The organism is Streptomyces sp. NPDC096193 (assembly GCF_040302905.1).
Taxonomy (GTDB): domain Bacteria; phylum Actinomycetota; class Actinomycetes; order Streptomycetales; family Streptomycetaceae; genus Streptomyces.
On sequence record NZ_JBEOSJ010000001.1, the window covers coordinates 113,685 to 225,344 of the forward strand.

Sequence of the window (111,660 nt, forward strand, 5' to 3'; positions counted from 1 at the left end):
CTGCTCGCCACCCCGGCACCCGCCGGCCCCGGCCGCCAGGTCAAGGAGCTGATGCGCGGCTGGGCGGCCGGCTACAACGCCTGGCTGAAGCAGAATCGCGTCACCGACCCGGCCTGCCGCGGCGCCGACTGGGTGCGGCCCGTCAGCACGCTGGACGTGGCCAGACGCGGCTTCGCCGTCTCGGTGCTCGGCGGTCAGGGCCGTGGCGTCGAGGGCATCACCGCGGCCCGGCCGCCCGGCGCCGCGCCGGTCGCCGCCCCCGACGCCGCAGCGACGGCTGAGGCGGCGCGCGACCTTTTCTCCCCCGACAACGCCACCATGGGCTCCAACGCCGTCGCCTTCAGCGGCGCCACGACCGCGAACGGGCGGGGCCTGCTGCTCGGCAACCCGCACTACCCCTGGCAGGGCGGCCGCCGCTTCTGGCAGTCGCAGCAGACCATCCCGGGCGAACTGAACGTCTCCGGCGCGTCCCTGCTCGGCACGGCGGTCGTCAACATCGGCTTCAACGACAAGGTGGCCTGGAGCCACACCGTCGCGACCGGTGTCACGCTCAATCTGCACCAGCTCACCCTGGACCCGGCCGACCCCACCAGGTACCTGGTGGACGGCAGTCCGGAGCGCATGCGGAAGCGGACGGTGACCGTACAGGTCAAGGGCGGGGCGCCGGTGACCCGTACGCAGTGGTGGACCCGGTACGGGCCGGTCGTCACCTCGCTCGGTCCATCCCTGCCGCTGCCGTGGTCGGCGACGACCGCGTACGCGCTGAACGACCCCAACGCCGCGAACCTGCGGGGCTCCGACACCGCGCTCGCGTTCGGCAAGGCCCGCTCGACCGACGACATGGTCCGTGCCCTGCGGCGCACGCAGGGGCTGCCCTGGGTCAACACCATCGCCGCCGACGCCCAGGGACACTCGCTGTTCACCCAGTCGCAGGTGCTGCCCCGGATCACGGACGACCTCGCACAGCGCTGCTCCACCCCGCTGGGCAAGGTCACCTACCCGGCCTCGGGTGTCGCCGTGCTGGACGGTTCACGGGCAAACTGCGCGCTCGGCGCGGACAAGGACGCGGTGCAGCCCGGGATCTTCGGACCGTCGAAGATGCCGACGCTCAGGGACGCTCCGTACGCGGAGAACTCCAACGACAGCGCCTGGCTCGCCAACGCCGACCGTCCGCTGACCGGCTACGAACGGGTCTTCGGGAACCTCGCCACACCGCGCTCGCTGCGCACCCGTGGCGCGATCCAGGACGTGGCGGCGATGGCCGGCCGGCGCGGGCTGACCGTGGCCGACCTCCAGCGGCAGCAGTTCGCCAACCGGGTGCCCGCGGCCGATCTGGCGGCCGCCGACGCGGCGCGGGCCTGCCCTGCCGTACTGCCCGGTGACACCGAGGCGTGCGCGGCGCTCGCGGCATGGGACCGCCGGGCGGATACGGACAGCCGGGGCGCGCTGTTGTTCGACCGCTTCTGGCGTGCGTTCGCCAGGCTGCCGCTCGTCGAGCAGTGGAAGGTGCCGTTCTCCGCGGCCGATCCGGTGAACACGCCGAACACGCTCAACACCGCGTCACCCGGCTTCGCAGAGGCGCTGACGGGCGCCGTCGCCGAACTGCGGGCCGCGGGGATCCCGCTCGACGCCCCGCTCGGCGCGCACCACTTCGTGGTACGCAACGGCAAGCGCGTCCCGGTCCACGGCGGCACGGAGGCTCTGGGCGTGTGGAACAAGGTCGAGCCGCTGTGGAACCCGGCCGGCGGCGGCTACACGGAGGTCTCGACGGGGTCCAGCCACATCCAGGCGGTCGGCTGGAACGGCGGCCGCTGCCCGGTGGCCCGCACCCTGCTGACGTACTCCCAGTCGTCGAATCCGGCCTCGCCGCACTACAGCGACCAGACCCAGCTGTTCTCGGGCGAGCGGTGGGTGACGTCCCGGTTCTGCGAGAAGGACATCCTCCGCTCGCCGCAGCTGAAGATCGTCAAGGTACGGGAGCGCTGACAGGCAAGGGCTGAACGCGTCACGGGCTGAAGGAGAGGAAGACGAACGCGGCGAACAGTGCCAGATGCACGCCGCCCTGGAGCAGAGTGGCTCGTCCGGGCACCACGGTCAGCGCGCTCACCACCGCGGTGAGCACGAGGAGCACCATATGGGTGGCGTCCTCACCGAGGACCAGGGGCCCGGACAGCCAGATCGAAGCGAGCGCGATGGCCGGAATCGTCAGACCGATGCTGGCGATGGCCGATCCGTACGCGAGGTTGAGGCTGGTCTGCAGCCGGTTCCGCCGCGCCGCGCGGACCCCGGCGAGAGTCTCGGGCAGCAGCACCATGAGGGCGATGGCGACACCGACGACGGCCGTGGGGAGCCCGGCCGACTCCACGGCGTCCTCGATGGTCGGCGAGACGAGCTTGGCGTTGCCGACGACGGCGACGAGCGCCACCATCAGCAGGCCCAGACTCGCCGCCGTCTGCCTGTCGGTGGGCGGGGGCGCGTGCTCGTCGGCGGTGTGCTCCTGCCCGTCGCGTTCGACGGGCAGGAAGTAGTCCCGGTGCCGCACGGTCTGTACGGCGACGAAGATGCCGTACAGACAGATCGAGGCGACGGCGGCGAAGGTCAGCTGCGCCCCGGTGAACTCCGGGCCCGGCTGACTCGTGGTGAATGTGGGCAGCACCAGGGTCATGGTCGCGAGGGTGCAGACGGTGGCGAGAGCGCCGCCGGAGCCCTCGGCGTTGAAGACGACGACGCGGTTGCGCAGGGCTCCGACCAGTACACACAGTCCGACGATGCCGTTGCAGGTGATCATGACGGCGGCGAAGACGGTGTCCCTGGCGTACGTCGACACCTTGTCCCCGCCGCCCGCCATGAGGGTGACGATCAGTCCCACCTCGATGACGGTGACGGCCACGGCGAGCACCAGGGAACCGAAGGGTTCGCCGACGCGGTGCGCGACGACCTCGGCGTGGTGCACGGCGGCGAGGACGGCACCCACCAGACAGAGCCCGACGAGGGCTACGACGAACCCGGGCAGCTCACGACCCCAGGCCAGGACGAGCGCGACCACGGCGACGACCGGCACCCAGATGGTCCACTGAGCCGCGAGCGGTGCGGTGCCGGTCTTCATGACCGCCACGCTGCCAGGGCCACGGGCGGCACGCGCGAGGTGCTCCGCCAACGGGGTCCCGGCGCGCCTCCCGGGCGAGTTCCTTCTCATGCGACAGCGGGGCCGGTACCGGCTGTTCGACTGGCGCCGGTCGGCTGCCCTCGGGGGAACAGCCGTGGAACCCTCTCGCCGCCCGCAGGGCCACTCACGTCACATCGCGCGTTCGCGCCCCTCCCAGTACGGCTCGCGCAGCCGGCGCTTGTAGAGCTTGCCGTTCGGGTCCCGCGGCATGACCTCGATGAAGTCCACCGTCTTCGGGCGCTTGTACGCGGCCAGGTGCTGCTCGCAGTGGTCGAGGATGTCGGCGGCGAGTGCGTCGCCGGCCTCGTGGCCGTCGGCGGGTTCGATGACGGCCTTGACCTCTTCTCCCCAGTCGGCGTGCGGCACCCCGAAGGCAGCCGCGTCGGCGACCGCCGGATGGGTGAGCAGCGCGGATTCGATCTCGGCCGGGTAGATGTTGACCCCGCCCGAGATGATCATGTCGATCTTCCGGTCACGGAGGAAGAGAAAGCCGTCCTCGTCGAGAAGGCCGAGGTCGCCGACGGTGAAGAAGTCGCCGATGCGGTTCTTCCGTGTCTTGGCCTCGTCCTTGTGGTAGCTGAAGCCGCCGGTGGACATCTTCATGTAGACGGTGCCCAGTTCGCCCGGTGGCAGACGGTTGCCGTCGTCGTCGAAGACGGCGAGTTCGCTGATGGGCCATGCCTTGCCGACGGTGCCGGGCTTCTTCAGCCAGTCCTCGGCGGTGGCGAAGGCGCCGCCTCCCTCGCTCGCCGCGTAGTACTCCTCGACGCAGGTCCCCCACCAGTCGATCATCGCCCGCTTCACATGGTCGGGGCAGGGCGCCGCACCGTGGATCGCGTGCCGCATCGACGTCACGTCGTACCGCGCCTTGACGTCGTCGGGGAGCGCGAGCAGCCGGTGGAACTGCGTCGGCACCATGTGCGTGTGCGTACACCGGTGTTGGTCGATCAGCCGCAGCATCTCCTCGGGCGTCCACTTGTCCATCAGGACCAGCGGGTGCCCGATGTGCAGGGCCGCGCCCGCGAACTGGAGCACGGCCGTGTGGTAGAGCGGGGAGCAGACCAGGTGGACGTTGCCGTCGAAGGGCTTGATGCCGAAGATGCCGAGAAACCCGCCGAGATAGGTCTCCTCCGGGGGCTTGCCGGACAGCGGCCGGCGGATGCCTCGCGGCCGTCCGGTGGTGCCGGAGGTGTAGTTCATGACCCAGCCGAGGGTGCGGCCCTCGGGCGCGGACTCCCGCTGTCCGTCGAGGAGTTCGGCGTACGGACGGAAGCCGTCGACGGCGCCGACCGCGTACCGGTGGCTCGCGGGCAGCTTCGCCTCGTCGGCCGCCGCCGTCGCCGCGTCGCCGAACCGCTCGTGCGCGATGAGGACCTTGGCGCCGGAGTCGGCGACGATCCAGGCGATCTCGGGGCCGACGAGGTGGTGGTTGACGGGGACGAGATACAGCCCGGCCTGCGACGCCGCGAGGTAGGCGGTGAGGAGTTCGACGCCGTTGGGGAGCACGACGGCGAAGGCGTCACCGCGCGCGAGGCCCGCGGCGCGCAGCCCGTGGACGAGCTGGTTGACGACGGCGTGCAGCCGCCCTGCGGTCCAGGTCGTACCGTCGGGCGCGGTCAGGATCGTGCGGCCGGGGTCGGCGGCCGCCTGGGCCCAGAAACCGTTGGGCATCAATGACTCCTTCCGGCAATGCGGTTGATGCGGTCCACGGCCCGTTCGAAGCCGCGGGTCAGATCGTCGAAGACGCTCTGCACGGCACGCTCGGACGTCATCCGTCCGACGATCTGGCCGACCGGCGTGCCGAGCAGCGGCACCACCTCGTGCTTCTGGATACGGGAGACGGCCTCGGCGACGAGCAGGCCCTGGAGCGGCATCGGAAGGGTGCCGGGTCCGTCCGTGCCGTCCCAGGCGTCGGTCCATTCGGTCCGCAGCTGGCGTGCGGGTTTGCCGGTCAGGGCACGCGAGCGGACGGTGTCGCCGGATCCCGCGGCGAGGAGTTTGGCGGTCAGTGCGCGGGAGTGGAGGTCGGCCTCGGTGGTGGTGAGCCAGAGTGAGCCGAGCCAGGCTCCCTGCGCGCCGAGCGCGAGAGCCGCGGCGATCTGTTCACCGCTGCCGATGCCGCCGGCGGCGAGGACGGGCAGCGGGTCGACGGCGTCCACCACCTCGGGAGTGAGCACCATGGAGGCGATCTCGCCGGTGTGCCCGCCCGCCTCGTAGCCCTGGGCGACCACGATGTCGATGCCCGCCTCGGCGTGGCGCTCGGCGTGGCGTGCGCTGCCGGCGAGTGCGGCGACCAGGACGTCCTGGGCGTGGGCGCGCCGTACGACGTCGCCCGGCGGAGATCCGAGGGCGTTGGCCAGCAGCCTGATCGGGTACTGGAAGGCGACGTCGAGCTGGGTGCGGGCGACTTCTTCCATCCACCCGGTGATGCGCCACCCGGCCGCCTCGCCCTCGGCGAGTTCGGGCACCCCGTGCTTGGCCAGGGTGTCGCGGACGAACTGCCGGTGCCCTTCCGGGATCATCGCCTCGACATCGGCCTCGGTGACGCCCTCGACCTTCTTGGCGGGCATGACGACGTCGAGTCCGTACGGCTTGCCGTCGCTGTGCTCCTGCATCCAGTCGAGATCGCGTCTGAGGTCCTCGGGGGCGGTGTAACGGACTGCTCCGAGGACGCCGAACCCGCCTGCCCTGGTGATGGCGGCGGCCACCGCGGGGAACGGCGTGAAGCCGAAGATGGCGTGTTCGATCCCCAGTCTCTTGCTCAGCTCCGTCTCCATGGGCCGCAGGATGCCGCAGCCGGATGGACGAGGGAAGAGCTTTTCTGATGCTGCGTCAGATTCTTTGGGGTGGTTGACACCGTGCGGGCCCCGCAAGAAAGTTTCACTGCTGATCGTGATCCCCGAAAGATACTTTCAGGAGAGGGTGGGTTCCGGATGACACAGGGCGCGGAGGGCAGAGGGATCAGCCGACGGAGACTGGGCAGCGGAGTGCTGGCCCTGGGCGGAGCGCTCGCGCTGGGGCCGATCCCGTTCGCCGACGCGGCGGCCGCCGAGAGCGGTGGGACCTCCGGCGGAGGCGGGAGTCCGGCGGGCGGGCGCCCGACCCTGCGGCGCGGCAGCCCGGAGCAGGCCGGACTGATCCCCCGCCACCTGGAGCAACTCGTCACCGACGCGGAGACGTTCCTCGGCCCGTCGCCGAAGCACCCCTGGTACGCGGGGGCGGTGCTGCTCGCCGGGCGCGGCGGCACCGTGGCGCTGCACCGGCCGATCGGCAAGGCGGTGCGCTACGCCGCGTACGACGAGAAGACCGACACCGGCGTGGAGTTCCCGCCCGAGCGGCAGATCTCCATGGCCGAGGACACGGTCTTCGATCTGGCGTCCGTGTCCAAGCTGTTCACCTCACTGCTCGCCGTGCAGCAGATCGAGCGGGGCGCCCTGCGGCTGGAGACGGCGGTCGCCGCGTATCTGCCGGACTTCGGAGCCGGGGGGAAGCAGGACATCACCGTCCGCCAGCTGCTCACGCACACCTCGGGGCTGCGCGCCTGGATTCCGCTCTACAAGGAGCCGACCCGTGAGGGCAAGCTCCGGCTGCTGTGGAGCGAAGCCCCGGTCAAGCCGCCCGGCACCGCCTATCTCTACTCCGACCTCAATCTGATCTCCCTCCAGCTGATCCTGGAGAAGATCACCGGGCGCGCACTGGATGTACTGCTCCGGGACGAGATCACCGCTCCACTCGGGATGCACCGCACGCGCTTCAATCCACCGCCTTCCTGGCGGCCCAAGATCGCCGCCACCGAGGATGCCCGGCTGCCCTGGTCGGGCCTGGACCGCGGACTCGTGTGGGGAGAGGTGCACGACGAGAACGCCTTCGGGTTCGGCGGCGTCGCCGGTCACGCCGGCGTCTTCTCCTGCGCCTGGGACCTCGCGGTCCTGGCCCGGACGCTCCTCAACGGCGGTGTCTACGGGCGGTCCCGCATCCTGCGCCCGTCCTCCGTCGAGTTGATGTTCACCGACTTCAACACCGCCTTCCCGGGCGACGAGCACGGCCTCGGCTTCGAGCTCTACCAGCACTGGTACATGGGAGCCATGGCCACGCCGCGTACCGCCGGGCACACCGGATTCACGGGCACCAGTCTGGTCCTCGACCCCGGCTCCGACACTTTCCTGATCGTGCTCGGCAACTCCGTCCATCCGGTACGCAGTTGGCGCAGCGGGAGTGCGCCGCGGGCCGCCGCGGCCAACAACCTCGCCCGTGCCGTGCCCGTACGCCCGGACCACGGCCGCAGGGCCTGGTTCGCGGGCATGGCCGCGGCCTCGTCCGCGACGCTCACCCTGCCCGCGCTGACGCTCTCGTCCGCGCCCTTCTCAGGGGGTGAGTCCGGGTCGGGGTCTGCCCGGCTCGGGTGCTCCCTGTGGTGGGACACCGAGCCGCGCTCGGACGGCCTGTTCCTCGAAGCGTCGTCCGACGACGGCACGAGCTGGCAGCCGGTGCCGTTCACGACCGCACGGGACGGTGCGGCGCCCCAGTCCCATCCGGCGGGCACCGCGACCGGCTGGTCGGGCCGGCGCTGGCACCGGCTCACCGCGGACCTCGCCGCCTGGCGCGGCACCTCCGTCCGGCTGCGCTGGCGTTACGCCACCGACCAGCTCTACGTGGGCCGCGGCGTCTACGTGGACACCATCAAGGTCACGGACCGGGGCCGTACCGTCTTCGACGAACGCAGGCCCCGGGACGCCGCCCGGATCGAGGCCACCGGCTGGACACCGTCGGCAGACTGACGAAACGTCACCGGCCCAGCACCGCCATCGCGGCGTTGTGGCCGGGTACGCCGCTCACACCGCCGCCGCGCACCGCGCCCGCGCCACAGAGCAGGACGTTGGCGTGGGCCGTCTCGACGCCCCATCGCCCGGTCGACTCCGTGGCGTAGGGGAACGACAGGTCGCGGTGGAAGATGTTCCCGCCGGGGAGCAGCAGTTCGCGGTCCAGGTCGAGCGGCGTCTTCGCCTCGATGCACGGCTCGCCGTTCTCATCGAGCGCCAGGCAGCCGGTGAGCGGCTCGTCGAGGTAGGTGTCGAGTTCGGCGATCGTGGCGGCGAGCAGCTCGGTGCGCGCGGCGTCGTTGTCGGCGGTGAACAGCCTGGCCGGCGTGTGCAGTCCGAACAGGGTCAGCGTCTGGTACCCCTGCGCGGCGAGTTCGGGACCGAGGATGGAGGGGTCGGTCAGGGAGTGGCAGTAGATCTCCGACGGCGGAGCGCTGGGCAGCCTCCCCGAGGCCGCTTCCCGGTACGCGGTGGCCAGTTGGCCGTACCCCTCGGAGACATGGAACGTCCCCGAGAACGCGTCGCGCGGGTCGACGGAGCGGTCCTTCAGCCGCGGCAGCCGCCGCAGCAGCATGTTGACCTTGAGCTGCGCTCCCTCGGCCGGCTCAGGAGCCTCGTCGCCGAGGAGAGCGGCCAGCTCCCGCGGTGAGGCGTTCACCAGCACGTGTCCCGCGTCAACCGTTCCCTCGGCCTCGTGCGAACGGTAGGTGACGGCGGCGCTCTCGCCGTCCGTCTCGATGCGGGTCGCCTCGTGCAGAGTCACGATTTTCGCGCCGGCGTCCCGGGCGGCCGCGGCCAGGGCGTCGGTCAGCGCGCCCATCCCCCCGACGGGCACGTCCCAGTCGCCCGTCCCGCCGCCGATCACGTGGTACAGGAAGCAGCGGTTCTGGGCGAGGCCCGGATCATGGGCGTCGGCGAACGTCCCGATCAGGGCGTCGGTGAGGACGACTCCGCGGACGAGGTCGTCGCTGAACCGCTTCTCGATCGCCTCACCGATGGGCTCCTCGAAGAGGATCCGCCAGGCGGTCTCGTCGTCGATCCGGGCCCGCAGCGCGTCACGGGTGGGCAGAGGCTCGGTCAGGGTGGGGAAGACCCGCTCGGCGAGACGGGCGGTCATGCCGTAGAAGTCCTCCCAGGCGGCGTACTCGCCCTCCCCACCGGTGAGCGCGGCGAACGACTCCCGGGTCCGGCCGGCTCCGACGAGGAGTCCGCCGGTGCCCTTGGGGGTGTAGGAGGACACGGTGCGCTTGCGCACGGAGAAGCGCAGACCGAGCTCGCGCACGATCTTGTCCGGCAGCAGCGACACGAGATAGGAGTAGCGGGAGAGCCGCGCGTCGACCCCGGCGAAGGGCCGCGTGGAGACGGCCGCTCCCCCGGTGTTCCCCCGGCGCTCCAGTACGAGGACCGAGCGACCGGCGCGGGCGAGGTAGGCGGCGGCGACCAGGCCGTTGTGGCCTCCGCCGACGATCACGACGTCGTACGCAGTGTGTGCGGGCATGGGCGGACGATATCCCCTGACGGGGGCGGGGGGCCTGCCCTGTGGATACCCGGGCCGACTCGTCTGGATCTGGACTCCGGAGATCGCTGCCGCTACCGGCGCTGACATCGTTGTACGCCCGGGTCGCGGGCGGGAAGGGTGACCATGCACACCGTGCCCTGGCTGCACGTGGTCCCGGAGCAGGGCACCGTGCCTGTTGATCTCCTGCTTCCCGTGACCGGCAGGACGTACGTGGCGCGTCTCGACGGCCGCCGGATGGCCGACACGGATGCCGTCTTCCGGCAGTTCTACGACGGGATGCGGCTGCCCGACTACTTCGGGTGGAACTGGAATGCCCTCTCCGACCTGCCTGCACGATCTGAACTGGCTGTCCGCGGACCACTTCGTACTGCTTGTCGAGGCCGCGGACGAGGCATTGCCGGGCGACGCCACCGAACGACGGAGGCTCTTCGAGACCCTGCTGCGAGCAGGCCGGCGATGGTCGTATACGCAGCGGCCGGAGGCCGTCGAACGCGGCAGGCTCGTGATCGTCCTGTCGTGCGACGCCGCATCCGTGCCGTCGCTTCGGGAACAGCTGCGGTCATGCCCGGAAGAGACAGTCACGCCGTAGGAACAACCCCATGGCGCGGAGCGCCGCGACAGCCCGGATGCGCATCACCGTCGGAATGGTCATCAGCGCCGACCGCACACGCACCGCCGGCCCTGCGAACACCTACCGCCCCTGCGTGCCCCGGCGTTCCCTCAGCGCGGCCACCGTGCGGTAGAGCTCCACCGCCTCCTCCTGGCGGCCGAGTTGCTCCAGGCAGTGTGCCTCGTCGTTGCGGCTGGCCAGGGCGTCGGGGTGGTCCGGGCCGAAGATGCTTTCGCGGGCCGTCGCCACACGGCGGTGGGCGGTCAGCGCGTCCGCCCAGCGGCCCAGCCAGCCGAGGCCGACGGCCACTTCGCGCAGGCTGACGAGGGTGTCGGGATGATCGGCACCGAGGACACGTTCGCGCAGCGCGCTGACGTCCTGGGCCTCCGCGAGCGCCTCTTCCCAGCGCGCGAGCCTGCCCAGGTTCACCCCGACACCGTGCCGGGCGCGCAGGGTTTCCGGGTCGGTGGGGCCCTGGACGCGGGTGCGGTCGGCGACGAGGGAGCGGTAGAGCTCCAGCGCCTCGGCGCTGTGGCCGAGCCGGCCGAGGCTGATGCCGACCTCGTAGCGGGCGGCGAGAGTGTCGGGGTGGTCGGGACCGAGCGCCCGGGCGCGGGCGGCCGCCACCTCGCGGTACGTCTGGAGCGCCTCCGACCAGCGGCCCAGGCGGCCGAGCGCGTAGGCGACCTCGTACTGCGTGACCAGGGTGTCCGGGTGGTCGGCGCCGAGCACCCGGGCGCGGGCCTCCGCGACGTCGTGGGCCATCCGGAACGAGTCCTCCAGCCGTCCCAGCCTGCTGAGGTTGAAGGCGAGGTTGTGCCGGCAGCGCAGTGTGTCGGGGTGGTCGGGGCCCATGGTGCGCTCGCGGGCGGCGAGCACGGAGGCGTAGACGTCGTGCGCCTCGAAGTGGCGGCCCAGCTGCCCGAGGACGTACGCCGTCTCCTGGCGCGCGGCGAGCGCCTCGGGATGGTCGGCACCCATCGTGCGTTCGCGCCCCTCGGCCACCCGGCCGAACTCGCGCAACGCGTCCGCGGCCCGACCGGTCCTGCTGAGCGTGAACGCGACCTCGTAACGGCTGGCGAGGGTGTCCGAATGGTCGGGACCCAGCGCGTGTTCGCGCTCGGCGGCGACCGCGCGGTGCACCTCGCCCGCTTCCTCCCAGCGGCCGAGGCGGCCGAGGCTGAGGCCCGCGCTGTGCCGGCCGGCGAGGACGGCGACCAGTTCGGGCGGCGGAGTGGGCCGCTCGGCCGCGGCGGACACCGGCAGCACCGGACCGCCGCGCGGGTCGGTGAGCGTGGTCCACTCCCCCGTCAGCCCGGCAGTGTGGTCGGGCAGCGAGGTTCGCATCACCGAGGTCGCGGTGGCCTTGTGCCCGGTGGTCATGCCACGGGTCCAGGACGGCAGACGGGGTGCGGGCGCCGGCTCCTCGGCCGGGCTCTGTTGCGGCAGGGAGTGCGCCACGCCCGGGCGCGCCGCGGCGCCGATCCGCAGGGTGAGGTGCTTGGCGTCGGTGGGCCGGTCCTCGGGCGGTTTGGCCAACAGGTCCAGCACGATCTCCTGGAAGGAGTCGGGGATCTCGGACCGGTGCGTACGCAGCGGCTCCGGCATGGTGTCGCGGTGACCCACGAGCACGGCCCAGGCGTCGTCGTGGTCGAACGGCGGCACCCCGGTGGCGATCTCGTACAGGACGCACCCGAGCGAGTACAGGTCGCTGCGGTGGTCGACATGGCCGCCGCTGATCTGCTCGGGCGACATGTAGTGCGGTGTGCCCATGGCGATGCCCGTACCGGTGAGACGGGAGGTGAACCCGATGTCCTCGCCGAGCCGGGCGATACCGAAGTCGCAGATCTTCACCGCGCCGTCGGTGAGCCGCATGATGTTGGCGGGCTTCAGGTCGCGGTGGACGATGCCCTGCCCGTGCGTGTACGCGAGGGCGTCGGAGACCTGCTCGGCGATGTCGAGAACGTCCCGTACGGGCAGCGGGCGCCGGCGGTTCTCCTCCAGCAACTGGCTGAGGTTGTGGCCCTCCAGCAGCTCCATGACCAGGTAGAGCACGCCGTCGTGCTCGCCGAAGTCATGGACGACGGTGACCCCGCGATGCTGGAGGGCGGCCGCGACGCGGGCCTCGCGGCGGAACCGTTCACGCAGGACCGTGGCGAAACCGGCGTCGTGCTGCGGACCCATCGGCTTGAGGCATTTGACCGCGACATGACGCCCGAGCGCCTCGTCCACGGCTCGCCACACCTCGCCCATGCCACCGCGCCCGATGCGTTCGAGCAGCCGGTAGCGGCCTTGGATCAGCCTGGATTCCGCCATCGCGTGCTGTCGCCCCCGTCGCTCTGCTGCGCCCCACCCGGCCCGTTCAGTATGGCCTCCTGTCTGCGGAGTTTGTACGGGGCGGGGCGGGTCTCCGGTCCGAGCCGGGCCATGGCCCTGAGGATGTGGCCCGGCGGGAGCTGCCAGCGGACGCGGGAGGGGATGCGGCGCAACAGGCTCCCGGTGGCGGCCAGCTGACGGGACACGCGCTGGGGCGGGGGCGCCGGACGGCCGTACAGCTCGTGAGCGAACGGCGGCAGAGCGTTGTACGCGAGGTTCGCCACGCGTCTCCACAGCAGTTCCCGCGCGGGCACGAGCAGAGCGGGCGTCGGCGGACGCTGGAGGAAGTCGTCCACCTCCCGAGCGTCGGGCCCGGCCACGAGCAGCGGCCGTGTCGTACGGAAGTACTCGGCGAGCCCGGCGGACGTGGCGGGTACGGTCCCGGGGTCGAGTCCGACGAGGCGTGCGCTCTCGCGGTGTTCGTCGATGTAGCGGTCCGCCTGTGCGTCGCTGAGGGGAAAGCCGGAGCGGCGGGCGACCTGGAGGTAGGAGTCGATCTCGGCGCAGTGCACCCACAGCAGCAGGTCCGGTTCGTCGACGCCGTACCGCTCGCCGGTGGCGGGGTCGGTGGCCTGCAGCCGGGAGTGGATCCGCCGCACCCGGGCGCCCGCTTTCTCGGCCGCATCGGTGGTGCCGTAGCTGATGGTGCCGACGAAGTTGGCGGTACGCAGTAGCCTGCCCCAGGCGTCCTTGCGGAAGTCGGAGTTCTCCATGACGCCGCGAACGGCACGGGGGTGCAGCGCCTGGAGGTACAGGGCGCGAACACCCGCCACCCACATCATCGGGTCGCCGTGCAGGTGCCAGGTGACGGAGTCGGGCCCGAACAGCCCCGGGTCGGCATCGCTCATGTGTGACCAGGATTTCTCGTGGGGACCATGCGGCGTTCGCGATGTGCGCTTCTGCCGACGACGGTAGCGGCAGAGCGACCGGAACGAGGAGTACGTCTTCGGATCGAACGCCGATGCGATGACGCATGTGATCTCCATATGCTCGTCCGATGACCGGAGAAGAGATCACACGGGGGAACCACCAGGGCATGCTCGCCGGCCGGGTGGCGATGATCACGGGCGCGTCCAGCGGGATCGGCGCCGCCGCCGCACATCTGTTCGCGCAGGAGGGGGCCGCCGTCGTCCTGATGGCACGCCGTGCCGATAAACTGCGCACCATCGCCGAGGAGATCACCGCCAAGGGCGGACGCGCGCTCGCCGTTCCCGGCGACGTCACCGATTCCGGCGACGTCCGGCACGTGGTGGAGGCGGCCGTCGAACACTTCGGCCGGCTCGACTGCGCCTTCAACAACGCGGGTTACGCCACCGTCGGGACGCTGCTGCACGAGACCGAGGACGAGATCTTCGACCGCACGATGGACGTCAACGTCCGGGGATGTGGAACTGCATGAAGCACCAACTGCCGGTGATGCTGGCGTCGGGCAGGGGCGGCTCGGTCGTCAACACCAGCAGTACGGCGGGGCGCTACGCGACGGGCGCGTCCGTTCCGTACGTGGCGGCCAAGCACGCGATCCTCGGGATCACGCGCGCGGCGGCGGCCGAGTACGGCGCCCAGGGCATCCGCGTCAACGCCCTCGTGGTCGGCACGACGCGCAGCGAGATGATCGACGAGGCGGTACGCCGGTTCCCGTACCTGGAGCAGGCGTTCATCGCCCCGCAGATCCAGAAGCGCATGGCGGATCTCCGTGAGATAGCGGAGGCTGCGGTGTGGCTGTGCAGTGGGCGGGCGTCCTTCGTGACCGGGACGGCCATGCCGGTGGACGGGGGCATCTCGGCGCAGGCGAAGGCGGAATGACCTCTGGGTGAGGTGCGTGCCACCATGGCCTCTCGCGGGGGCTTCGCGAGGGGCCGTGGGCGGGTTGCACTTGCGCCGGGAGGTCGCCGCACGCGCGGGGAATCAAGGTGGCCTCTCGCTTCGTTCCTTCAACAGCGACGTTCACACCCCTGCTGCGTTCAGGAGACCTGCCCTGCCGGCTCCAGAGATCGATGCCATCGTCTTCGACCTGCTCGGCACGCTCGTCGACGAACCCGCCGGTATCCGCGCCGGCATCCGCGGGCTCGACCCGTCGCTCGACGAGCCCGGAGTCGAGCGACTCCACTCCCTGTGGCAGCAGCACATCGACCGCGAGCAACGCCGCATCCTCGACGGCGTTCGGCCCTACCTGACCAGCGACGCCCTCGACAGGGAAGCCGCCCGGCTTGTCGCCGACGCCGCCGGAGTCCACGACCCGTCCGCCGTGGCAGAGCTCGCCCTGTCCGGTCGCCGGCTCCCGCCGTGGCCCGACACCGTCACAGTGCTCGCCCGACTCGCCGAACGGTTTCCGCTGATCGCGCTCTCCAACGCGAGCCGGACGGCACTGCTGGGGCTCAACGCCCATGCCGGGCGGAAGCAGCGTCGAAGCCCGTCAGGGGGCACCGACGCCGGCGCGGTCCGACGCGACCGCGTCCACCCGGTCCGTGTGATGCGCGAGGGGCTCGTGCGGGTCCCCGTCCGACGGCGTGTGGTCCGTGTGGACGGTCGCGGCCGTCAGCCGGGGTACTGCGTGGATCAGTGCGTGTTCCGCGGCCACGGCCAGTCGGTGGGCCTGGACGACGGTCAGGTGCGGGTCGACGACGATGTCGGCCTCCGCCCGCAGGGTGTGGCCGATCCATCGCATCCGCACCGGTCCGACGCCTCGCAGGCCGTCCACCGCGTGCAGCGCGGTCTCCGCGGTCTCGATGAGGCGGGGATCGACGCTGTCCATCAGACGCCGGTACACCTCGCGAGCAGCATCCTTGAGGACGAACAGGATCGCGGCGGTGATCAGCAGACCGATGACGGGGTCCGCCAGGCGCAGGCCGATGGCGGCGCCGCCTGCGCCCAACAGGACGGCCAGTGAGGTGAATCCGTCGGTACGGGCGTGCAGACCGTCGGCGACCAGGGCGGCGGAGCCGATCTTCCGGCCGGTGCGGATGCGGTAGCGGGCCACCCACTCGTTGCCGATGAACCCGACGACCGCGGCCGCCGCCACGGCCCACAGGTGCGTGATGTCGCGAGGGTGCAGCAGCCGGTCCACGGCGGCGTAGGCGGCCAGTGCGGCGGAGGCGGCGATGGCCGCGACGATCAGGATGCCGGCGAGGTCCTCGGCCCGGCCGTAGCCATAGGGGTAACGACGGTTCGCCGCCCGCCGGCCGAGGAGGAAGGCGATGCCGAGCGGGACCGCGGTCAGCGCGTCGGTGGCGTTGTGGATCGTGTCACCGAGCAGGGCGACCGACCCGGACAGGGCGACGATCACGGCCTGGATGAGCGTGGTGGCGCCGAGGACGGCGAGGGAGAGCCACAGCGTGCGCATGCCCTCACGGGAGGTCTCCATCGCCGGGTCGACCTTGTCCACCGACTGGTGACTGTGGGGGCGGATCAGGTGAGCCAGCCGGTGCCGTACCCGGGCCGGGCGGGACGCAGGCGGCTCATGCCGGTGCCCGGCCTCGGCATGGTCGTGGTCGTAGTCGTGGTGCTGGTTCCCCTCCGTGGCATCCATGCAGCCACCGTGGCACAGGAACCACATTGCGGCTACTGCCGTCATACCGCCTCTGACCAGGTGCGATGGACTCGCAAATACGTCCGGCGCGTGGGTGCTCGTCGTCCTCGGCAACGACCCCGGTCAGCGGGGGCGGTCCGTGTTCGCGCTCCGGGGTTGATCTTCGGCGAAAGGAACGGCAGGCGATCAGGCCGAGGGCCGCCGCCCTCTCGCCGTCCCGCAGATACAGACGACAGTCACGACGGTCTCGACGACGGAGGCGAGCCCGAACACCTCGGCGGAGGCGCCGCGGGCGGCGGTCTCGTCCAGCGCACGGTCAGCGCCGCGTCCCCGGCAGGCAGCGACTCGGCACGCTCATTCGCCGACAACCTCGACGCTGAGGCATGGGCGAGCGGCCGGCCCGGCGGCCATGCCGGGGACGCGGCGGATCGCGGACGACGGGCGTCGATCCGACGGCCCGCCAGGACCGCGATGCCGTGCCTACGGGTGCAGCACCACCTTGGTGTAGCCCTCGACCCGCTGGTCGAACTTCTCGTACGCCGACGGCGCCTGGTCCAGGGGCAGTTCATGGGAAACGACGAAGCTGGGTTCCGCCCTGCCCTCGATGATCATGTCGCGCAGGTACCGGTTGTAGCGCTTCACGTTGCACTGTCCCGTACCCATCCGCAGGCCCTTCTCGAAGAGCCTGCCGATCGACACGAGGAGCATGCCCTTCTTGGCCTCCTCGTCCGGGCCTCCGGGGTCGGACGGGACGTAGAGACCCGGCACTCCCAGTGCTCCGGTGGCCCGGACCGTGCCGACGAGCGAGTTCAGGACGGTCGCCGGCTCCTCTCGGTCCGTACCCTGCGCCGTCGCCTGGTAGCCGACGGCGTCGACGCCCTTGTCCGTGCCGACGCCGTCGGTCTGGTCCTTGATCTGCTCGATCGGGTCGCCCTCGGCGAAGTTGATCGGTACCGCGCCTATCTCCTCGGCCTTCGCCAGTCGCTCGGCCACACGGTCCACGACGAACACCTTCTTGGCGCCGCGCAGCATGGCCGAATAGGCGGCCATGAGACCGACCGGACCGCCTCCGTACACCGCGACGCTTTCGCCGGGGCGGACCTGGGCGAGTTCGCAGCCGTGGTAGCCGGTGGGGAAGATGTCGGCGAGCAGAATGAAATCGCGCTCGTGCTCCTCACCCGGCGGCAATTTCAGGCAGTTGAAGTCGGCGTAGGGGACCCGGAGGTATTCCGCCTGGCCGCCCGTCCAGGGGCCCATGGCGACGTATCCGTAAGCGCCGCCCGCGAAACCGGGATTGACGGTCAGACAGTAGCCGGTGTATCCCTCGACGCAGTTGGTGCAGAACCCGCAGGCGACATTGAAGGGCATGACCACACGGTCACCCTCCTCGAGCGATGTGACGCCCGCACCGCAGTCCTCGATGATCCCCATGTTCTCGTGGCCGAAGACGATGCCGGGCTCGGCAGCGGTACGGCCCTCGTACATGTGGAGATCGGAGCCGCATATGGCGGTTGAGGTGATCCTTACGATCACATCGTTGGGATGCTGAATACTGGGCTTTTCAACATCTTCGACCGCTACGCTGAACGGTCCCTGGTAAACGACTGCCTTCATCGTTGCCACCTCGCTTCGACCGATTCTCGGTTTCCCCCCGCCCGATTTCCCCACGTGACCTATTTCTCATGATTCTCCGGACTGCTCGATCGGACAAGCCGGTAGCCTCGGCATACCCGATCGGATTCTGCCGAGATATTGAGATGGAGGCCCCAAGGTGTCAGCACAGCGACTCGGAACCCTGCTCGTCCCCGTACCGGGGCTCTCAGGCACCGTGTACCCGCCGGGAACGACCGTGACTGTCCGCGGTCGCGGCGCCACGGTCGACGCCTTTGTCGACGGCGACTGGCTCCCCATGTCGTGGTGGGAATTCTCCGACGGCCTCCGCGAGGACATCGCGGACCGCTGACCTCTCCCGCGGGGACCATCTCCCGCCCCGCCCGGCCCGGACCGAAGCGGATGGCGGCCGGCCCGGCATCGCGCAGCCGCTGAGGCAGAACCGGCGATGACGAACCCGTTCGAGTCCACGGCGTGTGCACCGCACTCGCGTCGACGACATCCTCCCGGTCGCCGCACAAGCCGTCGCCGACGCACCGCCCGGCAGCTGGGTCGACCTGGCCGGCTACGACCAGCGCACCGTCGACTGCCCCTGGGCGCCGCGGAACTGGACGCCGTGAGCCAGGGGCGCGTGCACCTCGGGCACATCTCCGGACATGCGTGCCTGGTCGCCACACCGCGTCGAACACGCCGACCTCGTCTTGCCCGGACCATCTGGCCCGGTTCGCCGCTGTGAGGGCAGCCGCCGTCGTCCAGGCCGGCTCTTTCGGTACTTCGGCGACGGCTACGCGGCGATCATGGAAAGTGAACGCGCGCCATGGCTCCACCGGGGCCGGGAATTCCTCGAAAACGGCGTCCGCCTGGTGGGGAGTTCGGACCGCCCGATCGCCGACGGCGCGCCACTGCGGCCCATCCAGTTCATGGTGGACCGGGCCTCCGAGTCGGGACGACTGGTCGGCCCGGACGAGAGGATCGGTGTCGACGAGGCGCTGCGGGCCTCCACCTCGAACGGCGCGTACGCCTGCCGCTGGGAGGACAGCGCGGGCAGCATCACGGCCGTCAAGCGCGCCGGCCTCGTCGCCCTGGAGGACGATCCGCGCCGAGTCCCCGTGTCGATGGTCGGCGACATCGCGATGGTCGGGACATGGCTCGAGGGGCACCGGTCGACCGACGGGCCCACAGCCCGACGCCACCGACGGAGCAGTGGGCGGTGGCCTCGGGCACACCGCACTCACCGAGCGCCGGCCGGACAGTGACATCGGGTAGCCGTTCGACGTGCGCCCGGTCCTGGGCACTGTTTCGCTGATGGGGGGACCGCATCTCCGTCACAAAGGAGTGACCATGAGCCCGGAACACCCGTCACACGGCTCCGCCGAGGACATGAAGCAGCAGGCGCAGAAGATGGAACAGGCCGCGGAGCAGTCCTCCGACCCGCATGTGCGCCGGCGCCTGCGGGAGAAGGCCAGCGAGCTGCGCCGGACCAGCCGGCAGCAGGGCGAAGTACCGCCCGAGGGCTTCAACCCCACGCGCTGACCGGCGCGCTCGGAACAAGGGCCGGACAAAAGAGGCCAGCCAGGACGAGAGCCGGTCGACAGGCCCGCTCAGGACGGGGGCCGCGGAAACCCGCGGCCCCCGTCCGCGGGTTCTGCCCGACCTCACCTGTCGCAGGCCCCCGCTCGCCGCGTTCCGCCACCGCCGGGCACCCCGATGCGGCCGTCGCCGCAGGAGACAGAGAACGGCTGCGTCGGCGGCAGCGTCCAGGTGCCGTACGGCTCCGATATGGGGACGGGTCTCGATCGGTGGCAGTACCTCACGCAGAACGACCCGTTCCCACGGTGCCCGCCACCCGTGCCGGTGGCTCGGCAGGCCGGGCAGACCTACCGTGGAAGTGAGGACATCAGCGGCCGGCACGACGACACCGCCGCGCAATCGGGCGCGTCGTGCTGGGGCCGACCTGGACGCCCGCCCGACAACAGGCACCGGTCCGGACACCGGCTGATATGCCGCTGACGCAGTGCGCGATGGGCCGTGACGAGCGCTCGCCGGCGGTCCTTCCCACGCCCGGCTTTCGGGGCGATCATGTCTGCCGCAGGAAGGTGTCGCAGGTGACATCGACGGCCGATACCGGCACGCAACCCGGCGAATCCCTCGTGCGGGATGCGGGGCTGGATGATGCCACCCTGGTGGTCCGCGCCCGCGACGGCGACGTGCGGGCCTTCGAGGTGCTCGTGCTTCGCTATCAGGGCCCGATGTACCGTCTGGCGCTTCGCATGCTCGCGAGTCGTGGCGACGCCGAGGACGTGGTGCAGGAGGTCTTCCTGACCGCCTGGCGCCGATTGGGACGGCTGCGGGAGAGTGCCGCGTTCGTGGGTTGGCTGTACCGGATGACGACCAACCGGTGCCTGAATGTCATCCGGGCACGCAGGCCCATGGCCGTGACGGATCTGGACGCCCGCGCATCGGCCGACGCCGCCGGATCGCCGGAACGGTCGGCTCAGGTCGGTGAACAACTGGCCGCCCTCTCCGACGGCCTCCAGCAACTGACCGCGGAACAGCGGGCCTGCTGGCTGCTGCGTGAGGTGCACGGGCGCTCCTACGACGAGATCGCGCGAGCGACGGGCACGACCGGGACCGCGGTACGCGGACGCATCGCACGCGCCCGCGCCCACCTGGCGGAGGTGATGGCTCCATGGAGATGAACGACGCGCAGGGCTCCGCGCTCCCGTGCGGCCGCGACATCGAGACGGCGTGGAAGCAGCCCTCGGCGCGGGCCGGTGGCGAGCCGGACGGCCACGACCCGGGTTGCGAGTACTGCGCTGCCGCCCGGGAGAGCCTGGCGGTACTGCGGGAGGTGACGGGCGAGCTCGTCGCGGAGGAGATCCAGCCGCCGGCCGGATTCGCCACACGGATCATGTCCGCGGTCCGGGCGGAGCGGAGTCGTCACCACATGCTGAAACTGCCCAGTACCGAGCCCGGCGAGGTGCGGGTCAGCGAGCAGGCGGTAGCCGCCGTGCTGCGGTCCGCCGCCGATTCCGTCGACGGTGTACGCGCCCGGCACTGCCGCATCACCGCCACCGAGACGGATGGCGCCGTACGGGTTCGACTGACCATCGCTGTCGGCTACCGCGGCTTCCACGCCGACGCCGTCGAGGACGTACGCGAGCGCGTACGGGCCGCCGCCTCCGCCCACGTCGGCGTGTCCCTCGTGCACGTCGATCTGACGGTGGAGGACCTCTACGACGCACCACACCACCGGGACGAGGCTCCCGGTCTCTGAGACCGGCCGACGCACAAGGGCAGGTGCTCGCGATGGGAACACCCCTCCACCACGACAGGACCGGAGCTCCCCGCACCCAGTGGGTGATGGCCGAGCCGGTGATCGCCGCGGTCGCCGCGCATGCCGCGGGCGGTGTCGCCGGTGTGGTGCGGCTCGAACCCGGCCTCACCGGCCTCGCCTCTCAGGTGGCCCGCTCGGCCCGGCAGAAGATCAACGGCCTCGCGCCCGCCCCGACCGAGGGGGTGCGCGTGAGGACGGACCGGTCGGCCGAGCCGCCGGTGGTGTTCATCGCCGTCGACCTCGTCACCTCGGCGCAGGATCAGGCAGCGGCCATGGCGTACGCGGTTCAGCGCGAGGTCACGCGCGCGGTCGCCGATGCCACTGGCCTCACCCCGCGCTCCGTAGGGGTGTCGATCACGGACATCGAGCTGTACGGGTCCGGTACGACGTGACACCTCGTACGGACCTGACACGTTCCCTCCTGGCCGTCGTTGCCGGGCTTCCGGGCCTGCGTCCGGCGACCTCCTCCACCACCCCCATCGGCTCACGCGTGCCGTGGAATCTTGACGCGTCGGCGGTTACCGTCGGCGACGATGTCGTCGAGATCCGTCTCGTCGCGCTCGTCCTCCCGCTTCCTGCGGTCCTGAGCCGTGCCGAGACGGCTCTGCGCGCAGTGCTGGCGGGGACCAGGTGGAGCGACGCCCGGCTGCGCCTGGTCGTCACCGACATCGACGCCGCCGCTCTCACCCGTCCCCGTAAGGAACTCTGAGGACAGAGCCGGATACCCCGGCACACCGTGACATTCTGTCCCGCCCCGGGTCCTACCAGTACGACGAGCGCGACACCGCCTCGTACGACCGGAGCCCGAGGAGGGCGTCATGAAGGTTGCCGATCACTCCACGTTCGCCGCCGGTGACACCGACACGAGCACCGGCCCGACAACGGATTCCGGGGGCCAGAACTCCGAGCGGAGTCCGGGATCCACCACCATCGCCGATGTCGTCGTCCAGAAGATCGCCGGCCTCGCGACCCGCGAGGTACCTGGTGTGTACGCGCTGGGCGGCGGCGCGTCACGGGCCTACGGCGCGATGAAGGGTCGCATCCCGGGAGCATCGGCAAGCGCCGGACAGGGTGTGTCCGTCGAGGTCGGTCAGAAGCAGGCGGCCGTGGACCTGCAGATCCTCATCGAATACGGCGCGTCCGTACCCGACCTGTCCCGCGAGGTCCGCAACAACGTCGTGGACACGGTCGAGCAGATGACCGGACTGGAGGTCGTCGAGGTCAACATCAAGGTCAACGACGTCCACCTCCCCGGCGACGACGAGGACGACGGCGACCGGGACCGCACCGATCGCGTCGAGTAGAGCGACTTCGGCTCGACGCGACAGAGTGGGGCCCGCTCGACCGGTGCGCGCGGCCGGGCGCACGGAGCAACTCCGAGCAGGCGTCGGCGAGTCGGCCTTCTACCGGCCGCCGGCGTCTTCCTCCTCGTCCTCCCATTCCTCCGCTTCGTCGTCGTACGACGCGTCACCTTCCGGCTCGCCCTCTTCGTCGTATTCCTCGTCCTCGTCGTATTCCTCGTCCTCGTCACCTTCTGCGTCCTCGTCGCCTTCTGCCTCCTCGTCCTCGTCCTCGTCCTCGTCGTACTCGTCCTCTGCGTCGTCGTCTTCCGGTTCGTCTTCCGCGTTGTCGGCTTCGGCCTCTTCTTCCTCGGCCACGGCGTCCTCATGGGACACGACCACTTCGCCGTCCCGGATCTCACCGCGCCACCCCTCGGGCTCCTCGTCGGTGAGGGTCACGTAGCGCTGGAAGTGCTTGAAGTCCAGGCGCATACGTCGCCCTTGGGCCCGCCACAGATTGCCCGTCTTCTCGAAGAAGCCCGACGGGTAGTACTCCACGACCAGGACGATCCGCGTCAGCGCGGGCGCCAGCTCATGGAAACTGACCACGCCCTTGGTGCTCCCCTTGGCGCCCTCGGACGTCCACGCGATACGGTCGTCGGGTATCTGCTCCTGAACCTTCGCCTTGAAGCTGCGGTTGGACAGAGCGATCTTGACCTTCCAGTCGCTCTCCGCCTCATCAGCCTTCGACACGCTCTGGACGCCCTTGGTGAAGCTGCTGAACTGGTCGTACTGGGTCCAGAAGTCATAGGCCGTGCGCAGGGGCACTCCCACATCGAGAACCTCGATGATGTTCATGGACTTGCCGCTCGACTTGCCCTTGCCCTTGCCGCCGCCGAACGCTCCCTTGACCTTCTCCATGGCGTCCTTCGCCTTTCCGGACACGACTGCCTTGAGAGGTGACTCGCCTCCGAGGATCTTCGAGCCGATGGAGGGCAACGACCCGCCGTTCTCGGCCACGTCGGTCAGCTGACCCGTGACATCCCTGAGCTTGTCGCCCGCCTTGCCCGCGAGACGCCCCACCTGGGCGCTGGCGTACCCCGACAGCTCCTCGCGCAGCCGGTCCCCACCCGAGGGCTGCGCCCCGGACCGTGCGTCTTCCTTCCCAGTCATGGCTGCCTACCTCCGGCGCTCGGACCGCGAGGACGACTTCTTGGCCGGAGCCGACTTCTTCGCCGCGGCTTTCTTGGCGGGAGCGGCCTTCTTGGACGCCGACTTCGTGGCCGAGGCCGACTTCTTGGCCGCTGCTTTCTTGGCCGGGGCCGCCTTCTTCGCCGGCGCCTTCTTGGCCGCCGTCTTCTTGGCTGCCGCCTTCTTGGCCGGGGCCGCCTTCTTCGCACGACGCGGCGGCTCCCGATCCGGCTCTTCGTCCTCGTCCGGCTCTTCGTCCTCGTCCGGCTCCTCCTCGTCGTCCGGCTCCTCCTCGTCGCGCTCGTCCTCCGGCTCTTCGTCCTCGTCGAACTCGTCCTCGGGCTCCTGGTCCTCGTCCCGCTCCCCCTCGTCGTCCTCGTCCTCGTCCGCGCCCGGCGGCCGCACCTTGTCACTGAGAGCGCTCGTACGGCTCTGAAGAGTGTCGGCGAGCGAACTCATACCGCGGTCGGCGACAGCCGCGACCGCCTTCCGCCCCGCTTCCAGGACTTCGCCCTTGAACTGCTCCTGAAGCTCGGCCACCTGCGGGAGCTGTCCCAGACGACTCAGGGCCTCCGCCGCGAGTTGACGAGGCTCCAACCCGAAGCGTCTGCCCGCCAGATACGTCGCCACGGTCACTGCGAGCTTTCCCTTGTTCGTCCGGCCCAGCACGTAACCGCCCGCAACAGCCGCCGCCAGAGCCACCTTCGTCTGGTTGTCCATGAGTCCATCACCCTCTGTCGGCACTGTCGCGCGGTGCGGATCGCGTCGGAATGCGGGCGGTTCGCCGCCCGGGGACGTCAACTGCCATCACCTGACGGGGGCAGCACGGGGACAACACGGTCCTCGCATCCTGCGACCCGGGCGACCGTCACGTGCAGCAGGCGTATCGCGCCAGGGCCGGCTTCTTGTCAGCCCCACTTCGACCAGTCTGTACCCAATTGAGCCAACCGCATCCCGAGAAGCAGTCGCGCCCCCGGCGACGGTGACACACCATGACGCCGCATCACTCAGTGCAACCGACCGATCCCCGGCCACGGCTGACAGGCCGAGCCTCAGTCCGACGGGCGAAGGTTCTGTCGGAGGTCGCCGCGCCCGTGATGAGCGTCGTGTAGAGCCCGGAGCAGGTCGCGAGCGCCTCGGTGGTGGCCGCGTTCACGGTGGTCTCCGGCACGGCGGCGCACATTTTGCCGACATAGGCGTCGTAGTTGGCGTCGACGGCGGATGCGCCGTCGAGCGTCGCCCGGTACCGCTCCTTGTCCGCGCGGGCCGTCACGTCCTCGCGCAGCTGCTCCGTGATGGCGTGCACCGCCGCCACATGTGTCTCGCAGGCACTGCCGACGCCTGCCCGGCAGCCGTCGGGTTCGACGTTCACGGCGTCACTGATCCTGCCGTGCCACTTCGTCTCCAACTCCACGGACTCGCCGCGCCGGTCGTCGCCGGTGCCGCATCCGGCGGCCGTCGCCATGACGCCGCAGACCAGCAGTGGTACCAGCGGTCGCAGTCCTCTGCCGGCCCTCATCGTGCCCTCCGTCGTCGCGTCTCCCCCGCCCGCGCCGGAGGCGCCGAGAGCGTAGCGCAACCGCGACCGGCTTCATCCGGCAGATCCGCCATGTCCCGGCGAAGGGGCGGAAGTTGTCCGATCGCGCCGTAAGACCCGGCCCTCCGGTCGCTCCGATTCGGACACGGGTGCGTACAACCCATCAGCGGTCCCCGGTGTCGTACGCACCAACACGACGGAACCGCTCGATGGGGGATCGGGATGAAGAGCTCCGGACACAGAACCCGTACCGCTTTTGTCATGGCCTGTGCCCTCGTGGTGGGCGCCTCCCTGGTGTCGGCCGGCCCGGCGGTCGCCGGGCCGGGCACCACGGGGACGTCCGCCTCGGGGACGGCCGAGGACGTCGTCATCACGCTGGGCGTCCGGGACGGCCGCGTCATCCCTCCCGAGGCGCTGGCACTCGCCGGTGGGCGGCTGCATGTCACCGGGCGGGTGGACACCGCGACCAAGCGCAGTCTGTACGAGTACGACCTCGCCGTCACCGGTTCACCCACCGCCGGGCCCCGGCGTCTCGCCGTCGACAACTTCTGGACCGACTATCCGTGTCCGGACAACCCCAGCCACTTCTGTTCGGAGCTCGACGCGAGGCTGTGGGGACTCGGGGACGGCCGGATCGGCTATCAGGAACCCTGGGGCAACCACCGCTCGGTCGGCGGAACACGGCCACCGAGGCAGGTCGCACTCCAACCCGAGTGGCGGCAGGACCGGTTGACCTCGGCCGCCGGCCGGTACGTCGCTGTCTCCGACGGCTTCGACACCCGAGTGGCGGACTTCGACAGCGAGTCCGGCGCGCTGCACATCGCCGACGGTCTTCCGGCGTCCGTATGGGGCACCGAGGTGTGGACCCGGGGCGAACAGCCCGGCGCCGTCCAGTCGTACGATCTCAGGACCGGCGCGAAGTCCGGGGACGTCAACCTGGGGGCGGGCTGCACCGCGGACGAGCTCCAGGTGGTGGGGCGATGGCTCTACTGGCGTTGTCCGGGAGTCGACAAGGCCGGGGTGTGGGACTTTGCGACCCGGAAGAACATCGCGGTGCCTTCGCAGGACGGCGTCCGGCTGGGTGACGGCTATCTGGTCTGGCACGAGGCGTCGCAGGACCGGCTGGAGCTGGTTGACTTCCACAAGGGCGGCGGATTCCCCTACGTGGAGCGGACGTTGGCGTCCGACGTACAGTCCGGGGTCTGGGACGTCGACCGGTTCGGCGGCCATGTGGCGTTCACCGACGCCGAGGAACGGATCCGCATCAGGCCCGTGACCGTACCCCGCCAGCGGGTCACGGTGACCGATCTTGTCGCCGAAGCCGGGTTCGGCCCCTGGCGTGGCGACTGGCGGCTCAGCCGTCCGGCAGCGTCCTGGACCGTCACCATCAAGGATCCGTACGGCAACGTGGTGAGGGAGATCCGTGGGCGGGACCGGGAGGGCGCTTCGGTACAGGCCGGGTGGGACGGAAAGGACTCCGACAATTGGCCGGTGCCCAGCGGCGCATACACCTGGACGCTCGGTGTCGACTCGGGCGACGGCACGGGGACACAGGAGCTGACGAGTGGCGGGCTGGCACACACCCGGGGGGCCGGCGGGCGCAGTGCGTTCCGGGACACCGACGCCGACGGATACGGCGAGATGTTCTCCATGACGACCGCAGGCAAGCTGGCCATCCACCATCTGTCCCGGGACAGCGGCTCCTGGACCTCCACCGGCTGGGACACGACCACCCGGTTCGTGTCCGCAGGCGATCTGACCAATGACGGCTGCGGCGACGTGGTGGCCCGTACCCCGGACGGCAATCTCTGGCGGTACGCCCCGGGCTGCGGGGCCCGGGTCGCCCCCGACACTCCGCGGACCCTGGTCGGCGCGGGCTGGGGCGGATTCGACGCGATCGTCCCGGCTGCCGACAACGACTCCTTCCACACACCTGACCTGATTGCCCGTCAGGCGTCGACCGGGCGTCTCTATCTGTATCCGGGGAACGCGGGAGTGACCGGCTACGGCAGGCCGATCCTGATCGGCCCCGGCTGGAACGGCTACACCATCATGGGCGCGGCCGATCTGACCGGTGACGGTATCGGCGACCTGGTGGCCCGGGACAGCGGCGGCGAGGTATGGCGCTACGACGGCCTCGGGGAAGGGAAGTTCCTCCCCCGCAAGCTGCTGCTCCAGGACTGGGGCGCGGGACGCCGGGAGATGATGGTGGTCGGTGACGTGAACCGGGACGGCTACCCCGACCTGGTGTCCCGCCACGGAGACGGCAGTCTGCTGCGGAACAAGGGCAACGCGGCGGGCGGTTTCGGATCGACGGTGACGATCGGTACGGGCTGGGGCGCGTACGCACGGCTGTACTGAGAGGGCACTACGGTCCCCAAGCCGCTCACGACGTCACGGCGCCCGCCCCGGCTTCGGCCGGGGCGGGCGCTTCGTCACGGCAGAGCGCGGGCCAGCAGCAGGGTGACGTCGTCCGACGTGGTCGCGGTCGGCACTGTGCCGATCACCGCCGAGCAGAGGCCGTCCACGGACAGGCCGGTCCGGGCGAGCGCGTTGCGGAGGCGTTCCATGCCGGCGTCGATGTCCTGATGGCGGTCCTCGACGAGCCCGTCGGTGTAGAGGGCGATGAGGCCTCCCGCGGGCAGGTCCAACTCGGCCGCCTCGTACGGCAGCATCCCGAGACCGAGGGGTGTTCCGGTCGGCAAGTCGGCGAAGGTGACACCGCTCTCGGGGTCGACCACCGCGGGCGGCGGGTGCCCGGCCAGCGCCACGGTGCAGCGCCGTGTCGCGGGGTCGTAGACCGCGTAAACACAGGTGGCGCCCATGGACGGCAGGGGCATGTCGTCCGGTTCGCTCTCGACGAGTCCGATGAACGTCCGGTCCAACCTGGTCAGCAGTTGCCCCGGGGGCAGATCCAGATCGGCGAGGGTGCGGATGGTCGTGCGCAGCCGGCCCATGGTGGCAGCGGCTTCGATGCCGTGGCCGACCACGTCGCCGACCACCAGCGCCACCCGGCCGCCGGGCAGCCCGATGACGTCGAACCAGTCGCCGCCGACTCCCCGGACGCCGTCCGCCGCGTCCGCCGGCAGATAGCGGGCGGCCACCTCCATGGCGGTTCCGCCGCTCACCGAGCTCGGCAGCAGACTGCGCTGGAGGGCGAGGGCGGTGGCCCGCTCGCGGGTGTAGCGGCGGGCGTTGTCCAGACTCAGCGCGGCCCGGGACACCAGCTCCTCGGCGAGCTGGTGATCGCTTTCGTCGAACGGCATCGGGTTGTCCGTCCCGCACGAACACCGCCACACCCAGCAGAACGCCGCGCGCACGGACCGGGAGGACCATGAGGGAGTGCATGCCGAACGCGCGGATCTTCTCCGCCCGCGCCGGATCGTTGGACAGCTAGGAGTCCGCCGAGGTGTCGAGGGTCGGCTCCAGCACCGGACCTCCCGTCGACAGCACCTGCATGAAGGGCGAAGCCCTCGGGGACGTAGACCACTTCGCCGCGGGTCCACAGGGACTCCGGGGCGCCGGTGTGGATGGACGCCCTGCCGGCACGCCGGAAAGTGGGGATGCGCCCCTGGGACGGCTCCAGCCGCTCCAGCGGTTCCTCGCCCAGCCGCACGGCCTCGGTCAGGTCGACGGTGACGTAGTCGGCGAGGAGGGGAACGGTGAAGTCGGCCAGCTCCTGTGCCGTACGCATGACGTCCAGCGTGGTGCCGATGCGGGCGCCCGCCTCGCTCACGACGGCCAGGCGGTCTCCGGCCCACCGTCTGTCGCGGACGGCCAGGACCACCAGGCACACGCCCAAGGGGTGGCCGTCGGCGTCGTCCAGACGGACGAAGGAGGCGGAGTAGGCGCTGTCGCGCACGGTGCCCGCCACGGCGGGCACCCGGTACTCGCGTCCGGTGAGACCGGCGCCTGTGGCGAGCACCTGCCGCATCGCCGTCTCGAGCTCTTCGCCGTCGCCGGGGAGCGACTCCCGGGGCCCCCGCCCCAGCCGGGACTCCCGGGCGATTCCGTCGTACTGCCCCAGGGTGTCGTTCACCCAGACGCACCGCAGGTCGGTGTCCCAGACGCCGAACCCGGCCGCGGAGCGCGTCAAAAGGGCCGCCAGTGCCGCTCCTGCAACGTCCTCCGTCTGCTCGAGCAGCGCGGTCAGGGTGGTCGTTCCGAGCGTGGGGTCCGGTTTTTCCATGGTCGTTCAGATCCCTCGGACGTGCTCTCGGACACTCCGTCAACGACGGCGAGGGCGTCGTCACCGATGCGGCAGGTGCGGACCGGGTGCGTGGAGAAGGCGACGGTCCGGTCCGCTCCCCAGGGCCGGCGTCGTCCACCACGCCCGGTCCGGGCTGCGCCTCGTGGCCGCGCCAGTCGGCGAGGCTTCAGAGCATGTCCTCGATGGTGATCGGCAGCTTGCGGATCCGCCGCCCCGTGGCGTGGTGAACCGCGTTGGCGATCGCAGCCGCCGCGCCGACCTGGCCGATCTCGCCGACTCCCTTCACTCCCAGCGGGTTGACTATGCCGTCCTCGACCTCGATGAGCTCGACGTCGACGTCCGGCGCGTCCGCGTTGACGGGCACCAGGTACTCACCGAGGTTCGAGTTGACCCAGCGGCCGGTGTCCGGCGACATGTAGTTGGCTTCCAGGAGCGCCTGTCCGAGGCCCCACAGCATGCCGCCCATCAACTGGCTGCGGGCCGTCTTGGCATTGAGCACCCGGCCTGGCGCGAAGGCGCCGGTCATGCGCCGTACCCGGATCAGGCCGAGTTCCGCGTCCACCCCCACCTCGGCGAACTGGGCGCCGAAGGTCATCATCCCGTAGGGGACATCGGGCGGCGGCGGGCTCCATTGGCCCGAAGCCTCGGCGTCCGACATGCGGTTGCGCTGCATCAGATCGGTGTACGGGTCAAAGGACGTGCCGGCCGTCATGACACCGTCCTGCACCACCACGTCGACCGGATCCGTGCCGTACAGAGGCGAACCGGAGTCGCCGACGGCCCGGTTGATGAGTTGCTGGCGCAGGGCCGTGGCCGCGCTGTGCACGGCCGCGCTGATCATGCCGGCGCCCGCGGAACCCACTGCCGCGTTGATATTGGGCAGATCGGTGTCACCGTCCTCGAAACGGCAACGGTCCACACTCATGCCGAGACCGTCCGCGGCGACCTGCGCCATCACCGTGGCGACGCCGGTGCCGAAGTCGGGGGTTGCCGCCTGGAGAACCGCGGTCCCGTCGGCGTACAGACGCGCGCGGGCGCGCTGGGCGTTGGGGACCGGGGGCACCGGGTACGTGGCGGTGGCCATGCCCGTACCGATCAGCCAGTTGCCCTCACGGCGTGTGCCGGGCCGGGGGTCGCGCCCCTGCCAGCCGAAACGCTGTGCTCCGCGCTCGTAGCACTCCCGCAGGCCGCTGCTGGACCAGGGAAGTCCCGACATCGCGTCGACGTCGGAGTGGTTGCGCAGCCGCAGTTCGATGGGGTCCATACCGAGTTCGTGGGCGAGCTCGTCCATCGAGCATTCCAGTGCGAACATGCCGCTCGCCTCACCCGGCGCCCGCATGAACGTGGGGGTCATGGTGTTGGCACGGAACAGGTGGTAGACGCCCTCGTAGTTCGGGCAGGCATAGAGCTGCGAGGAGACGCCGATCGAGGGTTCCGCCCAGTCGTCGAAGTGGGACGTCGGGGACAGTTTGTGGTGCCGGATCGCGGTCAGCCGGCCCTCGCTCGTCGCACCGATCGCCAGATGCTGCTCCTGCTCCTCACGGTGTCCCACGGAGGTGAACATCTGCTCGCGGGTGAGGGCGAGCTTGACGGGCCTGCCGACCTCGCGGGCCGCCATGGCGGCGAGCGCCGAGTGGGCATGGATCATCGCCTTGCTGCCGAAACTGCCGCCGACGTAGTGGCCGATGACGCGGATCTTCGACATCGGGATGCCGAGCAGCCGGGAGACGGTCATCTGTGTGGCGTTGACCCCCTGGGTGGCGTCGTACAGAAGCAGCTCGTCGCCTTCCCACTCGGCCGTGGTGCAGGAGGGTTCGATGGGGTTGTGATGGTTCGCGGCGTACGTGTACGTGCCGTCCACGCGCAGGTCGGCGTCCGCCAGCCCGGCTTCCGCGTCCCCGCGCCCGAGGCGGCCCGGTACCCAGCCGCCGAAGATCCGCTCGGGCTCGTACGCCTGGTCCCGGCCCTGGTCCAGGGTCGTGACCGGGGTGGTCTCCTCGTAGGAGACGCTCAGCAGCCGCGCGGCGTACTGGGCGCGTTCCCATGTGTCGGCGACGACGATCGCGATCTGCTGGCCCGCGTAGTGGACGGTGTCGTCCTGCATCGGGAAGAAGGTCTGCGCGGGCGCCGCCGTGCCGCCGAGCGAGGGCACGAGCGGCGGCTGTTCGGCGATCTTCGGCAGGTTCTGGTGGGTGAGGACGGCGAGTACGCCCTCCTCGGCCTGTGCGGCAGCGGCGTCGATGCGGGTGACCCGTCCGGCGGCGACACGGGAGCCGACCACGTACGCGTAGGCCATGTCCGGCAAGGGGATCTCGGCCGAGTAGCGGGCGCCTCCGGTGACCTTGGGGCGACCGTCCACGCGGTCGAGCGGCCGGCCGATGGCAGAGGGGGTGGTCGTGGTCATGACGGGCTCCCGCTCTCGCTTCCGGACGCGGACCCGGTTCCGGATTCGGTTCCGGATTCGGTTCCGGATTCGGTTCCGGATTCGGTTCCGGATTCGGTTCCGGATTCGGTTCCGGATTCGGTTCCCGCTCCGGATCCGGTTCCGTTGCCGAGCATGTCGAGGGCGCGGACGATCGCCCGCTGCGCGAGTTCGACCTTGAAGGCATTCATGCGGGTCGGCCGGGCGGCAGCCATCTCCACACGGGCGGCCATGGCGAAGTTGTCCCGCATGATGGTCGCCCCGATCAGGAAGTCCTCGGCGCGCTCGGCCCGCCAGGGCTTGGTGGCCACACCGCCCAGCGCCATCCGCACGTCCACGACCCTGCCGTCGGCGACGGACATCGCGGCCGCGACCGAGACGAGCGCGAACTCGTACGACTCGCGGTCCCGGACCTTCAGATACAGGGAGCGCCGGGCGAGAGGGGTCGGGGGCACCTCGATCTGCGTGATCAGCTCACCGTGCTCCAGGGGGTGCTCGCGGTGCGGGGAATCCCCGGGGAGGAGGAAGAAGTCGTTGATGTCATAGGCCCGTTCGCCGCTCGGACCCATCGTGTGCACACGCGTGTCCAGCGCCATGAGGGCCACGGCCACGTCCGAGGGGTGGGTGGCGATGCAGTGCTCGCTGGTGCCGAGCACCGCGTGACCGCGGCTGAAGCCGTCGATGGCCGAGCAGCCGGAACCGGGGTCGCGCTTGTTGCAGGCGGAGTGCGCGTCGCGGAAGTACGAACACCGCACACGCTGGAGGAGATTGCCTCCCATGGACGCCATGTTGCGAAGCTGCGCGGACGCACCGAGCTCCAGTGCCTGGGCGATCAGCGGGAAGCGCTCACGGACGACGGGAGCGGCGGCGACCTCGCTCATCCGGGCCAGCGAGCCGATCCGCAGCCCGCCTTCCGGCGTCCCCTCGATGCCGGTCAGCGGAAGCTCGTTGATGTCGACGAGCCGACGGGGGTTCAGCACGTTCTGGCGGAGCAGATCGACCTCGGTGGTGCCGCCGGCGAGGAAGTCGCTGGTGGGATCGCTGCTCACGGCGGCGACAGCGGTCGCCGTGTCGGTCGCGCGGAGGTAGGTGATCGGCCGCACGTCGGGCCTCCCTACGGTTGGTCGCGGACGGAGCGGATCGCGGCCCGGATATGGGGATAGGCGGCGCAGCGGCAGATGTTGCCACTCATCCATTCCTTGATCTCGGCGTCGTCCCCGGCGTGCCCCTCCTGCATCAACGCCACGGCGGACATGATCTGGCCGGGAGTGCAGAAGCCGCACTGGAACGCGTCCTCGGCGATGAAGGCCCGCTGCATGTCGTGCAATTCGCCCTCGTCGGCCAGGCCTTCGACGGTGGTCACCTCGCGGCCCTCGCAGGTCATGGCGAGGGTGAGGCAGGCGAGCACCCGTTTTCCGTCGACCCACAGCGTGCACGCGCCACAAGTGCCCTGGTCGCACCCCTTCTTGGCGCCCGTCAGATCCAGACGTTCACGCAGGGCGTCCAACAGACTGACGCGTGGCTCGATGTCGAGAGTGTGCTCGGCGCCGTTGATCGACAAGGTGACCCGGACCGGACCGGGACCTCGTTCCTCGAGTGCAGCCCCTCGTTCCGTGAGGGCCGGGCCGCGTCCGGACATAGCACACCTCCAGAGAAAGCACCCCTCCATGCTCATACACATACAAACCCGACGCAACCGTAAGATTTGCGGTATGAGCCGGAGTGTGCGAGAAGCAGCCCGAGAAGCGGTGACGGCCGTCTACACCTGGGAGGTGGCCCCCGGCAGGGAAGAGCAATTCGAGGAGTGGGCCCACGAGATCGAGACGGAGGCGGCCTCGTTCACCGGCCACCGCGGAGTGACCTGGCTCCGGCCCGAGGGCGACAACCACCGCTACCACGCGGTCGTCCGGTTCGCGGACACCGAGAGCCTGGACCGGTGGATGACCTCACCCCAGCGCGCCGCCTGGCAGGATCGCGTCAAACCCTTCGGCCGCTCGGCCCATCCGAAGCTGACCACCACGGGCCTGGAGACATGGTTCAACGTCCCCAACGGCCCGGCCCGCCCACCGGCGCGCTGGAAGATGTCACTCGTCACGATCGTCGCGGTCTACCCCTTCGCGTTGCTCTACGACGGAGTTTTCGCCGAGTACTTCCACGGCTGGCCGCTTCTGGCCCGCACCCTCGTCTTCCCGGTGATCCTGGCCCCGCTCCTGACATACGCGGTCATGCCGTTCATGAGCCGAGCGCTGCGGCGGTGGCTGTACCCGGACTCCCCGCGGGCGTGACGGGCCGGCGCCGGCCCGCGCTGCCGAAGGCGTAACCGCCTGGTATGCCGCCGCGGAGCCCTAGGCCTGCTGATTGCCGAGTGCGGTCGCCGGTAGCGTGACGCCATGGGTACCCGACCGCGATGCACACTCGCCGCAACTGTGCTCGACGCCCCCGACGCACGGGAGTTGGCAGCGTTCTACCGGAGCCTGCTCGACTGGCCGGTACGGGAGGACGAGCCGGACTGGGTGATGCTCGCCCCACCCGAGGGCGGCGCAGGCCTGTCGTTCCAGACCGAGCCGCACTTCGTCCGGCCGCAGTGGCCGTCCACACCGGACGGGCAACAGATGATGATCCACCTGGACATCGAAGTGGACGACCTGCCCGAGGCCGTCGCACGCGCCCGCGCCCTGGGCGCAACCCTCGCGGACATCCAGCCCCAGGAAGACGTACGGGTGTTGCTCGATCCGGTGGGCCACCCGTTCTGTCTCTTCGTGTGCGCGGACGGCTCCGACGACTGATCCCCTGCTTCACCTCACCGAGACTCCGGCTTCCGAGCCAGGAGGTATGCCTGCCGCCCCTGGCGGGGCTTCTCCTCCGCGGTGGGCTCGCGAATCATCCGGGCGTCCACGTCGAGCCGGGCGGGGCCGAGCAGCTCCGGAGGGCTGCGAACGATCGAGTAGGGGGTTGCGGCGGTCATCTCCGTCTCATACCGATCCATGTTGCTCAGCGCTCCCCCGAACGGTCCGACGGTCTCCGACCGACGCATCACCGTGGCCCGAGAGGTGAGCCGCACGCGCGAACGAGCGCCCTGAGGTAGAACTGTGCGAAGAGCATGGGTCGTTCGCGACCACAAAAGCCTGGAGCGGGGGGATGCGTGTGACTGGCGGACTGCCGCCTGATCTGAAGGTTATAGCGGAGGGCATGATCCGGGCCTCGATGGGACTGGCCATCAACGCGATGACCGGCGCCCGTGACACAACGATCGGCCTGTCTCACGAGCTGGAACGGCAGAAGGGGATGGCCGGAGATGACGACGCAGGGCGCGACTTTTCCAAGGTCTACACGTCCGCTGCGTCCACCACGCTCGACCAGATGGGATTCAGTTCCTACCTGCTGGGGGAATCCGGCAGAGGGTTGATGCGCACCGCACGTGAATTCATGGCCAGAGAGAGCAGCATCGCATCGGCCATCCTTGGAAAGCAGGTCGACCTGACGTCAGGCATGGGCGATCCGGGGGCCGACTGTCCTGAGAACTATCTCGGACTGGGCCGAGAATTGCCCGAAGTGGTGGGTGAAACGTCCGGCCTCGAGCAGTACGGGGCCAATGACCGCTTTCGCGGATCACCAGAGAAGATCCGGGACGTCGCCAGCTCGTGGCGCCACGCCGGAAAGTTGATGCTGCGCTTCCTGCAGGACGCCCAGGCCTTCGCTTCGACCGCCGACACGGCGCACGCAGGTGAGGCTGCTGACGCCTTCCGCAACTACTTCAGCGTGTCTGTTGGCAGAACATGCCCTCCCGAGCGAGCCCAGTCGGACGAACCCCTCGTGACGAATCTGGTAGCGGCGTGCAACCAGTTGGCCAAGGCTTGCGACCGATACGCCGACCACGTAGAGGCGGCAAAGAAGAAGATCCAGCAGAACAAGCTGGACCTGTTTCACGCCGAGATGCCATGGGATGCACCGAGGTTCGGCGGAAACGGCGATGACGGCGGGCTCCACGCCGCGGTGCTCACGGACCCCTGGATTCACCAGCTCGGCGATGTGGCTCACGCTGTCGATGCTGCCCAGAAGCGCATCAAGCTGCCGGAAGGCTCGAGTGCGCCCTCAGGTCCCGACTTCCCCTTCCTTCCGCCGCTGATTCGCATACCGGTACCCGTGCCTCTCACTCTCGCTGCCTACGGCTCACGGCCACCCGGCCTGGTCCCTATGGGCAGTGGTTACGACCCGACGCTCAACCGCGACCCATTGCCGCCGGAACCCGGCACCACCCGGCTCCTCACCCCAGGCGAGCAGACCACGTTCCGTACCTGGGTGAACTCGCTGCCCCCGGGCGGATTCGCCGGCGGCGGGGGGCCCAGCCACCCGGACAACGCCTACCAGATGCGTGTGGCCGGCTACCCGGAGCGTGAAGTGCCGCTACCTGCTGCGGCAACCGGAAAGAGTGGCAGGGGCCTGATGGTTGACGGTATGCGCCCCATCGACGGCTATGCGATCGAGGCCAAGCATGTGCGCGAACCCGATTGCAAGAAGACATTCCGAGACCTGGACCAGGTAGACAAGACCCTTGGCACCCCGCCCAAGATCGACGAGAACGGAAAGGTGAAGTTCGACCCGCACCGTGACGGTATGTACGTGAAGGATGGCAATGAACTGGCGCGCTACCGTGCTGCGCTTTCCGACCCACGTAACGATGAGATACGCGGCTTTGAGATCATCACGAACGACAAGCGATCCGCTCCCTACTGGCAAAGCATGATGGCTATGAGCGGCGTAACAGGCACTGCACGATACGTACCGTAGAAGTACGGAGACATGATGACGGACCACGATGCACTGAGGACCACGTTCAGTTTCGCACCGCCTGTCGACGACGCTGCGGCCTGGCATCTGCGGCTCGACGACCTCTCGGCAAGGATCACTGAAGCCTTCCCCGGGGCGTCCACATCCTGGGGTGAAGATGTGGGGCCACGGTCGGCCGAAACCCTGACTTTCGAAGTGCCACTCGGCGGAGGGGTGTGGCTGGATGGTTTGGCTACCACCCCGTATCCCGAGATCGGCTCGGTCATGGTGATGCAGGCATCGGCAGTCGAGGCTGCGCAGTTCGCCGCCTGGTTGCGCGACTCCTATGTCCCGGCGCCTGATCTCGTCCAGTTCACGAGCGAATTGGCACTCAACAACGGCGATGACGCCTACTGGATTGTTCCCCCGTACGCAAGCGTCGATGAGATTGCTCAGACCCTCCAGCAGCACATCGAATCAACCGACCGTTCGTAGGGTGTCATCGGTCTGACCAACTGTCCGGTCGTTGCTGATCACATCAGGACATTGGAGGATGCGAGCACCATTGGGAGGTCGGCGACTACGTACGACACGCCTGACCCGGGTTCAGGAACGCGACCGCTTGCTGAAGAACGTGACCGGGCGTTCCTGCCGTTCCCCGTCGACGATGATGTCCACCGACTCGTTGTAGAACGCCACCCGGTCCTTGATGAGCTCCACGGGACGCAGAGGGTCCGGGTAGCTCCAGGCGATGTCCGGCAGTACGGCGCCGTCGCCCTCCCAGGACCAGTACTCCGTCGCGACACCCTTGTACGGGCATCGGGTCTGCGCATCCGTCGGGGTGAGCAGGTCGAGGCGGACGTCATCCCGCGGGAAGTAGTAGCGGACCGGCAGGTGGGTCTCGAACAGCAGAACCGGCGTGTGCGTGTCCGCGACCGTCGTGCCCTCGATCTCGACCTGGACGTGACGCGTGCTCGCCAGCGCGTCCACCCGGCTGTGCGGGTCGCGCGGGTGCACGAAGATCTCCTCGTCCTCCTCGTACCAGTGGTCCAGAACATCGTGGCCGAACCATTCGAAGCTGATGTATCCGGCCAGTTCCTCGCCTGGATACGTCCAGGCCGCCGCCTTGATGGACCGGTCGGCGTGGACGAGGTCGTAGAAGACCGTCGCTCCCCCGTGCCGGCGCGGGTTGGCCGGCCGCTCCGTCCTGCGCAGCAGATCCGTCCGGACGTCCTCGGCCGGGAACGCGTACAGGGGTACAGGGCGGCCGGGCTCCCACACGAGAACCGGTCGCCGGCTGTCCACGATCGTGTCCTCGCCCTTGGTCGCGCGCACCCAGCGCTCGCTCGGCTCCCACACCACGCCGTCGATCGCCTCGGACCGACGGTGCACGGCCGGCGCGGCATCCGCGCTGTCGCCTGTCGTGGCCATCGATCTGCCTCCTCGGTCCGACGCCTGTCCCCGGAACCCAGTGTCGCGCCCCGACCGGTCCTGGGGCCGCGCGACGGGGCGGCGAGTTCGAGTCACCGAGCGCCGGCAGTTACTCGGCCCAGGGCTGGAAGCCCGTGTCGAGGACCTCGTCGAGCAGGGCGCGCAGCTGAGAGGCCTTGTCGGCGCCGAACGTGTCCTCGAACTGCACCTGCACGGCGCGCCACAGCGGTAGCGCTGCCTCCAGACGGTCGAGGCCGTCCGGGGTGAGTGTGACGACGCGCGCCCGGCGGTCGGTTGCCGAGTGCTCGACGGTCACCAGCCCTTCCCGGGCGAGCGGCTTGAGGTTGGTGGCCAGTGTCGTGCGATCCATCGCGATCATGTCGGCGAGGTGGGTGATCGTCGTCTCCCCCTGCTTGCTGAGCTTCTGGAGGATGCCGAACTGCGTGGCGCGAAGACCGACCGGGGCGAGGGCCTTGTCGTACGTCGCACCGAGGTACCGGGCCGCCTTGCGCAGTGACAGGTTGTTGCACGTGGCGGGGTCGGTCGATGCGGGCGTTGTGGCCATGATCTCCTCCGAGGCTTCACCGGGAACATTAAGAGTATCTGCACCTAAACCCAGGAGAGCGGGCCCCCAAATCGAGGGTCCAGGCATCCACGGCCGGCGCTCCCCCGGACGCGCCTTTGCCGTTTCCCGGATAGGAGCATATGCTCGTATCCGCCTGAGCGATTCCTTGCCCTCCGCGCGCACCTCGCCCCACACGAGAGAGACCTTGATGACCGTTCCCGCCGGACCTGCGACCGAGCGTCATCAGATGCCCCCCGCGGTGGCCGATACATCGTCCGCGCTCCGTACGGGCGCCCGTCGACCGCCGGTCAAGGCATGGCTCCAGCCGACGGTGATCGCGCTGATCGTCGTGGCGGCGTTCATCGCGTGCTACGTCGGTCTCCAGCGCGATCCCCAGCCCCACCAGGTCCCCATCGCCGTCACCGGGGCCGACCTGCCGGGCGAGATACGGCAGGCTCTCGGCGACGCCGTCGAGGTCCACCCCGCGACGGACGCCGACGCAGCCCGGAGCGCGCTGGTGCACAACGATGTCGTCGCCGTGCTCAGCGCCGACGGCCCGAACGAGCTGCGCCTGGAGGTCGCCGGAGCGGCCGGCGCGTCCACGACCGCGGCTGTGAGCGGCCTTGTCGACGCCTACGCCCATGGCTCGGGCGCGCATGTCACCACTGAGAACGTCGTGCCGCTGGCGCACTTCGACGCGCGGGGACTGGCCGGGTTCTACGTGGCCTTCGGCGTGACGCTCGCCGGCTTCGTGCTGGGCTCGAACGCTCTCGGCCTCGCCGGTGTCCTCCGTCTGCGTCACCGGTTCTGGCTGCTGACGGGCGCCTCCGCGGCCATCGGCACCGTCGCGGCGATCATCTCCGGACCCGTCCTCGGAGCCGTTCCGGCCCCGCTCCTTCCTCTGATCCTCACCCTCACCCTCCTGGCAGCTGCCGCGGCCTTCACCACCAAGTTCCTGGGCACCGCCCTCGGGCCTGTGGGGCTCCCGGTGACCACGCTCCTGCTGCTCACCGTCGGCAATGCGACCAGTGGTGCCGTCATCGGCGCCGACCTGCTCCCCGCCCCCGCCCGGATCGTCTCCGCGCTTCTGCCGCCCGGGGCCGCCGTCCGTGCCGTCAACGACCTGAGCTACTTCAACGGCGCCCACATATCAGGGCCTCTGATCACACTCACCCTGTGGGCCGCCGTCGCCGCGATCCTGCTCGCCCTGCACCCTCGGCTGCTCCAGCGCCGCAAGGCCGCCGCCTGACCCGTGACGGACCCGTCGGCGGACCGGTGGCGGCCGGTCCGGCTCAGCCGGCGGCGCGCGCGGACAGTCGTCCCGATCCCGGCCCACGGCACCCTTGCCCCCGGCGGCGGTCAGGCGCCTGTCCGCGGGCGTCGGCCGGGAGACCGCCACCGCCTCGGGGAACGGTCGGCAACTCACCCTCACCTGAAGGTCCGTCGAGTGGCTGACACAGGTTCGGCGGGCCCGGGCGAGGGCTTCGCGGAGGTGGAAGACATCCGTCGCTGACACGGCGCGTACATCGGTCGGCAGCCCGGGGACGAGCCGGCTGCCGGACCGCAGCCCGGTAGCCGGCTATCTGTCACAGCCTCAGACGGGTTCCGGCGTCAGTCCGGCCGCCGACCGCGTGTCGGCCTGCCGGGCTCCGGATCCGGGGCACGGGCCCTCTCGACGGGCGCTGATGACTTGAGGCGTTACGCAAGCGTCTACCCCGCCGGCTCCCGGCGCGTCGCACCGCCGGGCAGGAGGGCGAGGGCCCCGATACACCAGGTCGCCCGGGGAACCGGAGAGCGCCTGTCGGCGAGTCGCTGCGCCCAACGGGTGCTTTCTCGCGCCCATAAGAGTGCCCACCCGGGCCGACGCCCCGCAATGGTGCGACGCATTAAGCATGAAAACGCATTATCAGAGGTTCAGGCGGCGTTGGGTGTTGCTCGCCGGCACAGTCCTTCTGGGGACCGCCTGCACGGCCGGCCCCTCGCCCGCAGACCCACCCGCCGCCCCCGTCCCGGGGGCCCCGAAACCCGCGTCCGTGTTGCCCGTCCCGAAAGCGCGGATGTCCGTCGGCGTGGCAGCGCTGGACGCCGACGACTGGGGCGTCGAGGTGTACGGCGACGGCTCCACGTACGACACCGCGAGCATCGTCAAGGTCAACATTCTCGCGGCGCTGCTGCTGAAGGTTCAGGACGAGGACCGGAAACTGACCATACGGGAGCACACGTACGCGACCGCGATGATCGAGCGCAGTGACAACGACTCGGCAGATGCTCTGTGGCGCAAGATCGGCCGCGCCGAGGGCCTGGACGCCGCGAACAAGCGCCTGGGCCTGACGTCGACCAAGGGTGGCAAGGGAATGCACTGGGGTCTCACCCAGACCACGGCGGAGGACCAGCTCATCCTGTTGCGGGCGGCGTTCTCGGTGGACTCGGCGACGCCTTCCTCCGGTACGCCCCCGGAGCTGAGCCAGCCCTCTCGTGCGTACATCCAGAGGCTGATGAACCGGACAGAGGCGGAACAGGACTGGGGCGTGTCGGCCGCGGCAGGCTCCGGCTGGGCTCTGAAGAACGGCTGGCTCCAGCGCACCAAGACCGGCTTGTGGGACATCAACAGCGTGGGACGCGTGACCATCGACGGACGCAGATATCTGATCGCCGTGCTCTCCGACGGCCATGCGTCGATGGAGTCCGGGATCGCGCTGGTCGAGAAGACGGCGAAGGAGGCGATCGCGACGGTACGGGGACGGTAGGTCCCAGGTGGTTCCATGACGCCGCGACGGCCGCACCTCGGCCCCAACAGGGGCCCAACCGGGCGCTGGTGGCCCGCCGTCACTTCGGACGGGCTGGATCCGGTCGGCCGGGGGCGTTGGCCAGTCTGCACCGGTCACCACCGACCTGACCCTGCTGCCACGTGTCGCCTATCGCGGGCAGGAGGTCACAGCGCCCCGGCTGCGCGGCCTGCTCGCACTGCTCGCCGGCGACCTCCGTACGGGCTGCAACACCGAGCGGCTCGTGGCGGGGCTGTGGCCGGCCGAGTTGCCGGAGCGGCCGGGAAAGGCGGTGCAGGTCCTCGTGTCCAGGGCGCGGGCGCAGCTGGGCGCCGCGTCCTGGCGAGCACACCGACCGGATATCGGCTCGCCCTGGCCGAGGATCAGGTCGACAGTTCCGCCCTGCTCTTGCATGCCGCCGCCGGTGCGGACCGGGCGAGGGCCGGGAGCGACGGCCTGGTGGTGACCCGCTCGGTGGAGCTACGTGCTCCCGGACCGGTCGAGCGGGCCGTCGGCAAGGTCGTTGAACGTGCCCTGCTCCTGGTGCCCCGCCGCCGCGATCCTGCCCAGCGTGCTGTTCAGCCCCTCCGTCCGGGCCGTTGCACCCGCGCACCGACTGGAAGCCGGCGGACTGCGTGAACTCTTTCGTCGACCCGTTCACCTGCTCCCTCAGCTACCCGAGCGTCTTGGTACTCCGGTGCCCTCGGCCTGAGCGCCCCCGGCGGCTCCATCGGTACGCCCGCACGCCGTGGATCGCCGTCCGGATGACGAGCGGTGGTGTCGGTGTGGCCCGCGGGGCTCTAGGCTGACGAGTGCAGCTGGTTCGCCGTGCCTGCCAGGTATGTGCGTCGCAAGAGGGAACCCGGTGGGAATCCGGGACTGCCCCGCAGCGGTGAGCGGGAACGACCGCCGTCATACGCACTGGGTCCGGTACGGGCCTGGGAAGCGACGGCCAGTAGGTGTCCGCCGGGAGATGTCCGGCAGGCGTGCCCGTGAGTCCGAAGACCTGCCCGCTGTCCGCGCACGACCGATCGTGCGCGGATATCCGGTGACCTCGAGGGCGGGTCGGCGTGCATACCGGCGGGCACGTGCGTCAGCGACGCACCACCTCCTCCGTCCGGTCTGTGCTCCCTTCGCCTTCACCCTCGCCGGGTGACAGGAAACTCGCGAAGGAGAGTTCAGTGACAGCGAAGCCCGCAGCCGCGGCAGCACGGTCCACCGTTCACGGATACCCCCGTCAGGGGCCGAACCGTGAACTGAAGAAAGCCATCGAGGGCTACTGGAAGGGCCGGGTCTCCGCAGCGGCCCTGGAAGAGACCGCCCGGGACCTGCGTCGTTCGAACTGGCAGCACCTGGCCGAGGCCGGGATCCACGAGGTCCCGACCGGTGATTTCTCGTACTACGACCACGTGCTCGACACCAGCGTGATGGTCGGCGCCCTGCCCTCGCGCCACCGCGCAGCCGTCGAGGCGGACGCCCTGGCCGGGTACTTCGCCATGGCGCGCGGCACCCAGGACATCGCCCCGCTCGAGATGACCAAGTGGTTCGACACCAACTACCACTATCTCGTCCCCGAACTGGGGCCCGGCACCGTCTTCACCGCCGACTCCACCAAGCAGGTCACCGAACTGAAGGAGGCACTGGCCCTCGGTCACACGGCCCGGCCGGTGCTGGTCGGCCCGATCACCTATCTTCTGCTGGCCAAGCCCGCCCCCGGCGTGGCGCCCGGTTTTGATCCCCTGACCCTGCTCGACCGGCTGCTGCCGGTGTACGCGGAGGTACTCGCCGACCTGCGCGCGGCCGGGGCCGACTGGGTGCAGCTGGACGAGCCCGCGCTGGTCCAGGACCGTACGCCCGCCGAACTGAACGCCGCTGAACGCGCCTACCGCGACCTCGGCACCCTCACCAACCGGCCCAAGCTGCTGGTGGCCTCGTACTTCGACCGGCTCGGCGAGGCACTGCCGGTGCTCGCCAAGGCTCCCGTGGACGGCCTGGCACTCGACTTCACCGATGCCGCAGGGGCGGACCTCGGCGCCCTGGCCGCAGTCGGCGGGCTGCCCGGCAAGCGCCTGGTCGCGGGCGTCGTCAACGGTCGCAACATCTGGATCAACGACTTCGAGAAGTCGCTGTCCATCCTCGGCACGCTGCTCGGCCTCGCCGACCGGGTCGACGTGGCCTCCTCCTGCTCGCTGCTGCACGTCCCGCTGGACAGTGCCGCGGAGCGCGACATCGACCCGCAGATCCACCGGTGGCTCGCCTTCGCCCGGCAGAAGACCTCCGAGATCGTCACCCTCGCGAGGGGCCTGGGTCAGGGGGCCGACACCATCGCGGCCGAACTCGCCGCCAACCGCGCCGACCTGACCTCCCGCGCCGGCTCCGCCCTCACCCGCGACCCGGCGGTGCGTGCCCGGGTGGCCGGGGTGACGGACGCCGACGGTCGCCGCTCGCAGCCGTACGCCGAACGTGCCGCGACCCAGCGTGCCCACCTCGGCCTGCCCCTGCTGCCCACTACCACGATCGGCTCGTTCCCGCAGACCACCGAACTGCGCACCGCGCGCGCCGACCTGCGGCGCGGACGGATCGACACGGCTGCCTACGAGGAGCGGATCAAGGCCGAGATCCAGGAGGTGATCGCCTTCCAGGAGAAGACCGGCATCGACGTCCTGGTCCACGGCGAGCCCGAACGCAACGACATGGTGCAGTACTTCGCCGAGCAGCTCACCGGCTACCTGGCCACCCGGCACGGCTGGGTCCAGTCCTACGGCACGCGATACGTCCGGCCGCCGATCCTCGCGGGTGACATCTCGCGCCCCGAGCCGATGACGGTTCAGTGGACCTCGTACGCCCAGTCCCTGACCAGCCGGCCGGTCAAGGGCATGCTCACGGGACCCGTCACCATGCTCGCCTGGTCCTTCGTCCGCGACGACCAGCCGCTCGGGGACACCGCGCGCCAGGTCGCTCTCGCCCTGCGCGACGAGGTGAACGACTTGGAGGCCGCCGGGAGTTCGGTGATCCAGGTCGACGAGCCGGCCCTGCGGGAGACCCTTCCGCTGCGCTCGGCCGGCCACGCGGACTACCTGGCCTGGGCCACGGAGTCCTTCCGTCTGGCCACCAGCGGCGTGCGGCCGGACACCCAGATCCACACGCATATGTGCTACGCCGAGTTCGGTGACATCGTGCAGGCCATCGACGACCTCGACGCCGATGTGATCAGCCTGGAAGCCGCCCGCTCGCACATGCAGGTGGCGCGTGAACTGGCCGGGCACGGCTACCCGCGGGAAGCCGGCCCTGGTGTGTACGACATCCACTCACCGCGCATCCCTGGTGTCGTCGAGGCGGCGGAACTGCTCCGCGAGGGCCTGGAAGCCATCCCGGCCGATCGCCTGTGGGTCAACCCCGACTGCGGCCTGAAGACGCGAGACTGGCCGGAGACCCGTGCGTCCCTCGAGAACCTCGTCGCCGCGGCACGTGTGGTGAGGTCGGAACTGCCCGCGTCCTGAGGCGGGGCAGGGTGGGGAGGGGCACATGCGCTCCTCGCCACCCTGCCGGTCCCGGCCCTCACTCCGCGATGAGCGCGACGAACTGCCAGGCCCATATGAGGTGGACCAGAACGCAGGTTCCCCAGGCGGTGTTTCCCCGGATCCCGTTCTTCCGCAACGCGACCCATCCGGCGGCCAGGAGCAGCGCGGAGGCCACGCACAGGGCCCAGGACAGGGCGAGCCACGCCGTGGACGGCTCGGTCAGCAGCCTGAGCAGCGCCAGTGGTGCCAGCGCCAGCAGAGGCAGCGCCCAGGTGCTTTCGGTGGCTCGGCGCGTGGTCTTGATGTCGGTCACAGGTCCCCCCGGACTCGTTTCCCCCGGTTGTTGTGCCGGGCCCCTCGTGGTCACGGAGGGTATCGGCCCGGCACCTGTCTGGTCAGGGCGCCGAGCACGCACGGGACTTTACCTTCGCACTGATCACTTGGCTACGGGCGCACGGCCCTGGGACAGGCGAGGTTGGCGTATCGCGGGCCGGGTTCTGCTGTTATACCGCCCATTGGGCGCTTTGCATGGTAGCCCTCCTGAGGGTTTCCTTCGCCATCGCGATGCCGGAGACCGTACGCGGCGGGCTCAGAAGCCGGACGTTGCGCACAGCGGAGACGGGCGGAGGGGGACGGCGTGGTGACCGATCACCGGCGTCCGTCATGGCCAACCTGGTCGTGAGCAACGTCCCGGTGCCGCAGACCGGTGTCGCGAGCGGCATGAACGCCAACTTCCGCACCATCGGCGCGGCCATCGGCGCGGCCGGATGGGCGACCGTCGTGACCAGCACGCTCCAGCCGAACGGACTTCCCCGGGAATCCGGCTGCACCGCGGGGTTCCTGGTGCTCATGGTTACGTCCGTCCCCGCATTCGCAGTGGCACTGACCGTGCCCGCGGTCCGGCGCGCCACGCACTCCGGCCGTTCGGTCACCGCGGCGGGCCTCCCTCAACGCCTGACGGTGGCGGCGGTTGCGTGGACATCGACACCGCGCAGGGGACGCGTACGCGCGAACGGTTGCCGAAGTCGCTCGCCGAGAGTGACACGCTGGGGTTCTGGGCAGCCACTTCCGCCGCCGGCAGCCGGCCCGGTCGTCTCCGACGGGGACAACGACGGCCTCCTGCCGGCGCCGGCTCGGAGGGTAGGTGCATGAGCCGGCCGCGGGCCGGTCGTCCGGATGAGCGCGAAGGGAGCCCGAACACCGGTCGTGTCATCGGTTGCGCCTCGTTCCCCCCACCACTACCCCATGGAGTACACGCGTGACGACGGACAACCCACCGGTCACTCTGGACGACGTACGGGACGCCGCAGCTCGTATCGAGGGGATCGCACACCGCACCCCGGTGGTGCACTCGCGCACGCTGGACGCGCTCGTCGGCGCCGAGGTCTTCCTCAAGTGTGAGAACTTCCAGCGCCAGCGCCGGGCTCGTCGAACCGGAGTGGGAGAACACCGGTGCCCTCGTCGTCGGGCGGTACCTCTACGACATGACGAATGCCCGTACCGGTCGTGCTGGGCGGCGGGAAGACGCTGTTCGGCGAACTCGGCACCACACCGGTGGAGTTCGAGGGGCCCGTCACGGTGGTCGAAGGCACGGGCGTCACCCACACGCGGTACCGGGTGAAGAAGTAGAGCGACGGTGATCGCGCAGTCACCGCCGGTACGGCGCTGTGCCGGGCACAGCGCCGTACGCGCGCCCGCTCGACGCGCCGAAGCACCGACACTCGGATAGCGTGGTTCGCACGACGTGCCCATCCCGGTCGCCCTTCGCTGCCGACCTCCGCCCCGTCGCTCTCTTGCACGTCAGCTGCTGGTTCGCGGCGGTGACATCCAGCGTTCCGTCCGGGGGGCCGAACTGCGCGGAATCGCCGGGTTCAGGACCAGTGCGAAAGGAACGGACATGCCCTTCGTCACCGCCAAGGACGGCACAGAGATCTACTACAAGGACTGGGGGTCGGGACAGCCTGTCGTCTTCTCCCACGGCTGGCCGCTCATCGCCGATACGTGGGACCCGCAGCTGAAGTTGATGGCGGAGAACGGCTTCCGTGCCATCGCTCACGACCGGCGTGGAGGCGGGCGCTCGGGCCAGCCCTGGGACGGGAACAACCTCGACACGTACGCCGACGACCTGGCAGCGGTCATCGAGGGATTGGACCTGCAGAACGCCATCCTCGTCGGCCATTCGACCGGTGGCGGCGAGGTCACGCGCTACGTCGGCCGGCACGGCACGGCCCGCGTCGCCAAGGTGGTGCTGCTCGGTGCGATCCCCCCGCTGATGCTCAAGACGGAGGCGAACCCCGAAGGTCTCCCGATCGACGTCTTCGACGAGATCCGGGCGGGTGTGGCGACGGACCGCTCCCAGTTCTACAAGGATCTCAGCGCCCCCTTCTTCGGCGCCAACCGCGACGGCTCGACCGTGACGCAGGGAACCCGTGACGCGTTCTGGCTCTGGTCGATGACCGTGGGCATCAAGGGTGCCTACGACTGCGTGAAGGCGTTCTCCGAGACCGACACCACCGAGGATCTCAAGAAGTTCGATGTCCCCACCCTGATCGTCCACGGCGACGACGACCAGATCGTTCCCATCGTGGCGGCGGGCGAGAAGTCATCCAAGATCGTCAAGGACGCGGTCTACAAGGTCTACGAGGGCGCGCCCCACGGCCTGGCGATGGTCCCCGAGTACGCCGAGCGATTCAACACCGACCTCCTCGAGTTCGCACGCAGCTGAGTCGCACGCAGCTGAGGCAGGCACGCACGAGCGGGACCGGGTGGCGGAAGTGTCCCGAGCGTGCCGGGCGGGCCCTCCCCGACGGTGGGCCGGAGTGTGTCCCACGCCGTCCGTCTTCCTCATCATCGAGTTTCCAGAGGGCTCGGGCGCGAGATCGTCAACGCAGCAGCGCGGGCCGGCCATCAGGTGGTGGCCGGCCCGGGCAATCCGAAGCCTCTGGACGGCTGGTCGCCGCATGCGGAGCAGCGCCGCGATCTCCTGCCGCGCGACCGGATCACCCGGCTGCTGCCACGGCCGGCGCCCTGGGGGCGTGCCCACGAGGGTGGACTCACCCCTGACGGTCGCACCATGGCCTACAACGCCTTGTCCTTGCTGACGCAACTCGCCCAGGCATAGCCAGGTTTCGGCCCGCAGCGGCCACAAGCGGCCCGCCGTGCGCACGGCGTATCCACCGCCCGGAAGATTTTCCCGGGAACTCCCCCGGCCCTCCGTCCGACTACTGCCGCGTGGGAGGGCGCAGCATCCGGCCTCTCCCGCTCGGAACCGGAGCGAAGAGGGGCATGTGATGGGTGGGCTGGATGTGCGCATGCGGGGGGTCGCGTGCCGTCACGGCCGCGTGGATGCCGTCGCCGCCGTGGATCTGGAGATCGCGGCCGGTGAGCGGGTGGCGCTGACCGGCACCAACGGCTCGGGCAAGACCACTCTGCTCCGCGCCGTCCTGGGTCTGCACCGGCAGGTGACCGGGACCATCCTGGTCGGGGGCCGGGGTACGCGCACATCGGCCGAGTGGGCCTGGCGGCGGCGGGCCTGTGCCTGGATTCCGCAGAAGCCGGCAGCGGGCCGGTTTCCGCTCCTCGGGGAGGAGCTGCTGGCCAGCAGCGCGGCGCCCACCGAAGCCGGGGAGGCGGCGGAGCGGCTCGGCGTGGGGGCGCTGACCGGGCGACCGTTGCACACCCTGTCCGGGGGCCAGTTGCAGCGCATGTACCTTGCGCGGGCGATCGGCTGTGTCGCGGCGGGTGCCCAGGTGCTGCTCGCCGACGAGCCGACCGCGGCGCTCGACTTCACCGGTCAGGAGGAGGCGGCCGACGTCCTCGCCGCGCTGCCCGTCACCCTGCTCGTGGTGACGCATGACCGCACGCTCGCCGAGCGGTGCGACCGGGTGCTGGACATGGCTGCCGGACGACTGCGGGAGGTCCGGTGAATCTCGCCGCCGCCGATGTGGGCGCGCTCCTCCAGCTCGTACCGGTCCAGCGGGCCGGCTTCGCCCTCCTGCTGGCGGCGATCGGCCTGCCGGTGATCGGTGTGGTGATCGTCGGTCTGGACATCATGCCGGTGCGGTTCGCGATGATGCACGTGGCACTGTTCGGGATCGCGGTCGGCCTGCTGACCGGGCTCGATCCGATGCTGTGCGCGCTCGTCGCGTGCGCTCTCTCGGGCGCGGGCGTGGCTCCGCTCGCCCGTACCCCCGACGGCCTGTCAGGTGCCATGGGGCTGTTGATGAGTCTGGCCATCGCGGCCGCGCTGCTCGTCCTCGCGGTCTCGGGTGTCAACGCCTCCGGCGCGTTCGCTCTGTTGTGGGGATCCATCCTGTCCGTGGGCACCGCGGACCTCGTCGTCCTCGCCGTGCTGGCCCTCGTCGTGCCCGGCCTGTTCTGGTGGCGCCGTCGTGACGTGGGCCTGCTCCTGTACGACCGTGAGCTGGCCGAGTGCTCGGGCGTACCCGTACGCGGGCTGACCGTCGTCCTCCTGGTCCTGGTGGCCGTCGCCGTCGCCGGGGCGATCAAGCTGACCGGCGCGCTGCTCGTCGACGCTCTCACGCTCCTGCCCGCACTCGCGGCACGCCGCCTCGGCGGCTCGCTGAAGTCGATCACGCTGTGGGCGGTCGGTATCGGCGTCGTCGTGAACCTGACGGGGTTCCTTGTGGCCCTGTGGCTGGACTGGCCGCCCGGCCCGGTCCTCGTCCTGACAGCGGGGGCCGTGGTCCTCGCCGTCCATCTCGTACCCGAACGGAGAAACACCTCATGGCGCGCAACCGCCTCCGTATCCCTTCCCTCGTCGCACTGAGCGCGGCACTGGCTCTGGTCACCGGCTGCGGGGGCGACAGTGACACGTCGGCGGGCAGCGCCGACGGCAAGGACAAGGGGAAGGGCAAGCCGAAGGTGGTCGTGACCACCACGTGGGAGGGCGCCTTCGCCAAGGCCGCCGGCGCCGAGAACATCAAGGTCATCGTCCCCAAGTCCGTTCACCACGCGCCCGACTACGACCCGAAGCCATCTGATCTGGCAGCCGTGGGCGAGGCCGACTTCGTGCTGTACGCGCCTTTCGAGCCGTACGCCGAGAAGATCAAGGAGGCCGCCGGCTCGAAGGCCGAGCTGGTCGAGGTGAATCTGGACAACGACGCCGACAAGGTGAAGGCGGAGGTCGACAAGCTGGCGAAGCTGTTCGGCACGGACAGGGCCGCGGCGGCGTGGAAGGCCGGCTTCGACACGCAGTACGCCAAGCTGGCGAAGGACCTCAAGGCCGCCTGGCCCGGCGGGAAGAGCCCGAATGTCGTCAGCCAGGTCTTCACGGGCTGGTCGGCCGAACTGGCGGGTGCCACCACCGTCGGGACCTACGGGCCGGAGGCCGTGACCCCGGCGCAGCTCGCGGAGCTCTCGAAGAAGAAGCCGGCGCTCGTCCTGGACAACGCCCACATGTCGACGGGGACGGTCCTGCCGGACTCCGGCGCGAAGCAGGTGAAGATCGTCAACTATCCGGGCGACGACCTCGATCTGCTGCCCGTGTACAGCAATGCCGCGGCCGAGCTCAAGAAGGCCATGGGCGCGTCCTGAGCGACGCGTCGCCGGCCGGCCGTGCAGGCGTCGGCAGCACAGAGGCGGGAGGGCAGAGCGTGTCGCCCTCCCGCCTCTTTCGGCCGCGTGCGACTACCGCGCACGGGGTGTGGGTGGGGTCCAGACCGTGCCGCGGGCCTCGTACTCGAGCATGGTTTCCACGCCGGTCGCCACATCCGTGCCCAGTTCACGGCGTACGAGCCACAGGCCGAGGTCCAGGCCCGACGTGATGCCGCCGGCGGTGACGAGGTCGCCGTCGTCCACCACGCGGGCGTTCTTCAGCAGTCCTCCCTGCTTGTCGAGGTCGGGCCGCGCTTGGTGATGGGTGGTGCACGGGCGGTTTTTCGTCAGACCCGCTGCGGACAGCAGCATGGTGCCCGTGCACACGGCGGCGACGACGAGGCCGGGGCGCACGGCCGAAGCCAGGGCGCGCGGGATGGTCCCGCGGGCGATCTCCGCCCGGACGCCGGGACCTTCACGGCGTGCGTACCCGCCTCCGGGGACGACCAGGACGTCCGCGGTGCGCGGAGCCCAGCCGTGCTCGACGCGGATCGTCGTTCCGTAGGCGGCCTGCACGGCGCCGGGGCCGGAGGCGGTGACGTAGCGGACGTCGATCTCGCGGTCCGTGAAGAAACGGGCGGCGGAGAAGACTTCGTAGGGAGCGGCGAAGTCGAGTTCCTCCACACCGTCGTACATGACGAGGTGCACCCGTAGGGCTCTGCCGGGCTCCTGGGCAGGCTGCGCAGTCGCCGCTGTTGCCGGTGCGGCGGCGACTGCCACCATCGCACCCGCGGCACCGATCGCGGTCGAGGCCCGGAGCAGTTTCCTGCGGTTCATTCGGTTCTCCTGTCCGGATGGTCGTCATACGGAAGGGCGAGCGGCGCCGCGGGGTGCGCTCGGGCTCCGGCTCAGCCGGCCTGGGCGAGTGACGGCGTGGCGGGCGCCTCGTGAACGGGCGGCGGGGCCTCGGTCAGGTGCACACGCAGGGCGGTGCGGTCGGGCTTGCCCGCCGGGGTCAACGGCAACTCGGCCACCACCAGCAGCCGTTCGGGGTGCTTGCGCTGCTCCAGGCCCCGCTGTGTCAGATGCCGACCGAGTGAGTCGAGCGTGGGCGCCTCGTCGGAGCGCGGTACGACACACGCGGCGAGGCGCTCACCCATCAGGTCGTCCGGCACGCCGACGCACACGACGTCCCGTATCCGCGGATGGGAGCGCAGCTCCCGCTCCACTTCGGCCGGGCTGATGTTGGCGCCGCCCCGGATGACGACGTCCTTGAGCCGTCCCACGACGTGCAGGGTGCCGTCCTCGTCGAGAAAGCCGAGGTCTCCGGTGCGTACCCAGCCGTCTGGCGTGCGGTAGCGGGCGTCGAGGTCGGGGGCGCCGACATAGCAGAGGGGGGTCATCGGGCCGCGGGCGATGATTTCGCCGATGCCGCCGTCCGGTACCTCGGCGTGGGTGTCGGTGTCGGCGATACGGATCTCGGCGACCCGGGGGTCGGGGCGGCCCGCGACCACGCCGGAATCGCCGGTGGGCGGAGTCGTACTGTCCAGTCCGGTATGACAGTTGACGCCGTCGGCGGAGCCGTAGAGGTTGACGACGTGGCAGCCGAACGCCTGCGCCGCGGCAGCCGCGGTGAGTTCGTCGAGCGGCGCCCCACCGAGGATCAGGGCGGTGAGCGCGGGCAGCGTCTCGCCCTGCTTCTCGCCCGAGGCCGGCTGTCCACCGGTAACCGGCTTCCCGCCCGAGACCGGCTTTCGGCCTGTGACCGGCTTCTCGCCGGTGGCGTCGAGCCGTTCGAGCATCATGCGCACCATGGTCGGCACGCCGAGGATGTGCGTCGGTCCGTGTTCCGCGACGGCCGCGAGAGCGGCTTCGGGAGTGAAATGGTCGAGGAGGATGAGCGTTCCGCCGTGCCGGGCCAGCGTGACCGCGGTGCCGTTGGAGCCGAAGGCGGAGGCGAGCGGTACCAGGAAAAGACAGCGGGGCGGGGTCCTGTCGGGGATGAGCGAGGCGAGGAAGTTGCCGCGGCCGCCCGCGAGGGCGTTGTGCGAGTACGCGACCATCTTCGGCTCGGCCTCCGATCCGGAGGACACGAGGATGCGGGCTGCGCTGTCGGGGTCGGGCCGGGCGGGGACGAAGCCGCTCGGGTCGGAGCGCAGCAGCGCCGAGAGCGGAACCGTTCCTTCAGGGGCAGTTCCCGGTCCTGCGGCGATCACGTGCCGCAGGGCGGGCAGCGCCGTGGACAGGGTGTGCAGTTCGGCCGCGTGGTGGGCACCCCGGTGCTCGGTGGCCGCGACGACGGCGACGGCCTCTGCCCGGCGCAGCAGGCACTCGGCCTCCAGGCTGCCGCGGCCGACGGGGAACGGCAGGGCAACCGCGCCGAGGGCGGCGAGCGCCAGATCGGCGATGACGGCGTTGCGGTTGTTGGGGAGCTGGACTCCGACCACGTCACCCGGGCGTATGCCGAGGTCTCTGAGGCCGGTGGCCAGACATCGCACCTTGCGATCCAGCGCGGTGTAACAGAGCTTCCCCTTGGCGTCGAGGACCGCTGTGTGGTGCAGGTCCATGATCTGACGGGCCCGGAAGAGGCTGTAGAGGTCCAGGTCGGGGCAGGTGCCGTCGACGACCCAGGACCGGCGCAGCTCGGCGGGCACCAGGTCGTGCAGTTCGACGGTCATATGAAACTCCAGGGGTCGGGAACGGCGGGGGCACCGTGCGTGTCGCGGCTGATCGAGCCGGCGAAACGCGGGTCGTCGTGCAGTTCGGCCAGGTCCGTGGTGACGCGGGTGGCGGTGAGACCGTGCGCACGCAGCTGCCGCAGCGCGTCGTCCGTCGGCAGTTCACGCAGGTCGTACGCGGCGGCCGCGGCGGCGCACCTGTCGCTCGGGACGATCCAGCCGTCGGCCGTGGGCAGCGGACGCCGGAATCCGGCGGGCCGCCTCGGGTTCTCACCGCGGGCCGCCCGCCTCAGGAAGGGAGCGGTCAGTGTGTCCGCCGCACCGAGCAGCGAGGAGTCGACGCGGACGCCGTGCCCGGTGCGTTCCCGCAGGAGCAGCCCTGCGAGCACCGCTTCCGTGCCGAGCAGTCCGCCGAGTACGTCGAGCAGCGTCATCAGCGAGGGCGCGGGTGTCTCCCCGTCCGGGCGGACCGCCTCGCCGACACCGGTACGGGCCTGGACCATGAAGTCGGTGCCCATGGGGGCATCGGGCAGCCGGCCGGCCCAACCGCTGGTGTACGCGTAGACCAGGGCTGGGTTCACGGAGGCGAAGTCGGTCGCGTCCAGGCCGAGTTCAGCTGCCTTGCCCGGGGCCCAGTTGTGCAGGAACACATCGGCTTCGGCCGCCGTCTCCCGCAGCCGGCGGCGTCCGGTGGGCGACTTGATGTCGACCTCCATCGCCTGCTTGCCACGATTGAGTGCGAGCCAGCGGGCGGAGACACCGGAGCACGCCGGCGGCATGCCCCGCAGCGGATCACCGCCCGGAGGCTCGATGCGGATCACGTCTGCGCCGAGCAGCCCCAGCAGGTGCGCGGCGAGGGGAGCCTGGATCCGGCGTCCTGCCTCCAGCACGGTCACACCGGCGAGGGGTAGTTCGGGCGAGGGTGCGGACACCGGGTGCATGCGGCCTTGGCCGAGGAGGTCCATGGACCAGGGCGGAGCGCCGTCGTACTCGGCCGCCCGTTCGGCGAGCGTGCGCAGGACACAGACCTCGGCCCCCGACATCGATGCGGCCCGGAGTATCCGCTGCCAGGGATGCGCCCGCGTCGTGGTCTCCAGCGCCTGCGGGAAGGGGGCACAGGCCGTGGCGTAGCGGAACTGGAAGGGCCGCCAGCCGGCGCGTATCGCCTCCGGTGGCGCGCCCAGACCACCCCAGAACGCGGCCCAGGCTCCCGGGTCCAGGGTCTCCAGCTCGAAGAGGAGGCCGTCGGAGGAGGTGAACGGGGGTCCGCCGGGGGCGAGTTCGGCCGCCTCGCCCTCATCGGCCCCGGAGGCGGCGAGGTACTGGGAGACGGCGAGCAGCCCTGCCCGCTGCGCGCTGGTGGTGATCTCGGCAGGCGCGGCACCACCGCGTGCCTGGGCCAGCAGCCCGGCGAGGAGGCTCTGCACGGTGAGGACTCCGGTGGCGACGGACGCGTAGTCGACGGCCAGGCCACGCGGGTCGCCGTCGCGACGGCCGTGTACCGCCATGATGCCGGTCGCGGCCTGGACGGTGGCTTCGTCGTTGACACCGGTCCCGGGGCAGGCCCACGTCGTACGGACCTGAACGGGCGCGAAGTCCCCGCCGCTCAGCACCGTGCGGCCTGCCGACTCGCTCCCCGGCGCGGTGTCGGCCGTCTGCGCGCCGAGAAGGCGCAGATGGTCCGAGACCACGGTCATGATCTGCGGCGGTCCCGAGGTGTCGAAACGCAGCGTGTCGAGTGGCCGGACCGCCTGCGTGGTGACGGGTGATGCCATGCCTCTCCTCTCCTGGCGCGGCGGTGGCCGGCGCCCGGTCGTCCGGATCCTGGGGAACTCGGGAGCGCCCGCACCCGACCAGTTCTCTGTGGAGACAGTCGGACAGCCGTTCCCACAAGTTCCCGGCAACTCGAGGAGAGACGTGACAGACCGAGGCAGCGAGGACGCGACTCACGTCCAACCGGGCGGCGAGAAGGCCGAGTTGCGTGCGCGCGTCGGCGAGTTCGTCCGCGATCGCGTGATCCCGTACGAACCGGTCCTGGACGCGGGCGGCTCCGATGCCGCTGCCGCCCTGGGCGAGTTGCAGGCCCGGGCGAAACAGGAGGGGCTGTGGGCGCTGCCGTTGCCCACGCACCTGGGCGGCGGGGGCCTCACGTTCGGCGAGTACGCCGACCTGGCCGAGGCGGAGGGGGCGAGCGACCACGGACCCGCGGCACTGGGCTCCGCTCCCCTGCTGGATGTGTCGATGCTGGCGCGGCACGCGGAGAGCTCTGTCCGTGACCGGTATCTGCGGCGGCTCGTGGCGGGTGAGACACGGACCTGCTACGCGATGACCGAGCCCGAGGTTCCGGGCACGGACCCGTTCATGACCGCAACCCGCGCCGTGCGGCGACCGGACGGCGGGTGGACCGTCACCGGGCGCAAGTGGTTCACCTCGGGGGCCGTCGGCGCGGACCTCGTCACCGTGCTGGCCCGCACCGACGGGCAGGCGGGCGATCGGGACGGCCTCTCCCTGCTGCTGGTGCCCACCGACTCCCCCGGCTTCCGTGTCGTCCGCGAACTCCCGGTTCTCGGCGCGACCGGTCAGTGGGAGATCGAACTCGACCACGTGGGCGTACCCGCGGACCATCTCGTCGGAGCACCCGGTCAGGCGCTCGCCATTGCCGGTGAGCGACTCCAGCGGGGCCGCATCCTGCGGTGTCTGCGCTGGCTCGGCCAGGCCGGGCGGGCGTTCGATCTGATGTGTGAGCGGGCGGTCACCCGCGCCGGATCGCGTGGCCCGCTCGCCGGCCATCAGCTCGTCCAGCAGCAGGTGTTCGACGCCCTGCTCGCCCTGCGCACCACCGGCCCTCTCGTTCATGAGGCAGTCGCTCTCATCGACTCGGGGAAGGACGCGCACATCGAGGTGGGCCTGGCCAAGGTCGCGGCGGCCCGCATGCTCCAGCAGGTCACGGATGCCGCGATCCAGGTCCACGGCGCCGCCGGCCTCGGCCCGGACACGGCGCTGCCCGCGCTCTTCCGCACGGGCCGGGCCGCTCGCATTCTCGACGGGCCGGACGAGCTGCACATCACCGCTGTGGCGCGGCGGGTACTGCGCGGGTACGGCGGGCCGAGTACTACACCTTCGTGATGTCGACCGATCCGGTCAGCGCCGCCAGCCCCAAGGCGAGAAAGAAGTCGCCCCAGACCAGTTCGTGCCGTACGGCTGTGCCCCGGCCGGCGTCGTAGCAGCCGTCGAGCAACATACCGGCGGGCCGGTGCGCGTGAGGTCCGGAGAGATGGGTCCCGACCAGGTGGCGCAGGATCGCGGCGGCCCGGTGCGCGCACTCCGTCGTCCTCGGACCCGGCAGACGGGCGAGTTTCAGCAGGGCGACGGCGGTGATCGCGGCGGCCGATGTGTCGAGGGGCCCGTCGGGACGGGAGACATCGGCATGCGGGACGAACGGGCCGTCCAGTACGGCCCCGTGCGCCAACAGATGCTCGGCCGCCGCCGCGAGAGGCTCGGGCCACGGTCCGGACGGTGTCGGGACATGAAGTGCGTCGGCGACCGCCAGGAGCAGCCACGCCCTTCCCCGGCTCCAGCCCTGAGGCGGGTCCTCGCAGGGCTGCCAACCCGGCCCCGCGTCGAAGCGCCAGGCGGGCTGCGTCCAGGACCGGTGCTCGCTGCCGTCACCGAGGCAGAGTTCGAGGTGGCGGTGCAGATGTGCGCCTGCCGCCGTGGCACCCTCGGGCCCGGCGCCGGCCAGCAGGGGCACCATCCCCGGCACGCCGTCCGCGCGGGCGAGGAGGCGAGGGCCTCCCAGCGCCGATCCCCAGGGGACGAGGCCGAGTTCGGGGTCCATGGCTTCCAGGCAGGACCGCGCGGCCCGCTCCCGTAGCGCGGTGGCCTCCGCGTCGTGGGAGGCCAGGGCGGTCCCGTACCAGAGGATCAGGCCCCGGGTGGCGGTGTCGGCGTCCACCCACGGCGCCAGGCGGGCGGTGCACCGGGCGGCGGCCGACCGGTCCGCCTCGATGCCGCTGTACCGCGCCCGCAACCACAGCAGCCCGGCCCAGAATCCGCCCGTCCACGAGCCGCGCCCCGTCGTGGTCCACCGCCCGCTGTCCGGCTCGGCGAACAGGGGGAAGCGTGCGCCGACCTCCGACTCGGTGACCGTGACGCGGTCGATCACCGCCGTCAGGGCGTCGCGGGCCCAGTCCGGCGAGGTCATGACGACCGGCCCGCCCGTCCTCGCCGGTCCCGTACGGCCCAGGTGAAGGCGACGGCACCGGCGGCGGCGAACTCCATCGCCACCAGGGACCAGCCGGAGCCGTAGCGCCCCGCCTGCGCGAACAGACCGAAGAGCGGCGGTCCCACGGCGAATCCGGCGAAGAATCCCGCGGCGACCAGAGCCGAGTCCTGTCCCGCCCGGCCCGGTGCGGCGCGTTGCATGACCAGCACCATGGAGACCGCGTTGCCCGAGACCGCGAAGACCCCGACGGCGACGGCGGCGGCCCAGGCCAGGGGCGTGGCCAGCAGCGCCGCTGCGAGGAGAGCGGCCGCGCCCACGGCACCGGCCGCGAGCCATCCGGGCAGCCACTCGGCGCGTCCCGGCCGGGCGGCCCGCGACCAACCCACCCGGCCGACGATTCCCGCCACGCCGAGGACAGCCACCAGAGCGGCGGCCGTGCCGGGGCCCATCTCCAACTCCCGTACGCCGAACAGCGCGAGGTAGGTGTTGACCGAAGCGATGCCGCTGCCCAGGAACAGCGAGAAGACGGCCAGCCAGGCGACGAAACCACGCGGCACCAGGGACCGCCGCGTGGTGGCGGCCGGTGGCGGCGGGTCGGGCGGAAGAGTGCGCAGGGCCCACAGCCCGGTCAGCAGAGCGGTGCCCGCGGCTGTCCACACCGCACCGCGCCAGCCGATCACGCCGGCCGTGGCCGCGAGCGGCAACCCGGCGGCGAACGCCCCCAGTTGGACGCCGGACTGCTTCGCCCCCGTCACCGAGCCGCGCCGGGCGGGTGGGACCGACGCGAGAACGGCCTTGTTGGTGGCGGGGTTGGCGAGCGCCTGGGGAACGCCGCCCAGCGCGACCGCCGCCAGCAGCGGACCGGCGCCGGGCGCGGCACCGATGAGGGCGAGTGCGACCGCGGACACCACCAACAGGACGACCAGTGCGCGCCGCGGGCCGATCCGATCCACGATGCGCCCGCCCACGGGGGAGAGCACGGCAGCCGTCCCGAAGCCGATGGTGGTGGTGAGGCCCAACACGGCGGGTGATATCCCCAGTTCGTCCACGAGACGAGGTCCGAGCGCACCCAGCAGGAACAACTGGAGCATCGAGAAGGCCATGGCACAGGTCAGCAGCGGAGTGAGCCCGCGGGCCGGCCGCTTGTCGGGCAGCGGTGCCGACGCCGTTGCCGCTGTGCCCTCTGCCACCACCGTGTCCCCGTTCCCGCCGCTGACCGTCCCGATCCGCCGCACCAGGAGTCGGTCGGCCCAACCGGTCGGTTCCTACCAATAGTTGTGGCCTGCGCCACACATCCGGTCCGGAGTGAGAGGGCGCGTGGTGGATTCCGTACCGACGGGTGCCCGGCCGCGAGGGGGAATGCAAGGATGAGCCCGCCATGATGTCAGACCGGGGGTGTCGAGCGTCACGGGCCGCGGTGTTCGCCGCCGTCTGTGTGCTGCTCGCTGCCTTCGGTCACATTCTCATGTCCGGGACATCCGTTCCCTGGTGGGCGATGTCCACCGCGTTCGGCGCGACAACGGCCGGGGCCTGGGCCCTCGGCGGGCGCGAACGCGGATTGCTCGTCGTCACCTCGGCGACCGTCGTGGCGCAGGCGGGGATGCACGCGTGCTTCTCCCTGGCGCAGGCGGTGGTGTACCCGTCGCCGCCGACCGAGCACTCGTTGGCCCGGCAATGGGCCCGGTCGTTGGTCCTCGGGACGGGGGAATCAGCCGCACCGTCCTCCGGTGCGGACCTCCATGGTGTGAGCGGTGGCGGCCCGTCTCACCAGCCCGGCATGACCATGCCTCATGAGGGCATGGACGTCCACGATCACGCCCTCGCGGGGTTGACGGACGGCGCCACCGGCACGACCGTGTCGAGCGGGCACGACATGGGCGGCATGTCACCGACCGGGATGCTGTCGACGCACCTGCTGGCGTCGCTGCTGTGCGGTCTGTGGCTCGCGTACGGGGAGCGGGCGGCCTTTCGCGTTCTGCGCTCGCTGGCCGGCCGGCTGGTGGCTCCCCTGCGGCTGATGCTCCGTCAGTTTGTGCCGGTGCACGGGACTCGCGGCCCCGTACGCCGGAGCAGGCGGTCCCACGCTCCGCGACGCCTCCTTCTCGCCCACGCCATCACCTCACGGGGCCCACCACCGGGGATCGCTGTCCTGTGACAGCTGGTTCCCCGGTGCCGCGGAGTCTCGCACGACGCGCATCGGGCATCGGCCGTGCCGTCCGGCAGGCCGTACCCCTCACCGGCTTCGCCCGTCTGCGCGACGCCGGTACCCGATTTCCCGTGAGGACTTCTGGCGATGACTCCTGCCTCGTACCCCTTGCACTGTCCCGTGGCAACCAGGCCGCTGCGCCACACCCCCGAAAGCGACGCGGCCGTGACCCGCCTGGCGCTCTCCGCTCGCGACGGTGATCCGGCGCGGGTCGACCGATTCGTCCGCGCGCTGCACCGCGACGTGTGGCGCTATGTCGCCTACCTCAGCGCCGATCCCCAGGCGGCCGACGACCTCACGCAGGACGTGTTCCTCCGGGCGCTCGGCAGTCTCCACCGTTTCGAGGGCCGCTCGTCCGCCCGCACCTGGCTGCTGTCCATCGCACGCCGCACCGTGGTGGACAGCCTGCGTCATGCGGCTGCCCGGCCGAAGCTCTCCGACAGGACCGACTGGCAGACCGCTGCGGAACTGGCCCAGCCACGGCACAGCCCCGGCTTCGAGGACGGCATCGCCCTCGCGGAACTCCTGGCCACGATCCCGGCCGAACGCCGCGAGGCCTTCATCCTCACGCAACTCCTCGGGCTGCCCTACGCGGAGGCCGCCGTGGCCCTCAACTGCCCGGTGGGGACGGTCCGTTCCCGAGTGGCCCGTGCCCGCGCCTCACTCATCGAGCTGCTCGGCGAACCGGACCTCCCCCTCCCCGCCCCCGAGGGGCGGGCACCGCGGCGAAGCCATGCCGGAGGCCGGTTCACGAACGGTCCCGAGCTCATGGCCGTGACCGGCTGACCTCCGCGTCGCCCGGGGACCTGCGCGCCACGTGCCTCAGGAACCCGGGCGGGCGCCCCGGCACCTCGTCATCGCCGCACCCGCGGCATCCCCAGTCCGATCCACGAGATGATCTCGCGTTGGATCTCGTTGTTCCCCCCGCCGAAGGTGAAGATCACGGCGGACCGGTACCCGCGCTCCAGCTCACCGTGGAGCACCGTGCCGGCCGACCCCTCCTTGAGCGGGCCGGCCGCACCCACCACTTCCATCAGCCAGGCGTAGGCGTCGCGGCGGGCCTCGGAGCCGAAGACCTTGACCGCGGAGGCGTCCTGCGGGGTGAGCGTGCCCTGCTGGACGGCGTTCACCATCTGCCAGTTGAGGAGTTTCATCGCGTCCAGCCGGGTGTGGGTGCGGGCCAGCCGGCCGCGCACCCAGCCGAGGTCGATGACCCGGCGGCCGTCGGCGAGTTTCGTGTCGGCCGCCCAGCGCTGGACGTTGTGGAGCGCCCGGATCGCCATGGTGCCGTGGGCGGCCAGGGTGACGCGTTCATGGTTGAGCTGGTTGGTGATCAGCCGCCAGCCCTTGTTCTCCTGGCCGACGCGGCGGGAGGCGGGGACGCGGATGTTCTCGTAGTGGCTGGCCGTCGTGTCGTGGGAGGCCAGGGTGTTGATCAGGGTGCAGGAGTAGCCGGGGTCGGACGTCGGCACGAGGAGCATGGTGATGCCCTTGTGGGGTGGCGCGCCCGGGTCGGTGCGCACGGCGAGCCACACCCAGTCGGCCGTGTCGCCGTTGGTGGTCCAGATCTTCTGCCCGTTGACGGTGTAGTGGCCGGTGTCCTCGTCGCCCTCGCGCACCGCGCGGGTCTTGAGGGCGGCGAGGTCGGTGCCGGCGTCGGGTTCGCTGTAGCCGATCGCGAAGTCGATCTCGCCGGAGAGGATCTTCGGCAGGAAGTACCCCTTCTGCTCCTCGGTGCCGAACTGCATGATCGTCGGACCGACCGTGTTGAGGGCCATCAGCGGCAGCGGTACGCCCGCCTGGGCCGCCTCGTCGAAGAAGATGAACTGCTCCATGGGGCTCAGCCCGCGCCCGCCGTACTCGGTGGGCCAGCCGACGCCGAGCCAGCCGTCCGTGCCGAGGCGGCGAACGGTCTCGCGGTAGAAGCGCTTCTGCTCGCCGGGGTCGGCGTAGCGGGCGTACACGTTGTCCGGCACGAGCCGGGCGAAGTAGGAGCGCAGTTCGGCGCGCAACTGCTGCTGTTCAGGCGTGTATTCGAGGTGCACGGCCCCTCCAGAGTCTCGCGACCGTCACGGCGCGGCGCACACGGTAGAACGTGTTGCAAGAATCCGGAAGGGCCACGGCCGGGCGGAGGGCGGGAGTCCCCCCGCCACCGCCGTCGGGCCCGCCCTACAGCGATGCGTACGCGGCGCTCACCAGAGCCATCTTCCGGGGGTCGTCCGCGATGTGCGGGCCCATACGGTTCATCACATAGCCGAGGCTGAGAGCCGCCTCCGGATCGGCCAGACCGCACGAGCCGCCGAAACCGTCGTGGCCCACAGCACGGGGATTGGGGCCGTACGAACCGTTCTCGCCGCTGAGCCAGAGGCCGAGCGCCACCTCGGTGTCGTGCCGGAAGCCCCGGCCGAGCACCAGGTCGCGGCAGCTGCCCTGGCCCTCGCGGACCCGTTCGGCGGCCTCGGGAGACAGGATTCGCCGGCCGCCGTGCTCACCCCGCCCGGCGAAGACCCCGTAGAGCGCGGCGACTCCACGTGCGGTGCCGTGGCCGTTGGCCGCCGGGATCTGGGCCGCGCGCCACTCGGGAGTGTTGGCGTCCGCCGCACCGACGATCGGGTTGACCAGGGCGGCCAGGGCGACCGGAGCCATCTGAGCGAAGACCGCGGCCTGTTCGCTCGACGGCGCGGCCGGCGGATGCACCAGGTCGGCGGCGCGTCCCGCCTCCTTTTCCGGCAGACCGATGGTGAAGTCGATGCCGAGCGGCCCGGTGACCTCCTTGTGGAGCAGTTCCCCCGGGAGCAGCCCGCAGACACGTCTGACGACCTCGCCGACCAGGAAGCCGTACGTCATGGCGTGATACCCGGACTGCGTGCCGGGCTCCCACCACGGCTCCTCGGCGGCGAGGGCGGCGCAGGTCAGCTCCCAGTCGTAGAGGTCCTCGACGGTGTGCAGTTCGCGCAGTCCCGCGAGTCCGGCGCGGTGGGAGAGGAGATGGCGGACGAGGATGCGGTCCTTGCCCGCCGCGGCGAACTCCGGCCAGTACGTGGCGACGGGCGCGTCCAGGTCCAACTCGCCGCGGTCGGCGAGCAGATGGGCGCACAGGGCGGTGGCGCCCTTGGTGGTCGACCAGACGTTGACCAGCGTCTCGCGCCCCCAGGTCCGGGTCCGGGCCTCGTCCGCCCAGCCGCCCCACAGGTCGACGACGGTCTCGCCGTCGTGGATCACGGTGACGGCGGCCCCCAGCTCGCCCCGGTCACGGAAGTTCTCCTCGAAGGCCTCGCGCACCGACCGGAACCGGTCGTCGCAGTGTCCGTCGATCATGGGTGCGCTCCGAGACATGGGCCCTCCGTCCCCTCGGCCGGTGGTCCGGCCTGCCGTGTCCGTCCGAACCGAACATACCGACTGGTCGGACTGCCGGGAAGTGTTCCGCTTCGTGTGCACGAGGTCGCGTGCGCGAGGATGGGACCGACGATCCGCACCCGGGAAGGACCCTATCGATGGCCCGCGACGACTCCGTACTCCTGCACACCGAGGGCCACGCCGCGTACATCACGCTCAACCGCCCCCGGACGATCAACGCCCTCACCCATCCCATGGTTCACGCCGTCGACGAGGCGCTCACCACATGGGAGCACGACGACGCCGTGCGGGTCGTCGTGATCACCGGCGCGGGCGAGCGGGGGCTGTGCGCGGGCGGCGACATCCGGGCCATCCGCACGGCAGCGCTCGCCGGGGACCGGACCGCCACGGACTTCTGGCGGGACGAGTACCGGCTCAACGCCCGTATCGCGCGCTACCCCAAGCCGTACGTCGCCGTGATGGACGGCATCGTCATGGGCGGCGGGGTCGGCATCTCCGCGCACGGCGACGTGCGGATCGTCACGGAGCGCTCCAGGGTCGCCATGCCCGAGACGGGCATCGGCTTCGTACCCGACGTCGGCGGTACGCATCTGCTGGCCCGGGCGCCGGGCGAACTGGGCACCCATCTCGCCCTCACCGGGCTTCCGGTGGGCGCCGCCGACGCGCTGCTGTGCGGGCTCGCCGATCACTTCGTGCCGTCCGGGCGTCTGCCGGAGCTCACCGCGTCGCTGGCCCGGCTGGAGGTGGCGGACGTGCTGGGGGCGCACGCCGGACCGGCCCCCGAGGGTGAACTGGCCACGCACCGCGGGTGGATCGACGCCTGCTACGCGAGCGACTCGGTGGAGGAGATCCTCGACCGGCTGGTCGCGTACGGCGAGCCGGCGGCGAAGGAGGCCGCCGAGACGATTCTGACGCGGTCGCCCACGTCGGTGAAGGTGACCCTGACGGCGCTGCGGCGGGCCCGGTCGCTCGGCGCGCTCGAACCGGTCCTGGACCAGGAGTTCCGGGTGTCGTCGGCCGCCTTCTCCCGGCCCGATCTGGCCGAGGGCGTGCGGGCCCAGGTCGTCGACAAGGACCGCAGGCCGCAGTGGTCGCCGGCGCTGCTGTCGCAGGTGACGGACGAGGACGTGGAGCGGTTCTTCGAGCCGCTGGGCGACGACGAACTCGGGCTGGCGAAGGGCTGACCGGGGTGGCGGTCGGGCCGCCGGCCGAGAGGCGCGGCCCGCGTCCGGGAAGGAACCGCCCGCGGTCGCAGCCCGCCGAAGCACGGGCCGGGATCGCGGCGGCCCCGGCCGAAACCGGGGTCAGCCCCGGTGGGTCGGCGAGCGGCGTCGGATGCGGTGGACCGGCGCTCGACCTCGGATGCGGTGCATCGCAAGGCGCAGAGGCGTCCTCATGCCAGACGTATGCGGGACGTATACGGGCGATCCGACAACGCAGCCAGATGCCGTAGCTGTCGTCGTGCGCCCGCCGGGGAGGACGGGACAGCCCTCACGGCAAGGCGGCCCGCTGCGGCAAACTCCCGCACGGCGAGCGGGGTCCGCGGAGCTCGCGCGTCCCCGCCCGCCGTGCGGTCGTGCGTGCCGTGCTCCGGCTACGACGCCCGTTCTGCCGTCGCCTGCCGGGCGATACGCAGCTCCACAGAGCGCCTGTGTCCGCCCACGGTCACCGCGAGGGTCACCGTGCCCGGTCTGAGCGCCGTGATCCGTCCCGTCGTCGGGTCGTACGCCGCCGCGTGCCGCCGGCGGGCGTCGTCAGGATCACCGATGTGCAGATTCAGCGATCCCGTCCAGTCCGCGCTGACGGGGAAGGCCACCGGGACCGTGCGCGTGCCCTGCACGACCGTCGCCCGGACGTCCGCGCTGTTCCCGGGAGGCAGTGGTGCGGGCGCCTCCAGAGAGAGGGCATCGACATGGGCCCGCGTCTGGACGGACACCCAGTCCGGCCGCCCCTCCCACGGACGGTGCCGGGCGATCAGCTGCTCCCCCAGGCTCACCTCGTCGACCCCGACGAGCGACCATCCGGTGAAGCCGCCCTCGTCGGCCGGGCCCGCCGGCTCCTTCCCCGAGTTGCCGTTGATCAGATACGGGACGCCGTCGACGTGCTCGGCATGGAAGACGCCCACATGGCTGCCGATCAGCCCCGCACCCTTTCCCGTCGTACGGCGGAACTCCGCGAGCCACCGCTCGATCAGCGCGGCCTCCTTGCGGTCGCTGAGCTGACTGCCCTTCTGCACGGTGGGATCGCGTGGCGGCACATGTTCGACGGCCATCACCGAATCCACGGACGGGTCCTCGGCCGCCGCGTCCAGCTGGGCGCGTACCGCCTTGATCTGTTCGAAGCCGCCGCCGCGCAGCGTCAGGCTCGACGTGTCGAGCGTCAGGAAGCGGGTGCCACGATGGTCGAAGGTGCGGTGGGCGGGGCCGAACTCGGCGATGAAGTTGTCGATTCTGCCGCCCATCACCTCGTGGTTCCCGGGCACGTAGTACCAGGGCAGATCGCCGCCCAATTCCTCGGTGAGCACCTGTCGGGCGAACGCCAGGTCCGCGGGTGATCCCTCGTCCACGAGGTCGCCGTTGACGACGACGAAGTCCGCCCCGGAGGCCTTGATCTCCCGCAGGGTGCGCCGGGCCTGCCGGACGATCGCGCTGTCGGGGGCGCGGGCGACGAACTGGGCGTCGGACATGACGGCGAACCGCCAGTCCCGGTCCCCGGTCTCGGCAGCGGAGTCGATCAGCGGATCGGCGATGCGCGGCTGTTCGGGCAGTGCGATGTCCGGCGGGACCTGCGCGGACAGTCCGTCGATGACGACGCGTCCGGTGTACTGCCGGGCCGCGGCGGTCTCCGCGAGGTAGAAGCGGTGCACCGACAGCGGTATGGCGACGCCCGCGGGCACGCTGAAGGTGACCTGACGCCAGCCGGTCCAGTCGACGTACGGCCCCCGCAGCAACTGGTCCGAGCCCGCCGCGTCCTTCAGATGCAAGGTCGGCCAGGCGCCGTTGCCGTCCCCGTCGATCCACAGGGTGAAGGACTGCGGGCGCCCGGGTACGGGAATGGGCCGCGGCGGGTTGGCGTACGCGGCGCGTGTGGCGGTGGAGCGGGTGAAGTCGTACGTCAGCTCCAGTCCGGTGCCGCTCCGGCCGTCGGGTGTGGCCGCGACCGCACCGGCCGCGCGGGCGTGGCTGAAGGTCCAGGCGCCGGCGTCGTCGAAGGAGGAGACCGGCTGTTCGGCGAGGCCCACACTGACCGCCAGGGACGTGGTGACGCCCGCGGCCGTGGCGGTGATCCGCCCGGCGCCGCCACCTGTGCGGGAGGTCACCGTGAAAGCACCGGCGCCGTCGTCCTCGACCTCGAACCGCGTGTGGTCGTAGGTGAGTTCCACATCGGCGGGTTCCACCGGAGCGCTGTTGCCCTGCGCGTCGTGACCGACGATCCCGAAGCTTCCGGTGGCGTCGCCGTCGGCGAGCCCGATGCGCCGGGTGGTCGGCTCGATACGGGCGAGATCGTCCAGCACGGTGAGTTCGGTACTGCCCTGGGCACCGGCCCGTTCGGCGCGTATCACGGCCGTACCGCTGTCGCGGGCGTGGAAGATTCCTCGCTCGTCGATCCGGCCGACGGAGGGCCGCAGCGACCGCCACCGGGGTGCGCCGGCCGCCGGCCCGTAGCTCTCGTCGTATCCGGCGGCGGTGAGACGCCGGGTCAGTCCCGGGAACACCCGCTCCGGGTGGCCGCCCCTGACCGGATCGGCGGTGGGCGCCGAGCCGGGCGGAGTGCGGGTCTCCACCCAGAAGCCGCGGAGCCGGCCGCTGCCGTCGGGTGCGGTGAACGCGAGTCCGTTGGGGACGGTTCGCTCGCTGCCGTCGGAGGGACTGTTCTCCACCTGGAGCGCGTCGCTGCCGGGTTCACGGGCGAGCAGCGTGGACGAGCCGCCGCCGTCGAGGTTGAGCGCGCTGTGGGCGCCGGCCCGCTTCATCATCAGACCGAGTTCGGTGAGGGTCACTCCGCCGCTGTCGGCCTGCCGTCCGTCGACGGTGATGACCTGCATCGCGCTGCCGTCGCGGGAGAAGCCGACGGCCGTGCGGGGCGCGGTGATGTTGTTGCCCTCGCCCTCGTGGTTCTGCGGTGTGCCGTCGACCACGAGGAGTTCGCGGCCGCCGACCGCGGTGCGCGGGACGGGGCCGCTGTCGGTGCGCGGCCGGTACTCCGTCGAGACCGGGTCGCCGGGTCGCAGCGCGGCGAGCGCGGTCGCGCCGGCCTCCCGCCCGACGAGCACGGTGCTGCCCTCGGCAACGGGCCCGCTGCCCGGCCGGTCGGTGACGGAGACGACCTTGCCGTCCTGTACGAGCGCTTCGGTGGCGGCGGTTGCCCCGTCCACGGTCAGCGCGCGGTCGGCGCTCCCCCATGCCGCGTTGTAGGCCCCGATGCCGCCGGGCGGGACGTTCGCGGCGTTGAGGGCCGCGAGCGGGTGCTGCCCGCCGGGCAGGGTCAGTGTGCCCTCGAAGTAGAGCTGGAGGACGCGTCCCGCGCCTTCCGGCCCGATGCCGACGGCACGGTTGGCTCCGTCGGCGGGCGAGTGGGTGACCTTGCCGTCCTTGATGCCGGGGCCCTGCGGAGCACCCGTCTGGTTGATGTCGAAGAAGTCCGCGTTGATCGCGGCGACCGTGCGGCGGCCGGGGCCCGCGTCGTGCGCGGCCGCGAGCCCGGACACCGTGGAGCGTTCGGAGACCTTGCCCGAGGACAGGTAGTCGGCCCGCACACGGCCGCCGTCGAGGTCGACGGAGAGCGCGTCGACCCGCAGCCATTTGTCGGACTCGAGCCGGTCGTACGAGGTGAGCCGGACGCCCGGCGCGATCGGCCGGGAGCTGCGCGCCGTCTCGATGCCGTCGCCGTCGGCGACGGATCTCGCGCTGCCGGGGGGTCCGCTCGCGGGTGGCGGCGCAACGGGGCGCAACACTTCCGCGGCGTCGCGCGGGCGGGGGTCGGGGGTGGAGTCGGCGGCGGCCGGGGAGACCCCCGCCGCCAGGGCGGACGCCGTCGCGATCAGCACGACGGCCCGTCTTGCTCTGCCTGGGATCACAACTACTCCTGGATCACGGCTGGTTGAGCACGCAGTAAGCGCTGTCGGCGGACAGCATCGCGGCGCTCGGGCCGTTGCACCAGAGGGCTTGAGGGACCGTCGGGAGAACAGGCGCTGTCATGATCGTGGACGTCTCGCGATCCTGACGTCCCCGACGGGGCCACATTCGCGAAAGAATGCCGAAACAATTCACCATGCGAGACGACTCCCACAGCGCAGTGACGCGACCTGAAATCGCTGCCACTCTCGCCGATGTGGGTCAAGCTGACATTCTCGTATCGCGCCTGCACGTCGACCTTCGACGGCACGCCGGCGCACTCTGTGCCGCCGGCCGCTGAAACACGCCCAGCTGACCACTCTTCCCGCGCACGCCCCTCCTCCAGTGGACTTCTGACGGCCTGAAACCTCTCGCTTCCGTCACGCGGTGATGACACCCGGCGGGGCCTTTCCCGGCATTTTCCTGCCGTCTTGCGCCGACTCTTTCCTGAATGCATTGCGTCCTTCTCGCGCGCGATTTCAGGCACTTTCGCGTACCCGAATCGGAATGACATGACTTTCTCCAGGCGAAGCTTCCTCGTGCTGTCCGGCATCTCCGCACTCGCGGCCGCCGGGTGCGGCACCGCGAGTGGCAGCGGCATCCGTCATACCAAGACACTCCGCCATCAGGGCTCGGCCGGCGCCGTCACCCCGCCCGAACTCGCCGCGTCGCTCGGCTATCTGGGCGATCCGGAACTCGACTGGGTGGGCGACACCATCATCGGGCCCCAGGACATCCAGCCCGCCGCCTCGGGCCGGACCGACTTCGGCGGCACGTTCAACGGGCCTGTTCATCGGAGGGTTCGCGCAGTCCCTGGTGGGTCTGTCGCCGTCCGAGTCCCGCGACATCCTGCGGATCCTCCAGGCGTACGTGACCCGCCCGGAGAACGTGGTGCGCTGGACATGGGCTCCGGGCGACCTGGTCCTGTTCGACAACCGCATCACCCAGCACTTCGTCCCGGACGACTACGGCGACCTGCCGCGCCTGCTGCACCGGGTGACGCTCGCGGGAGACGTTCCGGTCGGCATCCACGGCACGGCGAGCCGGATCGTCGAGGGCGACGAGGCCGCGCACTACACCCCGTCCGCGGCCTGACACTCCACAGCGCACGGCGGGCCGGACGTTCTGTGACGTCCGGCCCGCTTCTCGCGTCACTCGCACCGGCCCGTCACGGGCCGGCGTGCGGTATCAGGCGGTGTTGCGGCGCTTGCGCGCGGCCCACATGATGCCGGCGCCCGCGACGATGACCACGGCGGCGGCGCCGGCGATCAGCGGGGTGGAGTCGGAGGAGCCGGTCTCGGCCAGGTCGTCGCTGCCCGCGTTGGGGGTCGGCGCGCTGGAGGGGACGGGGGCGTCGGACGTGGGCGGCGTGGTGCTCGGCGCCTCGGAAGGGGTCGGCGCGGACGAACTCGGGGTGTCCGACGGCGTCGCCGACGGCGGTGGGTTGTCGTCGTTCTCGCACACGGGCGCCGTCTTGGTCTCGTCGACCGAGAACCGCTCGCCGTCGGCGGCCTTCACGACGAGCCGGAGGGTGAGCTCCTTGTCGTGCTTCGGAAGCTCGATCTTCTGGTGGAACTCGTTCTGGAACGTCTCGGTGGGCAGCAGGTCCTTGCCGTCCGCGGTGATCGTCACGGTGTTCTCGGACCTGGCGCCGTAGGCGGTCAGATCGACGCTCACCTCGGTGCAGGTCGCCGACCACTTCGGTGTGTGGGCGAACGCCGGGCCGGCGGCCAGGCCGACGCCGAGGACCCCGGCGGCCGCGACCGCTATGAGGGCCCCGGAACGCCGCCGCGATGTGTTGCTGGTTGTCACTGATTCCTCCACTGTTGCCGCGCCACCCTTCTGGCGGTGCGCGCACAGTACCGCCACAACCTCACTGGTGGGCACCCGCCCCATCCACCTCTTCCGGTTTCTAAACCTCCTTATTACCCGGGCGTGGCACAGCAGTTGGCGTGAAGCGATCGATCGCGCGGGAGTTCGCGCGGATTGTCCCGGGGTACCTGGTCACGGCACTCGCCCGTGCCGCCAGGGCACGGCCGGTGCTCAACCGACCCCGCACATACGGTGAGGACAGTGGATCGCCAACAAACCGACGCCAGGACCCGGATCACCGTGCTGGTCGCGCTCGCGGCCAACCTGGTGATCGCCGCCGCCAAAGCGGTCGGTGGGCTCGTCACGGCGTCGCCCGCACTGCTCTCCGAGGCGGCACACTCCGTCGCGGACAGCGTCAACGAAGTCTTCCTGCTGGTCGCACTGCGCCGCAGCCGCCGCGCGCCCGACGCCCGCCATCCGTTCGGCTACGGCAAGGAGCGCTACTTCTGGTCGCTGCTGGCCGCCGTCGGCATCTTCGTCATGGGCGGCTGCTTCTCCTTCTACCAGGGCATCCACGCGCTCGGCGAGGACAAGCGGGAGTCGCACGCCGGCTATCTCGCGGGGCTGGCGGTACTCGCCGTCGCCCTGATCGCCGAGGGCAGTTCACTGGTGCGCGCGCTCTACCAGTTGCGCAGGCAGAAGGAGGGCGCTGCCGATCCCGCCCTGCGCACGGTCATCGCCGAGGACAGCACAGCCGTGCTCGGCGTGCTGCTCGCGATGGCCGGAATGGGACTCCACATGATCACCGGTCAGGTCGTCTGGGAGGCCTCGGCCTCGCTCGCGATCGGACTGCTGCTCGTGTACGTCGCCTACCGGCTCGGGCGCGAGGCCCGTGACCGGCTGATCGGCGAGGCGGTCACTCCCGAACTGCGGGAGCGTCTCAGTGACTTCCTCCACGGTCAGCCCGAGATCGACAATGTCGCGGAGCTGCTGACCATGCGGCTCGGGATGGACTCGACGCTGGTCGCCGCGCGTGTCGATCTGACACCGGGGTTCGACAGCGAGGAGGTCGAACTCGTCTGTGTGCGGATCAAGAGGAGGATCGCCGCCACCTGGCCGCAGGCCGACCATGTCTTCCTGGACATCACGGAGGCGCCCGCGGCCTGAGGGGACCGGGGCGTCCGCGGCGGGGACGTGCTCGGTGTCAGCCCTCTCGACGCCTGGTCGGGCCGGAGCTGGTGAAAGCGTCGCCGGGCCGGCGCTCCGGCTTGTCCGGCTGGGACCGCGCCTCGTCGGCGTGCCGGATACGGGCCCAGACCGGCAGAAGGAACCAGCAGATGACGAACCAGAGAACCATGGCGGCCACGAGCCAGAGGGCCAGGGAGTTGTGCAGGGCCACCCGCAGGATCAGCAGCAGAGCGGACGCCATGGTGCAGAGCAGGAGGACGAGCCCGAGGACGGTGAGGCGGGAGGCCCACTCCACCGTCTGCGGCTTCAGCCGTTTGCCGGTCAGCAGCCGATGGAAGGAGACGGGCCCTATCAGCGCCCCGGTGGTGGCCGCACCCAGCAGGACGGTCGCCACATAGATGTTCTGATCGGTCTCCGACAGACCGGTGAACCGGGGCTGGAAGACCACGGTCAGCAGGAATCCGAACAGGATCTGGACACCGGTCTGGGCGACGCGCAGTTCCTGGAGGAGATCGGCCCACTTCCTGTCGGCCCTTTCCTCCTCCGTCTCCTCACGGCCGCGATCCCGGTCGGCCTCTGTCTGCGCCATCGGGAGCCTCCCGTCCCGTCACGGATCCGCACCCCCGGCTTATGCGGCGTCCTGCATGATTTCCCTGCGCAGTCGGTCGCAGGAATGGCTGATGAGCCTCGACACGTGCATCTGGGAGATTCCGAGGTCCTCGGCGATGCTGCTCTGCGTCATGTCCCGGAAGAACCGCATGTAGAGAATGCGCCGCTCCCTCTCGGGAAGACAGCGCAGTTTCGGTTTGACGGCCTCGCGGTCGATGATCACGTCGAGTGCCGGGTCGGAGGTGCCCATGGCGTCGGCCATCGTGTGGCCGCGCTCGGTGCCCGGGATCTCCGCGTCGAGAGAGAGGGTGCTGAAGGATCCGATGGCCTCCAGTCCGGCTCTCGTCTCCTCCAGCGAGAGGCCTGCCCTGGCCGCGATCTCCTCCTCGGTCGGCGCGCGGCCCGAGACGCTCTGGGCGAGCTCGTGCTGGGCGGTCCGGACGCGGTTGCGCTGGTCCTGGACCCGCCGCGGTACGTGCAGTGACCACATGTGGTCGCGGAAATGACGCTTCACCTCTCCGGTGATCGTCGGCACGGCGTAGCTGACGAAGGCGCAGCCGCGAGCGGGGTCGTACCGGTCGACTGCCTTGACCAGACCGAGGGCCGCCACCTGGCGCAGGTCCTCCATGGTCTCGCCGCGGTTCTTGAACCGGCCGGCGAGGCGTTCCGCCATGGGAAGCCAGGCGTTCACCAGGTCCTGGCGCAGTATGTCGCGCTCATGGCCCGGGGGAAGTTTGGAAAGCCGGTCGAATGCGTCCTGGGTGTCAGGGGCATCGGTGTGCATGTGCTTCGTGCTCGCGTGTGTGCGCATGGTGCGCGCCACTCCCTCACGGTGCGAACGGGAATGATGGCGTCCATGGGCCGGTGGACTCGCTCACGCCGGGGCGTGATTCCACTCCATGGACGTGCCTCCGGTCCGAAGCACAAACTGCGCCTGCCCCTGTCGCATCGCGTCAAACGCGGCGTCCCCCGGCCGATTTCCTTAATCCTTCAAACATAAACGCGGATGGGTCGGCGGAGTGCGCATCGCCGCCTCCTCGGGAAATTCCGGACCCGAATTCAACCGAGGGAATCAAGCCGCCTGCGCGCGGCCGCCAGCGACCGGCCCCGGGACAGAACCCCTTCCCACGGTTTGGTCCGCGCCTGTTCCAGAGCGTCCGTCACCGTCCAGCGCCGCGCGGTCAGTTCGGGGTCCTTCAACTGCTCCCAGGTGATCGGAGTGGCGACGGGCGCCCCCGGCTTCGCTCGTATCGAGTAGGGCGCGACGGCCGTCTGGGCATAGGCGTTGCGCTGGACGTCCAGATACAACCTGCCTTCCCGGGCCTTCTTCCGTACGGCCGTGGTCAGCCGCTCCGGATCGCGCTCGGCGAGCTTCTCCGCCACGTCGTGGGCGAAGGCGCGCGTCTCGTCGAAGTCCGCGTCACCGGCCAGCGGCACGATCACATGCAGTCCCCTGGACCCCGTCGTCATCAGCGCCGACGGCAGCCGGAGCTCGTCGAGCAGCTCACCCAGCTGCCGGGCCGCCCGGCGTACGGCCTCGAAGTCGTCCTCGGCGGGGTCCAGGTCGAAGACCATCCGGTCGGGCCGCTCCAGCTGCTTCACCTTCGACTGCCAGCGGTGGAAGGTGAGCGTGGCCTGGTCCGCGAGGAAGAGCAGGGTGGCCGTGCTGTCGCAGACCGGGTGGACCACGGTCCCGTCTGCCTTGTCCACCTCCACGCGGTGGATCCACTCCGGGTAGCTGTCGGGTGTCTGCTTCTGCATGAAGCGCAGGCCGCCGATGCCGTCGGGATGCCGTTCCAGCATCAGCGGCCTGTCCTTCAGATGGGGGACCATGAAGGGCGCGATGCTGCGGTAGTAGCCGACGACGTCCTCCTTGGTGAGGCCGTCGTCGGGGAAGAGCTTCTTGTCGGGCCGGTGGATCTCCACGGTGTGCTGTCCGGCCCGCACGCTCTTCGTGCTCATCGTGCCTCCCTCGTCTCCTGTACGGCAGCGGCAGGCGCGGTCAGCGCACCACGGCCTCCTCCACCAGCAGTTGCACGGCGGCCGCGATCGACTCGGCGTCGATGCCGGAGAGATGCAGCTGCTCCGCGGAGGTGGCGGAGCCCGGCATGTTCTGCACACCGAGCCGGATCAGCCGGGGCAGCGGGCGGCCGTCCGACAGGGCCGATGCCACGGCGTCCCCGATACCGCCCTGCGGCCGGTGGTCCTCCACCGTCATGAGACAGCCGGTGGCCTCGGCCGCCTCCTGGAGCGTCGCGGCGTCGACCGGCTTGACCGAGTAGAGATCGATGACGCGGATGCCGATCCCCTGAGCCTCCAGCAGATCGGCGGCCCGCAGTGCCTCGTGGACCGTGACACCGGCGGCGACCACGGTGACCCGGTCATGATCGCCGGAGCGCAGCACCCGCGAGCCGCCGACGGGGAAGTCCTCGTCGGGTCCGTACAGCACGGGTGTCTCGCCCCTGCTGGTGCGCAGATAACCGATGCCGGGCAGGTTCGCCATCGCCTCGACCAGCCGCGCGGTCTGGTTGGCGTCGCACGGGTACAGCACCGTACTGCCGTACACGGCACGGAACATGGCCAGGTCTTCGAGCCCCATCTGGGAGGGACCGTCCTCCCCGATCGCGACACCGGCGTGCGAGCCGACCAGATTGATCGCTGCGTGGGAGACCGCCGCCATCCGCACGAAGTCGTAGGCACGGGTCAGGAAGGCGGCGAAGGTGGACGCGAACGGGATGTAGCCACGGGTGCGCATCCCCACCGCCGCCGCGACCAGCTGCTGTTCGGCGATGTAGCACTCGAAGAAGCGGTCGGGGTGCTCCTTGGCGAAGGCGGCTGTGCGGGTCGAGTCCGCCACCTCACCGTCCAGGGCCACGACCTCCGGACGTACCGAGCCGAGCGCGGCGAGCGCCTCCCCGAAGGCATCACGGGTGGCGACCGAGGTGCCGACGTCGTACGCCGGCGTGTCCACCCGGCCGCCGCGTGATCCGTACAGGACGCGCGCCGCGGGCGGCGCCGCCACGTCCACCGTGATGAAGCGCGGGCCGCCCAGTTCCTCGATGGCCTTTTCGGCGTCGGGCAAGGGCTTGCCGTGCTTGCCCTCACGGTCCTCGACGTCATGGACTCCGCGTCCCTTGCGGGTCCGGGCGATGATCGCGGTCGGCTTCTGGATGGTCGACTCCGCCTCGGCGAAGGCCGAGTCGATGGCGCCGACGTCGTGGCCGTCGATCTCGATGGTGTGCCAGCCGAAGGCGTGCAGCCGGCGGGCGTAGGCGTCGAGGTCCCACTCGTGGCGGGTGGGCCCGCGCTGCCCCAGCCGGTTGACGTCGATGATCAGCGTCACGTTGTCGAGATGCTCATAGGCGGCGTGCTCCACGGCCTCCCACACAGAACCCTCGGCCATCTCGCTGTCACCCGACAGGACCCAGACGCGGTAGGGGATCTGGTCGAGCCGCTTGCCCGCGAGGGCCATGCCGACACCGACAGGCAGCCCCTGACCCAGCGAGCCGGTGGCCACGTCGACCCAGGGCAGACGGGGTGTCGGATGTCCTTCCAGGCGGCTGCCGAGCCGGCGGAAGGTGAGCAGTTCCTCGTCGTCGATGACGCCCGCGGCGCGGTACATGGCGTACAGCAGCGGTGAGGCGTGCCCCTTGGAGAGGATCAGCCGGTCGTTGCCGGGATGGTCGGGCTGCGCGAAGTCGTAGCGCAGATGGTTGGCGAGCAGTACGGCGCCGAGGTCGGCGGCCGACATGGAGGAGGTCGGGTGACCCGACGATGCGGCATCGGCGGCGCGGACGGCGTCCACCCGCAACTGCTGCCCGAGTTCCGCGAGTTGGTCGTTTCGCATCTCAATGCTCCTTGGAGGAACCGCCCGAGACCTTTGCCAGCTCCGGTGAAGCGCTGTCCAGCGGGACCGACCAGGAGCGCACGAGGCCCAGCTGGACGGACTGGCGCGGCAGGGCGGCATCGAGCAGCCAGTCGGCCGCGACGCGTGCGCGATTACCCGGCATGGCGGCGAGGTGGTAGCCGCGGGTGACCGCTCCGGCGAGCGGTCCGGACAGCGGTATGCCCAGCGGGTTGGCGGCCGCCTTCACGCCGCCGAGGTCGACGAGGAATCCCAGATCGTGGTGTTCGTACGGGCGCTTTTCACCGTGGCCGAGCGAGGCGGCGACGTTGTGACCCGCCAGCTTGCCCTGGCGTGAGGCGTGCTGAGCCGTCATCGGTGTGTACTGGCCGGGCCTGGTCGCGTCGGGCACGGCCGCGGCGTCGCCGCAGGCGAAGACCTCGGGGCGGCCCGGAACCCCCAGATCGCGCTCCACGAGCAGACGTCCGCGCTCCACGGGCAGTCCGACGTCGGACACCAGCGGATCGGGGCGCACGCCCACGCACCAGATGAGCGTCCGGGTGGGGACGAACTCCCCGTTGTCCAAGTGCACGCCGTCGCGCGTCGCTTCGCGGACCGAGGTGTTGGTGCACACCCGGACGCCCCGCTCGCGCAGCACCCGGTCCGCTGTGCGGGAGAGCCTGCGGTCGAGTTCGGGCAGGACGCGGTCGGCGATGTCGAGGAGCATCCAGCGCGGCCGGCCGCCGACGCCCTGCCCGGACTGCTTCCGGGCGAGGGCGTCGGTGAACAGCTGTCCCTGCGCGGCGACTTCGGTGCCCGTGTATCCGGCGCCGACGACCACGAAGGTGCGACGTGCGACGTCCTCCTCGGTGAAAGGCCCGGGGCCCGCCAGCTCGATCTGGCGCGTGACATGGTCACGCAGGTACAGCGCCTCGGGGAGACCCCGGAAACCGTGCGCGTGCTCGGCGACGCCGGGCACGGGCAGCAGCTTGTTCACGCTTCCCACAGCCAGGACGAGGCGGTCGTAGCGCAGCTCGCCGCGGCCGTCCTCCGGATCCGCGTAGTGGACCGTACGCCCATCCAGATCGACGCGGTCCGCCTCGCCCAGGACCAGCCGCACTCCCGGCAGCGTGTCAAGCAGCGAGACCGTCACCCGACGGGGTTCCAGTATCCCCGCGGCGACCTGTGGCAGCAGCGGCAGATAGAGGAAGTAGTCCGTGGGGTTCAGCACCACGATCTCGGCCTCGCCCCGAAGGGTCCGGGAGAGAGAGCGGGCAGCTTGGTAACCGGCGAATCCGGCTCCTACGACGACGACACGGGAACGATTCACGATCGACTCCGGCGCTGGAGTATGGACTGGTGAACGGCCTCTCGAGTGCCCGTGAGACCCCCCGCCAAACCCGGCGGCCGCGTGTTCCGTCACTCGTACGGGCGGCGCTCCTCGGTCACCACGGGCGTGGTCGGCGGTACGACGACGCGCCGGCGCTTGGCGATGCTGCTGAACGTGACGACCCCGATGATCCCGACGGCCATCAGAATCAGGCCGATCACATCGAGGTTGGCGCCTTTCATCTCCCAGTCGGTGGCGAATGTGAGAATCGCACCGACGGCGATGAGGATGATGCACCCACCCAGGCCCATCTGACTCACCTTCCTGTACGGACGGTTGGTCTTCCGCGAGTACCCCCGGAAGGGCCCGTCATACTTGCGGAAGGCTTGCGGAACGGCGTGGGCCGGCGGCCGGGAATCGGCCGCGGGACGACTTCGGGTGCGGACCGCCGTCCGCACCCGAAGCACCCCTCATCCCTTTTCCCATGGCCGCTCGGCCCGTCCAGCGGGTCTCCGCGCCGATCGTCCTCAAACCCCTCGATCCGCGCTCGCGTCGATCCCCGATCCCGCGCCCCCTCCCCGCATACAACGGCCTACGGCGGGTACTGCGGGGCGCGACGGACGCTGTCCGGTCCCCTGCCGGCCCACGGCAGGACCCGCGGAGAAAGCGAGGAGCCATGGCACAACTCGTGCGGGAAGTCATGACGGCCGGTGTGGCCGCTGTCCGCCCGGACGCCTCCCTCGTCGAAGCGGCGCGTCTGATGCGCACCCTGAACGTGGGCGATGCCCTGGTGGCCGACGGCGACCGGATCGTCGGCGTCGTCACCGACCGCGACATCACCGTGCGCGCCGTCGCGGACGGGATCGACCCGGTGACCGTCAGCGCGGAGTCCGTGTGCACGGCGGATCCGGTGTGTATCGACCCCGACGCGGAGGTCTCGACCGCCGTACGGCTCATGCGGACGCACGCGGTGCGTCGGCTGCCCGTGGTCGAGGACGGCCGTCCGCTGGGGATGGTGAGCGTCGGGGACCTCGCCGTGGCACAGGACCCGGAGTCAGCACTCGCGGACATCAGCATGGCCGAGGGGAAGCCCTGACCGGCTCCCCGGCCGTCCCATCGAAGGAGCGACACTCATGAAGATCGCATTTCTCGTGGCGCCCGAAGGCATCGAGCAGGTCGAACTCACGGAGCCGTGGCAGGCCGTCAAGGCCGCGGGCGACACTCCGAGCCTTGTCTCCACCCAGTCCGGCCGTGTCCAGGCCTTCAACCATCTCGACAAGGCGGACACGTTCCCCGTGGACCAGGTCGTGGGCGAGGCATCCGTCGACGAGTTCGGCGCTCTCGTGCTGCCGGGCGGAGTCGCGAATCCGGATGCCCTGCGTATGGACGAGCGGGCGGTCGCCTTCGTCCGCGCGTTCTTCGACGCGGGCAAGCCCGTCGCGGCCATCTGCCACGCCCCCTGGACCCTGATCGAGGCGGACGTGGTCGGCGGCCGGACGGTGACCTCCTGGCCCAGCCTGCGGACGGACCTGCGCAACGCCGGCGCCACCTGGGTGGACGAGCAGGTGCAGGTCTGCACGTCCGGCCCGAACACCCTGATCACGAGCCGTAAGCCGGACGACCTGAAGGCGTTCAACGCCGCGTTCACCGAGGAGTTCGCCAAGGTCTCGGCCGGCTGACGAACCGCCCGTACGGCGGCCGCCGGGCAGGACATTAACGGCCGGCCGCCGGGCAGGGCGCTACCGGCCGGCCGTGCTCCCGTTCAGCGGGAAGCGCGGCCGGCCCGTCCCTGCCGTGGCCGCGGCCGACCGCCCACCGCTCACCCCGCGTCCGGCCCGGCCTCCGACCGTTCCCGCGCACCCGCCCGCGTCCTACCCGGTGACACCGAGCGCTCGGGGTGGCGGCGCAGATACTCCTCCTCCAGCTGCGCCATCCGGGTGGTGTGTGCGGTGAGTGCGGCGGGCGAGCCGTGCAGCAGTGTGTCGTGCCGGCTGCGGTGGATGGTCTCCAGCTCCCGGATGAGCTCCTGCTCGCCGAGGCTGCCGGCGTCGATGCCCCTGGGCTCGTTCTCGGCCTGCGTCATGACAGCCGTGCTCCTTCCGTTCGGCGGTTGCCGTGTCGGTCCTGTGCAGACAGGTACCCACCCCGACCCACTATCCGGCCCACGTGTGGACGGCCCGTGCAACTCGGATCTCTCACGCTCCCTGAGCGCCCCGGACCTGCGCCGGTGTCCGTCAGGGCATGGACCGGGCCGACGAGGCGGACACCGGCCGCCCTGTGCGCTCAGCCCGCGGCCTGCCGCGGGCTGAGCGCACAGGGCACGGACGAACACCGGCAGGGCCGCCTACGAGGCGCTCATGGCCCCGGAGACCGTGCGAACGCGGAGGTCTCCCGCGGGCCGCCGGGCGACTGCCCCACGTGCCCGCTCGGCGGGCTCGGCGCCCTGCCGCGCGGGCCGTACCAGGACGAGGAACGCGCCTGAGCGCTCCGCTGCCCGGCGCCCGGCCCGGGTCCCGGTGCCCCGGTGCGCGACTCGCGGGGAGGCGGACCTGAGGGGACTATGAGGAGGAGCCGGATCCCGGCTGCACCCGCCCCCTGGCCCGCGGCCGCACGTTTCGGGGCACGTCGAGGACGCCGCGTAACCTCAGGACACGAGTGTTGTGATGGACAAGAAGAGATTTGCCCACGCCGCCGGCACAGCGTCGAGCGCGGACATGGTCGGCACACCCTGCTGGGTCAGCCTCATGGCCCGCGACCTGCGCGCCTCCCAGGAGTTCTACGGCGCCGTCCTCGGCTGGAAATTCCGCCGGGCGGCCCTCGGCGACGAGTTCAGCGTCGCCTTCTCCGACGGAACGCCGGTCGCCGGCATCGGGGCGCTGGCGCCCCGCCTCCAGGTCGCCGTCGCCTGGACGCCGTACTTCGCCGTCGCCGACGCGGACGTGGCGGCCTCACGCATCCGCGAGCGCAGCGGCACGGTCGCCGTCGGCCCGCTCGCCTTCTCCCTCGGTCGCGGAGCCCTCGCCGCCGACCGTGAGGGTGCCGTCTTCGGCATCTGGGAGGGAGCGCTCCTGCCCGACTGGCAGTCCGGCCACAAGGACGCTCCCGCCTGGCTCCTGCTGCGCACCCGCAACGCCTTCGACGCCGCGATCTTCTACGGCGAGGTCCTGGACTGGGCCGGGGACAGCCCGGGCGGCTGCGAGGTCAGCTACGAGAACGACGAGGTGGTTCTCCTCAACAACGGTCATGTGCTGGCGCGGCTGAACTCCGGCGCGGTGGAGGCGGCACCCGACCCGCTCGTCAGGCCCCGCTGGGACGTGCACTTCCCCGTCGCCGACCTCGACGCCACGACACGCGCGGTCCGCGACCACGGCGGCACGGTGATGGCGGAGCGGCTGACCCGCGAGGGCAGGGACGCCGCGATCCGGGATCCCGACGGCGCCCTGTTCACCCTCACCAGCCGCACCGAGACGGGAAGCGGCGCCGGGAGCTGATGGGCCCAACCTGCCCGGCGCCTGCGCTTCCTCGCGCGAAGGGAACGTGCTGAGGGGGTACCGCGGTCCGGCGGACCGAAACACGTCGGGGTGGACGGACCCGGAGGTGGGCGTGTCCTCCCCGGCCGTGGGAATGAGCGGAATGAGGATGCCGTCCACCGTGCGGGACGGCTCGACCTGGCCGGAAGGGATGCGGGCATGTCGGGGATGAGTGACGAGCAGGCGGGCACCGAGAACACCGCCGGCGCGTCATGGGCTGCCTCGGACGAGGAGCAGTACCGGGCCGTGAGCGCGGAGGCCGAGTCCGCGGAGCTGCGCAAAGAGGTCGACGGACTGCGGCAGGCGCTCGCCTCGCACCCGGTCATCGACATGGCGCGAGGAATCGTCATGGCCACCGCGGCCTGCACACCGGAGCAGGCCTGGCAGCTGCTGGTGGACGTCTCCCAGCACAGCAACGTCAAGCTGCGCGAGGTGGCCCGGCACATCGTGGACAGCGTCAACGGACCGCCGCCTCCCCCGGCCGTACGCACCGCACTGCGCGCCGCGATCGCGGCCCTGCCCGGGCGCACCGGGTAGGGCGCAGCGGCCGGGCTCGTGAGGGCCCTCGCAGGCAGTGCCGCTCCGGGCCCGTCCCCGTAGAATCCGCAGCGGGTGCGCTCACACGGTGTCGCGCCTCTCTGCCGGGATGGGAGAGTCCGTGAGCACGTCCGCACAGGGTCCTTCCGGCGCAGGCCGGGAGCGGGAAGATCTGTCCGCGGCCGTGGCCGAGCTGTCCGCGCGGAACGCGGATCTGCGGGCCGAACTCGTGCGACGGCATCTGCTGGACCTGGCGACCGGAGTACTGGTGACCCGGCTGGCCACCTCCCCCTCCGAGGCCGCCGAGCAGCTGGCCCGGCTGGCCGCCGAAACCGGCCTGAGCACGGAGGACTTCGCCGCCGACGTGGTGAACGGCGTCGCGGGTACGGTCGCGGTCACTGCCCCGCCGGCCACGGCGGTCCCGTCGCCCGACGCGTACGCCGACAGGGGACCGCACGGCGACGAGGCGCGCCGGATGCGTCGTGCGATGACGGACGCGGAGGCCCAGCACACCGTCGAGGAGGCCGCCGCCTCCCTCCTGGACGGCGCGCTCAGGCCTCTGGGGGTGCAGAGCCTGTGGCTGTGGCGGCGGACCGGCTCGGGATGCCTCCAGCTCGCCGGGCACGCCGGCGTCGGGGCCACCGAGGCGTCGCAGTGGCGGTGGATCCCGCCGTCGCTTCCCGCGTCGTTCCGGCCGGCTCTGCTGGAGGGCTCGCCGGTCTGGCTCTCGGCGGGTCCGCCGCCCGACGAGGTGCTGCCGGGCCCGGCGCCGCAGGCGGCGCGTGCGGTGCTGCCCCTGCGGCTGAGGGGTACGACCGTCGGGGTGGCCCTTGCGGTCTGGCCCGACCGCGCCGAACTCGACGGGCCGGTGCGCCGCGCGCTGACCGATCTGATGGACGTGGCCGCGCGGGTCCTGACGGCTCCGGTGTGGGAGCCCGCCCAGCTGCCGGCGCTGGACGAAATGCTCGACGCGATGGCCCACCCCGCGCTCACGCTCGTACGCGATCCGGAGACGGGGGCTCTCGCGGTCGAGCACCTCAACCAGGCGGCTGTGGAAGCCCTCGGCGTCGCGGGACACACCACCGGTCAGCTGCTGAGCAGGACGCTTCCCCTGCTCCACGCGCCGATCGCGGAGCTGGCCGAGCTGGCGCACTCCACCTCGTCGCTCCAGCGGGCCTCCAGGCTGCCCGCGGTCGATCACGCCGACGGGGCGGTTCCGCTGCTCGATGTGCGGGTGCTGCCCGCCGGGGCGGAACGGACCGTCGTCCTGTGGCACAGCAGCACCGACCGGGGCACGGCTGCCACCCGTGCCGTCGCCAGACTCCAGGGCGTCGCACCGTTCGAGGACAACCTGCTGACCGGCACGTCCACATGGGGCGAGCAGGCGTACGGCATCTTCGGGGTCCCCAGGGACGCGCCCCCGGTCCCGCTCACGGAGCTGTACCAGTGGGTCCATCCGGAGGACGACGAGGACCTGACCGAGCTGCTGCGAACCCTCAGCCGGCGGCGCAGGGGCGCCGCCACGGTGATCCGTGTGGTGCGGGACGACGGCCGGCAGCGGCATGTGCGCATCACCGCCGAACCGCTGCTGGACCAGAGGGCTCTCATCGGGATCTCCGGCATCTACCAGGACGTCTCCGCCGAGTTCCACACCGAGGTGGCCCTGTCGGCGACCTTCGACCAACTGACCGCCGTCCAGGCGCAGGCGGCCCTGCGTCATCGCCTCGCGCTCCAGCTCCAGCAGGCGATCGTTCCGGAGATGCCCGCCCTGGAGGTACTGCCCGGACTCCAGGCCACCGCCCGCTACCGGCCCGCGATTCAGGAGTACCGCGTCGGGGGCGACTGGTACGACGTGCTGCCTCTGCCGGACGGGAAAGTCCTCGTCGCCGTCGGGGACATCGCCGGGCACGGCATCGACTCCGCCACCGGCATGGTCGCCCTGCGCAACGCGCTCCGCGGTCTGGCCTTCACCGGCCACACGCCCGGACGTCTGATGTCCTGGCTGAACGAGGTCACGATCCACACCCAGGGACGCCCGACCGCGACCGCCGTGTGCGCGCTCTACGACCCGGCGGATCGCACCCTGCGCTGGGCGAGCGCCGGCCATCTGCCGTTGCTGCTGCTCCGCGAGGGGCACGCGCAGTTGCTGGTCCCGCCGAAGAACATCCTTCTGGGGGCCACTCCGGACGCCCGGTACGAGGAGATCACGACCCAACTGAAGCCGGGCGACACACTGCTGCTGTTCACCGACGGTCTCATCGAGCGCCGCCGCGACGCCCTCGACGAAGGCCTCCAGTCGCTGCTGCTGACGGCGGAGGAACTGGCCGGGCGGGAGATCGACGACCAGGTGGACCGGCTGCTGGGCGCCGCGACGGGCGACACCGACGACGACACGAGTCTGATCGCGGTACGGGTGCTCTGATCGCGGTACGGGTGCGCTGAACGTCCGAGGGCCGCTTACAGGCGCCGGGCTACAGGCGCCCCGTCCGCAGGCGCTGGGCTTCCGGCGGTCCCGTCCGCAGGAGCCGGGCTGCCTGCGGTCCCGTCCGCGGGTGCTCACTCCCGGGAGCCGCGGCCGTCCCGGGCCAGCAAGCTGCGGATCTTCGTCATCAGATAGTCCGTGTCCACCGGCTTGGCCACGTAGTCGTTGGCTCCCGCGGCCAGCACCTCGGCCCGGTCACCGGGCATGACCTTGGCGGTGACCGCGATGATCGGCACCTCGGCGAACCGGGGGATTCGCCGGATGGCGCCCATCGTGGCGATGCCGTCCATGCCGGCCATCATCACGTCCATCACGATGAGATCGACGTGCTCGTGGGCTTTCAGTATCTCGATCCCCTCCTGGCCGCCGGCCGCCTGGAGCACCAGCATCCCTTCGTGCTCCAGGACTTCGGCGAGGGCGAAGACATTGCGGGTGTCGTCGTCGACCACCAGCACGGTGGCGCCCGGAACCCGGCCATCCGTCCGCGGGAGGGTCCGGGTCTGCGCTTCCGCCCGTTCCGCCGTGGCGGGCACCCGGGGTGCGGCCAGGGCGTGGACCGGCAGATAGAGCGTGAAGCGGCTGCCCTCGCCCAGGGTGCTCTCGGCGGTGATGGTGCCGCCGAGGAGCTGGGCGACCTCGCGGCTGATGGAGAGCCCGAGGCCGGTGCCGCCGTATCGCCGTGATGTGGTGCCGTCCCCCTGCTGGAAGGCCCCGAAGACGGTCTGCAGCCGGTCCGCGGGGATACCGATGCCCGTGTCGGTGACCCGGAAGGCCAGGGTCGCCCCGCTGTCGCGCAGGGCGAGCGGAAGTTCGTCCGCGTCGGCGTTCTCGATGCGCAGTTCGACCCGGCCGCGCTCGGTGAACTTCAGCGCGTTGGACAGCAGATTGCGCAGTACCTGACGGAGCCGGGACTCGTCGGTGGTCAGCTGGGCGGGTATGTCCGCGGCAGCCGTGACCCGGAACTCCAGCTCACGTTCGCCGGCTACCGGCCGGAAGGTCGCCTCCACGTAGTCGAGGAGCTGCGCCGGCTCGAACGCCTCCGGGTGGACGTCCATCTTTCCCGCTTCGACCTTGGAGAGATCCAGGATGTCGTTGATCAGCTGGAGCAGGTCGGAGCCGGCCGAGTGGATGACCTCGGCATAGTCGACCTGCTTCTCCGTGAGATTGCCCTCCAGGTTCTGGGCGAGCAACTGGGCGAGTATCAGCAGGCTGTTGAGCGGTGTCCGCAGCTCGTGGCTCATGTTGGCGAGGAACTCGGACTTGTACATCGAGGTCCGCGAGAGCTGCTGCGCGCGGTCCTCCAGTTCCTGCCGGGCCTGCTCGATCTCCAGGTTCTTGCGCTCGATGTCACGGTTGCGGTCGGCGAGCAGTGCCGCCTTCTCGCGGAACGCCGCGTTGGAGCGCTGGAGTTCCTCCTGTCGTGACTGCAACTCCGCCGAGCGGGTGCTCAGTTCGGCGGTGAGGCGCTGGGACTGCTCCAGCAGCTCGTCGGTGCGCAGATTGGCGATCAGCGAGCTGACGTTGACCCCGACGGTCTCGATGAACTGGTCGAGGAAGTCGCGGTGGATGCGGGTGAAAGGGCGCAGGGCGGCCAGTTCGATGACCCCCAGCACCTGGTCCTCGACCACGATGGGGAGGACGAGGAGGCTGCTCGGCTCCATGCTGCCGGAGCCGGAGGCGATGGTGGCGTATCCGGGCGGAAGGTCGTCGACGGCGATGGTGCGCCGGCTGCGGGCGGCCTGTCCGACGAGCGACTGCCCGAACAGGAAGCGGCGCGGGCCGGCCGAGGGGTCGTCGGGCGAGCCGTAGGCGGCGGTCATGACGAGTTCCGGACCGCGGTCGCTCTCGTGGGTGAGGAAGAACCCGCCGTACTGCGCCGAGACCAGCGGCGGTACGTCGTCCATGATGAGTTCGGCGATGGCCGGCAGGCTGCGGGTGCCCTGCATCAGGCCGGACACGCGGGCCAGGTTCGTCTTCAGCCAGTCCTGTTCCTCGTTGGCCCGGATGGTCTGCCGCAACGACTCGACCATGGCGTTGATGTTGTCCTTGAGGTCTCCGACCTCGCCGGGCGCCACGACGGTGATGGACCGCGTCAAGTCGCCCTCGGCGACCGCGCTGGTCACCTCGGCGATGGCGCGGACCTGCCGGGTGAGGTTCTGGGCCAGCTCGTTCACGTTCTCGGTGAGGCGTTTCCAGGTGCCGGAGACGCCCTCGACCTCGGCCTGGCCGCCGAGACGGCCCTCCCGGCCGACCTCGCGGGCCACTCGGGTGACCTCGGCGGCGAACGAGGACAACTGCTCGACCATGGTGTTGATGGTGGTCTTGAGCTCCAGGATCTCCCCGCGCGCGTCGACGTCGATCTTGCGGCTCAGGTCACCGCGCGCGACCGCCGTCGTCACCTGGGCGATGTTACGGACCTGGTTGGTCAGGTTGTTCGCCATGGAGTTGACGTTGTCGGTGAGGTCCTTCCAGGTCCCGGACACACCGCGGACGGTCGCCTGACCGCCCAGGTTTCCCTCTGTCCCCACTTCTCTGGCGACCCGGGTGACCTCCTCGGCGAACGAGGACAGCCGGTCCACCATCGTGTTGATGGTCTCCTTGAGCTCCAGGATCTCCCCGCGGGCGTCGACCCTGATCTTCTGGGTGAGGTCGCCGCGCGCGACCGCGGTGGCGACCTGCGAGATGTTGCGGACCTGGGAGGTGAGGTTGTCCGCCATGGTGTTGACGCCGGTGGTCAGCTCCCGCCAGACGCCGCTGACCCGGGGCTCGCGCGCGTGGCCGCCGAGCAGGCCCTGGCCCCCGACCTCGTTGGCGACGCGGGTGACCTCGGAGGTGACCAGTGACAGTTGCTCCACCATGCCGTTGTAGACGATCGCGATCTCGCCCAGGAGACCCTCGGCGTCGTCGGGCAGCCGGGCGGACAGATCGCCGTCGCGTACGGCCGTGAGCCCCGCGAGCAGCTTGCGCAGCCCCTCCTCGCTGAGCTGGGCAGCGGGGGGCGTCCGGCGCGGATCGGGCGTCCGGTCCGGCACATCCATCATCGACCTCGCCTGTCATGGTGCACGGCGCCGCACCGGCCGCGCCGTGAGAGGACTGCCATGGGGTTGACCGTGGTGAACGGCGGTTTTCGACTCCACTGTGGCACGCCGCCATTCCCGCGACACCCGGAACTGCGTACAGATGTTCCCCTCCGGGCGGCGGCCCGGCCCGTGCCGTCCCGTGGGGCGTCCGGGCAGCCACACATCCCGGCCGAAACATCGCGAAGCGACTAAAATGGGACTTTCTCAGCAGGAAGCTCAGACGACGGTCCCGTTGTATCCGACAGCGCCGGCCTCCGCCCCGTCGAAGGAGCCCCATGTCCAGCACCCTCGCCGTTCCGGCGACCGTGGAACTCCCCGACCCCGGTTCCGTCAGCACGGCGGACGCCAAGGAACTCTCGGCGGCACTGTTCGAGCGCATGGCGACGCTGGACGAAGGAACAGCGGAGTACGCCTACGCCCGGAACACCCTCGTCGAGCTCAATCTCAGCCTGGTGAAGTTCGCCGCGACCCGGTTCCGCAACCGGGCGGAGCCCATGGAGGACATCATCCAGGTGGGCACGATCGGGCTGATCAAGGCGATCAACCGGTTCGACACCGAGCGCGGCGTGGAATTCGCCTGCTTCGCCCTGCCGACCATCGTGGGCGAGATGAAGCGCTTCTTCCGTGACACCAGCTGGGCCGTCAGGGTGCCGCGCAGGCTCCAGGAGCTGCGGATCGACCTGGCCAAGGCCGTCGACGTGATGGAACAGGACCTGGGACGCCGGCCGACGACCGCCGAGCTCGCCGAACGGCTCGCCATCACCGAGGAGGAGATCGTCGAGGGCGAGCGGGCGTCGAACGGCTATGTCGCGCGTTCCCTGGACGTCCCGGCGAACGAGGACGACGGCACGGTAGGAGCCCTCACCCGCAACCTCGGCTGCGAGGACAGGTCCTACGACATCGTGGACTGCCTGGAATCCCTGAAGCCGCTCATCGCCGCGCTGGACGAGCGGGACCGGCTCGTACTGTCCCTGCGCTTCGGCGACGAGCTGACGCAGTCGGAGATCGGCGACCGTCTCGGCCTCTCGCAGATGCATGTATCGCGTCTGCTGGCCCGCATCCTCGGCACGCTGCGCGACGGACTGCTGAGCGACGAGCCTCCCGCCGAAGGCCCTACCGAGCCCGCGTTCCCGCCTCCCGGTCCGGCGACGTGACCTGGACCCAGACGATCTTTCCGCCGTCCGTCGCGGCCCAGCCCCAGCTCTGCGACAGACGCTCCAGCACGATCAGTCCGTGACCACCGGGCAGGGACACCTCCCTGGGCCGCGGATGCGGCGGCTGCGCGCTGGGGTCGGCGACCTCGATCCGCAGACCGTCGGGGCCGTGGTGCAGCACCAGCTCGGTGGGTCCGCCGGCATGCAGACACGCGTTGGTGGCCATTTCCGAGACGAGCAGCAGCACATCCTCGACGACCGCTCCGCGCTCCCCCACCGCCGGCGTCCATCCCCAGTCGTCGAGGGCTTGGGCGGTGAAGTCGCGACATCGGCTCACCACGCCCCTCGTCCCGAACAGGGCGAGACGACGTGTCTGCCCTTGTCCACGGAGGCTTGCACCCATCAGATCCTCCGCTAGGTCGGCCGCTCGTCCGCCAGAGCCTCGTCCAGGCCGGCGTACACCCGGAACACCGCATGGGCACCGGTGATGTCGAACATGCGTGCCACCGGAGGCCGAAGCGCGGCGAGCTCCAGGCGGCTTCCTGCTTCGCGCGCCGTCAGACGCGCCCGGAGGAGGACGTTCAGGCCGGTCGAGTCACAGAACTGCAGATCCCCGCAGTCGACCACGACACGCTCGGGAGCGGCCGCCAGACACTGCTGAAGGGCCTCACGCAGGGGCTCCGCGGTGTCGTGATCGAGTTCGCCCGTGAGCAGCACGACCACGGTCGTCCCGCCGGGGCGCACCTCGACGCCGAAGCGTCCGTCCGTCGCGTCCTCCCCCGGTGGCTGCCCGGATTCTCCCGAGACCATGGGGCTCTCCCGCCTTTCTGCCGTGAATCCGGCCGCCCACCCGCACCGGGTGCGCGCCGCGTGGAGACCGGCAGAACGCACCCGTCGCCGCCGGTGGGACAGCGCTCCCGGTGCTTCCCCGGATGTACGCAAAGTGCCCGGCAAGCCTGCCTCAAAACGCGCCGACCGCGTACCGGCCCGGGAGAGCACGGCGGACGTACCTCCTGACGCCCGGTCACACGGCCGGCGCGCTCGGCGGCCCACCGGGCTCCGTCGGCCGCAGCTCACCGCCCTTGTCCCGCAGCTCGCCGCCCTTGGCCTTCACCGCGGAGAGCGGGGTGGCGATGTCCTCCAGGGACTTCTGCTCGGCGGCCACGGCGAAGAACACCGCCACCAGGCCGGCCAGCACCATCAGCGTGGCTCCGATGCAGAAGGCGAGCACGGCGTCGGCGACGACTCCGCTCTCCGTCAGTTCGGCGAAGATCAGCGGGCCGGAGATTCCACCGGCCGCCGTGCCGATGGCGTAGAAGAACGCAATCGACATGGCCCGGGTCTCCATCGGGAAGATCTCGCTCACCGTGAGGTACGCCGAGCTGGCACCCGCCGACGCGAAGAACAGCACGACGCACCAGCACAGGGTCATCGTCGTCGCGTTGAGCCAGCCGGCCCCGAACAGCCAGGCCGTGACGAACAGCAGGACGCCGGAGAGGATGTAGGTGCCCGCGATCATCGGACGCCGGCCCCAGGTGTCGAACAACCGGCCCAGCAGCAGCGGGCCGAGGAAGTTGCCGAAGGCGATGACGGCGAAGAAGTAGCCGGTCGTACTGCTGGAGACATCGAAGAACTTCACCAGGATCGAGCCGAAACCGAAGGTGATCGCGTTGTAGAGGAACGCCTGGCCGATGAAGAGCGCGAAGCCGAGGGTCGCCCGCCGGGGATAGTCGCGGAAGACGCTTCTGCCGATCTCGACGAACCCGATGCTGCGCCGCTGTTCGATGGTGATCTCGGTCGCGGGTTCCGGCAGCGGCCGTCCGGTTTCCTCCTCGATCTCGCGCTCGACCTGGTCGACGAGTTTCTCCGCCTCCTTCGACTGCCCGTGGATGAACATCCAGCGCGGGCTCTCCGGCACATGGCGGCGTACGAGCAGGATGACGAGGCCGAGGACGACACCGAGGGCGAACGTCAGCCGCCAACCGAGGTCCTTGGGGAAGATGTCGGTGTTCAGGGCGAGGACCGACAGCAGAGCGCCGCCCATGGCGCCGAGCCAGTAACTCCCGTTGATGATCAGGTCGACGCGCCCGCGGTACTTGCTGGGGATCAGCTCGTCGATGGCCGAGTTGATGGCCGCGTACTCACCGCCGATGCCGAAGCCGGTCAGGAAGCGGAAGAGGAAGAACCACCAGACGGAGAACGAGACGGCGGTCAGCGCGGTGGCCGCGAGGTAGACCGCGAGGGTGATCAGGAACAGCTTCTTGCGGCCGTAGCGGTCGGTGAGCCGGCCGAAGAACAGGGCGCCCGAACAGGCGCCCGCCACATAGAGGGCCGCGGCCATGCCGGTGACCTGGGCGTCGCTGATCGCCAGTCCGCTGCCGTCCTCGGAGAGCCGGCTCGCGATGTTGCCGACGACGGTCACTTCCAGACCGTCGAGGATCCACACGGTGCCGAGACCGATCACGATCATCCAGTGCCAGCGCGACCACGGCAGCCGGTCCAGTCTCGCGGGGACCTTGGTGGTGATGGTCCCGGTGGCCGCTTCTCCGCCAGAGCTCATGGGCAGTGCCTCCTCGGGGGCGGTCTTCCGTTCACCGCCCATGACGCCGCATGCGGGTACCCGAAGGCCAAACCCGGTAAACGGGGCCGTACACAGCCCGTGGGCCCGGTTCTTGGGGGCGACCAGGCCGACGCGGCCAGAGGGGGGACGGCCGGGTCAGCGGGCCGCCCGTACGCGCTCGCGCCGCCGTTCCTTGACCCACTCACGGGCCGCGGCGATTCTCGGGTACTTCTCGCGCTGCTCCCGCGCGGCGCGGTCGAGCTCCTCCATGAGGCGCTGGGAGCGGTGTTCCGGGGCGAGTTCGTCGAGGATGCGGTCGATCTCGGTGAGGAGCGCGCCGTGGAGCTGCCAGTGGCGCGGATGGCGCTGCACGCCCTCGAGGAGCAGCTGGGCCGCCCGTTCGCGACGGCTGGCGGCCGCCGCCAGGTCCCCGGCCAGCCGGGTCTCCGCCGCCTCGGCCGCCTCGCTCGTCTGTGTGGTGACGAGAACGGCGAAGCTGACGAGGGCGTCGGCGGCATGCCCCAGCAGATCCTCCAGTTCGCGGCCCACCTCGGGGGGAAAGAGGTCCTCCTCGTCCCGTGCCTTGGCGAGGTCGGTCATGGTCCTGGCGAGGACGCGCAGGACGACCGCGCAGATCTCCAGGGTGTCGAGTCCGGTCCGCAGCACGACGCGGTGCAGCAGCCCTTCCTTGACCCGGGGGTTGAGCCTCAGGCTGTCCTCGGCCTGGCGCAGGGCGGCGTCGACGTCGGCGATGTCGTGGTCGAGGCGGCGTGCCTCGTGGAGCCGCGCCGCGGCGTCCGCGACAGGCGTGGGGGTGGTCAGCTCCTCACCGAGCCTCAGCAGCAGTTGCCGCATCCGCCGGGCCAGATCGGAGATGGACTCCCCCGCCGTGCTCACCCACACCGGTGGCACGAAAAGGACGTTGAACAGCAGCCCGACGGCGGCGCCGATGACCGTTTCGAGGATGCGGTCCCAGGCGGTGTCGGCCACCTGCGTCACCCCGAGGACGAGCATGGCGCTGATCGCGACCTCGGGGACGAATTCACTCACCCGGACCATCCGGCCGACGACCAGGGACGCCAGGATGATCAGCCCGAGGCTCCACCAGCTGAGGCCGACGAGCACGCTGAAGCCGATGGCGAGGAGCACACCCGCGACGACCGCGTTCACGCGTCGGACGCCGGTGGTCAGCGTGGAGTACAGGGTCACCTGGACGACGAGAAGGGCCGTCAGGGGTGCGGTGAGCGGGGCCGGTTCGCTGCTCAGCTGGAGGGCGACGATGTAGGCGATGGTGGCGGCCGCGGTCGAGCGGACGGTCTGGACGACGACAGGCTCGCGGTACCGGTGGAAGAGTTCGACGACCGGCGTTCGTGCAGATTCGCGCATGTCAGGCACGTGGACCGGGCGCGCTCACCGCTTGGTGCGACGTCGGTGGCTGGTGTCGCACCAGGGGTAGGTCCGACTGCGCCGGCAGGTGCACACCGCGACCGTGAACCGGTCGGACGTCACCGTGGTGCCGTCGTCGAGGACGACCTCGACCGGACCTTCGACGAGCACCGGGCCGTTCTCGGTCACGGTCACACGGCGCGGCCGCTCGGCCGCCTCGTCGTCCCGCCGGTCCGTCGGGGGCGGCTCGTTCGCGTTCCTCATGTGACTGAGGTGCCCGTTGAGATCGCGCCGTCACAGGGAGCGGCAGTTTTCAGATGAACCTACAACTGGGCCGATCCCCCGGGCGGCCTCGTTTCACCGGCAGCGTGTGGGGGACTCGGAGCGCGCGGAGGACATCCCTCCCCGATACGGCCCCAACAGTACGGAGTGCCTGATGAGCACCGAAACAGGACTGCGGGTGGTGGTCACCGGAGCCACCGGGAACGTCGGCACGAGTGTGGTGAGGGCCCTCGGCACCGACCCACAGATCGCCTCCGTCCTCGGGCTGGCGCGCCGGATCCCCGACATGACCGCTCCCGGGACCACCTGGGCGTCCGTCGACCTGTCCGAGACGTCGGCGCCGGACGCACTGCGCCGCCATTTCGCCGATGCCGACGCGGTCATCCATCTCGCCTGGCGCTTCCAGCCGACGCACGACCCCGTGGTCACCTGGCAGAGCAACGTCCTCGGCTCACTCGCCGTGTTCGACGCCGTCGTGGCCGCGGGCGTGCCCGCCCTGGTCCATGCCTCATCGGTGGGGGCGTACTCCCCCGGCCCGAAGACCGCCCCCGGAGTCGACGAGTCCTGGCCCACGCACGGCTGGCCCGACGCCGCGTACTGCCGGGAGAAGTCCTACCTCGAGCGGGTCCTGGACACCTACGAGCGGCAGCACCCGCAGATCCGGGTCGTCAGGATGCGGCCCGGATTCCTCTTCAAGGAGACAGCGGCGAGCGAACAGCGCCGCATCTTCGGCGGCCGCCATCTGCCGGGGCCGCTGATCCGGCCGGACCTGCTGCCGTTCGTACCGGACCTGGAGGGACTGCGCTTCCAGGTGATGCACACCGACGACGCCGCCGAGGCCTACCGGCTGGCGCTGCTGAACGACGTGCGCGGCGCGTTCAATCTCGCCGCCGATCCGCCGGTCGACGCGAAGGTGCTGGCCGGACTGCTGGACGCCCGGATCGTACGGCTGCCCCGCCGGGCGGTACGTGCGGCCGTTGCTGCGGCCTGGGGACTGCACGCCGTGCCGGCCTCGCCGCATCTGTTCGACGCGGTGCTGCGACTGCCCCTGCTGAACACGACCCGCGCGCGGGAGGAGCTCGGGTGGCGGCCCGAGTGGTCCGCGACCGAGGCGATCGAGGAGTTCCTGCGCGGGGTGCGGAAGGGTTCCGGCGAGGCGACCGCACCGCTTCAGGGGCACAAGGCGGCCTGAGGCGCAGGGTCGAGCAACACAGCGCCGCGATCGGCCTGGCACGGCAGCGCGCCCGGAGCAGCGGGGTGACCGGGCCGACGGCCCGCTCAGCCGCTCCGGCGTTGCTCGATGTCCGCGATCGGGCTGCTGCCCAGCTGTTCCAGCAGGTCCGCGGCGTTCCGGTACACGGCCCTCGCGCCGGCCTTCTCCAGATCCGCCCGTGGGATGCCGCCGCTGAGCACCCCCACCCCGACGACGTTCGCGGCTGTGGCCGCCTTCATGTCCCACACGGAGTCGCCGATGAACACGGCTCGGTCGGCGGACACCCCGGCGAGTTCCAGGGCCTGTTCGATCGGTTCGGGGGCGGGCTTGCCCTGCTCGACATCGTCGGCGCTCGTCGTCGCGGTGATGGCGTCGTCAGCGTCGATCGCGCGCCGCAGAGCGGCGAGTTCGTCCCCAGCCGCCGAGGTGGCGAGTACCACCTTCCACCCGGACTCGGCGAGCTCCCGCAGCAGATCGGGCGCCCGCTCCAGCGGCGCGAGGCGGTCGAAGAACGTTCCATAGAGCACCTTGTGTGCGGTGATCACGGTCTCGTCCCCGTCGGTGTCCCGGTCGTCCCCGAGCAACCGGGTGACCAGGTCATGGCTCGGCAGACCGAGAGCCCGGTGGATGTCCCACATCTCCACCCGGTGGCCGGACTGCCTGAACGCCTCCCACCAGGCCGTCACATGGAGGTGGTTGGTGTCGGCAAGGGTGCCGTCGACATCGAAGACCGCCGCGCGATCCATGGACTGCTCCTTCTTCCGCTCAGGGGTGCCGCTCGGCAGGTCTACCGCTCGGGTACGTCGAGCGGGTGGGCGATCAGCGCGTAGGCGGTCCGGTACAGATTGGCCGCCATCGTGCGTCCGGTCCGGTGGGACCACTCGTGCCCGCGTTCGTCGTCGAGATAGTCGGGGCCCGGCCCGGGGCCGAGATGCCAGTACGTCCACGACTGCCCCGGGATCGTGTAGCCGATGTCGCCGAGCGCGCCCGTGATCTCGCTGATGACATGGTGCGCGCCGTCCTCGTTGCCCGTGACCACCACACCCGCCACGCGGTTGTAGGCGACCGGCCGCCCCTCGTGGTCCTGCTCGGACGTCAGCGCGCTCATCCGTTCCAGGACGCGCTGCGCCACGGACGAGGGCCTGCCGAGCCAGGTCGGCGAAGCCACGATCAGGATCTGCGCGCCGAGCAGCTTCCGGAGCACCGCAGGCCATTCGTCCCCGTCCCCCGTGTCCGAGACGACCCCGGGCCTGATGTCCAGGTCGACCGCACGCACATACTCGACGTCGCAGCCCAGCTCGATGAGTCGGTGGCCGACCACCTCCGCGAGGGCGTGAGTGTTGGAGGGGTCGGGCGACCGCTTGAGGGTGCAGTTGACGACGAGTGCCTTCATGCAGCCTTCCTTCCCCGCGAGCGGGCGTCCGGACGGGTGAATCCGTTCCGGGGCGACCGGTGCGGGGGCTTTCGGAACCACCGTGGCGGGCGGCTGTCACGACCTGGGCAGCAGGGGGCCGAGCGGGCCGAGGTCGATGTTCAGGTCGCTGGGCTTGAGCCCGAACTCGTCCCGCAGCACGCCCATCCGGTCCTCCAGGAGCATCAGCGTCAGGCCGATCCGCTCCTCCTGCTCCTCGCTCAGGTCTCCCTGGTCGACCCGGCGCAGGGCCTGGCGCTCCATGAGCTGGCGGAGGAGTTCCACCACGGTCAGGACGAGTTTCGCCAGATCGCGTTCGACGGTGTCGGCGTCGAGATCGAGTTTCCGCGATTCTTCGCTCATGGTGCTCCCTCCCAGGGCGACCGCACCTGCTCGGTGACCGAACTGATGAGGGCCTTGAGATCGATGCGGACCAGGTCGACGTCCGCGATCCGCAGCGTGATGTCGCCGCTGATCACGACACCGCCGGCCAGCAGCCTGTCCAGCAGGTCGACCAGGGCGACCTGGCGCTGCGCGAGGGGCGACCCGTCACCGGCGGTCACTGCTCGTCCTCGTCACCGGCGAAGGAGTACGGCACCCAGGGACCCGTGAGCTCCGCGCTCAGCCCCGGCTCCTGCGGCTTGAGACGGTTCACCGTCTCGACGAAGGCGGCACTCTCCTCCCGCGGTACGAGATAGGCGGCGTTGAGCACGTTGTGGCCTGCCGCCTGGGAGAGCTGGGCCTGCTGCGGACGGTGCAGCCGTACCGCCTCCGCGTGGCGCGCCAGCTCCTCGTGCAGCCGGCGCGACACCACGTCCGCCGACTCCCAGGACCGCTCGCTCGTCCGGCGCTCCTCCAGCCGGCGGCGCAGATAGTCGCGGCCGGTGGCGGGGGCCGGTCCGGCGGCGTCCGACGACTGCGCGGGCGCTTCGGCGTAGACCTTGACGCCCCACTCCACCCGGCCGTCGAGCCGCTCGAGGGTGCGCAGGAACCGGGCGTGCCCGGAGTCCAGCAGGCGCCGCACCCCGTCGTCGTCCCGGCACACGGTCGCGAGGCGGAGCGGCAGCGGGCTGGTGACCGAGGCGAGAGCCGCGACCACGGACTCGTGTGCCCGGGCGGTGTCGCTCAGCCAGTCGAGGTTCTCCAGGTGTGCCTTGAGGGGAGCCTCGTCGAAGTCGTCGGGCGACACCGCCGACACCACGGCGACGAGGTCGCCGTGGCCGAGCGCGTACACCGGGGCCCCGGCCACCCCCAGGAGATCCTTGGGAAGCGCGGCCTGGAAGGGCCGGGCCACGGCGTACACATAGCGCAGTTCGTTCATGCGGATTCCCTACGCTCCTTCTTCGTCTCCGCACTGTCCACCGCCGGCTGCACCGCCTCTTCCAGTTCGGCGATACGGCGCTGGAGCCGTTCGTTCTCGGCGGCCAGTTCGTTGCGGCGGGCACCGGTGGACAGTCCGGGATCGTCCTCCCACCAGTTGATGCCCATCTCCTTCGCCTTGTCGACGGAGGCGACGATCAGGCGCAGCTTGATGGTGAGCAGCTCGATGTCGAGCAGATTGATACGGATGTCACCGGCGATGACGATCCCCTTGTCGAGCACGCGCTCGAGGATGTCGGCGAGGTTCGCGCCTCCGCCGGAGCCGTAGGGATCGGGGAGCCTGCTTGCAGTGGTCATCAGCGTCCACGGCCTCCGGACCCGGCCGGTTCACGCACCGCGTCCTCCTCGACATCTTCCTCTTCTTCCTCGGGGAGCTCGTCCTCCTCGGCGGGCTCCTCCTCGTCCACGGGCTCCTCGGCCTCGTCCTCGTAGACGTACTCCTCTTCCGGTTCCTCTTCCTCCTCCTCCGGAACGTCCTCGTCCGCGTACTCCTCCTCGGGCTCGTCGCCCTCGGCCTCGTCGCGCTGGTCCTGCTCTTCCTGCTCCTGCTCCTCGGCGACGGCGTCGTCGTGACTGACGACGACCTCGCCGTCCCGGATCTCACCGCGCCAGCCGTCCTCGGCCTCGCCGCGCATCGATATGTGGCGGGCGAAGTTCTTGAGGTCGAGCCGGGCCCGGCGGCCCTGGGCGCGCCAGATGTTGCCGGTCTTCTCGAAGAGACCCTTGGGGTAGTACTCCATGACCAGCAGCACCCGGGTCAGGTTCTCGCCGAGTGAATGGAAGGTCACGACGCCCTTGGTGCTGCCCTTGGCGCCCTCGGACGTCCACTGGATGCGGCTGTCCGGGACCTGTTCGGTCGTACGGGCCTTCCAGCTGCGGCTGGACCAGAACACCTTCAGCTGCCAGTCGGACGAGGTGTCGTCGGCCACCGTCGCGCTCTTGACGCCCTTGGCGAAGGTGGAGAAGTCCTGGTAGCGGGTCCACTGGTCGTACGCGTCGCGGACCGACACGCCGACGTCGATGGACTCGATGATGACGATCGGCTTGTTGCCGCCGCCGCTCTTGGACTTGCCCTTGCCGCCGAGGTTCTTGAACACGCCAGTGACCTTGTCCTTGAGGTGGGAGGCACCGAGCTCGACCGCGCTGCGGACCGGGCCCTTGCCCTCCATCGCCTTGCGGCCGCCTTCCAGCGCGAGCTTGGCGAAGCCGGGACTTCTGCCTTCGGCGATGTCATTGAGCTTGTTGGTGCTCTGGCCGAGCTTCCGGCCGGCGGACATGAGCGCCTGCTGCGCCTGCGCCGCCAGGAAGCTCTGCAGCTCCTCCTTCAACCGCTGGACGGCGGGGTTGTCCCCGCTCAGCGGAGACGTCTTCTCAGCCACGGTCCCGGCCTCCCTTCGAGGCGGCCCTCTTCGCGGCGGTCGTCTTGGACGCCGTCTTCTTCGTGGCGCGCCGCGCGGGCGCGGCCGTCTTCTTGGCCGTCGTCCGCCGTGCGGCGGTCTTCTTCTGCGGGGCCGCCTTCTTCTGCGGCTCGCCGCGCTCTTCCTCGTCGCCGCCGTCCTCGTCATCGGCGCTGTCGCGCGCCTCTGCGTCCGCTGCGTCCCCCTCGTCCTCGTCCTCGTCCCGGGAGCCGGGGACGACGCCCTGGATCCGGTCCTGGACGTTCAGCGTGCGGCCGTGCAGCCGGTCGGCGAACCCTTCGAGCTGCCGGTTGACGAGCGCGCCGGTCGCGGCCTTGCCCACGCCGCCGAGGTCCTGCCGCAGCTGATCGCCCAACTCCTTGAACTGCGGGTTGTTCTGCAACTGCTGGGTGACGAACTCCCCGATGGCCTTGGGGCTCAGCTGGAGTCGCTTGCCCGCCACCAGCGTGCCGACGGCAAACGCCAGCTTCGCCTTCTTCGTACGCCCGAGCACGTACCCCGCCCCAACCGCGAGGCCGAGAACCAGCCTGTTGTTCATCATCCCTGCTCTCTGTTCTGCATCTTCTCGAGCCGGTCGAGGAGCTCGTCCTCCCGGCGATCGAATTCGGCTTCGTCGATCTCGCCCGCGTCCAGTTGGTCGGAGAGCCGGGCGAGTTCGCTCTGGATGGCCGAAGGGTCGTAGTACTGCCGCTCGGCCTCGTCCACCACCTGCTGCAGCACCCAGAAGGTGCCGCGCACCGGGGCGGCGGGCAGAAGCAGCAGTTCGGAGATGAGGCCCATGACTCACTCCACGAAGCTGTAGGGAGGAAGCGGTCCGGTGACCGTCAGAACGAGGTGCGGCTGATCCACCCGGAGCGCGTCGACCGCGTTCACGAAGTCGGCGCTGCGCTCGCGGTTCACCAGGAAGGAGAGGTTCGCGAGCCAGCCGACGCTCTGCGGCCCGGCGCTCGCCTCCTCACAGACGCCTTCCAGCGTTGCCCGCACCAGATCGCCGTCGCGGGCCTCGCGCTGCTGGACGGCCGCCGCGATGCGCTCGCCGAGCTGGATCTTCTGCTCGTGGGTGCCACCCCCCGCCGCACGGTTCGCCTCGGCCAGGGAACGCAGCTCGGGGTCGTCGGCGAGTACCCGGTGCAGTACGGACTCTTCGTCGTGCGTGGCCTTCACGTTGTACTCGACCTTGCCGTCGAGTGCGCCCAGGCGCTCCAGATAGTGCTCCTCGCGGTCGGCGAGGACAGCGGCGAGCGTCTCGTCGTCGGGTGACACTCCACCGAACCGCAGCGGGAGCACGGAGCCGGCCTCGCCGGCCTGGCGCAGCACGTTCTGGTGCGCCAGCAGATCGCGCCGCTTGGGCCTCAGGTTGTCGGGGGCGTCGCTGACCAGAGCGGCGAGCTGCCCCTGGCGGACGACCCGCACGGGCCGCGGCGGGTCTCCGATACCGTCCGCCTTCTCAGGGAGGCTCGGGTGCGAGCTCCTGGCTATGCCGTAGACATAGGTACTCACTCCGTCTCCTCCTCCTTCTTGCGTGCCGCCGGGCGGCGGGTGCGGGAACTGCGGGGCTTGGATTCGGTCTGGCTGTCTTCACGTGCCTGCTGGAAGGAGTCCGAGATCGTCTGCGCGGCGCCCGAGAGCGCGCCCTTGGTCTTGCCGCGCGCACCCGACTCGGTCATCTCGCCGACCAGCTCGGGCAGACCCGGGTCCTTGTTCGGGCCGGACTCCAGGTCGAGGCGGTTGCACGCCTCGGCGAACCGCAGGTACGTGTCCACGCTGGCCACGACGACGCGTATGTCGATCTTCAGGATCTCGATGCCGACGAGAGAGACCCTCACGAAGGCGTCGATGACGAGTCCCCGGTCGAGAATGAGTTCCAGGACGTCGTAGAGGCCACTCGAACCACCACCACGTCCCTGCTGCTGCTGTGCCGGCACAACGGTCATTGCCGTCAGCCCTCCTCAATGAAGTGATGCACGGCGGCCGCCTACTTGGGGTCGGCCCTGCCGCGCTCGTATCGGCGTATGCGCCGGTATCCGCTCAGCTCGCCCTGTTCGTCGAGCGTCACCTGGTAGGTGGCCAGAAGACTGGTCGTGGTGGGCACGCGCTCCATTTCGAGCACCTCCACCTCCAGCGACCAGCCGTCCTCCGTCCGCTCGAACGACGAGACCGATTCGGCTTCCCGGCCGGTGAGCTCCGTCAGCTGTGCGCACGCCTGGCGCAGCACATCCATCGGGCCCGGCTTGGAAACCTCGCTCCGGCTCTTGTTGTCTGTGTTCTCTGCTGAATTCGCCATGGCTCCTCCCGACTGCGTGTTGCACGTCTGCGCCCGTCCAAACCCTGGACAAGCACCGGTCGCGTTCTTTCGGCATGCCGTGACCGCTGGTGCGGGCGACAGTGGAGGCAACGACGGCCGCACAGGAAGGAGCCGTGATGGATCCGGTGGAAGCGCTGGACAGAGTGGCTTTTCTGCTGGAGCGCTCGCTCGCGGAGACCTACCGGGTCCGCGCCTTCCGCAACGCGGCGGCGGCCCTCTCGGCCATGCCGCGAAAAGAGATCACCGAACGGGCCGACGCGGGGACCCTGGAGGCGGTCAAGGGCATCGGCCCGAAGACCGCGAAGGTCGTCCGGGAGGCCCTCGCCGGTGGGGTGCCGACCTATCTGGAGCGGCTGGAGGAGGAGTCGTCCGCGCCCCTCGCGGACGGCGGCGGCGAGCTGCGGGCCTTGCTGCGCGGCGACTGCCATGTGCACTCTGACTGGTCGGACGGCGGCAGCTCCATCGAGGAGATGGGCCGGGCGGCGATCGCGCTGGGGCACGAGTGGGTGGTGCTCACCGACCATTCGCCCCGGCTGACGGTGGCCCGGGGGCTGTCCGCCGAGCGGCTGCGCGAGCAGCTGGAGGTGGTGGCCGAGCTGAACCGGCAGTGGGCGCCGTTCCGGCTCCTCACCGGCATCGAGTGCGACATCCTGCTGGACGGCTCGCTCGACCAGGAGGACGAGTTGCTGGACCGGCTCGATCTGGTGGTGGCCTCCGTCCACTCCGAACTGCGGATGGAACCCGCGAAGATGACCCCGCGCATGGTCAGGGCCGTGCAGAACCCGCTGGTCGACGTGCTCGGCCACTGCACCGGCCGGCTGGTCACCGGCCGGGGCCGGCCCGAGTCCCGGTTCGACGAGGGCGCGGTCTTCGAGGCCTGCGCCGCGCACGGTACGGCGGTGGAGATCAACAGCAGGCCGGAGAGGCTGGATCCGCCGATGCGTCTGCTGCGTGCCGCGGTCGAGGCAGGTGTGCAGTTCGCCATCGACACGGACGCGCACGCGCCGGGCCAGCTGGACTGGCAGATCCTCGGCTGCGACCGGGCGGAGCGCGCGGGCGTTCCGGCGGAGCGTGTCATCAACACCCTGAGCGCGGCCGGCCTGCTCGACCGGGTGGCTTCGGGCCTGTCCTGAGGATCAGGCACCGGGCCCGTCTCCCGCCGGCAATGTCCCGGGGTCCTCTCCCGCCGGCAATGTCCCGTGGGGTCCGTCTCCCGCCGGGAATGTCCCGGGCCCGGCGCCCCGGGACACAAGGACGGAAGTCCCGTTTTCGCGGTGGTTGCCCGGGCACCCGTTCCCTTCGTACGCACCCCGTACGAAGGGAACCCGTACGCACCTCCGTACGGATCGAGGAGAGGAAAGACATGTCTGTTGTGAAGAGCACGCTCACCGACGAGGCCCGGCAGGTGACCGGTGACGCGCTTCAGGGGACCCTGGTGGACCTGCTCGATCTCTCGCTGCTGGCGAAGCAGGCGCACTGGAACATCGTGGGACCCCGCTTCCGCAGCATCCATCTGCAACTCGACGAGGTCGTGGACACGGCCCGGCAGTACGCCGACACCGTGGCCGAGCGGGCCGCGTCGCTCGGCGTCACCCCCGACGGGCGGGTCGAGACGGTGGCCAAGACCAGCGCTCTGCCGAACGTCGAGGAAGGCTGGCTGAAGGACACCGACGTGGTCGAGCTGCTCGTCGAAGCGCTCCACACGGCGATCCAGCGGCTGCGTGAACGGATCACGGTCACCGAGGAGTCGGACCTGGTGACCCAGGATCTGCTGATCGGGCTGACCGCGGTGCTGGAGCAGCAGAGCTGGATGTTCCAGGCCGAGAACTGGCCGCGGAAGAAGTGACCGTCCGGTGCACGCGCCGTGTGTCCGCGACAACCGCGGGTACGCGAGGCGCATGACAGTCCACAAGACAAGCGTGCTCGTACTGGACTGCGCCGAACCGATGGAACTGGCGGAGTTCTACGCCGGCCTGTTCGGCGCGGAGGTTCACGTCGGGACCGATCCCGACTTCGTGGAGGTCGTCGGTCACGACGGTGTCCACATGGCCATCCACCGCGACTTCGGCTACGCACCTCCGAGCTGGCCACGGCCCGAGGACTCCCAACAGGCCCATCTGCGCATCCTCGTGGAGCGCGGAGACATGGACGAGGCGGAGCGAGAGGCCGTGAGTCTCGGGGCGAGGCCGGTGGACACGAAGGACAACAGCGGGCCGCGCGACGTCCGTATCTACTCCGACCCGGCGGGTCATTCGTTCACGCTGGCCGTCTCGCCGCAGCCGCGTCGCAGTACGCGCCAGACGCGCAAGGACGAGCTGACGGCGATCGTCGAGGCCGAACGGGGCACCGCCACCTGACCGATGATGTGCTGACCGAGGAGGGGCAGGGCCGGGGCGACATCCGGTCGAGGGCCCCGACGTCCCGCGCGACGGGCCGACCGTGTGGCGGTCGGCCCGTCGTCGTTGTCCGCGACGCTCATGCCGCGTCTTCGGGACCACACGCCCGCCCGGCCTCACCCGAAGGCCGCGCCCGGGCCCGAGCGGAACCGGTACCCGGCCCACGACGACGCTCCCGCACCACCCTGACCAGCGGCTCAGGAGGGCTGTTCGCGGCCCGTACCGCGCTCCTTCACACCCCTGACACCACCGCGTCCCTTCCCTTCCCTTCGCTCCTCTTGGACACTCCGCCAGACCCTTCCCCCTACTCCAAGAGGGCCCACCTTCATGCCTGAACTCAATCGGCGCCGGTTTCTCCAGATCGCCGGCGCGACCGCGGGCTTCGCGGCGCTGTCGAGCAGCATCGACCGCGCGGCGGCCATCCCGGCCGGGCGCCGCTCCGGCACCATCAAGGACGTCGAGCACATCGTCGTCCTGATGCAGGAGAACCGTTCCTTCGACCACTACTTCGGGGCGTTGAAGGGAGTGCGGGGATTCGGCGACCCCCGTCCGGTGACCACCGGCCCGGGCAAGTCGGTGTGGCACCAGTCGGACGGCACGAAGGACGTGCTCCCCTACCACCCCGACGCCGAGGACCTCGGGATGCAGTTCATCGCGGGGCTCAACCACGACTGGGCCGGCGGTCACAAGGCCTGGAACAACGGCAAGTACGACAAGTGGATACCCGCCAAGTCCGCGGGAACGATGGCCTATCTGACCCGCCAGGACATCCCGTTCCACTACGCGCTGGCCGACGCCTTCACCGTGTGCGACGCCTACCACTGCTCGTTCGTCGGAGCGACCGACCCCAACCGCTATTACATGTGGTCGGGTCACACGGGCAACGACGGCAAGGGCGGCGGTCCGGTCCTCGGCAACGACGAACTCGGCTACGACTGGACGACCTACCCCGAGCGTCTCGAACGGGCCGGTGTCTCCTGGAAGATCTACCAGGACATCGGCAACGGCCTCGACGCCGGCGGTTCCTGGGGCTGGATCGAGGACGCGTACCGCGGGAACTACGGCGACAACTCGCTGCTCTACTTCAACAAGTACCGCAACGCCAAGCCCGGCGACCCGCTCTTCGACAAGGCCCGCACCGGAACGGACGTCAAGGACGGCGACGGCTACTTCGACCACCTCAGGGCCGACGTGAAGGCCGGGAAGCTGCCGCAGATCTCCTGGATCGCCGCTCCCGAGGCCTTCACCGAGCACCCCAACTGGCCCGCGAACTACGGCGCCTGGTACATCGCGCAGATCCTTGACGCGCTCACCTCCAACCCGGAGGTGTGGAGCAGGACCGCGCTGTTCATCACGTACGACGAGAACGACGGGTACTTCGACCATGTGACCCCGCCCTATCCGCCGGCCTCCGCCGCGCAGGGGCTGTCGACGGTGGACACCGCACTCGACCGGTTCGCCGGCAACGGGAGCTACGCCGCCGGTCCCTACGGCCTCGGCCAGCGCGTGCCGATGCTCGTCGTGTCCCCGTGGAGCACGGGCGGGTTCGTCTGCTCGGAGACGTTCGACCACACCTCGATCCTCCGTTTCATGGAGGCGCGCTTCGGTGTCACCGAGCCGAACATCTCGCCGTGGCGGCGCGCGATCTGCGGCGACCTCACCTCGGCCTTCGACTTCGGCCTGCGCAACACCGATCCCGCCGGGCTCCCGGACACCGACGCCTACGAACCGCCGGACAACGACCGGCATCCGGACTATGTGCCGAAGCCGCCCGCCACCGCCGTGCTGCCCCGGCAGGAGAAGGGGTCGAGGCCGGCGCGTCCGCTGCCGTACGCACCCCTGGTCGACGGCGCCTCGACGCCGTCCACGGGACGTTTCACACTGACGTTCAGCGGTGGAGCGGCGGCGGGCGCCTTCTTCCTGGTCGCGGCCGGCAACCGGACCGATGGGCCGTGGACGTACACCACGGCCGCGGGCCAGAAGGTCTCCGACACCTGGAACACCTCCTACTCCAAGGGCGCGTACGACCTCACCGTGTACGGCCCGAACGGCTTCGTGCGCGGCTTCAAGGGCCCGGGCACGACGGCCGGCCCCGAGGTGACGGCCCGTCATGTGGCAGGTAACGGCGCCGTCGAACTCACCATGACGAACGCGGGCACCACGACCTGCCGGCTGACGGTCACCAATGCCTACGGCGGCAGGAAACAGACGTTCCCCGTGGGGGCCGGCGGGCGCGTCGTGCATGTCGTGGACCTCACGGCCGGTAAGCGGTGGTACGACCTGACGGTGGTGTCCGACAAGGACGCGGGATTCCTGCGGCGCTTCGCCGGTCATGTCGAGAACGGCCGCCCCGGCGTCAGCGACCCGGCGATCCTCACCGTCTGAGCCGCTGTCACAAGGCCCCTTCGCATTGAGCCCTTCTCCTCGGGCCGCTCGTCACCGGGCCGGGGCCGTCCTCCGTTACGGCGGACGGCCCCCTGGGCGGCGCACGGGGGACGGCTTCTGGCGTGCCGACGCACCTTTTGCACCACCTTCATGATTTCTTCATGTCATCGGTCCACCCCCGAGACCCGGTGCCGGAGGAGTCATCCATGCGCAGTTTCGCTGTCACGGCTGTTCTGATCGCCGCACTGGCGTCGGGTGGCTCTCTCTGGGCGGCCGAAGGCGCCGCGTCCCCCCGAGGCATCGACGACACGACGGACGGCACCAACATCCTGGTCGTCGGGCTGGACCGCCGTACCGGCATCTCTGTCGAGGACCGCGAACGCCTCCATGTGGGCGGCAAGGAGTGCAACTGCACGGACGTGATGATGGTGGTCCATCTCGCCGAGGACGAGCGGCGGGCGACCGTGGTGTCCGTCCCCCGCGACTCCTATGTCGAGTTCGCCGACCACGACCACCCCCGCCACTCCGGCAAGATCAACGGCGCCTTCCAGCACGGTGGTGGCGACCTGGCCGTACGGACGGTGGAGAAGGCGACCGGGCTGCGGATCGACCACTATCTGGAGACCGACTTCACCGGCTTCGCCGACACCGTGGACCGACTGGGCGGCGCCACGGTATGCACCGACAAGACCCTGGTGGACACCGGCTCCGGACTGAGACTCCCCACGGGCACCCACCATGTGGACGGCAACCGGGCCCTGCGCTACGTCCGCGCCCGTCACGTCACCCCACCGGGCGACCTCGGCCGGGTACGCCGCCAGCAGCGACTGCTGATCGAGATGGTGAACCGGCTGCGCGGCGAGGGAGCCTTCGCGAACCCGGCGGCCTCGGTGCTCACCGCCCTGGAGCTCACGAAGGCGGTACGCACCGACGCGCACACCGGGCTCGACGATCTGATGCATCTCGGCCTCGCGCTCGGGCGGCTGAGTGCCGAGCAGACGGAGTTCGCGACCGTGCCGATCGCGGACTTCGACCACCGCGTGCCCGAGTGGGGGTCGACGCTGTTGTGGGACGAACCCCGGTCGGCGGCTCTGTGGGCGGCACTGCGCGAGGACCGGTCCATCGTCGGTGACACGCGCATCCGGCCCAGCACGGACACGCCCGTCGAGATGGCACCGGGCTCGATCCACGCACGTGTCGACGATCCCGCTGTGGCGCGGGCCCTGCGGGCCGACGGCTTCGTGATCGAGGACGTACCGGCAGGGCCGCGACTGCCGGGTCCGACCGTGATCACGTACGACCCGCGCCGGGTGCGCTACGCGGCCTCGCTCGCCACCGCGATCCCGGGAGCCCGGCTCAGTGCCGTTCCCGGCCACGGCGAGATCTTCGATGTGAGAGTCGGCGCCCGGGCGTCGACCGTGATCAAGGTCGTCCACGACCGCAGCAGCGTGGAAGGCGCACCGGTCCACGGGAACGAACTGCGGTGCGCGCCGAAGGCCGTGAAGCCCGCCCGCTGACGAAGGCCGTGACCTGGGGCGACCGACAACGGTCGGCGGCGGTCAGTTGCCCGGGGCCGCGGAGGGTGCCTTCTTCAGCACACCGATCTTGTCGATGCGGTGCTCGGGGTTGTGCCGGTCGTCGCGCCAGAAGTTGCCGGCGGCGTCGTCCTCGGGGGTGGCGCAGGTGGAGACCGTGATCATCGCCTGGGTGGGCTTCTCACCCGGCTTCCCCGGAACGGGGGCGCGCTGCGCGGCGAGCGAGCTGTCCGAGCGGAAGGACGTCTGCCGGGTGCCGGTGATCTCGTACTCGTAGACGAGACCGTCCTCCTCGACGATCACCGAGTCGCCGTTCTTGAGCGAGGGAAGGTCGCGCAGAGGTCCGCCCGCGGACAACCGGTGGGCGGTGACCAGGTAGTTTCCGATGTCCCCGGGACCGACGCCGCCGTTCTCGCCGTACGGGCTGGCCCCCACGCCACGGTCCTGGATGCGGGTGCCCGGCCAGTCGTCGGTCGTGCCTTCGTAGGGCACGACACGCAGGTCCTCGAGTCCGATCGCCGGGATGGACAGCAGGGCGGTCTCGGTCCGCGGTGTGGTCCGGTCGGCGGGCTCCGCCGACGGAGAACTCGTCGCCGGCGCTTTCACCGGCTCGTTCGCCGCGCCCGGCGCCGGCGCGGGTGGCTCGGAAGGGGTGCCGGTAACGGGAGCCGTCGTGGTCCTGGTCCGCAGCGCGTCGGTGGTGTCTGCGGCGCCCGTCGAACAGCCGGCGAGCACCACGATGAGCGCGCCGGCGAGGGCTGTGGGGACTGCTCGGGACAGATGCATGGAATTCCCGGGGGTCCGGTAGAGGGCGCGCCACGGCGTGGCCGCCACTTCGAGCATAAAACGCCCGGCCTCGATCAGGCGTTCCCCATAGGGTGTCCGCCATGGCACCAGCGGTCCTGTACTGCAGCGATGTCCTCTCACCTCGCCGCGTGGACGAGCACTTCGCGGCGGAGGCGCACGCGGTCCGTGAGCGCGGCGGCCGGGTGGCTCTGATCGACCACGACGCGCTGATGGGCGGCGACGCGGAACAGGCGGTCGCGAGAATCCCCTGCGGTCCGGCCGCGGCCTGGTACCGGGGCTGGATGATGCCGTCCGACCGGTACGAGGCGCTCGCGGCGGCCGTGCGCCTGCGCGGCGGCAGCCTGGTCGTACCGCCCGCGCAGTACCGGTCCGCCCATGAGCTGCCGGGCTGGTACGGCGCGTTCTCCGGGATCACTCCCGAGAGCGTGTGGCTCCCGTCGGCGCCCGGCCGTGTCCCGGCGCACGAGGACCTTGCCGCGGCTGCCGGGAAGCTTCCCGCCGGACCGGGGATCGTGAAGGACTACGTGAAGTCCCGCAAGCACGAGTGGGACGAGGCGTGCTTCGTCCCCGATCTCGCCGACACCGCCCGCCTGGCGCAGGTCGTGCGGCGCTTCGTGGATCTCCAGGGCGACGATCTGGCGGGAGGGCTCGTCCTGCGCGCGTACGAGTCGTTCGTACGGCCGCGGTCCACGGCGACCGAGGCGCGGGTGTGGTGGCTGGACGGCGAGCCCCGTCTGGTGACGGCGCACCCCGACAGCGTCTCCCCGCATCCTCCGGAACCCGAGCTGGGGCACGTGCGGGCCGCGGTGCGGCGTCTCGGCTGCCGTTTCGTCACCACCGACCTCGCCCTGCGCGCGGACGGGGTGTGGCGGGTGGTGGAGGTCGGGGACGGCCAGGTGAGCGATGTCCACCGGGAGGTGGCGAAGACGGCGATCGCGGGATTGCTCCGGCCGGGGCGCACGGCGACTGAGACGCCGTAGCGGGGTGGAGACGGGCGCGTCCGCGCTCCGCGGCCGGGTGCGCGTGAGGCGGAGACGGGCGCGTCCCGGCTCCGCGTCCCGGGGGTGGGCGCGCGGCCTCGGATCGGTCGCCGCGGTGCTTCCCGTGGACGAACGCCGTCACCCCCCTGATCCTGAGGGTGACGGGACCCATGACCTGTATCGCCGGTCACGCCGGGAAGGTTCGTGCGCTTGACGGCGGGGCCCGACAGTGCTGGGTTTCTGTACAGAGCCCCAGTCGACCGCGCCATCAGGAGGAACCCATGAGGATGCTCATCAATGTCCCGGAGACCGTGGTCGAGGACGCCCTCCGCGGGATGGCGGCAGCACACCCCGAGCTGAACGTGGACGTGGAGAACCGGGTGATCGTGCGGCGGGACGCGCCGGTCGCCGGGAAGGTCGGGCTCGTCTCCGGCGGCGGGTCGGGCCACGAGCCGCTGCACGGCGGATTCGTCGGTCCCGGCATGCTCTCCGCGGCATGTCCCGGGGAGGTCTTCACCAGTCCGGTCCCGGACCAGATGGCGCGGGCCGCCGCCGCGGTCGACAGCGGCCAGGGCGTGCTGTTCATCGTGAAGAACTACACCGGGGACGTGCTCAACTTCGACATGGCCGCCGAGCTCGCCGAGGACGAAGGCGTGCAGGTGGCGAAGGTCCTGGTCAACGACGACGTCGCGGTGACCGACAGCCTGTTCACGGCGGGGAGGCGCGGTACCGGCGCGACCCTCTTCGTCGAGAAGATCGCCGGAGCGGCCGCCGAAGCGGGGATGCCGCTGGAGCGCGTGGAGTCGATCGCCCGGCAGGTCAACGAGAACTCCCGCAGCTTCGGTGTCGCGCTGACCGCGGTCACCACCCCCGCCAAGGGCACCCCGACCTTCGATCTCCCCTCGGGCGAGCTGGAACTGGGCATCGGCATCCACGGCGAGCCGGGCCGTGAGCGGCGCCCGATGATGACCTCGCGGGAGATCGCCGACTTCGCCGTCGACGCGGTTCTCGTGGACCGGCCGCCGGCGGGCCCCGTGCTGGTGCTCGTCAACGGCATGGGCGGCACCCCTCTGCTGGAGCTGTACGGCTTCAACGCCGAGGTCCAGCGCGTGCTGGCGGAGCGCGGTGTGTCCGTCGCCCGTACGCTCGTCGGGAACTACGTGACCTCGCTCGACATGGCGGGCTGCTCGGTGACGCTGTGCCAGGCCGACGAGGACCTGCTGCGGCTGTGGGACGCGCCGGTGGAGACCCCCGCCCTGCGCTGGGGCCGTTGAACCGACCGGGACCGACTCACCTCAGGGAGTGCATGTGCTCGACGCCGACTTCTTCCACCGCTGGCTGACCGCGGTCGCGGTGCTGGTCGACCGTGAGGCGGCGCATCTCACGCAGCTCGACTCGGCGATCGGCGACGCCGACCACGGCAGCAACCTCCAGCGCGGTTTCACGGCGGTGACCGCGACGCTGAACAAGGACGCGCCGCAGACCCCCGGGGCCGTACTGACCCTGGCCGGACGGCACTTGATCTCCACCGTGGGCGGCGCGTCCGGACCTCTGTACGGGACGCTGCTGCGTCGCACCGGCAAAGCCCTCGGCGACGACGCCGAGGTGACTCCCGCGCAGCTGGCCGAGGCACTGCGGGCAGGCGTCGCGGCCGTGGCGCAGCTCGGTGGTGCCAAGGCCGGCGACAAGACGATGCTGGACGCGCTCGAACCGGCGGTCGCGGCGCTCGGCGACACGACCGAGTCCTTCGCCGCGGCCCGCGACGCCGCGCGAGAGGGCGCCCTGGCCACGGTCCCCCTGCAGGCCCGCAAGGGCCGGGCCAGCTATCTGGGTGAGCGCAGCATCGGGCACCAGGATCCGGGGGCGACCTCGTCGGCGCTCCTGCTGGCGGCGCTCGCGGAGGTGGCGGTATGAGCGAGGGGAGCACGGTCGGGATCGTCCTCGTCTCGCACAGCAAGGAGGTGGCGGCGGCCGTCGCCGCCCTGGCCACCGGTCTGGCGGGAGGGTCAACCGCGCCCGTCGCTCCGGCCGGCGGCACCCCCGACGGCGGTCTCGGCACCAGTTCCGAGCTGATCGCCGAGGCGGCGGCCTCGGTCGACGGGGGCGCCGGGGTGGCCGTACTCGTCGATCTGGGCAGCGCGGTCCTGACGGTGAAGGCCCTGCTCGCCGAAGGCGACGAACTCCCGGACGCCACGCGGCTGATCGACGCGCCGTTCCTGGAGGGTGCGGTGGCCGCGGTGGTCACCGCGTCGGCGGGCGGCGACCTGGACGCGGTGGAGGCGGCGGCCTCGGAGGCCTACGGCTACCGGAAGGTGTGAGCCGGCTCCCGCGAGGTTGTGAGCCGCGGTCTCCACGCCCGGGGAGCGTGGGGGCCGTTCGGCCCCCCAGGAGTGGCAGGGGGCGGACGGCGCTCCTAGCGTCGGTCTCGTTGTGGTGCATTTCCTACCAACGGAGACCTGACCATGCGTGCCCTACGTGTCGCGTCCCTGGCCCTCGCCGGCACCACCGCCGCGCTGGCACTCGGCGCCCCGGCCGCTCTCGCCGAGGACGGGGGAACCGTCACCTCGTTCGGCTTCACCGTCAGCCCCGAGGACGTCGAGCCCGGCGGCACCGTGACACTCAACGCCACGGAGTGCGAATCCCCCACCGTCACCGCCTCGTCGGGGGTCTTCGACACCGTGACGCTCTCCGAGGGACTGCCCGCCACGGCGACCGTCTTCGAGGACGCCGAGCCGGGTGCCGAGTACGACGTCACCTTCGACTGCGAGGGCGAGAAGGGCACGACGACGCTGAGCGTCGGCGGCGCCGAGGACGACCACACGCCTCCGTCCACCGGGACACACACGAGCCCCACATACGGCCCGAGCGGGCTGACGAAGCCCGGCGGTGGAGTGCAGGCCGGCTCCGGTGGCAGTCTCTCCGGCCTCAGCCCGACGCAGATCGCCCTGGGTTCCCTGCTGGTCGCGGGTGCGGTCGGCGGCGGTGTCGTCATGCTGCGCCGGCGTGCCGGGGACGGGATCTGAGCGGGGCATCCGTGCACGCGACCGCTCGGCGCAGTTCGTGGTTCACCCTCGTGTGCGTACTGCTGCTCGGCCTGTTCTTCCTGCGCAACGGGTCGACGGAGACCGCCGATGGGCCACCCCGCCCCGTCGCCGCTGCCGTCGCCCAGCACCGGGCCGCAGGGCCGCTGCCGTCCGCGCCAGGTCCCCTCCCCCACTCGCCGCCGAAGCGGATCAGCGTGTCCTCCCTGCGCCTCGACGCCCCGGTGACCCGCGTCGGACTCGACGACGACGGCTGGGTGGCGACACCGCCGCTGACGGACAACAACCTGACCGGCTGGTACATGGGCGCCGCCTCCCCCGGCGAGCGCGGCACTTCAGTGATGGTGGGTCATGTCGACAATGCCGCCGGACCCGCGGTGTTCTACCTGCTCGGCTCGCTGGAGCCGGGCAACCGGATCGAGGTCGCACGCGAGGACGGGCGCACCGCGGTCTTCTCCGTCTACGGCGTCGAGATGTACGCCAAGAAGGACTTCCCCGCCGACCGCGTCTACCGGGACGGGCCGGACCCGGAACTCCGCCTGATCACCTGCGGTGGCGGCTACTCCGCGAAGACGGGGTACGACGCCAACGTGGTCGCCTTCGCACGTCTCGTCGACGTGCGCTGACTCGGATCAGGGCGCGGTCCTCCCGCCCGGACAGCCACAGGCCCGCACGTGGAACTCTGTGCAGCGCGGGCGCCCCTGAAGGGCACGGGTGCGGGAACGGGCCTCCCGGCCCGGCCACCCGTCGCGCACCCGTCCGGCAAACGTCCCTCGTCCGACCGTGCTGGCAGACTGGACGCATGTCCGCTCCCCGCCGGCTGTGCCCGGTCTGCCGCCGCGAGATCGCCGTCGTCGGCGGCCGTTTCGCCCGCCACGACCCCGCCGCCTCGCGTACCGCGGCCGAGCTGGTCTCCTGCCCCGGCTCGCTGCGGCAGGCGCCGTACGACCCGGCGGTGCAAGCGTCGCTCGACGGCTCCGTGGTGCCCGCCTTCCCCGGCCAGCTGCCGCTGTTCTGACGGACGGCGCGACACCCGGGGCGCCGTACCCACAGGCGTTCCGGGCCGGGCCACCCCGCGTTCCCCGGAGGTACCGGGGGACTTCGCGCGACAGCACCCCCGCTCACCGGGTAGATTGGTCTACACCAGTGATGTCTTCACAGACAGGGATCTTCGTGGAAGTTGTCATCGTTCCGGATTCCGCCGC

107 protein-coding genes, 4 pseudogenes and 1 riboswitch (2 of these 112 running past the window's edge) are annotated in these 111,660 nt (G+C 70.7%); of the genes and pseudogenes, 56 read left to right on the forward strand and 55 right to left on the reverse strand.

Annotation, left to right across the window (positions count from 1 at the left end; genetic code table 11):
• Positions 1 to 1,986 carry the 3' portion of a penicillin acylase family protein gene (locus ABTX78_RS00545; RefSeq protein WP_352204601.1) on the forward strand. The gene continues 396 nt to the left of window position 1, outside the view, so the window shows 1,986 of its 2,382 coding nt (coding positions 397–2,382); the start codon falls outside the window, past its left edge; it ends in the stop codon at positions 1,984 to 1,986.
• A 19-nt stretch (positions 1,987 to 2,005) separates the two neighbouring features.
• On the opposite strand, the gene ABTX78_RS00550 is transcribed toward ABTX78_RS00545, so the two are convergent.
• From ABTX78_RS00550 to ABTX78_RS00560, 3 genes are all read right to left on the reverse strand, one after another.
• Positions 2,006 to 3,106, reverse strand: coding sequence for a calcium:cation antiporter (locus ABTX78_RS00550; protein WP_352204602.1), 1,101 nt, complete (start codon positions 3,104 to 3,106; stop codon positions 2,006 to 2,008).
• 189 nt (positions 3,107 to 3,295) lie between these two features.
• On the reverse strand, positions 3,296 to 4,837 hold the full coding sequence (locus ABTX78_RS00555) for an acyl-CoA synthetase (RefSeq protein ID WP_352204603.1): 1,542 nt from the start codon (positions 4,835 to 4,837) through the stop codon (positions 3,296 to 3,298).
• Positions 4,837 to 5,943, reverse strand: coding sequence for a nitronate monooxygenase (locus ABTX78_RS00560; RefSeq protein ID WP_352204604.1), 1,107 nt, complete (start codon positions 5,941 to 5,943; stop codon positions 4,837 to 4,839). Before ABTX78_RS00560 ends, ABTX78_RS00555 begins: the two co-directional genes overlap by 1 nt.
• A 156-nt stretch (positions 5,944 to 6,099) precedes the next feature.
• On the opposite strand from ABTX78_RS00560, the gene ABTX78_RS00565 reads away from it, so the two are divergent.
• Complete coding sequence (locus tag ABTX78_RS00565) at positions 6,100 to 7,944, forward strand: serine hydrolase domain-containing protein (RefSeq protein WP_352204605.1); 1,845 nt, start codon at positions 6,100 to 6,102, stop codon at positions 7,942 to 7,944.
• Positions 7,945 to 7,951: 7 nt separating this feature from the next.
• Here the strand turns inward: ABTX78_RS00565 and ABTX78_RS00570 are convergent, their stop codons facing one another.
• Entirely contained in the window at positions 7,952 to 9,484 is a 1,533-nt protein-coding gene (locus ABTX78_RS00570; RefSeq protein WP_352204606.1) for a phytoene desaturase family protein, read from the reverse strand.
• 331 nt (positions 9,485 to 9,815) lie between these two features.
• Here ABTX78_RS00570 and ABTX78_RS00575 point away from each other — a divergent pair, with 331 nt between their 5' ends.
• Entirely contained in the window at positions 9,816 to 10,094 is a 279-nt protein-coding gene (locus ABTX78_RS00575) for a hypothetical protein (protein ID WP_352204607.1), read from the forward strand.
• A 102-nt stretch (positions 10,095 to 10,196) separates the two neighbouring features.
• Here the strand turns inward: ABTX78_RS00575 and ABTX78_RS00580 are convergent, their stop codons facing one another.
• Positions 10,197 to 12,431 carry a serine/threonine-protein kinase gene (locus ABTX78_RS00580; protein ID WP_352204608.1) on the reverse strand — a complete coding sequence of 745 codons (2,235 nt, stop codon included), beginning with the start codon at positions 12,429 to 12,431 and terminating at the stop codon, positions 10,197 to 10,199.
• Positions 12,413 to 13,339: an oxygenase MpaB family protein gene (locus ABTX78_RS00585; RefSeq protein ID WP_352204609.1), complete on the reverse strand. Its 927-nt coding sequence runs from the start codon at positions 13,337 to 13,339 to the stop codon at positions 12,413 to 12,415. The genes ABTX78_RS00580 and ABTX78_RS00585 overlap by 19 nt, the downstream gene beginning before the upstream one ends.
• A gap of 209 nt (positions 13,340 to 13,548) precedes the next feature.
• On the opposite strand from ABTX78_RS00585, the pseudogene ABTX78_RS00590 reads away from it, so the two are divergent.
• Both ABTX78_RS00590 and ABTX78_RS00595 read left to right on the forward strand, forming a co-directional pair.
• Positions 13,549 to 14,294: pseudogene (locus ABTX78_RS00590) on the forward strand (SDR family NAD(P)-dependent oxidoreductase).
• Between the two features lie 172 nt (positions 14,295 to 14,466).
• Positions 14,467 to 14,907 (forward strand): annotated as a pseudogene (locus ABTX78_RS00595) (HAD family hydrolase); the annotation flags it as partial.
• On the opposite strand, the gene ABTX78_RS00600 reads toward ABTX78_RS00595, so the two are convergent.
• Positions 14,905 to 16,017: a cation diffusion facilitator family transporter gene (locus ABTX78_RS00600; protein ID WP_352204610.1), complete on the reverse strand. Its 1,113-nt coding sequence runs from the start codon at positions 16,015 to 16,017 to the stop codon at positions 14,905 to 14,907. The pseudogene ABTX78_RS00595 and the gene ABTX78_RS00600 sit on opposite strands and share 3 nt — an antisense overlap.
• A 480-nt stretch (positions 16,018 to 16,497) precedes the next feature.
• A complete protein-coding gene (locus ABTX78_RS00605) occupies positions 16,498 to 17,631 on the reverse strand; it encodes a glutathione-independent formaldehyde dehydrogenase (protein WP_352204611.1) in 1,134 nt (377 codons plus the stop codon).
• 157 nt (positions 17,632 to 17,788) lie between these two features.
• On the opposite strand from ABTX78_RS00605, the gene ABTX78_RS00610 reads away from it, so the two are divergent.
• The 9 genes from ABTX78_RS00610 (at position 17,789) to ABTX78_RS00650 (ending at position 22,269) form a co-directional block, all read left to right on the forward strand.
• Positions 17,789 to 17,980, forward strand: a complete 192-nt coding sequence (locus ABTX78_RS00610) for a hypothetical protein (RefSeq protein WP_313948028.1) — start codon at positions 17,789 to 17,791, stop codon at positions 17,978 to 17,980.
• A gap of 124 nt (positions 17,981 to 18,104) precedes the next feature.
• Positions 18,105 to 18,248 (forward strand): hypothetical protein, encoded by a 144-nt coding sequence (locus ABTX78_RS00615; RefSeq protein WP_352204612.1) that lies wholly within the window; start codon positions 18,105 to 18,107, stop codon positions 18,246 to 18,248.
• Between the two features lie 177 nt (positions 18,249 to 18,425).
• Positions 18,426 to 18,884 (forward strand): amidohydrolase family protein, encoded by a 459-nt coding sequence (locus ABTX78_RS00620; protein ID WP_502993714.1) that lies wholly within the window; start codon positions 18,426 to 18,428, stop codon positions 18,882 to 18,884.
• 85 nt (positions 18,885 to 18,969) lie between these two features.
• The gene (locus ABTX78_RS00625; RefSeq protein ID WP_352204613.1) at positions 18,970 to 19,161 is read left to right on the forward strand and encodes a DUF6381 family protein; all 192 of its coding nucleotides are present in this window, start codon (positions 18,970 to 18,972) and stop codon (positions 19,159 to 19,161) included.
• Positions 19,162 to 19,649: 488 nt separating this feature from the next.
• On the forward strand, positions 19,650 to 20,327 hold the full coding sequence (locus tag ABTX78_RS00630) for an RNA polymerase sigma factor (protein ID WP_352204614.1): 678 nt from the start codon (positions 19,650 to 19,652) through the stop codon (positions 20,325 to 20,327).
• Positions 20,318 to 20,905 (forward strand): Asp23/Gls24 family envelope stress response protein, encoded by a 588-nt coding sequence (locus ABTX78_RS00635; protein ID WP_352204615.1) that lies wholly within the window; start codon positions 20,318 to 20,320, stop codon positions 20,903 to 20,905. Before ABTX78_RS00630 ends, ABTX78_RS00635 begins: the two co-directional genes overlap by 10 nt.
• A 32-nt stretch (positions 20,906 to 20,937) precedes the next feature.
• Positions 20,938 to 21,357 (forward strand): Asp23/Gls24 family envelope stress response protein, encoded by a 420-nt coding sequence (locus tag ABTX78_RS00640; protein ID WP_352204616.1) that lies wholly within the window; start codon positions 20,938 to 20,940, stop codon positions 21,355 to 21,357.
• Between the two features lie 98 nt (positions 21,358 to 21,455).
• Positions 21,456 to 21,674 (forward strand): hypothetical protein, encoded by a 219-nt coding sequence (locus tag ABTX78_RS00645; protein WP_352204617.1) that lies wholly within the window; start codon positions 21,456 to 21,458, stop codon positions 21,672 to 21,674.
• A 109-nt stretch (positions 21,675 to 21,783) separates the two neighbouring features.
• Complete coding sequence (locus ABTX78_RS00650; RefSeq protein ID WP_352204618.1) at positions 21,784 to 22,269, forward strand: Asp23/Gls24 family envelope stress response protein; 486 nt, start codon at positions 21,784 to 21,786, stop codon at positions 22,267 to 22,269.
• A 99-nt stretch (positions 22,270 to 22,368) separates the two neighbouring features.
• On the opposite strand, the gene ABTX78_RS00655 is transcribed toward ABTX78_RS00650, so the two are convergent.
• The 3 genes from ABTX78_RS00655 to ABTX78_RS00665 all read right to left on the reverse strand — a co-directional run bounded on the left by ABTX78_RS00655 (position 22,369) and on the right by ABTX78_RS00665 (position 24,955).
• A complete protein-coding gene (locus ABTX78_RS00655; RefSeq protein ID WP_352204619.1) occupies positions 22,369 to 23,418 on the reverse strand; it encodes an SRPBCC family protein in 1,050 nt (349 codons plus the stop codon).
• 6 nt (positions 23,419 to 23,424) lie between these two features.
• On the reverse strand, positions 23,425 to 24,156 hold the full coding sequence (locus tag ABTX78_RS00660; RefSeq protein WP_352204620.1) for a histone protein: 732 nt from the start codon (positions 24,154 to 24,156) through the stop codon (positions 23,425 to 23,427).
• A gap of 283 nt (positions 24,157 to 24,439) precedes the next feature.
• Positions 24,440 to 24,955 (reverse strand): hypothetical protein, encoded by a 516-nt coding sequence (locus tag ABTX78_RS00665; protein ID WP_352204621.1) that lies wholly within the window; start codon positions 24,953 to 24,955, stop codon positions 24,440 to 24,442.
• 279 nt (positions 24,956 to 25,234) lie between these two features.
• Between ABTX78_RS00665 and ABTX78_RS00670 the strand changes: the two genes are divergently transcribed.
• On the forward strand, positions 25,235 to 27,334 hold the full coding sequence (locus tag ABTX78_RS00670; protein WP_352204622.1) for an FG-GAP-like repeat-containing protein: 2,100 nt from the start codon (positions 25,235 to 25,237) through the stop codon (positions 27,332 to 27,334).
• 74 nt (positions 27,335 to 27,408) lie between these two features.
• On the opposite strand, the gene ABTX78_RS00675 is transcribed toward ABTX78_RS00670, so the two are convergent.
• The 5 genes from ABTX78_RS00675 to ABTX78_RS00695 form a co-directional block, all read right to left on the reverse strand.
• Positions 27,409 to 28,239 (reverse strand): PP2C family protein-serine/threonine phosphatase, encoded by an 831-nt coding sequence (locus tag ABTX78_RS00675; protein ID WP_352204623.1) that lies wholly within the window; start codon positions 28,237 to 28,239, stop codon positions 27,409 to 27,411.
• On the reverse strand, positions 28,179 to 29,162 hold the full coding sequence (locus tag ABTX78_RS00680; protein WP_352204624.1) for a PAS domain-containing protein: 984 nt from the start codon (positions 29,160 to 29,162) through the stop codon (positions 28,179 to 28,181). The genes ABTX78_RS00675 and ABTX78_RS00680 overlap by 61 nt, the downstream gene beginning before the upstream one ends.
• 187 nt (positions 29,163 to 29,349) lie before the next feature.
• The gene (locus tag ABTX78_RS00685; RefSeq protein ID WP_352204625.1) at positions 29,350 to 31,587 is read right to left on the reverse strand and encodes a xanthine dehydrogenase family protein molybdopterin-binding subunit; all 2,238 of its coding nucleotides are present in this window, start codon (positions 31,585 to 31,587) and stop codon (positions 29,350 to 29,352) included.
• Entirely contained in the window at positions 31,584 to 32,708 is a 1,125-nt protein-coding gene (locus tag ABTX78_RS00690; protein ID WP_352204626.1) for an FAD binding domain-containing protein, read from the reverse strand. The genes ABTX78_RS00685 and ABTX78_RS00690 overlap by 4 nt, the downstream gene beginning before the upstream one ends.
• 11 nt (positions 32,709 to 32,719) lie before the next feature.
• Positions 32,720 to 33,244, reverse strand: coding sequence for a (2Fe-2S)-binding protein (locus tag ABTX78_RS00695; protein WP_352204627.1), 525 nt, complete (start codon positions 33,242 to 33,244; stop codon positions 32,720 to 32,722).
• A gap of 73 nt (positions 33,245 to 33,317) precedes the next feature.
• On the opposite strand from ABTX78_RS00695, the gene ABTX78_RS00700 reads away from it, so the two are divergent.
• Both ABTX78_RS00700 and ABTX78_RS00705 read left to right on the forward strand, forming a co-directional pair.
• Positions 33,318 to 33,890 carry an antibiotic biosynthesis monooxygenase gene (locus ABTX78_RS00700; RefSeq protein WP_352204628.1) on the forward strand — a complete coding sequence of 191 codons (573 nt, stop codon included), beginning with the start codon at positions 33,318 to 33,320 and terminating at the stop codon, positions 33,888 to 33,890.
• A gap of 105 nt (positions 33,891 to 33,995) precedes the next feature.
• Positions 33,996 to 34,391 carry a VOC family protein gene (locus ABTX78_RS00705; RefSeq protein WP_352204629.1) on the forward strand — a complete coding sequence of 132 codons (396 nt, stop codon included), beginning with the start codon at positions 33,996 to 33,998 and terminating at the stop codon, positions 34,389 to 34,391.
• Between the two features lie 14 nt (positions 34,392 to 34,405).
• Here the strand turns inward: ABTX78_RS00705 and ABTX78_RS00710 are convergent, their stop codons facing one another.
• A complete protein-coding gene (locus ABTX78_RS00710; RefSeq protein ID WP_352204630.1) occupies positions 34,406 to 34,591 on the reverse strand; it encodes a hypothetical protein in 186 nt (61 codons plus the stop codon).
• Between the two features lie 152 nt (positions 34,592 to 34,743).
• Here ABTX78_RS00710 and ABTX78_RS00715 point away from each other — a divergent pair, with 152 nt between their 5' ends.
• Both ABTX78_RS00715 and ABTX78_RS00720 read left to right on the forward strand, forming a co-directional pair.
• A complete protein-coding gene (locus ABTX78_RS00715) occupies positions 34,744 to 36,393 on the forward strand; it encodes a restriction endonuclease fold toxin-2 domain-containing protein (RefSeq protein ID WP_502993715.1) in 1,650 nt (549 codons plus the stop codon).
• 15 nt (positions 36,394 to 36,408) lie between these two features.
• Entirely contained in the window at positions 36,409 to 36,867 is a 459-nt protein-coding gene (locus ABTX78_RS00720; RefSeq protein ID WP_352204632.1) for a hypothetical protein, read from the forward strand.
• Between the two features lie 111 nt (positions 36,868 to 36,978).
• Here the strand turns inward: ABTX78_RS00720 and ABTX78_RS00725 are convergent, their stop codons facing one another.
• Complete coding sequence (locus tag ABTX78_RS00725; RefSeq protein WP_352204633.1) at positions 36,979 to 37,803, reverse strand: DUF427 domain-containing protein; 825 nt, start codon at positions 37,801 to 37,803, stop codon at positions 36,979 to 36,981.
• Positions 37,804 to 37,912: 109 nt separating this feature from the next.
• Positions 37,913 to 38,368, reverse strand: a complete 456-nt coding sequence (locus ABTX78_RS00730) for a MarR family winged helix-turn-helix transcriptional regulator (protein ID WP_352204634.1) — start codon at positions 38,366 to 38,368, stop codon at positions 37,913 to 37,915.
• Between the two features lie 259 nt (positions 38,369 to 38,627).
• On the opposite strand from ABTX78_RS00730, the gene ABTX78_RS00735 reads away from it, so the two are divergent.
• The 4 genes and pseudogenes from ABTX78_RS00735 to metE all read left to right on the forward strand — a co-directional run bounded on the left by ABTX78_RS00735 (position 38,628) and on the right by metE (position 44,633).
• A complete protein-coding gene (locus ABTX78_RS00735; RefSeq protein WP_352204635.1) occupies positions 38,628 to 39,617 on the forward strand; it encodes a hypothetical protein in 990 nt (329 codons plus the stop codon).
• A gap of 820 nt (positions 39,618 to 40,437) precedes the next feature.
• Complete coding sequence (locus tag ABTX78_RS00740) at positions 40,438 to 41,115, forward strand: serine hydrolase (protein ID WP_502993716.1); 678 nt, start codon at positions 40,438 to 40,440, stop codon at positions 41,113 to 41,115.
• Positions 41,116 to 41,212: 97 nt separating this feature from the next.
• Positions 41,213 to 41,580: pseudogene (locus ABTX78_RS00745) on the forward strand (AfsR/SARP family transcriptional regulator); the annotation flags it as partial.
• 355 nt (positions 41,581 to 41,935) lie between these two features.
• Positions 41,936 to 42,161: riboswitch (cobalamin riboswitch) on the forward strand.
• Positions 42,162 to 42,314: 153 nt separating this feature from the next.
• Positions 42,315 to 44,633, forward strand: coding sequence for a 5-methyltetrahydropteroyltriglutamate--homocysteine S-methyltransferase (metE, locus tag ABTX78_RS00750; RefSeq protein ID WP_352204637.1), 2,319 nt, complete (start codon positions 42,315 to 42,317; stop codon positions 44,631 to 44,633).
• Positions 44,634 to 44,691: 58 nt separating this feature from the next.
• On the opposite strand, the gene ABTX78_RS00755 is transcribed toward metE, so the two are convergent.
• On the reverse strand, positions 44,692 to 44,967 hold the full coding sequence (locus ABTX78_RS00755; RefSeq protein ID WP_352204638.1) for a hypothetical protein: 276 nt from the start codon (positions 44,965 to 44,967) through the stop codon (positions 44,692 to 44,694).
• A gap of 945 nt (positions 44,968 to 45,912) precedes the next feature.
• Here ABTX78_RS00755 and ABTX78_RS00760 point away from each other — a divergent pair.
• The 6 genes and pseudogenes from ABTX78_RS00760 to ABTX78_RS00785 all read left to right on the forward strand — a co-directional run.
• Positions 45,913 to 46,068 (forward strand): annotated as a pseudogene (locus ABTX78_RS00760) (pyridoxal-5'-phosphate-dependent protein); the annotation flags it as partial.
• Positions 46,069 to 46,145: 77 nt separating this feature from the next.
• A complete protein-coding gene (locus ABTX78_RS00765; RefSeq protein WP_352205033.1) occupies positions 46,146 to 46,283 on the forward strand; it encodes a dihydrofolate reductase family protein in 138 nt (45 codons plus the stop codon).
• A gap of 268 nt (positions 46,284 to 46,551) precedes the next feature.
• Entirely contained in the window at positions 46,552 to 47,379 is an 828-nt protein-coding gene (locus ABTX78_RS00770; protein WP_352204639.1) for an alpha/beta fold hydrolase, read from the forward strand.
• Between the two features lie 565 nt (positions 47,380 to 47,944).
• Entirely contained in the window at positions 47,945 to 48,580 is a 636-nt protein-coding gene (locus ABTX78_RS00775; RefSeq protein WP_352204640.1) for a metal ABC transporter ATP-binding protein, read from the forward strand.
• Complete coding sequence (locus ABTX78_RS00780) at positions 48,577 to 49,443, forward strand: metal ABC transporter permease (protein ID WP_352204641.1); 867 nt, start codon at positions 48,577 to 48,579, stop codon at positions 49,441 to 49,443. The genes ABTX78_RS00775 and ABTX78_RS00780 overlap by 4 nt, the downstream gene beginning before the upstream one ends.
• A complete protein-coding gene (locus ABTX78_RS00785) occupies positions 49,401 to 50,210 on the forward strand; it encodes a metal ABC transporter substrate-binding protein (RefSeq protein ID WP_352204642.1) in 810 nt (269 codons plus the stop codon). Before ABTX78_RS00780 ends, ABTX78_RS00785 begins: the two co-directional genes overlap by 43 nt.
• Before the next feature lie 93 nt (positions 50,211 to 50,303).
• On the opposite strand, the gene ABTX78_RS00790 is transcribed toward ABTX78_RS00785, so the two are convergent.
• The 3 genes from ABTX78_RS00790 to ABTX78_RS00800 form a co-directional block, all read right to left on the reverse strand.
• Entirely contained in the window at positions 50,304 to 51,047 is a 744-nt protein-coding gene (locus ABTX78_RS00790) for a DJ-1/PfpI family protein (RefSeq protein WP_352204643.1), read from the reverse strand.
• Between the two features lie 71 nt (positions 51,048 to 51,118).
• Complete coding sequence (locus ABTX78_RS00795; RefSeq protein ID WP_352204644.1) at positions 51,119 to 52,888, reverse strand: class I adenylate-forming enzyme family protein; 1,770 nt, start codon at positions 52,886 to 52,888, stop codon at positions 51,119 to 51,121.
• Positions 52,885 to 54,663, reverse strand: a complete 1,779-nt coding sequence (locus ABTX78_RS00800; RefSeq protein WP_352204645.1) for a CoA transferase — start codon at positions 54,661 to 54,663, stop codon at positions 52,885 to 52,887. Before ABTX78_RS00800 ends, ABTX78_RS00795 begins: the two co-directional genes overlap by 4 nt.
• Positions 54,664 to 54,805: 142 nt before the next feature.
• Here ABTX78_RS00800 and ABTX78_RS00805 point away from each other — a divergent pair, with 142 nt between their 5' ends.
• Positions 54,806 to 56,014: an acyl-CoA dehydrogenase family protein gene (locus ABTX78_RS00805; RefSeq protein WP_352204646.1), complete on the forward strand. Its 1,209-nt coding sequence runs from the start codon at positions 54,806 to 54,808 to the stop codon at positions 56,012 to 56,014.
• Here the strand turns inward: ABTX78_RS00805 and ABTX78_RS00810 are convergent.
• The gene (locus ABTX78_RS00810; protein ID WP_352204647.1) at positions 56,001 to 57,092 is read right to left on the reverse strand and encodes a sugar ABC transporter permease; all 1,092 of its coding nucleotides are present in this window, start codon (positions 57,090 to 57,092) and stop codon (positions 56,001 to 56,003) included. The genes ABTX78_RS00805 and ABTX78_RS00810 overlap by 14 nt on opposite strands.
• The gene (locus tag ABTX78_RS00815; protein WP_352204649.1) at positions 57,089 to 58,303 is read right to left on the reverse strand and encodes an MFS transporter; all 1,215 of its coding nucleotides are present in this window, start codon (positions 58,301 to 58,303) and stop codon (positions 57,089 to 57,091) included. The genes ABTX78_RS00810 and ABTX78_RS00815 overlap by 4 nt, the downstream gene beginning before the upstream one ends.
• Before the next feature lie 275 nt (positions 58,304 to 58,578).
• Between ABTX78_RS00815 and ABTX78_RS00820 the strand changes: the two genes are divergently transcribed.
• Both ABTX78_RS00820 and ABTX78_RS00825 read left to right on the forward strand, forming a co-directional pair.
• Positions 58,579 to 59,268: a hypothetical protein gene (locus tag ABTX78_RS00820; protein WP_352204650.1), complete on the forward strand. Its 690-nt coding sequence runs from the start codon at positions 58,579 to 58,581 to the stop codon at positions 59,266 to 59,268.
• Between the two features lie 138 nt (positions 59,269 to 59,406).
• Complete coding sequence (locus tag ABTX78_RS00825) at positions 59,407 to 60,105, forward strand: sigma-70 family RNA polymerase sigma factor (protein WP_352204651.1); 699 nt, start codon at positions 59,407 to 59,409, stop codon at positions 60,103 to 60,105.
• Positions 60,106 to 60,173: 68 nt separating this feature from the next.
• On the opposite strand, the gene ABTX78_RS00830 is transcribed toward ABTX78_RS00825, so the two are convergent.
• Together ABTX78_RS00830 and ABTX78_RS00835 are read right to left on the reverse strand one after the other, a co-directional pair.
• Positions 60,174 to 61,364, reverse strand: a complete 1,191-nt coding sequence (locus ABTX78_RS00830) for an acyl-CoA dehydrogenase family protein (protein ID WP_352204652.1) — start codon at positions 61,362 to 61,364, stop codon at positions 60,174 to 60,176.
• Between the two features lie 124 nt (positions 61,365 to 61,488).
• Positions 61,489 to 62,655, reverse strand: coding sequence for a serine hydrolase domain-containing protein (locus ABTX78_RS00835; RefSeq protein WP_352204653.1), 1,167 nt, complete (start codon positions 62,653 to 62,655; stop codon positions 61,489 to 61,491).
• A gap of 158 nt (positions 62,656 to 62,813) precedes the next feature.
• On the opposite strand from ABTX78_RS00835, the gene ABTX78_RS00840 reads away from it, so the two are divergent.
• Positions 62,814 to 63,860 (forward strand): enoyl-CoA hydratase/isomerase family protein, encoded by a 1,047-nt coding sequence (locus ABTX78_RS00840; protein WP_352204654.1) that lies wholly within the window; start codon positions 62,814 to 62,816, stop codon positions 63,858 to 63,860.
• Between the two features lie 410 nt (positions 63,861 to 64,270).
• Here the strand turns inward: ABTX78_RS00840 and ABTX78_RS00845 are convergent, their stop codons facing one another.
• The gene (locus ABTX78_RS00845) at positions 64,271 to 67,753 is read right to left on the reverse strand and encodes a phosphodiester glycosidase family protein (RefSeq protein WP_352204655.1); all 3,483 of its coding nucleotides are present in this window, start codon (positions 67,751 to 67,753) and stop codon (positions 64,271 to 64,273) included.
• Positions 67,754 to 67,947: 194 nt separating this feature from the next.
• Between ABTX78_RS00845 and ABTX78_RS00850 the strand changes: the two genes are divergently transcribed.
• Both ABTX78_RS00850 and ABTX78_RS00855 read left to right on the forward strand, forming a co-directional pair.
• Positions 67,948 to 68,091 carry a putative leader peptide gene (locus tag ABTX78_RS00850; protein WP_352205011.1) on the forward strand — a complete coding sequence of 48 codons (144 nt, stop codon included), beginning with the start codon at positions 67,948 to 67,950 and terminating at the stop codon, positions 68,089 to 68,091.
• A gap of 515 nt (positions 68,092 to 68,606) precedes the next feature.
• On the forward strand, positions 68,607 to 68,885 hold the full coding sequence (locus ABTX78_RS00855) for a TauD/TfdA dioxygenase family protein (RefSeq protein WP_502993717.1): 279 nt from the start codon (positions 68,607 to 68,609) through the stop codon (positions 68,883 to 68,885).
• 93 nt (positions 68,886 to 68,978) lie between these two features.
• Here ABTX78_RS00855 and ABTX78_RS00860 read toward each other — a convergent pair whose 3' ends face one another.
• Entirely contained in the window at positions 68,979 to 69,602 is a 624-nt protein-coding gene (locus tag ABTX78_RS00860; RefSeq protein ID WP_352204656.1) for an LAETG motif-containing sortase-dependent surface protein, read from the reverse strand.
• A gap of 261 nt (positions 69,603 to 69,863) precedes the next feature.
• Here ABTX78_RS00860 and ABTX78_RS00865 point away from each other — a divergent pair, with 261 nt between their 5' ends.
• Entirely contained in the window at positions 69,864 to 70,769 is a 906-nt protein-coding gene (locus ABTX78_RS00865) for a cation diffusion facilitator family transporter (RefSeq protein ID WP_352204657.1), read from the forward strand.
• 37 nt (positions 70,770 to 70,806) lie between these two features.
• On the opposite strand, the gene ABTX78_RS00870 is transcribed toward ABTX78_RS00865, so the two are convergent.
• The 6 genes from ABTX78_RS00870 to ABTX78_RS00895 form a co-directional block, all read right to left on the reverse strand.
• Positions 70,807 to 71,379: a DUF6328 family protein gene (locus ABTX78_RS00870; protein WP_352204658.1), complete on the reverse strand. Its 573-nt coding sequence runs from the start codon at positions 71,377 to 71,379 to the stop codon at positions 70,807 to 70,809.
• A 39-nt stretch (positions 71,380 to 71,418) separates the two neighbouring features.
• Positions 71,419 to 72,210: a SigB/SigF/SigG family RNA polymerase sigma factor gene (locus ABTX78_RS00875; protein ID WP_352204659.1), complete on the reverse strand. Its 792-nt coding sequence runs from the start codon at positions 72,208 to 72,210 to the stop codon at positions 71,419 to 71,421.
• A gap of 248 nt (positions 72,211 to 72,458) precedes the next feature.
• Complete coding sequence (gene ligD, locus ABTX78_RS00880) at positions 72,459 to 73,361, reverse strand: non-homologous end-joining DNA ligase (protein WP_352204660.1); 903 nt, start codon at positions 73,359 to 73,361, stop codon at positions 72,459 to 72,461.
• 40 nt (positions 73,362 to 73,401) lie between these two features.
• A complete protein-coding gene (locus tag ABTX78_RS00885) occupies positions 73,402 to 75,246 on the reverse strand; it encodes a transketolase (RefSeq protein WP_352204661.1) in 1,845 nt (614 codons plus the stop codon).
• Between the two features lies 1 nt (position 75,247).
• Complete coding sequence (locus tag ABTX78_RS00890) at positions 75,248 to 76,573, reverse strand: NAD(P)/FAD-dependent oxidoreductase (RefSeq protein WP_352204662.1); 1,326 nt, start codon at positions 76,571 to 76,573, stop codon at positions 75,248 to 75,250.
• A gap of 89 nt (positions 76,574 to 76,662) precedes the next feature.
• Positions 76,663 to 76,884 (reverse strand): DUF6458 family protein, encoded by a 222-nt coding sequence (locus ABTX78_RS00895; RefSeq protein ID WP_352204663.1) that lies wholly within the window; start codon positions 76,882 to 76,884, stop codon positions 76,663 to 76,665.
• 365 nt (positions 76,885 to 77,249) lie between these two features.
• On the opposite strand from ABTX78_RS00895, the gene ABTX78_RS00900 reads away from it, so the two are divergent.
• On the forward strand, positions 77,250 to 77,669 hold the full coding sequence (locus ABTX78_RS00900; RefSeq protein ID WP_352204664.1) for a CBS domain-containing protein: 420 nt from the start codon (positions 77,250 to 77,252) through the stop codon (positions 77,667 to 77,669).
• A 37-nt stretch (positions 77,670 to 77,706) separates the two neighbouring features.
• Positions 77,707 to 78,252 carry a type 1 glutamine amidotransferase domain-containing protein gene (locus tag ABTX78_RS00905; RefSeq protein ID WP_352204665.1) on the forward strand — a complete coding sequence of 182 codons (546 nt, stop codon included), beginning with the start codon at positions 77,707 to 77,709 and terminating at the stop codon, positions 78,250 to 78,252.
• A gap of 140 nt (positions 78,253 to 78,392) precedes the next feature.
• On the opposite strand, the gene ABTX78_RS00910 is transcribed toward ABTX78_RS00905, so the two are convergent.
• Positions 78,393 to 78,656, reverse strand: coding sequence for a DUF6158 family protein (locus ABTX78_RS00910; protein WP_352204666.1), 264 nt, complete (start codon positions 78,654 to 78,656; stop codon positions 78,393 to 78,395).
• 580 nt (positions 78,657 to 79,236) lie between these two features.
• On the opposite strand from ABTX78_RS00910, the gene ABTX78_RS00915 reads away from it, so the two are divergent.
• From ABTX78_RS00915 to ABTX78_RS00925, 3 genes are all read left to right on the forward strand, one after another.
• Positions 79,237 to 80,064: a VOC family protein gene (locus ABTX78_RS00915; RefSeq protein ID WP_352204667.1), complete on the forward strand. Its 828-nt coding sequence runs from the start codon at positions 79,237 to 79,239 to the stop codon at positions 80,062 to 80,064.
• A 198-nt stretch (positions 80,065 to 80,262) separates the two neighbouring features.
• Positions 80,263 to 80,640 (forward strand): ANTAR domain-containing protein, encoded by a 378-nt coding sequence (locus tag ABTX78_RS00920; RefSeq protein ID WP_352204668.1) that lies wholly within the window; start codon positions 80,263 to 80,265, stop codon positions 80,638 to 80,640.
• Between the two features lie 121 nt (positions 80,641 to 80,761).
• A complete protein-coding gene (locus ABTX78_RS00925; protein WP_352204669.1) occupies positions 80,762 to 83,062 on the forward strand; it encodes a SpoIIE family protein phosphatase in 2,301 nt (766 codons plus the stop codon).
• 134 nt (positions 83,063 to 83,196) lie between these two features.
• Here ABTX78_RS00925 and ABTX78_RS00930 read toward each other — a convergent pair whose 3' ends face one another.
• Positions 83,197 to 86,160: a HAMP domain-containing protein gene (locus ABTX78_RS00930; RefSeq protein ID WP_352205012.1), complete on the reverse strand. Its 2,964-nt coding sequence runs from the start codon at positions 86,158 to 86,160 to the stop codon at positions 83,197 to 83,199.
• A 317-nt stretch (positions 86,161 to 86,477) separates the two neighbouring features.
• Here ABTX78_RS00930 and ABTX78_RS00935 point away from each other — a divergent pair, with 317 nt between their 5' ends.
• Positions 86,478 to 87,356: a SigB/SigF/SigG family RNA polymerase sigma factor gene (locus ABTX78_RS00935; protein ID WP_352204670.1), complete on the forward strand. Its 879-nt coding sequence runs from the start codon at positions 86,478 to 86,480 to the stop codon at positions 87,354 to 87,356.
• On the opposite strand, the gene ABTX78_RS00940 is transcribed toward ABTX78_RS00935, so the two are convergent.
• From ABTX78_RS00940 to ABTX78_RS00960, 5 genes are all read right to left on the reverse strand, one after another.
• Positions 87,316 to 87,693, reverse strand: coding sequence for an ATP-binding protein (locus ABTX78_RS00940; RefSeq protein WP_352204671.1), 378 nt, complete (start codon positions 87,691 to 87,693; stop codon positions 87,316 to 87,318). The genes ABTX78_RS00935 and ABTX78_RS00940 overlap by 41 nt on opposite strands.
• A gap of 77 nt (positions 87,694 to 87,770) precedes the next feature.
• Positions 87,771 to 88,166: an STAS domain-containing protein gene (locus ABTX78_RS00945; protein ID WP_352204672.1), complete on the reverse strand. Its 396-nt coding sequence runs from the start codon at positions 88,164 to 88,166 to the stop codon at positions 87,771 to 87,773.
• Between the two features lie 214 nt (positions 88,167 to 88,380).
• Positions 88,381 to 89,916 carry an MFS transporter gene (locus tag ABTX78_RS00950; RefSeq protein WP_352204673.1) on the reverse strand — a complete coding sequence of 512 codons (1,536 nt, stop codon included), beginning with the start codon at positions 89,914 to 89,916 and terminating at the stop codon, positions 88,381 to 88,383.
• Between the two features lie 156 nt (positions 89,917 to 90,072).
• Positions 90,073 to 91,302: an FUSC family protein gene (locus tag ABTX78_RS00955; RefSeq protein ID WP_352204674.1), complete on the reverse strand. Its 1,230-nt coding sequence runs from the start codon at positions 91,300 to 91,302 to the stop codon at positions 90,073 to 90,075.
• A gap of 24 nt (positions 91,303 to 91,326) precedes the next feature.
• Positions 91,327 to 91,566, reverse strand: a complete 240-nt coding sequence (locus ABTX78_RS00960; protein ID WP_352204675.1) for a CDGSH iron-sulfur domain-containing protein — start codon at positions 91,564 to 91,566, stop codon at positions 91,327 to 91,329.
• Between the two features lie 172 nt (positions 91,567 to 91,738).
• Between ABTX78_RS00960 and ABTX78_RS00965 the strand changes: the two genes are divergently transcribed.
• Entirely contained in the window at positions 91,739 to 92,776 is a 1,038-nt protein-coding gene (locus ABTX78_RS00965; RefSeq protein ID WP_352204676.1) for an NAD-dependent epimerase/dehydratase family protein, read from the forward strand.
• 86 nt (positions 92,777 to 92,862) lie between these two features.
• Here ABTX78_RS00965 and ABTX78_RS00970 read toward each other — a convergent pair whose 3' ends face one another.
• From ABTX78_RS00970 to ABTX78_RS01025, 12 genes are all read right to left on the reverse strand, one after another.
• The gene (locus tag ABTX78_RS00970) at positions 92,863 to 93,543 is read right to left on the reverse strand and encodes an HAD family hydrolase (RefSeq protein WP_352204677.1); all 681 of its coding nucleotides are present in this window, start codon (positions 93,541 to 93,543) and stop codon (positions 92,863 to 92,865) included.
• A 41-nt stretch (positions 93,544 to 93,584) separates the two neighbouring features.
• A complete protein-coding gene (locus tag ABTX78_RS00975; protein ID WP_352204678.1) occupies positions 93,585 to 94,190 on the reverse strand; it encodes a flavodoxin family protein in 606 nt (201 codons plus the stop codon).
• 96 nt (positions 94,191 to 94,286) lie between these two features.
• Complete coding sequence (locus ABTX78_RS00980; protein WP_327685595.1) at positions 94,287 to 94,571, reverse strand: gas vesicle protein K; 285 nt, start codon at positions 94,569 to 94,571, stop codon at positions 94,287 to 94,289.
• Complete coding sequence (locus tag ABTX78_RS00985) at positions 94,568 to 94,771, reverse strand: gas vesicle protein (RefSeq protein ID WP_313947929.1); 204 nt, start codon at positions 94,769 to 94,771, stop codon at positions 94,568 to 94,570. The genes ABTX78_RS00980 and ABTX78_RS00985 overlap by 4 nt, the downstream gene beginning before the upstream one ends.
• Positions 94,768 to 95,529 carry a GvpL/GvpF family gas vesicle protein gene (locus ABTX78_RS00990; RefSeq protein ID WP_352204679.1) on the reverse strand — a complete coding sequence of 254 codons (762 nt, stop codon included), beginning with the start codon at positions 95,527 to 95,529 and terminating at the stop codon, positions 94,768 to 94,770. The genes ABTX78_RS00985 and ABTX78_RS00990 overlap by 4 nt, the downstream gene beginning before the upstream one ends.
• Positions 95,526 to 95,885 carry a gas vesicle protein gene (locus tag ABTX78_RS00995; protein ID WP_352204680.1) on the reverse strand — a complete coding sequence of 120 codons (360 nt, stop codon included), beginning with the start codon at positions 95,883 to 95,885 and terminating at the stop codon, positions 95,526 to 95,528. The genes ABTX78_RS00990 and ABTX78_RS00995 overlap by 4 nt, the downstream gene beginning before the upstream one ends.
• The gene (locus ABTX78_RS01000) at positions 95,885 to 96,967 is read right to left on the reverse strand and encodes an SRPBCC family protein (protein ID WP_352204681.1); all 1,083 of its coding nucleotides are present in this window, start codon (positions 96,965 to 96,967) and stop codon (positions 95,885 to 95,887) included. Before ABTX78_RS01000 ends, ABTX78_RS00995 begins: the two co-directional genes overlap by 1 nt.
• Entirely contained in the window at positions 96,960 to 97,544 is a 585-nt protein-coding gene (locus tag ABTX78_RS01005; RefSeq protein ID WP_352204682.1) for a DNA primase, read from the reverse strand. The genes ABTX78_RS01000 and ABTX78_RS01005 overlap by 8 nt, the downstream gene beginning before the upstream one ends.
• A complete protein-coding gene (locus tag ABTX78_RS01010) occupies positions 97,544 to 97,786 on the reverse strand; it encodes a gas vesicle protein GvpG (protein WP_352204683.1) in 243 nt (80 codons plus the stop codon). Before ABTX78_RS01010 ends, ABTX78_RS01005 begins: the two co-directional genes overlap by 1 nt.
• 3 nt (positions 97,787 to 97,789) lie before the next feature.
• On the reverse strand, positions 97,790 to 98,506 hold the full coding sequence (locus ABTX78_RS01015) for a GvpL/GvpF family gas vesicle protein (protein ID WP_352204684.1): 717 nt from the start codon (positions 98,504 to 98,506) through the stop codon (positions 97,790 to 97,792).
• Positions 98,503 to 98,940 (reverse strand): gas vesicle structural protein GvpA, encoded by a 438-nt coding sequence (locus ABTX78_RS01020; protein ID WP_352204685.1) that lies wholly within the window; start codon positions 98,938 to 98,940, stop codon positions 98,503 to 98,505. Before ABTX78_RS01020 ends, ABTX78_RS01015 begins: the two co-directional genes overlap by 4 nt.
• A gap of 41 nt (positions 98,941 to 98,981) precedes the next feature.
• Entirely contained in the window at positions 98,982 to 99,290 is a 309-nt protein-coding gene (locus tag ABTX78_RS01025) for a gas vesicle protein GvpO (RefSeq protein ID WP_352204686.1), read from the reverse strand.
• Between the two features lie 137 nt (positions 99,291 to 99,427).
• Between ABTX78_RS01025 and ABTX78_RS01030 the strand changes: the two genes are divergently transcribed.
• From ABTX78_RS01030 to ABTX78_RS01050, 5 genes are all read left to right on the forward strand, one after another.
• Positions 99,428 to 100,444 (forward strand): PHP domain-containing protein, encoded by a 1,017-nt coding sequence (locus ABTX78_RS01030; protein WP_352204687.1) that lies wholly within the window; start codon positions 99,428 to 99,430, stop codon positions 100,442 to 100,444.
• Between the two features lie 230 nt (positions 100,445 to 100,674).
• Positions 100,675 to 101,157 carry a Dps family protein gene (locus tag ABTX78_RS01035; protein WP_352204688.1) on the forward strand — a complete coding sequence of 161 codons (483 nt, stop codon included), beginning with the start codon at positions 100,675 to 100,677 and terminating at the stop codon, positions 101,155 to 101,157.
• Positions 101,158 to 101,209: 52 nt separating this feature from the next.
• Positions 101,210 to 101,668 (forward strand): VOC family protein, encoded by a 459-nt coding sequence (locus tag ABTX78_RS01040; protein ID WP_352204689.1) that lies wholly within the window; start codon positions 101,210 to 101,212, stop codon positions 101,666 to 101,668.
• Positions 101,669 to 102,034: 366 nt separating this feature from the next.
• A complete protein-coding gene (locus ABTX78_RS01045; RefSeq protein WP_352204690.1) occupies positions 102,035 to 104,092 on the forward strand; it encodes a phosphocholine-specific phospholipase C in 2,058 nt (685 codons plus the stop codon).
• Between the two features lie 206 nt (positions 104,093 to 104,298).
• Positions 104,299 to 105,609 (forward strand): LCP family protein, encoded by a 1,311-nt coding sequence (locus ABTX78_RS01050; protein WP_352204691.1) that lies wholly within the window; start codon positions 104,299 to 104,301, stop codon positions 105,607 to 105,609.
• A gap of 42 nt (positions 105,610 to 105,651) precedes the next feature.
• Here ABTX78_RS01050 and ABTX78_RS01055 read toward each other — a convergent pair whose 3' ends face one another.
• Positions 105,652 to 106,413 carry a class E sortase gene (locus tag ABTX78_RS01055; RefSeq protein ID WP_352205013.1) on the reverse strand — a complete coding sequence of 254 codons (762 nt, stop codon included), beginning with the start codon at positions 106,411 to 106,413 and terminating at the stop codon, positions 105,652 to 105,654.
• 101 nt (positions 106,414 to 106,514) lie between these two features.
• On the opposite strand from ABTX78_RS01055, the gene ABTX78_RS01060 reads away from it, so the two are divergent.
• The 8 genes from ABTX78_RS01060 to nagB all read left to right on the forward strand — a co-directional run.
• On the forward strand, positions 106,515 to 107,414 hold the full coding sequence (locus tag ABTX78_RS01060) for an ATP-grasp domain-containing protein (protein ID WP_352204692.1): 900 nt from the start codon (positions 106,515 to 106,517) through the stop codon (positions 107,412 to 107,414).
• Between the two features lie 281 nt (positions 107,415 to 107,695).
• Entirely contained in the window at positions 107,696 to 108,688 is a 993-nt protein-coding gene (dhaK, locus tag ABTX78_RS01065) for a dihydroxyacetone kinase subunit DhaK (RefSeq protein WP_352204693.1), read from the forward strand.
• Positions 108,689 to 108,722: 34 nt separating this feature from the next.
• Positions 108,723 to 109,328 (forward strand): dihydroxyacetone kinase subunit DhaL, encoded by a 606-nt coding sequence (dhaL, locus tag ABTX78_RS01070; protein ID WP_352204694.1) that lies wholly within the window; start codon positions 108,723 to 108,725, stop codon positions 109,326 to 109,328.
• On the forward strand, positions 109,325 to 109,732 hold the full coding sequence (locus ABTX78_RS01075; RefSeq protein WP_352204695.1) for a PTS-dependent dihydroxyacetone kinase phosphotransferase subunit DhaM: 408 nt from the start codon (positions 109,325 to 109,327) through the stop codon (positions 109,730 to 109,732). Before dhaL ends, ABTX78_RS01075 begins: the two co-directional genes overlap by 4 nt.
• A gap of 144 nt (positions 109,733 to 109,876) precedes the next feature.
• A complete protein-coding gene (locus ABTX78_RS01080) occupies positions 109,877 to 110,437 on the forward strand; it encodes a hypothetical protein (RefSeq protein ID WP_352204696.1) in 561 nt (186 codons plus the stop codon).
• A gap of 11 nt (positions 110,438 to 110,448) precedes the next feature.
• Complete coding sequence (locus ABTX78_RS01085) at positions 110,449 to 111,081, forward strand: class F sortase (protein WP_352204697.1); 633 nt, start codon at positions 110,449 to 110,451, stop codon at positions 111,079 to 111,081.
• Between the two features lie 176 nt (positions 111,082 to 111,257).
• Complete coding sequence (locus ABTX78_RS01090) at positions 111,258 to 111,473, forward strand: hypothetical protein (RefSeq protein ID WP_352204698.1); 216 nt, start codon at positions 111,258 to 111,260, stop codon at positions 111,471 to 111,473.
• A gap of 155 nt (positions 111,474 to 111,628) precedes the next feature.
• On the forward strand, positions 111,629 to 111,660 hold the 5' end (the start) of the coding sequence (nagB, locus tag ABTX78_RS01095; protein ID WP_352205014.1) for a glucosamine-6-phosphate deaminase. It continues 751 nt past the right edge of the window; only the first 32 of its 783 coding nucleotides appear in the window; its start codon is at positions 111,629 to 111,631; the stop codon falls past the right edge of the window.

Coding starts and splice junctions, on each gene's coding strand:
- ABTX78_RS00960 (WP_352204675.1), bottom strand. CDS start 91,566: ATGAGGAACGCGAACGAGCCGCCCCCGACGGACCGGCGGGACGACGAG.
- ABTX78_RS00685 (WP_352204625.1), bottom strand. CDS start 31,587: ATGACCACGACCACCCCCTCTGCCATCGGCCGGCCGCTCGACCGCGTG.
- ABTX78_RS00765 (WP_352205033.1), top strand. CDS start 46,146: ATGCCCGTACCGGTCGTGCTGGGCGGCGGGAAGACGCTGTTCGGCGAA.
- ABTX78_RS01055 (WP_352205013.1), bottom strand. CDS start 106,413: ATGCATCTGTCCCGAGCAGTCCCCACAGCCCTCGCCGGCGCGCTCATC.
- ABTX78_RS00650 (WP_352204618.1), top strand. CDS start 21,784: ATGAAGGTTGCCGATCACTCCACGTTCGCCGCCGGTGACACCGACACG.
- ABTX78_RS00625 (WP_352204613.1), top strand. CDS start 18,970: ATGAGCCCGGAACACCCGTCACACGGCTCCGCCGAGGACATGAAGCAG.
- ABTX78_RS00990 (WP_352204679.1), bottom strand. CDS start 95,529: ATGAACGAACTGCGCTATGTGTACGCCGTGGCCCGGCCCTTCCAGGCC.
- ABTX78_RS00980 (WP_327685595.1), bottom strand. CDS start 94,571: ATGAGCGAAGAATCGCGGAAACTCGATCTCGACGCCGACACCGTCGAA.
- ABTX78_RS00870 (WP_352204658.1), bottom strand. CDS start 71,379: ATGGCGCAGACAGAGGCCGACCGGGATCGCGGCCGTGAGGAGACGGAG.
- ABTX78_RS00875 (WP_352204659.1), bottom strand. CDS start 72,210: ATGCGCACACACGCGAGCACGAAGCACATGCACACCGATGCCCCTGAC.
- ABTX78_RS00550 (WP_352204602.1), bottom strand. CDS start 3,106: ATGAAGACCGGCACCGCACCGCTCGCGGCTCAGTGGACCATCTGGGTG.
- ABTX78_RS00820 (WP_352204650.1), top strand. CDS start 58,579: ATGTCCGGGACATCCGTTCCCTGGTGGGCGATGTCCACCGCGTTCGGC.
- ABTX78_RS01040 (WP_352204689.1), top strand. CDS start 101,210: ATGACAGTCCACAAGACAAGCGTGCTCGTACTGGACTGCGCCGAACCG.
- ABTX78_RS00920 (WP_352204668.1), top strand. CDS start 80,263: ATGTCGGGGATGAGTGACGAGCAGGCGGGCACCGAGAACACCGCCGGC.
- ABTX78_RS00930 (WP_352205012.1), bottom strand. CDS start 86,160: ATGGATGTGCCGGACCGGACGCCCGATCCGCGCCGGACGCCCCCCGCT.
- ABTX78_RS00605 (WP_352204611.1), bottom strand. CDS start 17,631: ATGAAGGCAGTCGTTTACCAGGGACCGTTCAGCGTAGCGGTCGAAGAT.
- ABTX78_RS00910 (WP_352204666.1), bottom strand. CDS start 78,656: ATGACGCAGGCCGAGAACGAGCCCAGGGGCATCGACGCCGGCAGCCTC.
- ABTX78_RS00800 (WP_352204645.1), bottom strand. CDS start 54,663: ATGGCATCACCCGTCACCACGCAGGCGGTCCGGCCACTCGACACGCTG.
- ABTX78_RS00720 (WP_352204632.1), top strand. CDS start 36,409: ATGACGGACCACGATGCACTGAGGACCACGTTCAGTTTCGCACCGCCT.
- ABTX78_RS01005 (WP_352204682.1), bottom strand. CDS start 97,544: ATGAACAACAGGCTGGTTCTCGGCCTCGCGGTTGGGGCGGGGTACGTG.
- ABTX78_RS01090 (WP_352204698.1), top strand. CDS start 111,258: ATGTCCGCTCCCCGCCGGCTGTGCCCGGTCTGCCGCCGCGAGATCGCC.
- ABTX78_RS01025 (WP_352204686.1), bottom strand. CDS start 99,290: ATGGCGAATTCAGCAGAGAACACAGACAACAAGAGCCGGAGCGAGGTT.
- ABTX78_RS00825 (WP_352204651.1), top strand. CDS start 59,407: ATGACTCCTGCCTCGTACCCCTTGCACTGTCCCGTGGCAACCAGGCCG.
- ABTX78_RS00995 (WP_352204680.1), bottom strand. CDS start 95,885: ATGACCACTGCAAGCAGGCTCCCCGATCCCTACGGCTCCGGCGGAGGC.
- ABTX78_RS00850 (WP_352205011.1), top strand. CDS start 67,948: ATGCGAGACGACTCCCACAGCGCAGTGACGCGACCTGAAATCGCTGCC.
- ABTX78_RS00620 (WP_502993714.1), top strand. CDS start 18,426: ATGGAAAGTGAACGCGCGCCATGGCTCCACCGGGGCCGGGAATTCCTC.
- ABTX78_RS00565 (WP_352204605.1), top strand. CDS start 6,100: ATGACACAGGGCGCGGAGGGCAGAGGGATCAGCCGACGGAGACTGGGC.
- ABTX78_RS00585 (WP_352204609.1), bottom strand. CDS start 13,339: ATGAGCGATGCCGACCCGGGGCTGTTCGGGCCCGACTCCGTCACCTGG.
- ABTX78_RS01080 (WP_352204696.1), top strand. CDS start 109,877: ATGCGTGCCCTACGTGTCGCGTCCCTGGCCCTCGCCGGCACCACCGCC.
- ABTX78_RS00885 (WP_352204661.1), bottom strand. CDS start 75,246: ATGCGAAACGACCAACTCGCGGAACTCGGGCAGCAGTTGCGGGTGGAC.
- ABTX78_RS00660 (WP_352204620.1), bottom strand. CDS start 24,156: ATGGACAACCAGACGAAGGTGGCTCTGGCGGCGGCTGTTGCGGGCGGT.
- ABTX78_RS00955 (WP_352204674.1), bottom strand. CDS start 91,302: ATGCGCGAATCTGCACGAACGCCGGTCGTCGAACTCTTCCACCGGTAC.
- ABTX78_RS01045 (WP_352204690.1), top strand. CDS start 102,035: ATGCCTGAACTCAATCGGCGCCGGTTTCTCCAGATCGCCGGCGCGACC.
- ABTX78_RS01020 (WP_352204685.1), bottom strand. CDS start 98,940: ATGACCGTTGTGCCGGCACAGCAGCAGCAGGGACGTGGTGGTGGTTCG.
- ABTX78_RS00710 (WP_352204630.1), bottom strand. CDS start 34,591: ATGGATCGGTATGAGACGGAGATGACCGCCGCAACCCCCTACTCGATC.
- ABTX78_RS00560 (WP_352204604.1), bottom strand. CDS start 5,943: ATGGAGACGGAGCTGAGCAAGAGACTGGGGATCGAACACGCCATCTTC.
- ABTX78_RS00900 (WP_352204664.1), top strand. CDS start 77,250: ATGGCACAACTCGTGCGGGAAGTCATGACGGCCGGTGTGGCCGCTGTC.
- ABTX78_RS00655 (WP_352204619.1), bottom strand. CDS start 23,418: ATGACTGGGAAGGAAGACGCACGGTCCGGGGCGCAGCCCTCGGGTGGG.
- ABTX78_RS01010 (WP_352204683.1), bottom strand. CDS start 97,786: ATGGGCCTCATCTCCGAACTGCTGCTTCTGCCCGCCGCCCCGGTGCGC.
- ABTX78_RS00665 (WP_352204621.1), bottom strand. CDS start 24,955: ATGAGGGCCGGCAGAGGACTGCGACCGCTGGTACCACTGCTGGTCTGC.
- ABTX78_RS00935 (WP_352204670.1), top strand. CDS start 86,478: ATGTCCAGCACCCTCGCCGTTCCGGCGACCGTGGAACTCCCCGACCCC.
- ABTX78_RS01035 (WP_352204688.1), top strand. CDS start 100,675: ATGTCTGTTGTGAAGAGCACGCTCACCGACGAGGCCCGGCAGGTGACC.
- ABTX78_RS00915 (WP_352204667.1), top strand. CDS start 79,237: ATGGACAAGAAGAGATTTGCCCACGCCGCCGGCACAGCGTCGAGCGCG.
- ABTX78_RS00670 (WP_352204622.1), top strand. CDS start 25,235: ATGGCCTGTGCCCTCGTGGTGGGCGCCTCCCTGGTGTCGGCCGGCCCG.
- ABTX78_RS00840 (WP_352204654.1), top strand. CDS start 62,814: ATGGCCCGCGACGACTCCGTACTCCTGCACACCGAGGGCCACGCCGCG.
- ABTX78_RS00695 (WP_352204627.1), bottom strand. CDS start 33,244: ATGTCCGGACGCGGCCCGGCCCTCACGGAACGAGGGGCTGCACTCGAG.
- ABTX78_RS00570 (WP_352204606.1), bottom strand. CDS start 9,484: ATGCCCGCACACACTGCGTACGACGTCGTGATCGTCGGCGGAGGCCAC.
- ABTX78_RS00580 (WP_352204608.1), bottom strand. CDS start 12,431: ATGGCGGAATCCAGGCTGATCCAAGGCCGCTACCGGCTGCTCGAACGC.
- ABTX78_RS00715 (WP_502993715.1), top strand. CDS start 34,744: ATGCGTGTGACTGGCGGACTGCCGCCTGATCTGAAGGTTATAGCGGAG.
- ABTX78_RS00775 (WP_352204640.1), top strand. CDS start 47,945: ATGGGTGGGCTGGATGTGCGCATGCGGGGGGTCGCGTGCCGTCACGGC.
- ABTX78_RS00725 (WP_352204633.1), bottom strand. CDS start 37,803: ATGGCCACGACAGGCGACAGCGCGGATGCCGCGCCGGCCGTGCACCGT.
- ABTX78_RS00700 (WP_352204628.1), top strand. CDS start 33,318: ATGAGCCGGAGTGTGCGAGAAGCAGCCCGAGAAGCGGTGACGGCCGTC.
- ABTX78_RS01060 (WP_352204692.1), top strand. CDS start 106,515: ATGGCACCAGCGGTCCTGTACTGCAGCGATGTCCTCTCACCTCGCCGC.
- ABTX78_RS00635 (WP_352204615.1), top strand. CDS start 20,318: ATGGAGATGAACGACGCGCAGGGCTCCGCGCTCCCGTGCGGCCGCGAC.
- ABTX78_RS00905 (WP_352204665.1), top strand. CDS start 77,707: ATGAAGATCGCATTTCTCGTGGCGCCCGAAGGCATCGAGCAGGTCGAA.
- ABTX78_RS00785 (WP_352204642.1), top strand. CDS start 49,401: ATGGCGCGCAACCGCCTCCGTATCCCTTCCCTCGTCGCACTGAGCGCG.
- ABTX78_RS00600 (WP_352204610.1), bottom strand. CDS start 16,017: ATGGATGCCACGGAGGGGAACCAGCACCACGACTACGACCACGACCAT.
- ABTX78_RS00640 (WP_352204616.1), top strand. CDS start 20,938: ATGGGAACACCCCTCCACCACGACAGGACCGGAGCTCCCCGCACCCAG.
- ABTX78_RS01075 (WP_352204695.1), top strand. CDS start 109,325: ATGAGCGAGGGGAGCACGGTCGGGATCGTCCTCGTCTCGCACAGCAAG.
- ABTX78_RS00705 (WP_352204629.1), top strand. CDS start 33,996: ATGGGTACCCGACCGCGATGCACACTCGCCGCAACTGTGCTCGACGCC.
- ABTX78_RS00965 (WP_352204676.1), top strand. CDS start 91,739: ATGAGCACCGAAACAGGACTGCGGGTGGTGGTCACCGGAGCCACCGGG.
- ligD (WP_352204660.1), bottom strand. CDS start 73,361: ATGAGCACGAAGAGCGTGCGGGCCGGACAGCACACCGTGGAGATCCAC.
- ABTX78_RS00945 (WP_352204672.1), bottom strand. CDS start 88,166: ATGGTCTCGGGAGAATCCGGGCAGCCACCGGGGGAGGACGCGACGGAC.
- ABTX78_RS00575 (WP_352204607.1), top strand. CDS start 9,816: ATGCCCTCTCCGACCTGCCTGCACGATCTGAACTGGCTGTCCGCGGAC.
- ABTX78_RS01050 (WP_352204691.1), top strand. CDS start 104,299: ATGCGCAGTTTCGCTGTCACGGCTGTTCTGATCGCCGCACTGGCGTCG.
- ABTX78_RS01030 (WP_352204687.1), top strand. CDS start 99,428: ATGGATCCGGTGGAAGCGCTGGACAGAGTGGCTTTTCTGCTGGAGCGC.
- ABTX78_RS00790 (WP_352204643.1), bottom strand. CDS start 51,047: ATGAACCGCAGGAAACTGCTCCGGGCCTCGACCGCGATCGGTGCCGCG.
- ABTX78_RS00895 (WP_352204663.1), bottom strand. CDS start 76,884: ATGGGCCTGGGTGGGTGCATCATCCTCATCGCCGTCGGTGCGATTCTC.
- ABTX78_RS00680 (WP_352204624.1), bottom strand. CDS start 29,162: ATGGAAAAACCGGACCCCACGCTCGGAACGACCACCCTGACCGCGCTG.
- ABTX78_RS00835 (WP_352204653.1), bottom strand. CDS start 62,655: ATGTCTCGGAGCGCACCCATGATCGACGGACACTGCGACGACCGGTTC.
- ABTX78_RS00770 (WP_352204639.1), top strand. CDS start 46,552: ATGCCCTTCGTCACCGCCAAGGACGGCACAGAGATCTACTACAAGGAC.
- ABTX78_RS00675 (WP_352204623.1), bottom strand. CDS start 28,239: ATGCCGTTCGACGAAAGCGATCACCAGCTCGCCGAGGAGCTGGTGTCC.
- ABTX78_RS00810 (WP_352204647.1), bottom strand. CDS start 57,092: ATGACCTCGCCGGACTGGGCCCGCGACGCCCTGACGGCGGTGATCGAC.
- ABTX78_RS00970 (WP_352204677.1), bottom strand. CDS start 93,543: ATGGATCGCGCGGCGGTCTTCGATGTCGACGGCACCCTTGCCGACACC.
- ABTX78_RS00795 (WP_352204644.1), bottom strand. CDS start 52,888: ATGACCGTCGAACTGCACGACCTGGTGCCCGCCGAGCTGCGCCGGTCC.
- ABTX78_RS00730 (WP_352204634.1), bottom strand. CDS start 38,368: ATGGCCACAACGCCCGCATCGACCGACCCCGCCACGTGCAACAACCTG.
- ABTX78_RS00975 (WP_352204678.1), bottom strand. CDS start 94,190: ATGAAGGCACTCGTCGTCAACTGCACCCTCAAGCGGTCGCCCGACCCC.
- dhaK (WP_352204693.1), top strand. CDS start 107,696: ATGAGGATGCTCATCAATGTCCCGGAGACCGTGGTCGAGGACGCCCTC.
- ABTX78_RS00630 (WP_352204614.1), top strand. CDS start 19,650: ATGGGCCGTGACGAGCGCTCGCCGGCGGTCCTTCCCACGCCCGGCTTT.
- ABTX78_RS00555 (WP_352204603.1), bottom strand. CDS start 4,837: ATGCCCAACGGTTTCTGGGCCCAGGCGGCCGCCGACCCCGGCCGCACG.
- ABTX78_RS00950 (WP_352204673.1), bottom strand. CDS start 89,916: ATGAGCTCTGGCGGAGAAGCGGCCACCGGGACCATCACCACCAAGGTC.